The following is a 115,343-nucleotide window of genomic DNA, read 5'->3' on the forward strand; positions in this document are numbered from 1 at the left end:
CTAGCGCACAACAAACGGCGGCGCCGGCGCACGAACGCCAGGAGTCAAGCTTGCTGGGCCACCGGTGTGGTCGGCCCCGGTTGGTGTGACGCGCTCGGCGCGACGACCGGAGGCTGAAACCGTCGTCCGGGTAGCGCAAAGACGCCGGCGGCAGCCGCGGCGTAGCACAGCGCCGCGACGACGGCGCACGCCGCGGTGATGCCGCTGAGGAATGAATGTTGCACGGCGGCAAGGAGTTCGGGGTGTGCGGTGGCGATCCCGAACGCGGTCGGCACGGAGTCGCCGGCCTCCTCGGCTCTCCCGGTCGCCGCGAAGGCGCTGTCGGCGAGACGGGCGCTGAAGATCGACGAGAAGAGCGAACCGACGATGGCCACGCCGAGTGTGGCGCCCAGCTCGCGCGTGGCGTCGTTGACCGCCGAACCGATACCGGCGCGGGCCGGCGGCAGCACCAGCATGATGGATTCTGTTGCGGGAGTGGAGACCAGACCGATGCCCAGGCCCATGAGCACCATCTGCGCAACGATGGTGGCCCAGTAGGGGGTGTCGGTGTCGATGGTGCCGGCAATCCAGGCCATCGCGGTGCCGAAGGACGCCAGCCCGCTGACCACGACGACACGAGTACCGATACGCGGTGCGAGCAGCCCGCCGGCGATGGAGCCGATGGCGATGGACCCGGCGACGGGCAGGATGCGGGCACCGGTCGAGAACGGGCTGAATCCGCGCAGCACCTGGAAGTACTGCGTGATCAGGAAGATGAAGCCGGACAGTGCGAAGAAGGTGACGGCCACCGACGCACTGGCGGCGCTGAACCTGCGGTCGGTGAAGAGCCTGACGTCGAGCATGGGGTGCTCTGCGGCCTGCTCGATCGTCACGAAGGCCGGGGTCAGCGCCGCGGCAGCGACAAATCCGGACAGCGTCGCGGGGCTGTGCCAGCCGCGGGCGGGGGCTTCGATGATGGTGTAGACGAGCACCCCGAGGAGCGCGGTCGACGTGATCAGGCCCCGGATGTCGAGCGGTGGCACACCCGGGTCGCGCGATTCTGGCACCAGGAAGAACCCGAGAACCGCGGCCAGCAGCGCCAGCGGGATGAGCGCCCAGAAGACGCTGCTCCACGAAAAGTGTTCGAGCAGAAGGCCTCCGGTGACCGGTCCGGCGGCGACGCCGACGCCGACCACGGCGCCCCAACCGCCGAGTGCCGCCGCGCGTTGGCGGCGGTCGTCGAACGTGTTGGTGATGATCGACAGGGTGGTGGGGAAGATCAGCGCGGCGAAGACGCCCGTGCCGAACCGCGCCGCGACGAGGGCTTCGGTGCTGGTGGACGCCGCGCCGATGCCGCTGGTGACGGCGAATCCGAGCAATCCGATGAGGAGCGCCGGGCGGCGGCCGTAGCGGTCAGACAGGCCGCCTGCGGCCAAGACGAGGGCCGCGAAGGTCAGGGTGTAACCGTCGACGACCCATTGCAGGCCGCGGGTGTCGGCGTGCAGTTGGGTCGCGATGCTGGGCAGGGCGACGTTGACGATCGTCACGTCGAGGTTGATGGCCAGCACGGCGACGTAGACGGCGGCCAGGATGCCCGCCTTGCGGCGCGCAGGCCGAGTTGGTTGTTCGATGGTCATGGCCGCCGTCCCTCGAGATGGTTGATATAGTGAACTGTACTTTAAATTAGCAAGTGGGTGATGATGAGTCGAGACTACGGCCAGTACTGCGGTCTTGCCAGGGCGCTGGATGTGGTGGGTGACAGGTGGAATCTGCTGGTCGTCCGCCAGCTCCTGATCGGGCCGGCACGCTTCGGTGAGCTGCGGGAGGGGCTGCCGGGGATCGCGACGAACCTATTGACCGACCGGCTCCGCGATCTCGAATCCGCCGGCGTGGTGGAACGGCGCCTGTCCGGGGAGGCCAACGCGATCACGTACGCCCTCACCGACTGGGGTGCTCGGCTGCGGGAGCCGATCTACGCCATGATCCGATGGTCGACGCCGCTGATGATCCGCGGCCCGGAGGGCGATTCCTTCCGCGCCGACGGACTGCTCCTGGCGCTGCCGGCCTTGTTGTCCACGCGTGTGCCCGGCGATCGGCCGACCACGGTGGGAATCGTGGTGGACGGCGTCACCGTCCAACTGAGTGCGACCGAGTCCGGCATCGACGTCGGCTGGCCCGATGGCCGCCAGCTCGAAGCCGTGCTGACGGCCGAGGCTCAGATTGTGCTCGGGCTCGCGGCAGGCCTGCTCGCCCTCGATGACGTCGCGCCACTCGTGGACATCAGCGGCGACCTCGCGGCGTTGCGCGTTTTCTTCGACGCGCCCACGTCGGCGGTCGACGTCGGCAAGTGATCCCGACTCAGCGTCGCTGCACCAGCAGCGTCTGCGCTGACGTCCCGATGAAGCCCTGTTCGTCGAACAGCTCGGCGGTGGTCGACCCGAGACCGTCGGGCCCGATCGAACCACGCGCCCGCAGGCAGAACTCCGAGCCGACGGGCGCGCGGTGCAGGTGCACCGTGGTGTCGGTGTTCATGAACATGAACTCGTTCGGATCCAGCGCGGCGCCAACGCCATTCGCGGAGTCGACGACCATCGCCAGCCGTTGCAGGTCGGTCGGTTTCTCGTCGTCGACCAACGAGACCAGCGGCTGCATCCACACGACGGCCGCGCCCGCGTCGTCAGGCTGCGGAACCCAGGTGACCGTCTCCAGGTAGCCGGGCCGGCCCTGCCAGTGATGCCGGAAACCGGTGTCGGGCAACCGCTTCATCGGCGGGTAGCGGTCCAGGGCGGCGTCTCTCGTATCAGTTGTTGCCAACAACCAGGCCGACATCCGCGCGACCGCACGTTCGGAACCGTCGCGCTGCGCGGCCGTCATCTCCGCGGTCATCATGCAGATCCGCGAACCGGGCCGCGACACCCACGCCCGAACCGCAACCGGCGCAACCGGAATGGCGCCGAGGATGTCGAGAGTCAGCCGGCCGACCTGCATGCCGGTACCGGCGGCGAGCTCCTCGATCGACTTGGTCAGCAGCGCCAAGGGCGGTGATCCGTGCTGAATGCTCGAATCCCAGTTGCTGCCGGTGCCTTCGGTCGATTCGAAGCGTTGAACATCACCGTCGGCGTCGAGCCGACGGTAGTAGCAGTCGATCATGCGATTCCGAAACCGTCGGGCCAGCCCGGATAGGGCGGGGGAGTGCCGCCGAACGCGGGGCACAGGTCTTGGTGCGTGCACCAGGAACATAGCTTGGACGGGTTGGGCCGGAAGTCGCCGGTCTCGCCCGACTTCTGGATGGCGTGCCAGATGGCCATCAGGGTCTTCTCGAACCGCTCCAACTCGGCCAGGTCGGGGCTGTAGTCGAGGACCTGGCCGTCGGCGAGGTACAGCAGCCGCAGCCGTGCCGGCACCACGCCGCGCAGCCGGAGCAGGGCCACCGCGTAGAACTTCATCTGGAACATGGCCTTGAACTCGGCCAGTGCGCGCGCTTCCGGCGGGGCCTTCCCGGTCTTGTAGTCGACGACCCGCAGCTCACCGGTCGGCGCGACGTCGATCCGGTCGACGAAGCCGCGCAGCAGGGTGCCGTCGGACAGCTCGACCTCGACGCGTTGTTCACAGCTCTGCGGGTCGAAGCGCGTCGGATCCTCGAGCCGGTAGTACCCCGACAGCAGGGCCCGCGCCTCTTTGAGCAGCGTCTCCCGCAGTTCGGGTGCGATCTCCTCGGCCAGCTCGGGCTTCTCCGCGACCACGGCGTCCCACGCCGGCGTGACCAGGGACAGCGCGGTCTCCGGCACCCGGTCGGTGGCGGGCAGTGCGTACAGCTGCTCCAAGGCGGCGTGCACCAGCGAGCCCCGCAACTGCGCGGTCGACGGTGGCTCCGGCAGCCGGTCGATGGCCCGGAACCGGTAGAGCAGGGGGCACTGTTTGAAGTCGCCGGCGCGCGACGGCGACAGCGCCGGCCGCCGGGTGGGGACGGTGGCGGTCATGCGCGATCCGCCTTCGGCTCCTCGATGGCGGTACTCATGCCAGCAGCTTAAGTGGGGACCACGACAAAGTTGCCGAACCCCGGCCGACTGCCGGGACGGGTCGGCTGGCAGGCTGGCCCGGTGAGAATCACCGGACCCTTCACCGTCGGCGACCGCGTCCAACTGACCGATGCCAAAGGCCGGCACTACACGATGGTGCTGGCGACAGGTGGGGAATTCCACACCCATCGCGGCATCATCGCCCACGATTCGGTGATCGACCAGCCCGAGGGCAGCGTCGTGAAATCCACCAACGGTGACCCCTTCCTGGTGCTGCGCCCGCTGCTGATCGACTACGTCCTCTCGATGCCGCGCGGTGCGCAGGTCATCTACCCGAAGGACGCCGCGCAGATCGTGCACGAGGGCGACATCTTCCCGGGGGCAAGGGTTTTGGAGGCCGGCGCCGGTTCGGGTGCGCTGACGTGTTCGCTGCTGCGGGCCGTCGGCCCGGGCGGTTCGGTGACGTCCTACGAGGTGCGCGACGACCATGCGGTGCACGCAGTGCGCAATGTCGAGACCTTCTTCGGCGAGCGGCCGGAGAACTGGAACCTCGTCATCGCCGATCTCAACGACTACGACGGTGGCGAGGTCGACCGCGTCGTGCTCGACATGCTCGCGCCGTGGGAGGTGCTGGAGACGGTGTCGAAGGCGCTGGTCCCGGGCGGCGTGCTGATCGTCTACGTCGCGACCGTCACGCAGTTGTCGAAGACGGTCGAGGCGCTGCGTGAGCAGCAGTGCTGGACCGAACCGCGGTCGTGGGAGTCGCTGCAGCGCGGCTGGGACGTCGTCGGCCTCGCGGTGCGCCCGCAGCATTCGATGCGGGGCCACACCGCGTTCCTGATCAGCGCGCGCCGTCTCGCACCGGGTGCGGTGACGCCGCAGCCGCTGCGGCGCAAGCGCAACATCTAGTCCTCGCTGTTGGCGAGGCCGCGCCGCACGGACAGCAGCTCGATCTCCGGGCGGCCCGCGACCTGGCGTTCGGCGGCATCGAGAACCTCGACGACGTGATGGCGGTCAGCCGCGACGACCGACACCCCGATGGCCGCCCGCCGGTGCAGATCCTGATTGCCGCTCTCGGCGGCGGACACGTAGAACTTGCGCTGCAGTTCGGCGATGATCGGCCGGATCACCGAGCGCTTCTCTTTCAGCGAGTGCACATTGCCCAGCAACAGGTCGAATTCCAGCCACCCGACCCACATGAACGGCTCAGCGGCCAGGTGTCGGCGGAGCGGCCGGAGCGCCCGGCCCGCCCGGCTGCCCCAGCTTGAGCAGCAGATTGGCGGTTTGCCGGTTCAGCTGCCAGGCGTCCCGGATGGGACTGAACTCCATGGGGAACGTGAACTTGTTGTCCGGTGCGGCGACCGAGCTGATGGTGATCGTGGCGATGATGTCGCCCGGCTGCCCGGCCGACCACAGCAGGTCCGTCGCCGTCACGTTCATCGGATTGAAGCCGTTGTCGCGCAGCGCCCTGGTGAAGTTGTCCAGCCCGGCCTGATCCTCGGCGGTGCCGTATTGGATCAGCCCGATCTTTTGTGCCGAGGGCACCGCGGGGTCGGCGATCTTGTACAGCACCGCGGTGATCGCGTCCGGCGGCGGCAGCGGCGCTGCCTCGGGCGCCTTGGCGTCGGTGGTCAGCAGTGAACGGGGCATCGGGTCGGCCGGCGGCTCGACGTGTTCACTGCACCCGGCCAACCCGATCGCCGCCACGACGACGGCGATCAGGGTTCCTCGGGTCGGATTCACCGGGCTGGTCCTGGCGCCTACTTCACCGAGGACAGCAGGGCCATGGCCGACCCCTTGGACAGTTGCCAGCCGGTGGGGCTGGGGCCGGCGACGAAGGTCAGCGGCTGCGATGCGGTGGCACCGGTGGCGGCGGTGGCGGTGACGTTGGCCGTTGCGGTGCCGTCTCCGAGGTCATCGATGTCGGCAACGGCGAAGCTCAGGGGGAACACGCCCTGCTTCACGGCGTTGCTGTAGGCCCGGTCGGCGGTGATCGCCTCGAGCCGCCCGACGCCACCCTGGATGTAGCTGCCCTTGGACCCGGCGAAGCTCCCGGCGGCCGTCAGCCCGGTGAGCGTCGACACCAGCGACGCCTGCAGGCCCGGCGCGGGCGCCTGGGGCAGCGGCACCTGGCGGACGACCGGCGCGACCGCGGTCGACGTTCCAGTGGTCGGGATGGCCGACGGCGCAGCCACGGTCGTACCGACGGCTGCGGCACCGACGAGGGCGGTGGCTGCGATGCCGGTGACGAGGGATTTGACGATCACTGCGGTCCTTTCGATGAGCCCGACTCGGGTATGAGATTAACAGCGCGGTGAGAGGGACACCCGTGTGTCGCAATTCCTTCGACGCCCATGAATGGCAGATCGCCGGTAGCGTTGAGGTATCCGCCGCACCAACTTCCGGTGTGGGAAAGGAGCGCAAGATGTCTGAAATGGATCGCCCGGACGCCTTCGGCAACCCGGGCATACCTCGTCAGAACCCCATGTCCAGTACCGATGCCGCCGAGCTGGCGCGGCTTCGTAGCGAGACGGCGGCGCTGCGAGAGCAGCTCACGAACGCGGCCGCGACGCATCGCGGACCGCGTGACGTGCAGCAGCTCGAAGCCCGTATCGATTCGCTGACGACCCGCAACGGCAAGTTGATGGACACCCTCAAAGAGGCGCGGCAGCAGTTGCTGGCGCTTCGTGAGGAAGTCGATCGGCTGGGGCAGCCGCCCAGCGGATACGGCGTCTTGCTGCTCACTCACGACGACGACACCGTCGACGTCTTCACCTCCGGTCGCAAGATGCGGCTGTCGGTGTCGCCGAACATCGAGGTGTCCGAACTCAAGCAGGGCCAGACCGTCCGCCTCAACGAGGCACTGACGGTGGTCGAGGCCGGCTCGTTCGAGGCGGTCGGCGAGATCAGCACCCTGCGCGAAATCCTGAACGACGGGAAGCGTGCCCTCGTCGTCGGCCATGCCGACGAGGAGCGCATCGTCTGGCTCGCCGAGCCGCTGGTCGCGCTCGAATACCTGGACCCCGAGGTCGCCGAGGTGCTCGAGGGCGTCGACGAACTGGCGGACGAGCGCTCGCGCAAACTCCGGCCGGGCGACTCGCTGCTGGTCGACAGCAAGGCCGGGTACGCCTTCGAGCGCATCCCCAAGGCCGAGGTCGAGGATCTGGTCCTCGAAGAGGTGCCGGACGTGGCCTACAGCGACATCGGTGGCCTGACGCGGCAGATCGAGCTGATCCGCGACGCCGTCGAGCTGCCGTTCCTGCACAAGGACCTGTACCGGGAGTACGCGCTGCGGCCGCCGAAGGGCGTGCTGCTGTACGGCCCTCCGGGTTGCGGCAAGACGCTCATCGCGAAGGCCGTCGCCAACTCGCTGGCCAAGAAGATGGCCGAGCTGCGTGGCGACGACGCGCGGGAAGCCAAGAGCTACTTCTTGAACATCAAGGGTCCCGAGCTGCTCAACAAGTTCGTCGGCGAGACCGAGCGGCACATCCGCCTGATCTTCCAGCGGGCGCGCGAGAAGGCCTCCGAGGGCACCCCGGTGATCGTGTTCTTCGACGAGATGGACTCGATCTTCCGCACCCGTGGCACGGGCGTCAGCTCCGACGTCGAAACCACTGTGGTGCCACAGCTTCTCAGTGAGATCGACGGTGTCGAGGGGCTGGAGAACGTCATCGTCATCGGCGCCTCCAACCGCGAGGACATGATCGACCCGGCCATCCTGCGGCCCGGCCGCCTGGACGTGAAGATCAAGATCGAGCGGCCGGATGCCGAAGCGGCGCAGGACATCTTCAGCAAGTACCTCACCGAGGAACTGCCGGTGCACGCCGACGACCTGGCCGAGTTCAACGGCGACCGGGCGCTGACCATCAAGGCCATGATCGAGAAGATCGTGGACCGGATGTACGCCGAGATCGACGACAACCGCTTCCTCGAGGTCACCTACGCCAACGGCGACAAGGAGGTCATGTACTTCAAGGACTTCAACTCCGGCGCCATGATCCAGAACGTCGTGGACCGGGCCAAGAAGTACGCGATCAAGTCGGTGCTGGAAACCGGGCAGCGCGGTCTGCGGGTGCAGCATCTGCTGGACTCCATCGTCGACGAGTTCGCCGAGAACGAAGACCTGCCCAACACCACCAATCCCGATGACTGGGCACGGATTTCGGGCAAGAAGGGCGAGCGGATCGTCTACATCCGCACGCTGGTCACCGGCAAGAGCTCGTCCGCGAGCCGGGCCATCGACACCGAGAGCAACCTGGGTCAGTACCTGTAGACCCGCACGCAAAACCGCCCCTTCTCCGCGGAGAAGGGGCGGTTTTGCGTCTGCCGGGCGGTCGCGGCTCAGCGCGCGCGGTCGGCGAGGTAGCGGTCCCGCGCGTCGAGCCGGCGCCGCAGGCTGTCGACCTGTGGGTCGACGAACTCGGCGCGGTACTCGGCGTCGGTCGTGGTGCGCGCGGTGATGTACATGAAGGTCAGGGCGCCCAGGAAGAGCGTCGTCTGGATCAGCGACTCCGGAATGGGCAGCGTCATGCCGAAGATGGTGCCCTCGGGCGAGCCGTTGTTGCGCGTCCATTCCGCCAGCAGCTTCGGGCTGATCAGGATCAGGCCGAGCACCAGGAAGATGAATGCCGTCACCAGCGCGACGATCAGCAGCTGCAACACCTGCGACATGGCCAGGACGAACACCACGTTGACACGTTCGATGCGGGACAACGGGATTCGGTGGTCGGACGCGGGTAGCTGCTCGAAGGGGGTGCCGGCCAGGGTTTCGCGCTGGGCATCCGGTGTGTCGGGCGTCGTGGCCGTCAAGATCGGCCGGACCCGGTCGATGGTGGTGGCGATGACGAATGCCACGGCGATCAGCGCCAGGAAGCCCAGCGCGGACCACAGCCGGGCCCGGCTGACGTTGGCCGCCATCAGCCAGACGTAGGTGTTGAAGAACACCAGCACCGTCAACAGCATGATCGGCAGGGCCCGCACGAAGAGGCTCCCGACGAGGCTCAGGTTGTGCGCCGTGGTGTCCAGGGCCCACCCCAGGATCGAGCCGATGCCGGTTGCGGTGCAGGCCAGGATGACGGCGATGACCACGCCGACGTAGATCACGTTGGTGCTGACGTAGGCGCCGGGGCCGCCGAACACCGCGCCGGCCAGGCATATCGCCACCGACACCGCGGCCGCGGTGGCCCGGTCGCGCCACGACGTGATGCGCGACACCAGCCAGCCCGCCAGTGCGGCCAGCGGGGCCACCAGCAGGAGCAGGGCGAGGATGAACCATTCGGTCCGCGTGGGCTGGCCCTCGATGTTGATGGTGTGCTTGCCGGTGACGGCAGTGACGAGGATCGAGTTGGCCATGAACACCGCGAACCCGGCCAGCGCCGGTGCCGAGCGTTGCCACAGCCGTCGCACCAGCGCGCCCGGACGCAGCACGGCGGGCAGGCCGCGGCGCAGAAACCAGGTCTCGGCGGCGACTCGGTCGCTCCGGGACGGCTCGCCCCGTCGCTCCACTCGCCCAGATGTGGTCATGCGGCTAATCGTCGCGTATCAACAGCCGTCTAGTCTTGGCGGCATGCAACGGATCATCGGAACAGAGGTCGAATACGGCATTTCCTCGCCGTCTGATCCGACCGCGAACCCGATCCTCACGTCCACCCAGGCGGTGCTGGCGTACGCGGCGGCCAGCGGCATCCAGCGGGCCAAGCGCACGCGGTGGGACTACGAGGTCGAGTCTCCGCTGCGCGACGCGCGTGGCTTCGATCTGAGCCGCTCCACGGGCCCGGCCCCGATCGTCGACGCCGACGAGATCGGCGCGGCCAACATGATCCTCACCAACGGCGCCCGGCTGTACGTCGACCACGCTCACCCGGAGTACTCCGCTCCCGAGGTCACCGACCCGATGGACGCGGTCATCTGGGACAAGGCCGGCGAACGCGTCATGGAGGCCGCGGCCCGGTATGTGGCCAGCGTCCCGGGCGCGGCCCGGCTGCAGCTGTACAAGAACAACGTCGACGGCAAGGGCGCGTCGTACGGCACGCACGAGAACTACCTGATGAGCCGGCAGACGCCGTTCAACTCGGTGATCGCGGGTCTGACGCCGTTCTTCGTGTCCCGTCAGGTCGTGACGGGGTCCGGCCGCGTCGGCATCGGGCAGTCGGGGGATGAGCCGGGCTTCCAGCTGACGCAGCGCGCCGACTACATCGAGGTCGAGGTCGGCCTCGAGACCACGCTCAAGCGCGGCATCATCAACACGCGCGACGAGCCGCACGCCGACGCCGACAAGTACCGCCGGCTGCACGTCATCATCGGTGACGCCAACCTGGCCGAGACGTCGACGTACCTCAAGGTGGGCACCACGTCGCTGGTGCTCGACCTCATCGAGTTCGGCCCGGCCGAGGGCCTCGACCTGTCCGATCTGGCGCTGGCCCGGCCGGTGCACGCGGTGCACGTCATCAGCCGGGACCCGTCGCTGCGCGCGACCGTGGCCCTGGCCGACGGCCGCGAGCTCACCGGCCTTGCGCTGCAACGTATCTACCTGGACCGAGTGGCCAAGCTGCAGGAGCGCCGCGATCCCGACCCGCGCGCGGACCATGTTCTCGAGACCTGGGCCCACGTCCTGGACCTGCTGGAACGCGATCCGATGGAATGCGCCGACCTGCTGGACTGGCCGGCCAAGCTGCGCCTGCTGGAGGGCTTCCGGCAGCGGGAGAACCTGAGTTGGAACGCGCCGCGCCTGCACCTGGTGGACCTGCAGTACTCCGATGTGCGGCTGGACAAGGGTCTGTACAACCGCCTGGTGGCGCGCGGCTCGATGAAGCGGCTGGTCACCGAGCAGCAGGTGCTCGACGCGGTGGAGAATCCGCCCACCGATACCCGCGCCTACTTCCGTGGTGAGTGCCTGCGCCGGTTCGGCGCGGACATCGCCGCGGCCAGCTGGGACTCGGTGATTTTCGATCTCGGCGGCGAGTCGCTGGTGCGGATTCCGACGCTGGAACCGCTGCGTGGAAGCAAGGCTCACGTCGGTGCGTTGCTCGATTCGGTGGACAGTGCGGTCGAGTTGGTGGAGCAGCTCACGACGTAACTGGTTGTGTTCCCGGGGAACCCGGGCGCGGACCGGTAGTGTGAAGTCAGAGAATCGAGCAATCAGGAGGCGGCGATGGCTCAGGAACAGACCAAGCGCGGCGGTGGCGGCGGCGAGGACGACGACCTCTCCGGCCCGTCCGCAGCAGGTCAGGAACGTCGCGAGAAGCTCGCTGAGGACACCGACGACCTGCTCGACGAGATCGACGACGTGCTGGAAGAGAACGCTGAGGACTTCGTGCGCGCGTACGTCCAAAAGGGCGGCCAGTGACGGCAGCGTTCGGGCCTTTCTCTGATCGACTGGATGTCAACTCACCCCACCTGAACCTGTCCTCGTTTTCGGACTTCCTCAGCCGGCAGGCGCCCCACCTGCTGCCGGTGGTGGGTGATTCTGTGACCAGCGGTGCCGACTTGCCCCACGGCACGACGATCGTCGCGATCAAGTTCCCCGGTGGCGTGCTGATCGCGGGTGACCGCCGCGCCACCCAGGGCAACATGATCGCCAGCCGCGACGTGCAGAAGGTGCACATCGCCGACGATTACACCGCGACCGGTATCGCCGGCACCGCGGCCATCGCCGTGGAGTTCGCACGGCTGTACGCCGTCGAACTCGAGCATTACGAGAAGCTCGAGGGCGTGCCGCTGACGTTCCGCGGCAAGGTCAACCGGCTCGCCATCATGGTGCGCGGCAATCTCGGTGCGGCCCTGCAGGGCTTCGTCGCGCTGCCGCTGCTGGTGGGCTACGACCTGGACGACTCCGACCCGGGCAATGCCGGTCGCATCGTCTCGTTCGACGCCGCGGGTGGCTGGAACATCGAGGAAGAGGGCTACCAGTCGGTGGGCTCGGGTTCGCTGTTCGCCAAGTCATCGATCAAGAAGCTGTATTCGCATGTGACCGACGCCGATTCGGCGCTGAAGGTCGCCATCGAGTCGCTGTACGACGCGGCCGACGACGATTCGGCCACCGGCGGACCGGATCTGACGCGTGGCATCTATCCGACCGCGGTACTGATCGGTGCCGAGGGCGCCGAAGAGGTCACCGAGGAGCGCATCGCCGCGCTGGCCCGGGAAGTCATCGCCAACCGGACGCGCGCGAGAGGTAATGCCTGATGAGCTTTCCGTATTTCATCTCGCCCGAACAGGCGATGCGGGAACGGTCCGAGCTTGCGCGCAAAGGTATTTCGCGGGGTCGCAGCGTTGTCGTGCTGGCCTACGACGGGGGCGTGCTGTTCGTGGCGGAGAACCCGTCGCGGTCACTGCAGAAGGTCAGCGAGCTGTATGACCGCGTCGGTTTCGCCGCGGTCGGCCGGTTCAACGAGTTCGACAACCTGCGTCGTGGCGGCATCCAGTTCGCCGACACCCGGGGCTACGCCTACGACCGGCGCGACGTCACCGGCCGCCAGTTGGCCAACGTGTACGCCCAGACCCTCGGCACCATCTTCACCGAGCAGGCCAAGCCCTACGAGGTCGAACTGTGCGTCGCCGAGGTGGCGCACTACGGCGAGACGAAAGCCCCTGAGCTGTACCGGATCACGTACGACGGGTCCATCGCCGACGAGCCGCATTTCGTCGTCATGGGTGGTACCACCGAGCCGATCATTGCCGCACTCAACGACTCCTACCAGGAGAACGCGAGCCTGGCCGACGCGGTGAAGATCGCCGTCGACGCGCTGCACGCCGGGGCCGGCGACCGCGTGTTGGGGGCCGCGACGCTCGAGGTGGCGATCCTCGATGCCAAGAAGCCGCGCCGCGCGTTCCGCCGGATCACCGGGGCGGCGCTGGACGCGGTTCTGCCGAAGGTTGAGGTGGAGGCCAAGGACGGCGACAAGGCCGCCGAGGGCGAGGGCAAGCCCGAGGGCGACGCCGCCGAGTAGTCACTCGGCCGAGGGGACCGCCGCCAGTCCGCGCAGTAGCACCGTGATGCCGAATTCGAAGGCATCGTCGGCGCGTTCGGGTTTGGTGCTGCCGGTGGCCAGTGCGGCCGCGAACTCCGGACCGACATCGGCACCGGCCTGCCAGGGTTCGTCGGGCGCGGCCACGTCGAGTGCCGAGCCCAGCACGAACGAGTCGATCAGGGTGATGGCCCGTAGCGTGTCCGCGGGATCGAACCCGGCCCGGTCGAACGCCACAGCCAGCACGTTGTACATGGTGAGGGCGTGGTCGCTGTTCACCGCGTGCGACGTCAGCAGGGGGATGAGCCGCGGGTAGCGGGCGTAGCTCTGGCGGTAGGACCGCATGATGTCGGCGACGACGTCGGTCCACGGGCGCTGCGGGTCGTCGGCGGGCAGTGCGACCCCGGACATCGCCCGTTCACGCAGCAGCTCGACGATCTGTTCACGTCCTGCGACGTGGTTGTACAGCGATGACGGGCTGACCTTGAGGGCCCGGGCCAGTTCCGGCACGGTGAAGCCGCCGGTCTTGTTGACCAAATCCATTGCTGCGCCGGCGATGCGATCCGTGGAAAGCAGCGGTTTGGAGGGGCGGCCCATGGCATATGTCTACTACCTCTTTACAAGCGGGGGTAAGTGGGGCCAGAATAAAACGAATCTAATTCGTTTTAGGAGTCGAGCTGATGATCACCCTGACCGCCACCGCACCCGAGTCGCTGTCCCGCAGCACCGAGTCGACGCGCCCGCCGGTGCGGGTCGGTCTGGTGCAGCACCGCTGGCGTCCCGACGCCGACGAACTCGCCAAGGTGCTGCGCGACGGCATCGACCGCGCCGCGGGAGAGGGTGCCGCGCTGGTGTGTCTGCCGGAGATCACCCTGCTGCGGTACCCCGCCGACACCCCGGCCGGTCCGAACCCGGGTGACACCGCAGAAGACCTGCTCGACGGCCCGACGTTCGCACTCGCCGCCGAGGCCGCCCGTGCCAACGGGATCTTCGTGCACGCGTCGCTCTACGAAAAGTCGCCGGCGGCAGACGGTTTGGGCTTCAACACGGCGATCCTGGTGTCCCCGTCGGGCGAGCTGGCCGGCCGCACCCGCAAGATGCACATCCCCATCTCGGCGGGCTACTACGAGGACACCTATTTCCGGGCGGGCCCTGCCGAGGGCAACCCGTACCCGGTCTACGAGCCGGAGGGGCTCGGCGCCAAGCTGGGCATGCCGACGTGCTGGGACGAATGGTTCCCCGAGGTGGCCCGCAACTACTCGCTCGGCGGTGCCGAGATCGTCGTCTACCCGACGGCCATCGGCTCCGAGCCGGTCTTTCCCGCCTTCGACACCCAGCCGCTGTGGCAGCAGGTCATCGTCGCCAACGGCATCAACAGTGGCCTGTTCATGGTGGTACCCAACCGGATTGGCGACGAGGGCACCGTGACCTTCTACGGCTCGTCGTTCATCTCCGACCCGTACGGCCGGGTGCTGGTGCAGGCCCCGCGCGACGAAGAGGCGGTGTTGGTTGCCGACCTGGACCTCGACCAGCGCCGCGACTGGCTCGAGCTGTTCCCGTTCCTGCTGACCCGGCGTCCGGAGAGCTACGGTGCGCTGACCGCACCCGTCGACGCCCAGCGCCCGTACGGCGCCGGCCACGAAGCCACCGCGGTGGTGAAATGACCGACTATGTGATGCCTGCGGAGAGCGCGCCGCAGGACCGGGTGTGGATGGCGTTCCCCTCGGCCGGTTATTCGTTGGGGGACGACGAGACCGAGCACCACGAGGCCCGCTCGACGTGGGCCGCCGTCGCCCATGCGGTACTGGAATTCGAGCCGGTGACCGTCGTGGTGGACCCGGCAGAGATGGCCGCCGCGCGGCGGTATCTGTCGGCCGACGTCGACATCGTCGAGGCACCGCTGAACGACGCCTGGATGCGCGATATCGGACCCACCTTCGTGCATGCCGGCGACGGTTCGGTGGCCGCGGTGGACTGGGTGTTCAACGGCTGGGGTGGCCAGGACTGGGCGCGCTGGGATCATGACGCGAAAATCGGTGCCGCCGTGGCCGGTTGGGCCGGCGTTCCGGTGGTCAGCTCGAACCTGGTCAATGAAGGCGGCGGCATCCAGGTCGACGGGCAGGGCACGGTGCTGGTCACCGAGACCGTCCAACTCGACCCCGGCCGCAATCCCGGCGCCACCAAGGCCGACATCGAGGCCGAACTGGCCCGCACCATCGGCGCCACCCATGCCGTCTGGTTGCCGCGGGGCCTGACCCGCGACTCGGAGCGCTTCGGCACCCGTGGACACGTCGACATCGTCGCGGCCATCACGTCGCCGGGGCGCCTGTTGCTGCACGCGCAGCGCTCCGATGCACATCCGGACCACCTGGTGTGCAAGGAGATTCGCGAAGCGCTCGCCGACACCTGCGACGCCGCGGGCCGGCCGTGGGACATCGTCGAACTCCCGGCGCCGGATCTGCTGACCGACGCCGAGGGCTACGTCGACTACAGCTACATCAACCACCTGGTGGTCAACTGCGGCGTCATCGCATGTGCGTTCGGTGATCCGCGCGACGCCGACGCGGCCGCGATCCTGGCCGAGCAGTACCCCGGCCGGCGCGTGGTCAGCGTCGACGCCCGGCCGCTGTTCGAGCGCGGCGGTGGCATCCACTGCATCACGCAGCACCAGCCGTCGGCGCAGTGATCTGATCTCAGCCATTTGGCTGATGCCCCAGCTGCCCGGGTGGTGCTTTATTGAAGTCATCGCCCCATGGACGCCGCTGATGTTCGGGAGGTCGCGACGGCTCCTCGGCCGCGACCCGCAGTGCCCGACAACTGACTTCAAAGGCGGCTTCTCATGAAATATCTGGTGCAATGGCATGCCATCGATCCGGCTCGGATGCGGGCGACGGCCGAACACTTCCTGCAGACGGGTGCGAAACCGCCCGACGGAGCGACCCAACTCGGCAGGTGGTTCGGCCTCAACGGCAGCGGCTGCTCGGTGATCGAGGCTGCTGACGCCAAGCCGGTGTTCGAGCTCATCTCCGAATGGCAGGAGTATCTCCAGATCGAAGCCACCCCGGTACTCGAAGACGACGAGTTCGGCGCGATCGTCGCCAAGCTGTACAGCTAGCGGCGGTGTCACGGCGACCGACGGTCCCGGGTTTGGTCAGTGCCCTGCTGGGTAGCATCCGGGATATGGCCATCAAACTCGAGAACGTCGGCATCGCCGTGCGCGATCTCGACGCGACCATCGCGTTCTTCACCGACCTCGGGCTCACGGTGGTGGGCCGTGCCACGGTCAGTGGCGAATGGACCGAAACCGCCGTGGGTCTCGACGGCAACCACGCCAATATCGCGATGCTCGAGACGCCCGACGGTCACGGCCGCATCGAGCTCTTCGAGTACATCCATCCCGAGGCGATCGAGTCGGAACCCACCCGCCCCAACGGCATTGGGATGCACCGCGTCGCATTCTCGGTCGACGACATCGACGCGGCACTCGAGATCGCCGCCCGCCACGGATGTCATCCACTCCGTGGCGTGGCCACCTACGAGGACATCTACAAGCTGACGTACGTTCGTGGGCCGAGCGGCATCATCGTGATGTTCGCCGAAGAGCTCAAGAAGAGCTGACGGCCATCAATCGGCTGACCGCCGCGCTCACCCGGTCGCGGTTGCCCGCGCCGTTGCGCACCACCCACGACGTCAGGTGTTCGAGCAGCTCCCGAATCTCCAGCAGCTCCTGAATGCGCCCGCTCTCATCGGTCTTACCGGTCAGCACCTCGGACCACAGGGTGTCGAGATCGAGGATGTCGCGCACCGTCGCATACGCCATCGCGACGTCGGCCGTACTCACCGACAGCCGTTCCTGCATGCGGTAGATGGTGCCGGGACCGACCCGGTTGATCAGCTCGCCGGCGACCGACGTGGCGACGATCTCGCGGCGCAGCGGGTGGTTCGCGATCTCGGCCCGGGCGTGCTCGGCGATGCCGGCCGGGAAGTACTGCGTCAGACGGTCGACGAACATCTCGTGATCCGGCACGTCGGAGGCCAACAGCTCCTGCGACACCAGGTTCTTGGATTGTGCCAGCAGCACGGCGATTTCGGGACGGGTGAGCCCGAGTCCGACGAGTCGGCGGCGGTCCAGTTCCTGCTTCGACGGCAGTCCTTCGACATCGGGGTCGACACCGGCCACGTCCCGCAGGTTGCCGATCAGCCGGACGTGCCGCTCCAACAACGAGCCGGCCTCCGCGGCCGCCATGCTGATCGCGAGAATCTGGTCGGCGTTGTCGGCCAGCACCCGCGCGGCGACGTCGTCGGTGGCGTCGGCGAGCAGTGTATTGCGTTGTGCGGTGGCGATATTGCCGGAGTCCAGCGCGATCTTGAGGTTGACCTCGAGGTCGGAGGTGGCGACGCCCGCGGCGTTGTCGATGAAGTCGGCGTTGACTCGGCCGCCCTTCAGCGCGAACGCGATGCGGGCCTGCTGCGTCAGGCCGAGGTTGCCGCCCTCGCCGATCACCTTGCAGCGCAACTGCGATGCGGTGACGCGGACCCGGTCGTTCGCCTTGTCCTGGGCGTCGGCATCGGTCTCGTCGTCGGCGCGGACGTAGGTGCCGACGCCGCCGTTCCACAGCAGATCGACCGGTGCCCGCAGCACCGCGCTGATCAGCTCGTCGGGCGTGCACTCGGTGGCCTGGAAGCCGAGGCTCGTCCTGGCCTGCTCCGACAGCCGGATCGACTTTGCGGTGCGCGGCCACACGCCACCGCCGGCGGAGATCAGTGCCGGGTCGTAGTCCTGCCAGCTGGACCGGGGGAGCCGGAAGAGACGCTCGCGCTCGACGTACGAGGTCTCGGGGTCTGGATTCGGATCCAGGAAGATGTGCCGGTGGTCGAATGCCGCGACCAGCTTGATGTTGCGGGACAACAGCATTCCGTTGCCGAACACGTCGCCCGACATGTCGCCGATGCCGGCGACCGTGAACGGTTCGACATCGATGTCATGGCCGGCTTCGGCGAAGTGCCGCCGCACCGACAGCCACGCGCCGCGGGCGGTGATGCCCATGGCCTTGTGGTCGTATCCGGCCGATCCGCCCGAGGCGAAGGCGTCGCCCAGCCAGAAGTCGTACTCGGCGGCAATCGAATTGGCGAGGTCGGAGAAGGTGGCCGTGCCCTTGTCGGCGGCCACCACGAGGTAGGCGTCATCGCCGTCGGGGCACACCGTGCGGTCGGGGTGACGGACGGTGCCGTCGACGATGTTGTCGGTGACATCGAGCAGGCCGCGGATGAAGGTGCGGTAGCCCGCTGCAGGATCAACGGAAGTGGGATCGGCCGCAGTCGACCGCAAGACGAAGGCGCCCTTGGCGCCGGTCGGCACGATCGGGGCGTTCTTCACGGCCTGCGTCTTCATCAGCCCCAGTACCTCGGTGCGGAAGTCCTCGGCGCGGTTGGACCAGCGCAGCCCGCCGCGGGCGATGGCACCACTGCGCAGGTGCACACCTTCCACGGTGTCGGAGTGCACGAAGATCTCGCGGTAGGGCACGACGGGTCCGGTGATCGACAGCCGCGACGAGTCGATCTTGAACGACACGTAGTCCTTGGGCTGACCATCGGCGCCGACCTGGAACCAGTTGGTGCGCAGCGTCGCAGTGACGAAGGCGTGCAGCGCCCGGCGGATCCGGTCGTCGTCGAGTGAGGTGGCGGCTTCCACCAGACCGGCGACGTCGCGATCCGCCTGCTCGATGTCGGCGTCGGTGTCCGGGTTGAACCGGGCATCGAACAGGGCCAGCAGCGCATTCACGAAATCGGGTGCGGCGACGAGGGATTCGATGATGTAGTCCTCGGAGAATCCGAGGCCCGTCTGGCGGAGGAATCGGCACGCGGCGCGGATCAGCACCGCACGGCGCCAATCGATCCCCGCCGCGGTGATGAGCATCGCGTACCGGTCGACGTTCCAGCGGCCCGCGATGGCGGCCTCGCAGGCCCGCGCGACCAGGTCACGTGTCGCGCCGGAGAGCGTGAGGTCACCGAACTCGTAGCAGTGCCCGGCGTCATCGGAATGGTGGTAGGAGGCGACGCGCAGGCCGAAGGATTCGAACATCGCGCAGACGTCGGCCAGCAGCGGGGGCTGCCCGGGCCACTGGATTTGGGCGTGGTTGTTCAGCCCGTCGGCGTCGAAAGACACCCGGGCAGCGTTGTTCTGCATGGGAGGACTACTCCGGTCTATTTACTTGGATGTCTGTTTTGGAGGGGAGTGGGAAAGTTGTTGCCGCGCAACTACTGAAGGGCGATGTACTTGGTCTCGAGGTATTCCTCGATGCCCTCGCTGCCGGCTTCGCGACCGATGCCGGATTCCTTGATGCCGCCGAACGGCGCGGCCACGTCGGAGATGACGCCGCGGTTGACGCCCACCATCCCGGCCTCGATCGCTTCGGCGACGCGCAGCGCCCGGTCCAGGCCCTGCGTGTAGACGTAGGCGGCCAGGCCGTACTCGGTGTCGTTGGCGGCATCGATGCCGGCCTGCTCGCCGTCGAATCCGATGATCGCGGCGACCGGCCCGAAGATCTCCTCGCGCAGGAGGCGGGCGTCGCTCGACACGTCGGCGAGCACCGTCGGCGGGTAGAAGAAGCCTTCGCCTTCAACCGGTTTGCCGCCAGTGGCCACCGTGGCGCCCTTGTTGACGGCGTCCTGCACCAGTTCGTCGACCGTGGCGCGCTGCTTGGCGGTGATCAGCGGTCCGACCTGGCTGCCGGCCTGGTCGCCCGGACCGGTGGCCAGTGCCGCCATGCGGGCGGCGAGCTTCTCGGTGAACTCGGCGCGCACGGCGTTGTCGACGTGGATGCGGTTGGCGGCGGTACAGGCCTCACCCATGTTGCGCATCTTGGCGGCCATCGCGCCGTCGACCGCGGCGTCCAGATCGGCGTCGTCGAACACCACGAACGGGGCGTTGCCGCCGAGTTCCATCGAGGTGCGCAGCACCCGATCCGCGGACTGCGCCAACAGCTTTCGGCCGACACCGGTGGAGCCGGTGAAGGTCAGCTTGCGCAAGCGCGCGTCGGCCAGGAGCGGGCCGGTCAGGCCGGCGGCGTCGGTGGTCGGCAGGATCGACAGCACGCCGGCGGGCAGGCCGGCGTCGGCGAACACCTGGCCCAGCAGCAGCATGGTCAGCGGGGTTTCGGCCGCGGGTTTGACGATCATGGTGCAACCCGCCGCCAGCGCGGGGCCGATCTTGCGGGTGCCCATGGCCAGCGGGAAGTTCCACGGCGTGATCGCCAGGGTCGGTCCGACGGGCTGCTTGGTCACGAGGATGCGGCCGGTGCCGGTGGGGGACTGCGTGTAGCGGCCGTTGATCCGGACCGCTTCTTCGGCGAACCAGCGCAGGAACTCGCCGCCGTAGTTGACCTCGCCCTGGCTCTCGGCCAAGGGCTTGCCCATCTCGAGGGTCATGGTCAGGGCGAAGTCGTCGCGGCGCTCCATGACGAGTTCCCAAGCGCGCCGCAGGATTTCGGCGCGTTCGCGGGCCGGGGTGGCGGCCCACGACGCCTGGGCGGCGACCGCTTCGTCGAGCGCGCGGGCGCCGTCGGCGGGCGAGGCGTCGGCGACCTCGATGAGCACGGCGTCCGTCGCGGGGTCGTGCACGGCGAACCGGGCTCCGGTGGACGCGGGGACCTGCAGGCCGCCGAGCCACAGCTCGGTGGGCATGGACTCCAGCAGCGTGGTGCGATCGATCATCGGGCTGCCACCATTTCGCGCACGATGTCGCCCAGGACGGCGATGCCCTCGTCGAGCAGTTCGTCGCTGATCACCAGCGGCGGGAGCAGGCGGATGATGTTGCCGTACGAGCCGCAGGTCAGCAGGATGACACCGCGCTTGAATGCCTCTGCCGCAATGGCTTTCGTGAGCACCGGATCGGGATCGCTGGTGCCCGGTTTGACGATCTCGATGGCCAGCATGCCGCCGCGGCCGCGGACGTCGCCGATGACCCCGGTGTCGCTGAGGGCCCGCAGCTTCGGCAGCACCGACGCTTCGATGGCGCGGGCCCGGGCGGGCAGGTCCATCTCGGCCATGGCGTCGAGCGTGGCGAGCGCCGCGGCACAGGCGACGGGGTTACCGCCGTAGGTGCCGCCCAGACCGCCGGGGTGCACGGCGTCCAGCAGGTCGGCGCGGCCGGTGATGGCGGCCAGCGGCATGCCGCCGGCGATGCCCTTGGCCATGGTGATGATGTCGGGGACGATGCCCTCGTGGTCGGAAGCGAACCACGATCCGGTGCGGGCGAAGCCCGTCTGCACCTCGTCGGCGATGAACACGACGCCGTTGGCCTTGCACCAATCGACAATGGTGGCAACGAATCCCGGTGCGGGCACGATGAAGCCGCCCTCGCCCTGGATGGGCTCGATGATGACCGCGGCGAGCGACGCGGCGCCGATCTGGGTCTCGATGCGGCTGATGGCGGCCTTGGCGGCAGCCTCACCGGTCAGGCCATCGCGGTACGGGTACGACGCGGGCATCCGGTAGATCTCGGGCGCGAACGGGCCGAACTGCGTCTTGTAAGGCATGGCCTTGGCGGTCAGCGCCATCGTCATGTTGGTGCGGCCGTGGTAGGCGTGGTCGAAGGCGACGACGGCCTGCCGGCCGGTGGCCAGGCGCGCGACCTTGACGGCGTTCTCGACGGCCTCGGAGCCGGAGTTGAAGAATGCGGTGCGCTTCTCGTGATCGCCGGGGGTCATGGCGTTGAGGCGCTCGGCGAGTGCCACGTAGCCCTCGTACGGGGTGATCATGAAACAGGTGTGGGTGAAGCGGGCTGCCTGCTGGGCCACCGCCGCGGCGACGGCGGGATGCGATGCGCCGACGCTGGTGACGGCGATGCCCGAACCCAGGTCGATGAGCGAGTTGCCGTCGATGTCCACGATGACGCCGCCGTCGGCGTCCGCGGCGTAGACCGGGGCCGAGGAGCTGACGCCACCGGCCACGGCAGCCTGCCGGCGCGCCGACATCTCGGCCGATCGCGGACCGGGCAGCGCGGTGACGATGTTGCGCTTCTGCGCCAGTCGATAGGTGATGTCGGTCATCGGTTGCTCCTGGTGATCGAACGGCTTGTGTACTGCTGATTCTCTGCGGTTGTGGCGCGGATAACTATGTCCACATTGTCGATTCCGAGAGCGATGGCCGCGCCATTTTGTCGAGCGTCCGGGAGTGTCGCGTTGTGCGGCTACTGCGACCTGCGGAAGTGCGGGTGAACCGGGATGCGGGCATTGATCCTGTGCCCACACACTCAGTTACTCGGCCTTGTGCGCCCAGGTTTCAGGGTGAACGCGGGAATGCCCGGCTTGGGTGTTGATCCTGTGCTCAGGCACACGGTTACTCGGCTTTTTGCGCCCACGATGCAGAGTCAACGGCCACACACACGAAACGCGCCCCGCCACGCCGAAGCGTGACGGGGCGCGTCAGATCGAGCCGCCTCAGGGCAGCGGGGGCGTGTCCATCGTCAGCGTCTCGCCACGGAAGAACGCCGGCTGGGACGCGCGCATCACGAGCATCAGCACCGCGCCGAAGAGCAGGATGCCGAAGCCCAGATAGAACACGAGGCCGATGCCGCCGATCTCCGCGCCGCTGCCGCTGGCCGTCGGATCCATGCTGACGAGCACCGATTTGACGAACACGGACAGCAGCATGATGCCACCGAGCAGGGGGAACACCAGCTTGTAGATGACGTTGTGCGCGTTGAGGAACAGTTCCTTGCGGAAGAACCAGACACAGGCGAACGCCGTGATGCCGTAGTACCAGCAGATCATGATGCCAAGGGCGGCAATGGTATCCAGCAGCGTGCGTTCGGACAGCAGCGTCACGATGGTGTAGAACGCGGCGGTCACCACCCCGGCGACGACGGTGCTGTACACCGGCGACAGGGTGCGCGGGCTGACGCTGGCGAACCGCTTGGGGAAGGCCCCGTAGGTGCCCATGGCCAGCATGGTGCGGGCGGCCGGCAGCACGGTGGTCTGCAGGCTGGCGATCGACGAGGCGAACACCGCCAGCAGGAGCAGCGGCCCGCCCCATTCGCCGAGGACCGGATAGGCCAGCGCGCCGAAGACGTTGGCCGCATTGTCCTTGTTGCCCAGTCCGAGGCCGGTGTCGCCGATCCCGGCATACATCATCACGGCGACCGCGACCAGGAGGTACGTCAGCAGGATCGACAGAACGCAGAGCAATCCGGCACGACCGGGCACCTTGGTGGGGTCCTTGCATTCCTCACCGAGGGTCAGACAGGTGTCCCAGCCCCAGAACGCGAAGATGGAGCCGATGAGCCCGATCACGAAGGCGCTCATGGTGAGTCCGGTGAAGGGGTCGAACCAATCGATGTCGAAGCTCAGGTGCCCTTCGGCCCCGCCGGACCGCACGATCGCGACGATCGAGAACGTGATGAGCACGATCATCTGGAAGCCGACCAGGACGTACTGCACCTTCTCGCTGGTCGTGATGCCACGGCACGAGATGTAGGTGGCGATGGCCAGCAGCGCGACGGTCGAGCCGATGTTGACCCAGACGTTGTCGGCGGAGAGCGTGGCGAGACTCTCGTTGTGGAGCACCTTGCCCAGGAACTCGTAGCCGAACTGGACGCCGATCGACGCGAGATTGGACAGCACGATGATGGTGGCGATCACCATGCCCCACCCGCACATCCAGCCGACGTACGGGCCGAAAGCCTTGGTGGACCACGTGAATGACGCGCCGCAGTCGGGTGCCCGCGAGTTCAGTTCGCGGTATGCGTAGGCGGTCAGGAACATGGGGATGAAGCCGGCGATCAGGATGGCGGGCATCTTCAGCCCGACCGCCGCGACGATCAGCCCGATGCTGGCGGTGAGCGTGTAGCCCGGTGCCACGGTCGAGATACCGAGGATGGCCCCGGTGAAGGTGCCGATTCTGCCTGCGGCGAGGCCCTTGGCGACGAGGCCTTCTTCCCGCTCTACGCGAGCGAGGTCGGAATCGGCCAGTTGTTCAGTCATTATCAGCCCCTTCAGCTTTCGGAACCACGATCATGGGGACCTGCAGGACGCGCAGCATTTTTGCCGCGGTCGATCCCAGGAAGAGCCGGCGGGGCTGTGCGAGCCGGCTGGACCCGACCATGATCACGTCGCCGTCATGCCAGCCGAGCTTGTTGACGGCGTCCTCGACGCCGGCGCCGGTGGCCACGCGCGAGCTGACCGGAATACCCTCCGGCAGAAATGCTTTCGCTTGGTCGAGGGCCTTCTGTGCGTGCTGCTGTGCCAGCTCGAGATCGTCGGCGTCGTCGACGGCGACCAGCGACACCAGACGCAGCGGCGTCCCGGTGTCCCGGCAGAGCCGCAGCGCGCTGTCCAGGAGCGCCTTGGCGCCCGGCCGGGTGCCGACGGCGCACGTGACTTCCCGAATCCGGTCATTGTGCTTCAGGCGGGCGCCGCGCGGCGCGATGACCACGGGAATCGGCGACGCGTGGACCAGGTCGTTGACCACCGAGCCGAGGGACAACGAGCCGGCGATACCGCCGCCCGCGCCGCCGACCACGAGGGCCTCGGCCCCGGCGGCTTCTGCCGCGGCGATCAGGCCCGCGGTGCTGGACTCGTCGAAGCTCAGGTGGGTCGTCACCTTGAGGTCGCTGGGGACGCCGGCCGCGGCTGCGGCGAGCCAACTTTCGGCTTCGCGCTGCAGGATGCCGCCGGGCGTGGTGGCCAGCGCCGACCGGTCGCTGGGCAGCACCATGCACAGGTCGATCTCGGCGCCGAGGGTGCGGGCGATCTGCTCGCCGACGGCGACGGCGTCGTCACCGCCGGGCGTCGCGAGATACGCGACGGCGATTCGCGGAGTGGTCACGGCTCAGCCTTCTTCACAGTTGGAGGACATGTGGCAGGCCTTCGGCGGCGTCGGTGCGACGTCGATCGACGGGTTGCGATCGAAGAAGCCGACGGGCTTGAGCCAGAAGTTGACGGTGTCGACCGGCATGATCGGCCAGTCTTCCGGCCGGGTGATGTGGTGGATGCCGAACACGTACCACAGCACCACGTCGGTGTTCTCGATCGAGCGGTTCGCCTCGGTCCACATCGGCAGGCCGGTGTCTTCCTTGCTCTGTGTGACGAATTCACCTGCGGGCCAACGCTCTTCGGGGGAGTTGGGGGTGACCCACACGGTGTGCTCGATGGCGCGGCAGCGTGCCAGAACCGGGGAGTTCGGATCGAACATGGCGGGGAAGGCGCCGCCGGGCACAAGCTTGTACGCCGGTGGGGTTCCGATGCCGTTGCGGACGTTGTCGTTGACGACCTTCCATGCCCGCTGGGTCTGGAAGTTCATGTCCTGCTTGCCCTCGGCCTCGGTGCGCAGCGGGGTGTTGCGCTGCCGCAGCGACAGCCCGTAGGGATTGTCCGGCCCCATCGGTTCGATCTCGGTCTCGCTGGCGTACACCGTGTTCTCGGTGCCATCGATGTCGAGGTCGAGCCGGGCGACGAGGAAGTGCTGGTGGTACGGCGCATAGGTGCGGTTGTCGACCAGCGTGCCGTGGGGGTGGGCCTGGCCCTCCGGGAAGTTGCTCACCACCATGATTCCCGTTGCGCGGACCTCGCATTCGATGTTGCCGTCCTGGTAGAACCGCCAGTAGGTGAGGTACTCGTAGTTGGCGACGGTGACGTGGAACGACACCGTGAGCCGGCGCATGCGGCGCACCTCGGCGCCGTGGTGGTGGTCGACGTGCTTCCACAGCACGGCGTTGTCTTCTTCGTGGATGCAGATGGCGTTCTTGATGGTGTAGGGCTCGCCCTTGCTGTTGTGCAGCACGGCGTCCAGGTACCGGATCTCGCCGAGACAGTCACAGCCCAGCTCCAATGAGGTGGTCATGAAGCCGATGCCCCACTCGCCGATGTCGAAAGCCGTTCGGCGGTAATGGTCGGTGCAGTGGTCGCGGTAGGGGACCATCATCTCGGCGAACGACATCCGGTTGGCCACCGACCGCACGTTGCCGTTGTCGTTGTAGCTCACCGCGTGCAGCGTCATGCCCTCGCGGTAGTTGAACCCGACGCGCAGCGACCAGTTCTGCCACTTCAGCAGATTGCCCTCGAGGGTGAACGAAACGCCTTCGGGCTGAGTGATGTTCAGCGGCTGCAGCGGCTCCCGGGTGCCCACATTGCGGATGCGTTCGGGAATGTGCTGCGGCACATACTCACCCATCATGTCCGGCCGATCGACGGTGAAGGTGTCCTCGATCTCCAGCAGTTCCATGGTGTTCATGTCGATGACACAGTGGAATCCGTTGACGGGGCCGGCGTAGGGGTTCGCGCCGTCGGCGGCCCGCACCCAGGTGTCGGTCCAGCCCAGGCGGCGGTCCTTGTACTGCTCCGGCATCACGACGTCGCCGTAGGTCCAGGTGTCCATGAACACCAGGTCCATGTCGGTGATGCCGCGCTTCGCCAGGGCCGCAATGACATCCGGGTGCTTGCGCAGCACCTCGTCGGCCTCTTCCCATTCGTCGACGGTGAAGTTCGGCTGCACGCCCGGGATGTGGTCCCACGACAGCACCGATTCGTCGGTCAGCGACACCACGCTCTTGTAGGTGCGGTTGTTCGCGGTGTCGAGCAGCGTCGCCAGCGCACGCCGGTCCGGCTTGGCGCCGGTGGCGTCGAATGCGGCCACCTCGGCCTTGGCGGGTTCGATCATCTCGACGGAGGTGTACCGCCAGCCGTCCCCGACGCCGTGCGCCGCCGCGAGAATCTCGGCGACCTTGGTGAATTCGGCTGCGGTCAGTGGGTCGAGGGGGTGGAAGGTGTCGGGCATCGGTGCAACTCCTGTCGGCACGGGTCGAGTCGGTGGGGTGAAAAGAGGGGGAAGACGGATCAGTCGTGGGCGCTCATGACGTGCTTGATCCGGGTGTAGTCCTCGACGCCGTAGATCGACAGGTCCTTGCCGTAGCCGGAGTACTTGAAGCCGCCGTGGGGCATCTCGGCCACCAGTGGGATGTGGCAGTTGATCCACACGGCACCGAAATCAAGTGCGCGGCTGAACTTTTCCGCGGTCGCGTGGTCCTTGGTCCACACGCTCGAGGCCAGGGCGTAGCGCACGTCGTTCGCGTAGTCGATGGCCTCCTCGTCGGTGCTGAACGACTGCACGGTGAGGATGGGGCCGAAAGTCTCGTCCTGGACGATGGGGTCGTCCTGGCGCACGCCGGTGATCACGGTCGGTTCGAAATAGAAGCCCTTGTCGCCCAGCTGCTTTCCGCCGGTGACGATGGTGGCGTGGTCCGGCAGCGCGGCGATCTTCTGGCTGACCGCCGTGAAGTGGTTGACGTTGTTCAGCGGCCCGTAGAACGCGTCGGCGTCATCGGGCAGGCCCGGGCGCAGCGTCTGCGCGGCCTCGACCAGGGCGTCGACGAACTGGTCGTGGATGGACTCGTGGACGATCGCGCGGGTGGCCGCGGTGCAGTCCTGCCCGGCGTTGAAGAAGGCGGCCTGGGCGATTCCCGTTGCGGCCTTCTTGATGTCGACGTCGCCGAACACCACCGCGGGCGCCTTGCCGCCGAGTTCGAGGTGGCTGCGCTTGAGCTGCTGGGCGGCTGCCGAGGCCACGGCGATGCCGGCGCGGACCGAGCCCGTGATGGAGACCAGTCCGATGGCCGGATGGTCGACCAACTCGGCGCCCGTCGCACCGGTGCCCAGGACGACGTTGAACACGCCGTCGGGCAGGATGCCCTTGCTGATGCGGGCCAGCACCAAGGTGCTCTCCGGGGTGGTGTCGCTGGGCTTGAGGACGACGGTGTTGCCGGTGGCCAGGGCCGGACAGATCTTCCAGATCGCCATCATGAACGGGTAATTCCACGGCGTCACCTGACCCACGACGCCGATCGGCTCGCGCCGCACGTAGGAGGTGAAGCCCTCCAGGTACTCGCCGGCGGACAGCCCTTCGACCATGCGTGCGGCGCCCGCGAAGAATCGCACCTGGTCGGCACTGACGGCGACTTCCTCGGCGGCGATCATCGACTTGAGTTGGCCCGTGTTGCGGCACTGTGCCTCGACGATCTCGTCACTGTGCGCCTCGATCGCGTCCGCGAGCTTGAGCAGTGCCTGCTGACGCACGCTGGGCGTGGTGCGGCCCCAGGTGGCGAAGGCCCGCTCAGCGGCGGCCACTGCGGCGTCTACGTCGGCGCGGTTCGATACCGGAGCCTGCCCGACCACCGAGCCGTCGACGGGGCTGATCAGGTCGATGGTCTCCGACGATGACGATTCGACGAACTGGCCGTCGATGTAGTTCTGCAGTAGGCCGTCGGGCATCTCGTACCGCCGCTCTCTCGTGAAGTTCAGAAGTGTCTGGCGGCCTTAGTGTGCGCCAGGACACACCCCTCAGCATCGGACAATCCGGGGATTTTCGGCGGAGTTTTTCGACATTCTGTACATTCAGGCGGTGACTGTTCCGGTGCGATGGGTGCTGGACCAAGCTGATCTGCGGATCCGGCTGCGTGGCGGCGCCGTCGGCGTCGGTGGTGAGATCAGTCTGGTCCTGACCACCGAGTTGGCCGACCCGGCCAAATGGCTGTCCGGTGGTGAGCTGGTGCTGACCACCGGGATCAGTCTGCCGCCGGCGTCTGCCGACCGGCGGGACTACCTCCGCCGCCTCCACGAAAGTGGCGTCGCCGGTGTGGGATTCGGTATCGGGCTGACCTTCGACGAGGTGCCGGAAGAACTGGTGTCCGCCGCGGAGGAGTTGGGGCTGCCGCTGCTGGAGATTCCGCTGCGGACGCCGTTCGCGGCCGTCGTGCAGCGGGTCAGCTCGCGTATCGCGGCACTGCAGTACGACGCGGTGCTGCGGGCGTCCCGCGCACAGCCGCGAATCACCCGGGCTGTCGTCAGTGGTGGCCCGCAAGAGGTTGCCGCCGAACTGGGGCGAGCGCTGCGCGCCAGCGTGGTGGTGCTGGATCCGTCCGGCACGGTGATCGCTTCCCACCCGCGCAATCTCAACGTCACCACGGTCAACCTGGTGCGTGATGCCATCGAGCCCGGGGCCGCGTCGGCCGTCGCGGTGCTGGCCGAAGGTGTCACCGTCGCGCAGCAGTCCATCCGCGTCGGCGGCCGTTCACACGGGGTGCTCGGCGTGGTCAGTGAAACGGCATTGAGTCCGGTCGATCAGGTGCTGTTGGGCCACGCAAACTCGTTGCTCGCCTTGGATTTCGAGAAACCGGTGCGCTTGAAGGAGGCGCAGCAGCGGCTCAACGAGCAGGCGCTCGGCCTCATCCTCACCGGTGAGGCCAACCTGGAACCGGCCTGGGCGCAACTGTCGCAGGCCGCCGATCACCGGGGCCGGATCAGGGTGCTGGTCGCGCAGGCGGACTCGGACACGAACGCCGACGCCGACACCGCCAACCTGCTCAAGAAGGTGAGCGCGGCGATCCATGAGCAGTTGGACCAGGCGGGTCAACCCGCATTCGTGCACGGCGCCGACACGTGGCTCGCGGTGCTGTTGCCGGGAGCGGAGGCCGAGGAGATCGCCGCTGCCCTGGTGTCCCGGATCGATGCGTCGTTGCGCCGGACCATCCGCCTGGGGCTCAGCGGAATTCAGCCGCTGGCCAAGCTCGCCGAGGCCGTCGACAACGCCCGGTTGGCGGCCTCCGTCGCCGAATGCGGCCGGCCTCCGCTCGAATTCTCGGCGCTGGCCGGCAGCGCGCTGCTGGCATTCGGGGAGAGTCGCGACGTGCTGGTTGCCCTCGGCGCGGCGGTACTGACTCCGGTCCTCGACCACGACGCCGAGTTCGGTTCGGGATTGCTCACCTCGCTGCGTGCATTCCTGGAAGCCAACGGCCACTGGGAATCCGCGGCCGCGGCCGTCGGCGTGCATCGGCACACCATGCGCAAGCGCATCGAGACCGCCGAGGCGCTGCTCGGCGTCGACCTCGCGATCGCCCGGGTCCGCGCCGAACTGCTGCTGGCGATCCTGGCGCGGACGCCGGGCGACTGATCAGCCCACCGGCGCAGGGGAGTGCTGCTCGGTTGCCGCCGCCGTGCGGCGGGGCCGCAGCGGCCACCAGAACCACCGGCCGAGGAGCGCCGCGACGGACGGCGTCATCAATGACCGAACGATCAAGGTGTCGAACAACAATCCGAGTCCGATGGTCGTGCCGGCCTGACCGATGGAGCTCAGATCGCTGGCGGCCATCGACATCATGGTGAAGGCGAACACCAGGCCGGCTGTGGTCACGACACTGCCGGTCTCGCCCATCGAGCGGATGATGCCGGTTTTCAGTCCGGCGCCGATTTCCTCCTGGAACCGGGAGACCAGCAGCAGGTTGTAGTCGGAGCCGACCGCCAGCAGGATGATCAGGCCGAAAACCGGTGCGATCCAGTTCAACTCGAGGCCCAACAGGTTCTGCCACACCAGCACCGAGAGTCCGAACGCCGCACCGAGGGACAGCAGCACGGTGCCGACGATGACCAGCGATGCGACCAGCGCCCGCGTGATGAGCAGCATGACGACGAAGATCAGGGTCAGTGCGGCGGTGCCGACGATCAGCAGGTCGTACTGCGAGCCCGACTGGATGTCTCGATAGATCGCGGCGGTGCCGGCGAGGTAGAACTTGGCACCGGTGAGGGCCGATCCCTTCACCGATTGATGCGCGGTCTCGAGCGTCGGCAGGACCGCGGCGATGCCGTCCGGGGTGGCCGGATCTTCGGCGTGCGTGATGATGAAGCGCGCGGCCTTGCCGTCGGGGGACAGGAACAGCTTGAGGCCGCGCTGAAAGTCCGCATTGGCAAAGGCTTCCGGTGGCAGGTAGAAGTAGTCGCCACTGCGGGACGCGTCGAAGGCCTGGCCCATGGCGCCGGCGGTGTCGGTCATTGCGGACATCTGGGTGATCAGCCCGGAGAAGCTGCTGTGCAATGTGAGCAGCGTGCCGCGCATGGACTCCACCGTCGCGATCATGGGCGGGAACTGGGCCCTCATCTGTGGCAACAGCGCGACCGTGCTGTCCATGTCGGTGCCCAGTGCGGCCATGTCCGAACTGAACGTGTCGACGTTGTCGATGGCGTCGAAGACCGATCTGGTTGCCGCGCAGACCGGGATGTCGCTGCAGTGCTGCTCCCAGTAGAAGTAGTTGCGCAGCGGCCGGGCGAAGTCATCGAAGTCCGCCAGATGGTCGCGCAGTTCGCCCATGGTGATGTGCATTTCGTGCACGTCCGTCGCCAGGTGCCCCGTGGCGCCACTCATCTGGTCCACCAACGCCTGCAGGCGCTTCATCGGTCCGATCAGGCCGCCTAGGTCGTCACTCATCTTCAGGATGTCGCCCATCCGGTCTTTCATGATCCGGAGGTTCTGCTGGATCGGGATGGACTGGGCGCTGACCTGGAAGGGGATGGAGGTGTGTTCGGTCGGCCCGCCGAACGGGCGAGTGATGCTCTGCACCATCGCGATTCCGGGCAACTTGAAGATGTCCTTGGCCAGCTTGTCCAGGATGATCATGTCGGCGCTGTTGCGCATGTCGTGATCCGTCTCGACCATCAGGATGTCGGGATTCATCGTGGCAGCGCTGAAGTGGCGCTCGGCGGCGTCGTATCCGACGTTCGACGGCAGGTCGCGAGGGATGTAGAAGCGGTCGTCGAAGCTCAGTTTCATGCTGGGCATGAACATGATTCCGACGAGCGCGACCAGTAGGGACGCGACGAAGATCGGCGCCGGCCAGCGGACGGTGGCGGTGCCGATGCGTCGCCAGCCCGTGGTCTTGGTCATCCGTTTCGGTTCGAGCAGGCCGCGGCGGGTGGCGACGGCCACCACGGCCGGCGCCGCGGTCAACGCGCCCGCAACGACCACGACGAGCCCCAGGGCGGAGGGGATGCCCAGCGCCTTGAAGTACGACAGCCGTGCCAGGTGCAGGCAGAGCGTCGCGCCGGCGATGGTCAGGCCGGAACCCAGGATGATGTGGGCGGTGCCGCGAAACATGGTGTAGTAGGCGGCTTCCGGGGTCTGTCCGGCTTGGCGGGCCTCGTGGTAGCGGCCCACCAGGAATATGGCGTAGTCGGTTCCCGCGGCGATGGCCAGCGAGGACAGCATGGCGACCACGAATGTCGAGAAGCTCAGCAGACCGTGGTCGCCGAGCAGCGCGACCAGGCCCCTTGCGGTGCCCATCTCGAAACCGACCATCACCAGCACGAGCGCGACAGTGCTCGCGGAGCGGTAGGCCACGGCCAGCATGATGATGATCACGACGCCTGTGACGCCCATCATCGTGAGCATGCTCTTGTCGGCGGCCTCGTTCATGTCGGTGGTCAGTGGCGCCGGCCCCGTCACGTAGACCTTCAGCCCCGGGGGCGGCGTCTGCCGCTCGACGATCTCCCGCACGCGGTCGACCGATTCATTACCCAGCGTGCTGCCCTGGTCGCCGGCGAGATTCAGCTGGACGTACGCCGCCTTGCCGTCGCGGCTCTGCACGCCCGCGGAGGTCAGCGGGTCGCCCCAGACGTCCTGCACGTGTTGTACGTGCGCGGAATCGGCCCGCAGCGCCCGCACCAGGCCGTCGTAGAAGCGGTGGGCCTCGTCGCCGAGTTTCTCGTCGCTTTCGAGGATGACCATTGCGATGCTGTCGGAATCCGACTCGCGGTACGTCGCACCGATCTTCTTGGCGGCGATCAAAGCCGGGGCGTCCTGCGGCGACATCGTCACCGCGTGTTCGCGGGCCACCGACTCGATCTGTGGCACAAGGACATTCAGGGCGACGGTGAGCAGCAGCCAGCCGATGACGATGGGCCAGGCGAACCGCCGGATGAATCGCATGTACGCCGGGCGGGTGTCGTGGTCACTGTTGTTGGCGCTCATGCGTTCTTGACCAGACACGAGGTCTGGGCATCACGCCCGAGGGCGGACTGCTCCTGGCGGGCCTCGCCATCCACGGTGATACGACATCCGAGCCGGTCGCCGTCGCCCTGCGCGACGATGCTCGCGATCGTCGCCGGTGCGGTCGTGGTGATCTCCACGGTCCACGGCAGGGCGGCGAAACTTGCCTGCACCGGCTGGGCGTTCTCATCGAGGTAGTTGACGCTGCCCGCGGTGCCGGTGGGGCCGAAAACCTCATAGACCACATGCTTGACATGCGTCGGCTCGAGTGGCTCGGCAGTGCGGCCGGTGGCGGTGAAGATCGGTTCGGAGCCGAACGCGCCGCGCAGTTGCGTGACTGCCGTCGCGCCCAGCGCGACGGCGACCACGGTCACCGCAGGCACCCAGATTCTCGCCAGGACAGGTGGCATCGTTGTCTCCCCTCACAGCGCACGACGCAGGCTGTAGCCCGTGGACGCGCAATATGCGATACCCCTCGGGGTATTGAATCAAGCCAAACGTACCATACCCCCTAGGGTATGGCTGTCAGTGTGAGATCTCCGACAAGTTCGTTGGCGCATACCCCAGGGGGCATGCTATGAAGGAATGGTACGAGCCGCGGCGGAGAGCCTGATCGGATCGAATCGCCAAGGAGCACAACATGGCTCACCGGCTCGATCATCCGCGCGGCCACCGGAGGGAGTGAATCATGTGCCAGGCCAAGCGTTGTTCGCAATGCGGCAAGACCACCTGGTCGGGCTGTGGGATGCACGTCGACGCCGTCAAGGCCACGGTACCCGCCGGCCAGTGGTGCGACGGGCACCCCAAATCCGATCGACCGTCCCGCATGAAGTTCTGGAGGTAGGAACGTGAAAGACACGAAGCTCGTCATCCTCGGCGCCGGTATCGGCGGTCTGTCGGTCATCAAGGAACTCGCCGAATCCGGAGTGGCCCTTGACGATCTCGACCTGACCATCGTCGACGAGGACTTCTCGCACTTCCTAGGCTTCACCCTGCCCTGGGTACTGCGCGGTTGGCGCGAGGAGGGCAGCGTGCCCATCGAGCCCACGGTCTCCGCCCTGCGCGGCGTCAACACCGTCACCGGGACCGTTGCCGACATCGATCATTCGGCTCGCGTCGTGACGCTGGCCGACGGCGACGAGATCGGGTTCGACGCATTGATCATCGCCACCGGTGCCCGCAACGTCATCGACAAGGTGCCGGGGCTGCGTGATTCCGTCGATGCCGGGTCCGCTGTGCACTACTACAGCGCCGAGGCTGCCGCGGCCGCGCACGCCGCGTTGCAGCAGTTCTCCGGTGGCAGGCTCGTCTTCCTGGTCACCTCGTTGCCGTACCGCTGTCCGGTCGCCCCCTACGAGGGTGCGCTGCTGGCCGCGGACCTGTTGCGGGACAACGGTCACCGGGAGGCCACCGACATCGCGGTGTACACCCCGGAGAAGCAGCCCATGCCCTCGGCAGGGCCGTACGCCGGGCTGGAACTGGTGGAGATGCTGGGCGCCAACGACATCGGCTTCCATGGCGAGCATGCCGTCGAGCGCATCGACGCCGAGCACAAGGTGATCCACTTCGCCGACGGCACCGCCACCGAGTTCGATCTCCTGGTGTTCGTCCCGCCCCACGAGCCGGCCGTGACGATCGACGGCGCGGGTTGGATCACCGTCGACGCCGAGATGGCCACCGGGTACCCGGGCATCTTCGCCATCGGTGACGCGGCCGCCGTGACCGCCGAGTCGGGGCGACCGCTGCCCAAGGCGGCGATCTTCGCGAAGAACGGGGCGAGGGCGGCGGCCCGCAACGCGCTGCGCTACCTCGGGCGGGTCGGCGACGGTGCGGCGATGTCGGGCGAGGGCTACTGCTACATCGACGTCGGCGGCCATGTCTCGGCGCAGGGCAAGGGCAACTTCTTTGCGACGCCGCACCCGACGATCCATCTGACCGAGCCGTCCGAACTGCTCCACCGCGACAAGCAGACCGAAGAGAACGAGTGGCGGGCGCTGTGGGAGCGCGCTGCCGTCCCGGCCGGCCGCTGATACCCTGAGGGGTATAGCGGGCTCGGACCGTGAACCAAGGAAAGGCAGGTGCGACATGGTCGGCGATGAAGAGGCCATGGCCGCCGTTCTGGCCCGGTTGCGCCGCGCGCAGGGACAGCTGGCCGGTGTCATCTCGATGATCGAGCAGGGCCGCGAATGCAAGGACATCGTCACGCAGCTCGCGGCGGTGTCGAAGGCACTCGACCGGGCGGGATTCAAGATCGTCGCCACGGGCCTCCGCGAGTGCCTGGCCGGCAACGCCGCGGAGGGCCGTGACCCGATGACCGAGGCCGAGTTGGAGAAGCTGTTCCTGTCGCTGGCGTGAGGCCGGCTCAGTGGGCCGGCCGCTTGATGATGGTGAGCGACTGGTCGATCTTCTTGAACTTGGTGAAAGTGTCTGCGGGAACGCCGAACACGGCGCCGAGAACATCGGGCGGCAGCTTGCTGATGGACGCTCCGATGCCGATGTCGTCTTCGCCCTCCTGGGTGCTGGCGTTGAACACGATCAGCAGACTCAGATTCTGGGTGCCCTTGTTCTCGAAGTAGTGCAGTGAGCCCTGCGGCGCGAACACCACGTCGCCGACGTTGGCCTCGAACTGCTCGGAGTGCCCCATCGGATCGAGCAGGGTCCAGGTCGCCACACCGCTGGTGATGACATTGATCTCCCAGGCGCTGGGGTGCCAGTGCGGTTCCCGGATGCCACCGGGCTCCAGGGTGACCATCACCACGCTGGCTTCCTGTCCGGTGAGTATCGGCCAATTGCCTTCGTAGGCTTGGCGCAGCGTGCCGCCCTCGAACTGGGTGGGCGCCAGGGCGCCGAGGTGGAACATGTGCGGCTGTGCCGTGTTCAGCTCGGCCGGGATGCGCGGGTTGCCGAACCGGGCGGCGTTGTCGGTCATGGTGTTTTCCTGAGTTTCCTTGCGGGGCAGAGGGGTTGAGAACGCGCGGTCGGCGCCGGCGCCGGCGATCGCCGCAACCCCGACTGCGCCCGCACCGCCGAGCATCGTCCGTCGATTGATCATCATGTGGACAGATTCACCGGCGTCCGGGCCGTTGTCGTCAGCGCTGGCACCCAACCGCGTCTTCCTGCTGGCTGCAATACGGAATTGATGCCTGCGGTAGCGACTTTTGCCTGGTCAGGGCCGACGATTGAGGCAGTCCGAAAGCGGACGAGCCCTTCGACAGAAAGCGCACCGATCATGAAGAACCCGATCAAGTTCATCGCTCCCGCAATGGCCGTGGCCGGTATTGCCGGTGCCCTCCTGCTGGCGCCGATCGCCAGCGCCGACACCGATCCGCTGATCCCCAACGGAACCGACCCGCACTCGTCGTACGTGTTGGGCGAGCACTTCTCCAACCATGACGAGGCCAACCAGAGCGCCGGCTACCTGGATACGTCGTTCTGATCCCCGCCGAACCGGCACGGCTCCGTCCGCCACCCACCTCGGGTGGCGGACGGAGCCGTTTCTGGATGTGTCAGAAGCGCCGGACGAAATCCAGTGCGGTGGCGGCGACGTCGCGCCACCCACTGTCGATGACGAGGGAGTGGCCGCGTCCCGGGATTTCGACGATCTCGGTGACGTTCGGGTTCTTCTGCTGCCGCTTGTACGACGCGTTGGCGATGGCCCACGGCACGGTGTGGTCCTTCTCGCCCGAGATGATCAGCAGCGGACCACGTTCCGGATTCCGGGTGTCGACCTTGGCCTCGGTGCTCGAATGGAAGTTGGCGGTGGCGGCCTGGAACAGCGGCAGGCCCGAGCCGGCGACCGAGTAGTTCTCGTACAGCTTTGCCGACTCCTCTTCGGACACGGCATTGCCGAACCCGAACCGGAACTGCTTGGGGGTCAAGGCGACCGCGCGGTCACGGTTGAGCGGGTTGCCGAGGACGGGGAACGCCGAGCGCAGGGCCGCGATCGGCAGCGGCAGCACGCCGCGGAACGGCGCGGGATCGATCGCGACCGCGACCTTGGCCAGGCCGAGGCCCGCCAGCTTCTGGGTGATCAATCCGCCGAACGAGTGGCCGATGACGATCGGCTTGCGGTCGAGTGCGCCGATGACGTCGACGTAGTGCTGCGTGATGTCACCGATGCTCTTGCGGGCGAACACCGACGGATCGCGACGGGCGTCCTCCACTGTCGCCGGATCGTCGGGCCAACCGGGGGCGAGGGTCACGAAACCCTGTTCCTCGAACAACGTCCGCCAGCTGTCCCAGCTGTTCGGCAGCAGCCACAGGCCGTGTACGAACACGACGGGCTGCCGTCCGGTGCGGTTGGCGCGGTCGATGTCGGCCTGTTCGGTCCGGGTGATGGTCATGGCGTCTCCTCAAAGTAGAAAGAACGGTCGTTCTGCCTCTGTAACCGGCGACGCGCGGGATGTGTTCCCGAAATCAGAAAGAACGTTCTAGCTCGCGAGTACGCTGGGGTCATGGACAGTGCCGAAGCGGCTCTGCGACCACGCGAGCGGCTGCTGCGGGTCGCGGCGGAGCTGTTCTATCGCGAAGGAATCCACGCCGTCGGCGTCGACCGGATACTCGCCGCGGCGGGCGTCACGCGCGCCACCATGTACCGCCACTTCAAGGGCAAGGAAGGGCTCGTCGAGGCGTACCTCGGGCTCGAGGACGAGACCATCCGCGGCTACTTCCGCGACGCCGCGGCCACCGCCGGCCCGGATGCCGACATGCTCGAGCTGGTGATCGACGGCATCGCCGAAGACATCGCGAGGTACCACACCCGCGGTTGTCCGTTCATCAACGCCGCCGCCGAGTACCCCGCGCCGGACAGTCCGGTGCGGCAACTCATCGCCCGGCACCGCAACTGGTTTCGCGGTGCGCTGCAGGACGCGGCCGGCGCTTGCGACGACGCCGAGCAGGTCGCGGCATCGCTCGTGCTGCTGCGGGACGCCGCGCTGGTCGGCGGATACCTCGACGGAATCGACTCGACCCAGACCGCCTTCGTCCGGGCCGCCCGGCAGGCCGCGGGTATCTCTCGGTGATGCGCGGCCTGTTGCCCACCTAATACCCATGCCCAACCCGTAAGCTCGATTGTGTGCAGCGACGGATCATGGGAATCGAGACCGAGTTTGGCGTGACCTGCACTTTTCATGGTCACCGCCGGCTCAGCCCTGACGAGGTAGCGCGGTATCTGTTCCGGCGAGTGGTGTCGTGGGGCCGCAGTTCCAACGTCTTCTTGCGAAACGGTGCACGCCTGTACCTCGATGTGGGCAGCCACCCCGAGTACGCGACCGCCGAATGCGACAACCTCGCGCAGCTGGTCACCCACGATCGCGCGGGTGAGCGCGTGCTCGAAGATCTGCTGGTCGACGCCGAGCAGCGGCTCGCCGACGAGGGCATCGGCGGCGACATCTACCTGTTCAAGAACAACACCGACTCGGCGGGCAACTCCTACGGCTGCCACGAGAACTACCTGATCGTGCGGGCCGGGGAGTTCTCCCGGATTTCGGACGTGCTGTTGCCGTTCCTGGTCACCCGCCAGCTGATCTGCGGCGCGGGCAAGGTGCTGCAGACGCCGAAGGCCGCGACGTTCTGTCTGAGCCAGCGCGCCGAGCACATCTGGGAGGGTGTCTCCAGCGCGACCACCAGGTCACGGCCCATCATCAACACCCGCGACGAGCCGCACGCCGACGCCGAGAAGTACCGCCGGTTGCACGTCATCGTCGGCGACTCCAACATGTGCGAGTCCACCACCATGCTCAAGGTGGGCAGCGCCTCGCTGGTGCTGGAGATGATCGAGGCGGGCGTGCCGTTCCGGGACTTCTCGCTGGACAACCCGATCCGGGCCATCCGTGAGGTCAGCCATGACCTGACCGGCCGGCGCGCCGTGCGGCTGGCGGGCGGGCGGCAGGCCTCGGCGCTGGACATCCAGCGCGAATACCATTCGCGCGCCGTCGATTACCTGCAGACCCGCGAGCCCAACGTGCAGCTCGAGCAGGTCGTCGACCTGTGGGGCCGCCAGCTCGACGCCGTCGAGAGCCAGGACTTCGCCAAGGTCGACACCGAGATCGACTGGGTGATCAAGCGGAAGTTGTTCCAGCGCTACCAGGATCGCTACAGCATGGAGCTGTCCGACCCCAAGATCGCGCAGCTGGACCTGGCCTACCACGACATCAAGCGCGGACGCGGCGTGTTCGATCTGTTGCAGCGCAAGGGCCTGGCCGCCCGCGTCACCACCGACGAGGAGATCGACGCGGCGGTCAACACCCCGCCGCAAACCACCCGGGCCAAGCTGCGCGGCGAATTCATCACCGCCGCACAGGAAGCCGGGCGCGACTTCACCGTCGACTGGGTGCACCTGAAGCTCAACGACCAGGCGCAACGCACGGTGCTCTGCAAGGACCCGTTCCGGTCGGTCGACGAGCGGGTGAACCGGCTGATCGCCAGCATGTGACGGGCGCGTCCGTCACCGCGGGCGCGCCGGTAACCGGGTGGCGCACAGCAACCACTTAGTCTGTTGGACGTGGCGACGTCCAAGGTTGAGCGGTTGATGAACCTCGTCATTGCGCTCCTGTCCACCCGTAGCTACCTGTCCGCAGAGCAGATCCGGGCCAACGTCACGGGCTACCAGGACCCGCCGACCGACGAGGCGTTCTCCCGGATGTTTGAGCGCGACAAGAACGAGCTGCGCGACCTCGGCATCCCACTGGAGACCGGGCGCGCCTCGATGATGGACGTCAATGACGGCTACCGCATCAACCGCACCGCCTACGAGCTGCCGCCCGTCGAGCTGACGGGCGACGAGCGCGCCGTCGTCGCGATCGCCACCCAGCTGTGGGAATCGCAGGAGATGGTCACCGCCACGCAGAGCGCGCTGCTCAAGCTGCGGGCCGCGGGCGTGGACGTCGACGCGCCCGACGCGGGCGTCGCGATCACCACCGGAACCACGCAGGGGCTGCGCGGTTCCGAGGAGGCCCTGGGAATTCTGTTGTCGGCCATCGACTCCGGCCGTGCCGTGCAGTTCGCGCACCGTCCCAATCGGAGTTCGCCGTACGTCGACCGCACCCTCGAGCCCTGGGGCGTGGTCACCTACCGCGGCCGGTGGTACGTCGTCGGTCACGACCGCGACCGCAACGACGCGCGCACCTTCCGGGTGTCGCGCATCGCCGGTGAGGTGCGCGCCGTCGGACCCGACCACGCCGTCACCCGGCCCGAGGGCGTCAACCTGCGGGACATCGTGCACCGTGCGGTCTCCGAGTGGCCGGCCGGCGAGCAGGCCCGGATCTGGGTCGCCGAGGGGCGGGCGACGGCGTTGCGCCGGCAGGCCGTCAGCTCCTCACCCAGCACGCGCGGCGGGCGCAGCGGCGACGAGATCGTCGTCGACATCGGCATGGTCGACCGGCTGGCCCGGGAGATCGCCGGCTACGGCGCCGACGCGGTCGCGCTGGAGCCGAAATCTTTGCGGGACAACGTGATCGGACGGTTGCGTGCGCAGGCGGGGGAGAGCCTTCACAAGTGAGCAACGTATCCACCCGCCTCGTGCGGCTGTTGAACATGGTCCCGTATTTCCAGGCCAATCCGCGGGTCAGCCACACCAAGGCCGCCGCTGATCTGGGCGTGACACGCAAGCAGCTGGAAGCCGACCTCTGGCAGCTGTTCGTCTGCGGGCTGCCCGGCGGAGGCCCCGGGGAACTGATCGACCTCGACTTCGAGGGCGACACCATCGAGGTGATCTTTTCCGCGGGCATGGACCGCGCACTGCGGCTGACGTCGCCGGAGGCCACCGGTGTGCTGATGGCGCTGCGCGCGCTGGTCGACGTACCCGGTGTGGTGGATCCCGACGTGGCGCGCAGCGTGATCGCCAAGATCGAGGCCGCTGCCGGGACCGCCGGCGCGACGGCCGCGGCGGTGCCGGCCCCGGACGTCACCGGCGACGTCGAGAACAAGGCGACGGCGACGGTGCGGGCCGCGGTGCGCGACAAGCGGGCGTTGTCCCTCGAGTACTACTCCGCTTCGCACGACACCGTCTCGCAGCGCGTCGTCGACCCGATCCGGGTGGCCCTGATCGGTGACCACAGCTACCTCGAGGCGTGGTGCCGCACCGCCGAGGGGGTGCGGCTGTTCCGCTTCGACCGCGTCGTCGACGCCACCGCGCTGGACGAACCCGCCGCGCCGCCGGCACCCGCGGTGCAGGCCGGACCGGACACGTCGCTGTTCTCCGCGGAGACCGCGGACCCGACACTCCCGGTGGCGACGCTGCTGATCGACGAGTCCGCGGCGTGGATGTTCGACTACTACCCGCTGGCGGTGCAGCGCGAGATTCCCGACGGCAGCTGGGAAGCCACCATGAGTTACGCGTCGACCGACTGGATGGCCCGGTTCGTCCTCGGTTTCGGTTCGGCGGTCCGCGTGCTGGACCCGCCCGAACTCGCCGACCGCGTGCGGGAGTCCGCGGTAGCGGCGCTGGCGGCGTATGAACCCGGCCCTGGCGAGTAGACTCGGCCTCAACTTCTGGAGGTGACCCAAATTGGGCGGTTTGCAACCGTGGCACTGGTTGATCGTCATCGCGGTGTTCGTGCTGCTCTTCGGCGCGAAGAAGCTGCCGGACGCCGCGCGTTCGCTCGGTAAGTCGATGCGCATCTTCAAGTCCGAGTTGAAGGAGATGCAGTCGGACGGTACGACGGAGCAGCAGCCTGCGCCGCGTCCCATCACTGCTGAGCGCGTCGAGAACCCGGCACCCGCACCGCAGGCGGCGCCGGACGCCGCGGACAAGCACCCGGCCTGACCTTTGCCGTGATCCCGCCGCGGGCCCAGCGCACGCGGCGGTCGGCGTCTTTCACACTCACGTGCCAGTAACCGCAATTTTCCGAAAGCTCGACCCGCGCCGCCGACGGTCGCGGGTCAATCCTGACGGCACCATGTCGCTCGTCGATCACCTCGAGGAGCTCCGGACCCGGCTGCTGATCGCGGTCATCGCGGTCCTGTTGACGACCGTCGTCGGCTTTCTCTGGTACGGCCACAGCTTCTTCGGATTCCCCAGCCTCGGTGACTGGCTGCGCGGCCCGTACTGCTCGCTGCCGGCGTCGTCGCGGGCATCCATTGCGCCGGACGGGGAGTGCCGGCTGTTGGCCACCGCGCCCTTCGACCAGTTCATGCTGCGTCTGAAGGTCGGTATGGCGGCGGGCATCATCCTGGCCTGCCCGGTGTGGCTCTACCAGATCTGGGCGTTCATCACCCCGGGCCTCTACAAGAAGGAACGGCGCTTCGCGTCGTTGTTCGTCGGCGTCGGCGCGCTGCTGTTCGTGTCCGGTTCGATCTTGGCCTACGTGGTGCTGTCCACGGCCCTGTCGTTCCTGTTGACCGTCGGCAGCGACGTACAGATCACCGCGCTGTCCGGTGAGCAGTACTTCGGCTTCCTGATCAACCTGCTGATCGTGTTCGGCATCAGCTTCGAGTTCCCGCTGCTGATCATCATGCTGAACCTGGTCGGGGTGCTCACCTACGAGAAGCTCAAGGCCTGGCGCCGCGGGCTGATCTTCGGCCTGTTCGTGTTCGCGGCGTTCGTGACGCCCGGCTCCGATCCGTTCTCGATGCTGGCACTGTCGCTCGCGCTCACCGTGCTGCTGGAGATGTCGATCCAGGTGGCGCGGCTGCACGACCGGCGCAAGGCCCGGCGCGAGGCCGAGCTCGAAGCCCAGGCCGTTCCCGACGACGAGGCCGCCCCGATCGGGTCGGTCGAGCCCATCGATGCGCCGGCTGCCGTGCCCACCCCGACCCGGCTGACCATCGATGACGACGCCACCTGACCCGCAGGACGTGACTCCGGCCGAACCGGGGCCACAGCTCCGCGACTTCGCCGCCGGTCTGTCGTTCACGCTTGACCCGTTCCAGACCGAGGCCTGCGTGGCGCTCGAGAACGGGCGCGGCGTCCTGGTGTGCGCCCCGACCGGCGCCGGCAAGACCGTCGTCGGCGAATTCGCGGTACATCTGGCGCTGGCGGCCGGGCGCAAGTGCTTCTACACCACCCCGATCAAGGCGCTGAGCAACCAGAAGCACAACGATCTCGTGGCCCGCTACGGCGCCGAACGTATCGGCCTGCTCACCGGTGACCAGGCGATCAACGGTGACGCCGACATCGTCGTGATGACCACCGAAGTGCTGCGCAACATGCTGTACGCCGATTCGCACGCGCTGCACGGCCTGGCGTACGTCGTGATGGACGAGGTCCACTTCCTGGCCGACCGCATGCGCGGCGCGGTGTGGGAGGAAGTGATCCTGCACCTGCCCGACGAGGTCCGGCTGGTCAGCCTGTCGGCGACCGTGAGCAACGCCGAGGAGTTCGGCGGCTGGATTCAGACGGTTCGCGGTGACACGACCGTCGTCGTCGACGAACACCGCCCGGTGCCGCTGTGGCAGCACATGCTCGTCGGCAAGCGGCTGTTCGATCTGTTCGACCTGTCGAAGGGGACATCGGGAGCCAAGGGCAAGGCGCGCGTCGACCCGGAGTTGTTGCGGCACATCGCGCATCGCCGCGAGGCGGACCGGCTGATGGACTGGCAGCCCCGCGGGCGCGGCCGCGACGGGCACCGGGGCCGGCCTGCCATGTACCGGCCACCGAGCCGTCCCGACGTCATCGGCACGCTCGACCAGGCCGGCCTGCTGCCGGCCATCACGTTCGTGTTCTCCCGCGCCGGGTGCGACGCCGCGGTCAAACAGTGTCTGCGGTCCGCGGTGCGGCTGACCAACAAGGCCGAGCGCGAGCGGATCGCCGAGATCGTCGACCGGCGCTGCGCCGATCTGGCCGAGTCCGATCTGGCGGTGCTCGACTACCACGAGTGGCGCGAAGGCCTGCTGCGCGGCCTGGCTGCCCACCACGCCGGCTTGCTGCCGGTGTTCCGGCACACCGTCGAGGAGCTGTTCACGGCCGGCCTGGTGAAGGCCGTCTTCGCCACGGAGACACTGGCTTTGGGCATCAACATGCCCGCCCGCACCGTGGTGCTGGAACGGCTGGTCAAGTACAACGGCGAGCAGCATGCCCCGTTGACGCCGGGGGAGTACACGCAGCTGACCGGCCGCGCCGGGCGCCGCGGCATCGACGTCGAGGGCCACGCCGTGGTGCTGTGGCACGCCACCGACGAGATGGCCGATCCGGCCCAGGTCGCCGGCCTGGCGTCGACCCGAACGTTCCCGCTGCGCAGTTCCTTTGCGCCGTCGTACAACATGACTATCAACCTGGTGCAGCACATGACGCCGGCTGCGGCGCACCGGCTGCTCGAGCAGTCGTTCGCGCAGTACCAGGCCGACCGGTCGGTCACCGGGCTGGTGCGCGGCATCAGGCGCGGTGAGCGGATGCTCGCCGAGATCGCAGCCGAGCAGGGGGACGACTGGGAGTCGGTGCTCGAGTACGCCCGGCTGCGGGCGCGCATCACCGAACGCGAACGGGCGCAATCCCGGGCCGGTCGCCTGACGCGGCGCAAGGGCATCAACGACGCGCTGGCCGCGCTGAAGCGTGGCGACGTCATCGCCATCGGCCTGGGCCGCCGCAGCGGGCTGGCCGTGGTGCTGGAGCCGGCGTACGACGCAGACGATCCCCGCCCGCTGGTGCTGACCGAACACCGTTGGGCGGGAAGGATTTCCGCGGCCGACTACGCGGGGACGTCGCAGCGCCTGGGCAGCATGTCGCTGCCCAAGCGGGTGGAACACCGGCAACCCAAGGTGCGCCGTGACCTGGCGTCGGCCCTGCTGTCGGCGGCCGAAGCGCTCGACGTGCCGTCGGTGCGGCGCAGTCGCGGATCCGCCGAGGCGACGCCGGACATCGACCCGGAGCTGGCCGGCCTGCGGGAACAGATGCGCCGTCACCCCGCGCACCAACTGCCCGACCGCGAGGCCAGAGTGCGCGCCGCCGAGCGCTACCTGCGCATCGAACGCGACAACGACCAGACCCAGCAGAAGGTCGCGGCGGCCACCAACTCCCTGGCCCGCACCTTCGACCGCATCGTGTCGCTGTTGAGCGAGCGGGGCTTCATCGAAGGCGCCGAAGGCGAGCCGGCGGTGACCGAAGACGGACGGCTGCTGGCCCGGATCTACAGCGAGAGTGACCTTCTGGTCGCCGAATGCCTGCGCGGCGGGGTGTGGGATGACCTGAACCCTGCCGAACTGGCTGCCGTCGTCTCGGCGGTGCTGTTCGAATCGCGCGGTGACGGCCCGTCGGTACCGCCGGGCTCCGAGCAGGTCACCGACGAGGTGCGACGGGCACTGGCCAAGACCCGCAGGTTGTGGACCGACATCCGGGGCGACGAGCGCCGGCACCGGTTGCCGTTCAGCAGGGAACCCGACGCCGGGTTCGCCGCGGCGATGTACAGCTGGGCGACCTATGGCGACCTGACCGCGGCGCTGTTGATGTCCGACAACGGCAACGGAAATGCGCTTCCCGCAGGTGATTTCGTGCGGTGGTGCCGTCAGGTGCTGGACCTGCTGGACCAGGTGCGGCTCGCTGCGCCGGCGCCGCAGCTGAGGGTCACGGCCAAACGTGCCATCGGGGCCGTGCGTCGCGGCGTCGTCGCCATCGACACCATGTGACCTGCCGCGCCTCAGGCCAGGCCGAGATCCAGCCAGTCGTCGACCATGAACCGGTCGCCGCGCGCCACGATGGTGGCGCCGCCATGGCCGGCGTAGTGCGCCGGCACCACGGCCGCCCGGCGCCGCGATGCCTCGGTGAACACCCGCTTGCGGGTGACGGTCGCCTCGGCCGCGTCGACGTCGAAAGCGCACGGATCATCCGGCCGGGGAATCTGGATCGGACAGTGCGTCAGGTCGCCGACGAACACCGCCGGCTTGCCGGCATCGAGCCACAGCACCGACGATCCGGGCGTGTGGCCGGGGGCCGGGCGCAGCCACACCGAGTCACTCAGCTGATGGTCGCCGGAGAACTGCACGGTCTGGTCGGCCACCGGGATGACGCTGTCCTCGAACACCGTTCGCATCTCGTCGGTGGTCTCGGGGTTGTCGGGCGCGAAGAACCGGTAGTCGGCCTCCGGCATCAGGTAGCGGGCGTTGGGGAAGGTGGGCACCCAGGCGCCGTCGACCAGTTGGGTGTTCCAGCCGACGTGATCGGTGTGCAGGTGCGTGTTGAGGACGACGTCGACGTCGGCCGGGTCGATGCCCGCGGCCCGCATGTTGTCGAGGAATGGCGTGTCGAGGTGGTCGAGCGGCAGCATGTGCGGCCGGTGCCGGTCATTGCCCGCGCCGGTGTCGATGACGATGGTCAGCCCGTCCACCTGCAGCACCCAGCTCTGGATCGCGATCCGGAACAGGTCGGTCTCGGGGTTCCAGAATCGCGGCGCCAGCAGCTCGGCCTCGGCGTGCCAGGCCTCCGGCGGTGTCGACGGCCACAGCGTGGTGGGGATTTGCACCTGGGTTTCCGCGACGCGCGTCAAGACGGCGTTGCCGAGCCGGATTCGGTCCGTCATACCGCGAGACTAAGGCCGGCCGTGCCAGGTGATGCCCAGACACGCGCCCCGCGTGCGGGTCATCCAGGAACGGTGACACCGGTAGTGTGGTTGACCAGCAGCTCGGATGACGTCCGGGCAGTAGAGCACCGAGGGAGAGACGATGAGCGGTCCAGAGGGAACTGATCCGTCACAGCAGTGGCAAGGTCAGCAGCCCGCTTGGGGTCAGCCGGCGTCCGGCGCCGAGCAGCCGACCACTGCCGCCCCGGCGTGGGGGCAGCAGCCGGCCTACAACCCGGAGCAGTACCAGCAGCAGTACCCGGCGGTGCAGCCGGGCGCCGCGCAGCCTGGGGCACAGCAGGTTCCGGGCTACCCCCAGCAGCAGTACCCCGGTTACCCGCAGCAGGGTTACCCGCAGCAGGGCGCCTACGGTCAGCCGCAGTACGGCCAGCCGGGTCAGTACGGTCAGCCCCAGTACGGCCAGCCGGGTCAGTACGGCCAGCCGCAGTTCGGTGAGGGTGCCGCGGGTCAGCAGTTCGACCAGCAGTTCGGCGCCCCGGCTGCCAAGAAGGCCAGCAGCAAGACGCTGATGATCATCGGTGGGGTCGTGGCCGCGGTTGTCGTCGCGGTCGTCGGTGTCCTCGGTTTCCTGTGGCCGGGCTTCTTCGTCACCACCAAGCTCGACATCAACGCCGCGCAGTCGGGCGTGCAGAAGATTCTGACCGACGAGACCAACGGCTACGGCGCCAAGAACGTCAAGGACGTCAAGTGCAACAATGGCACCGACCCTGAGGTCAAGTCCGGGCAGACGTTCGACTGCGACGTGAACATCGACGGCACCAAGCGCACCGTCAAGGTCACCTTCAAGGACGACAAGGGCACCTACGAGGTCGGCCGCCCGAAGTAGTTCCACTCAACTCTCACCAGGCCCAGGCCGGAACCTCTACGTCATATGTGACACGAGGGTTCCGGCCTGAGTCGTTTACGCCGTCGAGCGTGCGGCTGGATCGCCCCACCGAGCAGATCTGCGATCTGACGGCACACTCGTCGCATGAACCGGCGGATTACAGCTTGTCGAGCGCCTTCTGCAGCCGCGCGATGGAATTGGTGATGCCGTACTTTCCGGCCAGGTCGGCCACGCGCTGCGGGTCGCGGGCCGCGAGCGGCAGGGCGTCGGACTCCGTCGACAGGGACACCGGCGCATCGGTCGCGACGAGGACGACGGGCAGCGCGGCCGTGATGTAGTCCGCCGCGGCCAGGATTTTCTTGCGTTGCGCCGCAGCCATTTTGGAGGTCGGGTCCTGGGCGGCCGCCTCGATGGCGGCCAGTGAACCGTAGGTCTGCAGCAGGGTTGCCGCCGTCTTCTCGCCGATGCCGGCGACGCCCGGCAGACCGTCGGACGCGTCGCCGCGCATCAGGGCGAGTTCGGCGTATGCCGCGCCCGCGCGATCCAGCGGGACGCCGTAGGTCCCGGCGACCTCGGCAGGCCCGTACAGCACCGCCTTGGCCAGGCCGCGGCCGATATAGAACACCCTGATTCCAGGTCCGTCATCACTGGCCAGCTGCAGCAGGTCGCGGTCACCGCTCACCACGATCGCGGGGTCGGTCTGTTCCCGGGTCGCCAGCGTGCCCAGCACGTCGTCCGCCTCGAAACCTGGTGCGCCCGCGGTGGCGATGCCGAAAGCGTCGAGCAGCTCCATGATCACGGCGACCTGGGGTGTCAGATCGTCGGGCACCTCCTCGATATCGGGCTCGCCGTCCGGGTTCTCCTCGAGCACGCGGTGCGCCTTGTAGGACGGGATCAGGTCGACGCGCCACTGCGGCCGCCAATCCAGATCCAGGCACACCACCAGGCGGCCGGGACGGTGCTGGGTGACCAGGGCCGCGATGTTGTCGATGAAGCCGCGGACCGCGTTGACGGGGCGGCCGTCCGGCGCGGTGATCGAGGACGGCACCCCGAAGTACGACCGGAACCACATGCTGGCTCCGTCGAGCAGGAGGATCGGCTGGTTCATGCTCAGGCCCGCCTGTCGCGGATGTCGGTCGGCATCGCACTAGCCTATTGCTATGCGGGCGAGCGAAGTGACGGGGAATGTGACAGCAGGTCGATTCAACACCGACGTCTATGCCGCGCGTCTGCGCTCGGCCGCCGCGGCCGCCCAGGCCGCCGGCCTGGCGGGACTCGTCATCACCCCGGGGTACGACCTCCGGTATCTGGTGGGGTCGCGGGCGCAGACATTCGAGCGGTTGACGGCACTCGTGGTGCCCGCCGACGGTTCGACGCCGACGGTCGTGGTGCCGCGGCTGGAACTGGCGTCGCTGAAGGAGTCGGCGATCCTGGAACTGGGCCTGGCGGTGCAGGATTGGGTCGACGGCGACGACCCCTACGCGCTGGTCGCCGCGGCGCTGCCGGGCAGTGCCGTCGCGGTGACCGACGCGATGCCCGCGCTGCACCTGCTGCCGCTGGCATCGGTGCTCGGCGCGGTGCCGGTACTCGCCACCGACGTGCTGCGGCAGTTGCGAATGATCAAGGACGCCAGTGAGATCGACGCCCTGACGAAGGCGGGCGCAGCCATCGACCGCGTCCACGCGCGGGTGCCCGAATTCCTGAAGCCGGGCCGCACCGAGGCCGACGTCGCCGCGGACATCGCCGAAGCGATTGTCGCCGAAGGGCATTCGGAGGTGGCATTCATCATCGTCGGCTCCGGACCGAACGGTGCCGACCCGCACCATGAATGCTCGGACCGTGAATTGCAGGTGGGGGACATCGTCGTCGTCGACATCGGCGGGCCCGTCGAGCCCGGCTACAACTCGGACTGCACCAGGACCTACAGCATCGGCGAGCCCGATCCCGCGGTGGCACAACAGTATTCGGTGCTGCAGCGGGCGCAGGCCGCGGCGGTGGCCGCGGTCCGGCCCGGGATGACGGCCGAGCAGATCGACGCCGCGGCCCGCGACGTGCTGGCCGCCGAAGGGCTGGCCGAGGTGTTCGTCCACCGCACCGGTCACGGCATCGGCCTTTCGGTCCACGAGGAGCCGTACATCGTGGCGGGCAACGCATTGCCGCTCGAGCCCGGCATGGCGTTCAGCGTCGAGCCCGGTGTGTACTTCGCCGGGCACTGGGGCGCCCGGATCGAGGACATCGTCGTCGTCACCGACGACGGCTGTGTGTCGATGAACAACCGGCCGCACGATCTGGTGGTTGTCCCGGTTTCGTAGCGGGCTGTTGTCAAGATCGGCTAAGAAAGCCAAGATCGAGGCCATGGCTGAAATCCGCCGTGGCCGCACGGGACGTGCCGCCAAGCTGGCAACCCTTCCTGCCGGGATCGCGGGCCGCGCCGTCCTGGGCGTCGGCAAGCGCATGGCCGGCAAGTCGAAAGAGGACGTCAACGCCGAGCTCGTCGAGAAGGCCGCCGAACAGCTCTTTCAGGTGCTGGGGGAGCTCAAGGGCGCGGCCATGAAGCTGGGGCAAGCACTTTCGGTCATGGAGGCCGCGATCCCGCCGGCGTATGCCGAGCCCTACCGCGAGGCCCTGACCAAGCTCCAGAGCGACGCCCCGCCGCTGCCCGCCGAAAAGGTGCACCGCGTGCTCGATGCCCAGCTGGGCACCAAGTGGCGTGAGCGTTTCCAGTCGTTCGACGACACGCCCGTCGCCTCCGCCAGCATCGGGCAGGTGCACAGCGCGGTGTGGAGCGACGGCCGCCGCGTTGCGGTCAAGGTGCAGTATCCGGGCGCCGATGAGGCCGTGCGCGCCGACCTCAAGACGCTGCGCATGCTGACCACACTGTTCAAGCAGGTGGTTCCGGGCGCCGACGTCAAGAGCATCATCGACGAGCTCATCGAGCGCACCGAGGAGGAACTGAACTACCGCATCGAGGCGGACTATCAGCGGGCGTTCGCCAAGGCCTTCGCGGGGGACCCGCAGTTCTACGTCCCGGCGGTCGTCGCGTCGTCACCGAAGGTCGTCATCACCGAATGGATGGAGGGCCGCAAGCTCTCCGAGATCATCGCGGGTGGCACGGAAGACGAACGCAACCGGTGCGCGCACCTGCTGCTGGAGGTCACCATCAGTGCTCCGTACCGCTGCGGGCTGCTCCACGTGGACACCCATCCCGGCAATTTCATGCTGCTCGACGACGGCCGGTTCGGTGTCATGGACTTCGGTGCCGTTGCGGTTCACGAAGGCGGTCTGCCGCGCGCGACCGGCCCCATCCTGCGGCTCGCGCGCGACGAGAAGTGGGAGGAGATGACGGCGTATCTGCGCGAGGAAGGCTTCATCCCCGCCGGGGCCACCGTCTCGCACGAAGAGATCAACGCTTATCTGCTGCCGTACATCGAGCCGTTGCGCCACGAGAGCTTCCACTTCAGCCGCAGATGGCTGCAGGGCATCGCCGCCACCGCCGCGGACATCCGCAGCGAGCAGTTCGCCGCCACTTTCAAGACCAGCCGCCAGCTGAATCTGCCGCCCAACTATCTGATGATGTTCCGGGTGCTCGGCGGTCTGCTCGGCATTGCCGCACAGCTGGACGCGACCATCAACTACGCCGAGATCGTCGACAAGTGGGTGCCCGGGTTCCGCGAGGACTGACGAGTTCGGCGCGGTAGCGCCGGAGTCGTTGCGGCTGGTGGAACACCTTGCTGGGCAACATGTTTGACCTCATTGTTCACTTTCGGCACAGGCGTCCCAAACTGCAGAAATTTGTCAGTGGGTCGAACTAGTGTTCGATGTATGGGATTGACCGATCCGGCCGTTGTCGAGGAGGCGTACGCCGCCTACGAGGCGGCGCATGCGCGGCTCGCGGCCTTGGATTACAGCGGTCTGGATGTGCCGACATTGTTGGAGTTGCAGTCGCGCCGCGAAACCTTGAGGTGCGCGGCCGAGGCGGTCGATCACCGGATTCTTACCGCGGCACAGTCTCAGGCCACGGCCCGGGAGCTGGGCGCGAAAAACTGGGCCGAGGTGCTGCGCATCCGGTTGCGCGTGGATACCACTGAAGCGAACCGTCGGGTCCGCGACGCTCTGCATGTGGCGCCCCGCACCGGGTTGACCGGGGAGCCGTTGCCGCCGCTGTGGGAGTTCGTGGCCGCGGCCCAGGCCGAGGGTGCGATCAACACCGAGCACGTGAGAGTGATCGGCCAGTTCATCAACAAACTCCCCGGGTGGGTGGACCCCACCACCAGTGGACAGTTCGAACAGTCCCTCGTTGCTGGTGCGCGGCACCAGACCCCGGAAGAACTGCGCGCCGCCGCCGAAGCCCTGCTCTACCTGCTCGATCAGGACGGGCCGCTCCCTGATGATGCCGAACGGGCCCGCCAGCGCGGCCTGACCGTGTCGAAACAACGACCGGACGGGATGTCGGATCTGCAGGGCACCTTGACCCCGGAAGCCCGCGCCTACCTCGACACCTTGTTGGAGAAGTACGCCGCCCCCGGCATGTGCAATCCGGCTGACCCGCAGCCCTGCATTTCCGGAACCCCGTCAGCCGAGCAGATCGCCTCCGACACCCGCAGCCCGGCCCAGCGCCGCCACGACGCCTGCACAACGCTATTCCAGATGCTGTTGTCCTCCGGAACGCTCGGTGAGCACAACGGCGTCCCGGTCAGCGTCGTGGCCACCTGCACCGTCACCGAACTGGAGCAGCGCACCGGGGTCACACTCACCCACACCGGCAGCACGCTGCCCATTAAGGATCTGCTGCAGATGGCCGCCACCAACGGTGCCGACCACTACCTGGCGGTGTTCGACCGGCACAGTGAACAGCTGCTGTACCTGGGCCGGGCGCGGCGCACCGCCACCGTCGCTCAACGCTTCGCGCTGTTCGCCCGGGATCGTGGCTGCACCAAACCCAACTGCACCGCGCCGACCTCGCGCTGCCAAGCCCACCATGTCGACGCCGACTGGCGCGACGGCGGCCTCACCAACATCACCACCCTTGCCCTCGCGTGCGGCTGCGATAACCGCCTCGCCGACACCGGCGGCTGGCACACCACCATGGGCCCCGACGGCCGCGCCCACTGGACCCCACCGCCACTACTGGACGTCGGTCAACCACGAACCAACCACTACTGGCACCCAACCCTCTACCCACCCGAGAGTGAAGGCGACGAGGGTGAAACAGACAGGACCGCAGGGTGATTCGGCGCCCCATGCTGCCCGGCAGCACGACACCAGGTCGCGCTGCGGTAGCCGCACGTCCGGCCGACCGTGTCGGCGTTCCCGCGTACCGTTGGCCGATGCCCGATTTCCTGGCCACGACCCGCGACGGCTATGACCGTGCGGCCGCGCACTACGTCGCTCGCTTCCAAAACCATCTCGACGACCGGCCGGTGGACCGGGCCATGATCGGCGCGTTCGCCGAACTGGTGGACCGCGGGGCCAGCGTGCTGGACGTGGGCTGCGGCACCGGTGTGGCCACTGCGGCACTGGCAGCGGCCGGCCTCGACGTCACCGGAATCGATCTGTCTCCCAACATGATCGCGCAGGCGCGGCAGCACAATCCGGCTCTGGAGTTCCGCGTCGGGTCGATGCTCGACCTCGACGTGGCCGAGGGCAGCGTCGGCGGGCTCTGTGCCTGGTACTCGATCATCCATGTTCCGGATGAGTACCTGTCGCGAGTCTTCGCCGAGTTCCACCGGGTCCTGTCGCCGGGCGGGGTGTTGCTGTTGGCATTTCAGGTCGGTGATGAGCCGCGGGTGCTGACGGACTTCGACGGCGAGTCGGTGCACTTGACGTTCATCCGCCGGCGGCCCGAGCTCGTCGCAGACGTGTTGTCGGACAGCGGGTTTCGCGTCTATGCGGAAACGGTCCGGCAACCCGACGAAGACGCGGCCGAATCCACGCCGCAGGCCTACCTCATTGCGCGTCGAGCAGCTTGATCAATCGCTTGGTCGCGACGAGCCGGAACGATGCGTCGAGCAGTTCTCGGACCTCGTCCCAGTCGACCTTCGCCGCGGTGAAATCCAGCCCGAGCCAGCCTGACGGACCCATGTAGGCGGGGTAGTAGAAGCGCGAATCCTGTTCCAGTGCTGCGCGGTCGGACTCGTCGACCTTGACCAGCAGGGAATGCGGGTAGGCGACCATCTCGCCCGTCGTCTTCGAATTGCCGCCGTACATCGCGAACATCTTGGGCGCGCAGAACACCGGCCGGCCCCACGACACCTTCTCGAAGGCCTCGGGAAAGCTCAGCGCGACCGCGCGCAGCTCTGCCAGGCCGGGGTCGTCATCGTCGAACATGATCGGATGCGGCACGTTGCCACGGTAACCCGCGGCGGGGCGGAGGGTGCCCAACCTTCGAGATGACTGTGCGTCAGGTTCGCGATTCCTGTGCGGCCGATAATTGTCGCGCGTTATACATTCCGGATGACAGCGGGAAGATGCATTGGCCGGGTCGGGGGACTGGCGGTCGCCCTGGGGATCGGAACCGCGCTCGCGGGGTGGAGCGACTGCCCGGCCTGGGCTGACGCCACAGGATCGGGAGCCGGGGCGGGATCGACATCCCAGACCTCCTCGACCTCGCAGGCATCCCAGGCGGCAGCCGCTCCTGCCAAGAAGCCGAAAAAGCAGCGCAAGCCCGCCAAGTCGAAGTCGAAGCCCGCCAACGAGGAACAGGCCGGAAAGCCGGACAAGAAGCGCGACAAGCCCACCGCCGACAAGCCCGCCGCTGACCAGCCCGCCGCCAACCAGATGAAGGCCGCCGAGCGCACGAAGCCCGCGCCGCGGACAGCCCCGCCGCGCGTCGCCGGCCTCAACCGCGAAGAGCACCCGACGGCCGCGGCCAAGACTGCCGGCACGCCGACAGTCACCGCCGCGATCTCGACGCAAGCGAGCTCCGCACAGCCCACGGTCAAGGTGGCCGCGGTGTCGGCAGATCCCATCGCCAAACTCACCAGGGCCCTGCGGTCGCTGCAGGCGCCGGTGTCTCCGCTCAGCTCGACATCGGTGCTGGTGGCCCTCGCCGCGGTGCGCGACGAACTGGAACGCAAGACCCTCAAGCCAACCAGTGCCGTTGCGCCGCAGTCGGTTTCGACGCTCGCCGACACCACACCCAATGTGCTGGTGATCGGCGTCGACGGCACCAATCTGAGCCGGGTGCTGGCCGACCCGGCCAACGCCAACTTCTTCCAGCTCATGCAGGGCGGCACCACGGCACCGGCGAGCATCGTCGGGCACACCACGATCAGCAATCCGTCATGGACCGCCATCCTCACCGGCGTCTGGGGTGAGAGGACCGGCGTCATCAACAACATCTTCAATCCAGCGGTCTACAACCGGTTCCCGACGGTGTTCAACCAACTGGAGACGTTCAATCCCGGCATCCAGACCACGGCGATCGCGAACTGGGACGTCATCTCGGCCATCGCCGTGTCGGGTTCGGTCGGCGCCGACCACGTCGTCAACATCTCGCACATCGCGGGTGACTCCAACTGGTCGCTCACCGACGACGCCGTCGGCGACGCGACCGAGGCCGCGATCGCCGCCGCCGACCCGAACAAGCCGAACTTCGTGTTCAGCTACTTCGTCGGCGTCGACGAGAACGGGCACAACTACGGCGGCGCGTCCACGGCATACGCCGAGGCGGTGCGGAACGTCGACCGCAACATCGGCGAGATCATGCAGTCGGTCAACGACTGGGAAGCGGCGACCGGCGAGCAGTGGACCGTCATCGTCGTCACCGACCACGGTCACCAGGACAGCAAGGGCTTCGGCCATGGGTTCCAATCACCCAATGAGACATCGACTTTCGTCATCGCCAACAATCCCGATCTGTTCACCGCCGGTGGCGTCAACCTGAAATACCAGATCGTCGACGTCACCCCGACGGTCGTGACGTTGTTCGGCGGCACGCCGGCGCCCAAGTCCGACGGCGTCTCCATCACGGGCCTCGGCGGCAGCACCGTCACGCCGATCGACGACGACGCGGCACTGCGGGCCGCCGTGCTGGACGTCATCGGCAAGTACGGGTACCCCAACATCGGCACCGACCTGACGCTCGGCGTGCGCACCGTCGCCGCGTCCGTGCCCTACTTCCTCAACCAGGCGTTCCAGCAGGTGACGGCGCAGTTGCGGTCGATCGCCGAGAAGAACATCTTCGTCATCAGCCCGCTGGCACAGGCGATGACCGTGCCCGTGCAGCTGGTCGGCAGCCTGACGTACGCCGCGACGAACGTCGTCGCGCAGGTCGTCGCCAGGCTGACCGGAGTCACCGGGGCCAGCCTCGTGCCGATCTTCATCCCGCCGCTGCCGCCGCTGGTCGGTACCGAGGACCCGGCCCCGGCAGCTGCTTGCACGGTCCTCGTGGCATGCGGCACGTCGGCGGGGATCATCGCGGCTTGATGTCACAGCCCTTCGCTAGCCTTACCGGGTGAGCTCACCCGATCCCGACGTGCGCCGGCAATGGCAGGAACTGGCCGAAGAAGTCCGCGGTCACCAGTTCCGCTACTACGTCAAAGATGCACCGATCATCTCCGACGGTGAGTTCGACAAGCTGCTCGGTGAATTGCAGGAGATCGAAGAGCGGTACCCCGAGCTGCGGACGCCGGATTCGCCGACGCAGCTGGTCGGCGGCGCCGGGTTCGCGACCGAGTTCGGCGAGGCACAGCACCTGGAGCGGATGCTGTCGCTAGACAATGCCTTCAACACCGATGAGCTGACGGCGTGGGCCGCGCGGCTCACCAACGAGCTGGGCCGCGAACTCGAGTACCTCTGCGAGCTCAAGGTCGACGGCGTCGCGCTGGCACTGGTCTACCGCGACGGCAAGCTGGTCCGGGGCGCCACGCGCGGCGACGGCCGCACGGGCGAGGATGTCACGCTCAACGCCCGCACCATCACCGACGTACCGGAGCAGCTGACCGGCACCGACGAATTCCCGGTGCCGGCGGTGCTGGAAGTCCGCGGTGAGGTGTACTTCCGTGTGGAGGATTTCGCCGCGCTCAACGTCAGCCTCATCGAGGAGGGCAAGGCGCCGTTCGCCAATCCGCGCAACAGTGCCGCCGGGTCGCTGCGACAGAAGAATCCTGCCGTCACCGCACGTCGCCGGCTGCACATGATCTGCCACGGTCTGGGCTACACCGAAGGCTTCGAGCCGGCATCGCTGCACGACGCGTACCGTGCGCTGCAGGCATGGGGGCTGCCGGTGTCGGACCACACAACCCGCGTCACCGGCATCGCGGCGGTGGCCGAACGCGTCGCGTACTGGGGCGAGCACCGTCATGACGTCGATCACGAAATCGACGGTCTGGTGGTCAAATTGGACGACCGCACGCTGCAGCGCCGCCTCGGCGCCACCAGCCGGGCGCCGCGGTGGGCCATCGCGTACAAGTACCCGCCCGAGGAGGTCACCACCAAGCTGCTCGACATCCGGGTGAGTGTGGGCCGTACCGGCCGCGTCACGCCGTTCGCGTACATGGAGCCCGTCACCGTCGCAGGTTCAACGGTCGGGCTCGCGACGTTGCACAACGCCACCGAGGTGAAGCGCAAGGGCGTGCTGATCGGCGACACCGTGGTGATCCGCAAGGCCGGCGACGTCATCCCCGAGGTGCTCGGCCCGGTCGTCGATCTGCGTGACGGTACTGAACGTGAATTCGTCATGCCCGCAACGTGTCCCGAATGCGGTAGCACGCTGGCGCCGTCGAAGGAGGGTGACGCCGACATCCGCTGCCCCAACACCCGATCCTGCCCCGCGCAGCTGCGTGAGCGGGTTTTCCACGTCGCGGGCCGCGGCGCCTTCGACATCGAGGGCCTCGGCTACGAGGCGGCCACCGCACTGCTGGCAGCCGGCGTCATCACCGATGAGGGCGACGTCTTCAACCTCACGCAAGACGACCTGTTGCGCACCAGCCTGTTCAAGACCCAGAAGGGCGAGCTCTCGGCCAACGGAGCCAGGCTGCTGGCCAACCTCGGCAAGGCCAAGCAACAGCCGTTGTGGCGGGTGCTGGTGGCGCTGTCCATCCGGCACGTCGGTCCGACGGCCGCTCGGGCGCTGGCCGCGGAATTCGGTGACCTGCAAGCGATCACCGAAGCCTCCGAGGAGCGGCTGGCCGCTGTCGAGGGCGTCGGCCCCACCATCGCCGCCGCCGTGATCGACTGGTTCACCGTCGACTGGCACCGTGCCATCGTCGACAAGTGGCGCGCGGCGGGCGTGCGCATGGCCGACGAACGCGACGCGAGCATCGAGCGCACGCTGGAAGGCCTGTCGATCGTGGTGACCGGCTCGCTGACCGGGTTCTCGCGGGACGAGGCCAAAGAGGCGATCCTGGTGCGCGGCGGCAAGGCGGCGGGTTCGGTGTCGAAGAAGACCGCCTACGTGGTGGCCGGCGACGCGCCGGGATCCAAGTACGACAAGGCTGTCGAACTCGGCGTGCCGATTCTCGACGAAGACGGCTTCCGGCGGTTGTTGGAAGAGGGGCCGGACGCGCTCTGAGCTCGATGGCGGCGCCGATGTCCCGCAGAATCCCGGCAATCACCACGCGATTCTGGGTGAGCAAGACGTTGATCACCGCCGCATCGGTGTTCTGGCCGGACCACCTCTACGACCACCTGGGCCGCTGGATCGCGACAACGCTGCTGGTGGCGGCATGCGCCGTAGCGCTGTTGGTTCAACTGCGCGCAGACCGCTTGCGGCCGTGGGCATTCTGGCTCGCGATGCTGGCGACCAGTGCGGTGGGCACGGAGATCGCGAACGGGTTGCACGTCGCGTTCGGTCTGCGGTACCTGGTGATCGCTGTCGTTTGTTGCGCCGGCGTCGTGGGACTGCTGGCGCTCGGGCATGCGCACGTCGGAATGACGGAGTTGATCGCTGTCCGCACCCGGCGAGCCGAATGCTGGTTCTGGGCAACCGCTCTGGCGGCGTTCGGAATCGGGACTGCGCTGACCCACATGACGCCGACTCGCATCTTGCCCGACCCGGTTCTTCAGCTCGTGCTGTGGGCAGTGCTGATCGCCGGTGTGGCGGTGACATGCCGCTTGTCCGGTGGCATGTCGACGGCGGGCTTCTGGGGTTGTTTTGTCCTGACTCGTCCGTTGGGCGCGGCGGTCGCCTTCCTGCTGACCAACGCAAGTCAGGCCGGTGGGCTCGGCCTTGCTCGGCCGGCGGTCAGCGCGGCGCTGACCGCGGTGCTCGTCGCCTCGGTGCGCTACCGCTGACCGCTATCGCACGATGGTCGCGACGATGCCGGCGAGATACCCCAGCCGCGCGACCTCAGACGGACGGAAGGCCGGCCCACCCGGGCGGCCCAGCATGATCGCCGTGTGGGGGTCACCCAACGGCGCGGCGGCCAGGGTGGTGTCGATGTCCTGCCAGAACTGCGGCACCCAGTCGCCGGTGGCGTCCAGTGCGGCGGCGTGCTCGAGCGGCAGCCACGGCGCTGAGCTGGCGAGCGTCTCGGGCGCGCCCGGACTGCCGGTGATGCGATGGGGCGCCACGCCGTCCTTGCCGCCGGCCACCACGACACACCACCCGACCCGCAACACGCGCGGTGCCTCGTCGGCCAGCGTCTGGAGGCGCGCGGCCTTGCCTTTGGCGGCCGCCACGTGGTCGATGAGTTCCAGCTCGCGATGGGCCTCGAGCAACCCGGTGTGGGGCCGAATGCTGTCCACGTACACGCCCTTGAGGGCCTCCGCGGCGGTGATCAGGGCGTCGGGCATGGACCCGAGCGGCAGTTCGACCACCAGATCGTCGATCGCGTAGCCCGGACCGCGCTCGACGACGTCGAGCGACAGGATGTCGGCGCCCACCGAGCCGAGAGCCACCGCCAGCGAGCCGAGGCTACCGGGGCGGTCTTCGAGCTGCACCCGCAGCAGATAGGAGGACACGCGACAACTGTTGCACAGCGTCGTGGCGATGGCAGGACGTGCCGGTGCGGCGCGTGTCACGGATACGTTCCCCGTCGCGGCGCCCATCGGGCTCCCCACTAGGCTGTTTCGACGTGTCGAAGATTTCCCGGGACGATGTCGCCCATCTGGCGAATCTGGCCCGGCTCGCCCTGACCGATGGTGAGCTGGACAGTTTCGCAGGCCAGCTCGATGCCATCCTGGCGCACGTCGGCAAGATTCAGGCCGTCGACGTCACCGGTATCGAGGCGACCGGCAATCCGCTCAAAGAGGTCAACATCACCCGGCCCGACGCCGAGGTGGCCAGCCTGACGCAGGACCAGGCGCTGGCGCAGGCCCCGCGGGCCGAGGACGGCCGGTTCGCCGTGCCCCGCATCTTGGGAGAAGCAGAGTGAGCGACCTGATCCGTTTCGACGCCGCCACGCTCGGCGAGAAGATCGCCGCCGGCGACGTGTCGGCCACCGAGGTCACCCAGGCGCACCTGGACCAGATCGCCGCCACCGACGAGACCTACCACGCGTTCCTGCATGTGGGTGCCCAGGAGGCACTCGCCGCTGCCGCCGCGGTCGACAAGCAGGTGGCTGCCGGCGAGCCGCTGGCATCGCCGCTCGCCGGTGTTCCGTTGGCGCTCAAGGACGTTTTCACCACCACCGACGCGCCGACCACGGCCGGCTCGAAGATTCTCGAGGGCTGGCGGTCGCCGTACGACGCGACCGTGACCGCGAAGCTGCGCGCGGCCGGAATCCCGATCCTCGGCAAGACCAACATGGACGAGTTCGCCATGGGGTCGTCCACCGAGAACTCGGCCTACGGCCCGACCCGCAATCCGTGGGACGTCAACCGCGTGCCGGGTGGTTCCGGTGGCGGTAGCGCCGCGGCGCTCGCCGCGTTCCAGGCGCCGCTGGCGATCGGCACCGACACCGGTGGGTCGATCCGTCAGCCTGCCGCGCTGACCGCGACCGTCGGCGTCAAACCCACCTACGGCACCGTCTCGCGGTACGGCTTGATCGCCTGCGCGTCGTCGCTGGATCAGGGCGGCCCGTGCGCCCGCACGGTGCTCGACACCGCGCTGCTGCACCAGGTGATCGCCGGCCACGACCCGCGCGACTCCACCTCGGTCGACGCGCCCGTGCCCGATGTGGTCGCGGCGGCCCGGGCCGGCGCCGCGGGCGACCTCAAGGGCGTCCGGATCGGTGTCGTGAAGCAGCTGCACACCGGCGAGGGTTACCAGCCCGGCGTGCTGTCGTCGTTCAACACCGCGGTGGACCAGCTGACCGAGCTCGGCGCCGAGATCACCGAGGTCGACTGCCCGAACTTCGACTACTCGCTGGCGGCCTACTACCTGATCCTGCCGTCCGAGGTGTCGTCGAACCTCGCGCGCTTCGACGCGATGCGCTACGGCCTGCGGGTCGGCGACGACGGCACCCACAGCGCCGAAGAGGTCATGGCGCTGACGCGTGCCGCCGGATTCGGGCCAGAAGTCAAGCGCCGCATCATGATCGGCACCTACGCGCTGTCGTCGGGGTACTACGACGCCTACTACAACCAGGCTCAGAAGGTGCGCACCCTGATCGCGCGCGACCTCGATCGCGCCTACGAGAAGGTCGACGTGCTGGTCACCCCGACCACCCCGACCACCGCGTTCGGGCTGGGCGAGAAGGTCGACGACCCGCTGGCGATGTACCTGTTCGACCTGTGCACGCTGCCGCTGAACCTGGCCGGCCACTGCGGCATGTCGGTGCCGTCGGGCCTATCGCCGGACGACAACCTGCCGGTCGGGCTGCAGATCATGGCACCGGCCCTGGCCGACGACCGGCTGTACCGCGTCGGCGCGGCCTACGAAGCCGCCCGCGGCGCCCTGCCCACCGCACTCTAGAGGCGACCCCGCCGCACATTCGGCGAGAACGAGAACCCGCGAGCGGGCAGTATGGGGTCATGCGGATAGGTGTGCTGACCGGTGGTGGTGACTGTCCTGGCCTGAATGCGGTGATCCGGGCGGTGGTTCGCACCTGCGATGCCCGGTACGGCTCGACGGTCGTCGGGTTCCGGGACGGCTGGCGTGGCCTGCTGGAGAACCGCCGCGAGCAGCTCAAGAACGACGACCGCAACGACCGGCTGCTGGCCAAGGGCGGCACCATGCTGGGCACGGCGCGCGTCAACCCCGACAAGCTGCGGGCCGGGCTGGACCAGATCAAGCAGACGCTCGAGGACAACGGCATCGACGTGCTGATCCCGATCGGCGGCGAAGGCACGCTGACGGCGGCGCACTGGCTGGCCGAAGAGAACGTCCCCGTCGTGGGTGTGCCCAAGACCATCGACAACGACATCGATTGCACCGACGTCACTTTCGGCCACGACACCGCGCTGATGATCGCCACCGAGGCCATCGACCGGCTGCACAGCACGGCCGAGTCGCATCAGCGGGTGATGCTCGTCGAGGTGATGGGGCGCCATGCGGGCTGGATCGCGCTCGGCGCCGGCATGGCCGCCGGCGCGCACATGACCCTGATCCCGGAGCAGCCGTTCGACGTCGAAGAGGTGTGCCGACTGGTGAAACAGCGCTTCGTACGCGGAGATTCGCATTTCATCTGCGTCGTCGCCGAAGGCGCGCGGCCGGCCGAGGGGTCAATGCAGTTGCGCGACGGCGGAATTGACGAATTCGGGCATGTGCGATTCACCGGGGTCGCCCAGCAGTTGGCCATCGAGATCGAGAAGCGGATCCGCAAGGAAGTCCGCACCACGGTGCTCGGTCACGTGCAGCGCGGCGGCACGCCGACGCCCCATGACCGGGTGCTGGCGACCCGGTTCGGGATCAACGCCGCCGACGCCGCGCACGCGGGGGAGTACGGGATGATGGTGTCGTTGCAGGGCCAGGAGATCGGCCGGGTGCCGTTGGCCGACGCGGTCCGGCAACTCAAGCTCGTGCCGCAGAGCCGTTACGACGACGCGGCCGAGTTCTTCGGCTAGCGGTAGGCCTTCGGTAGTGGCATGCCGAATTCGGATTCCACCGCGCGCAGCCGGCTCGGATAGTCGGTGATGATGCCGTCGGCGCCGGCCGCGATCTGTGCCTTCATGGTGTCGGCGTCGTTGATCGTCCACGGAATCACCTTGAGCCCGCGGGCATGTGCGCGATCGATGAATGCGCTGTCGGCGACCAGGGCGAAATCCGGATCCTTCGGCGTCAGGCCGTAGGGCACCGAGTAGCCGGGCGACAGGATGTTCGCGCCGACCGACGCCGCCCCCGCAATCGGATCGGTGACGACGGCGGGGTTCACGTCTGCCGTCCACGCCGAGTTCGGCACCCAGGTCGTCTCGTCCCAGAGCGCCACCAAGGGGATACCGGGTTCGTGCTGGCGGACGAGCGGCAGTGTGCGCCAGTCGAAACTCTGGATCTCCACCTTGTCGACCTTGCCGGCAGCCCGCACCGTGGCGAGGATGACGTCGACGAATTGCTGTGGCGTGGCCGAACTTTCAGGCTTGTCGGCTTCGATCTTGGTTTCGATGTTGTACCGGACGCCCGCGTGGTGCGCGTCCGCGAGCGCGAAAACCTGATCGAGGGTGGCGATCTTGTTGCCGGTCACCACTTCGGCGGCCGGGAATCCGTCGAGCAGCTTGCCGCAGTTCAGCGTGTGCAGCTGGGCCCGCGTGAGGTCGTGGACGAGCTTGCCGACGTACGGGTATTGCGGGTCGCCGGGGAAGGCTGGGCCGGTGTCGGTGCACTTCTCGGGCTGGATGGCCGGGTCGTGCCACACCATCGGTGCACCGTCCTTGGCGAGGACGATGTCGAGTTCCAGCGTCGTGACACCCAGCTCGATGGCCTTGGTGAACGCGCGCAGCGATTCCTCGGTGGTCTCGCCGCGTCCGCCGCGGTGCGCCTGCAGGTCGAAGTCGCCGGAATCGGCCGATGCGACGGGCATGGCCGTCAGCGCGAAGGTGGTCAGCAGGGCGCCGATGCGTGCGAGCATCCGCGGAGGGTAACCGGCCCCGGGAAATGGCCGGTGAACGACAACTAGGATCAGGCGCATGGCTGACGCAGACCTTCTCGACTACGACGACGTCCTCGCGACGTACGAGCCCGTCATGGGCATGGAAGTCCACGTCGAGCTGTCCACCGAGACCAAGATGTTCTGTGGTTGTGCGAACCGGTTCGGCGCCGAGCCGAACACACTGGTGTGCCCGGTGTGCCTCGGCCTGCCCGGCGCGCTGCCGGTGGTCAACGAAGCGGCCGTGGAGTCCGCGATCCGGATCGGGCTGGCGCTGAACTGCGACATCGCGCCGTGGGGCCGGTTCGCGCGGAAGAACTACTTCTACCCGGATCAGCCGAAGAACTACCAGATCAGTCAGTACGACGAGCCCATCGCCGTCAACGGCTACCTCGACGTTCCGCTCGAGGACGGCAGCACCTGGCGCGTCGAGATCGAGCGTGCTCACATGGAGGAGGACACCGGCAAGCTGACCCACCTGGGTAGCGACACCGGCCGCATCTCGGGCGCCACCACCTCGCTGGCCGACTTCAACCGGGCCGGGGTGCCGCTGGTCGAGATCGTCACCAAGCCCATCGAAGGCGCGGGCGAACGCGCCCCGGAGATCGCCCGCGCCTACGTGACGGCACTGCGGGACCTGTTGCGCGGCTTGGACGTTTCCGATGTCCGCATGGACCAGGGCTCGATGCGCTGTGACTCCAACGTCTCGCTCAAGCTCAAGGGCGCCGCGGAGTTCGGCACCCGTACCGAGACCAAGAACGTCAACTCACTCAAGAGCGTCGAGGTGGCGGTCCGCTACGAGATGCGCCGGCAGGCCGCCGTGCTGCAGTCCGGCGGCACCATCACGCAGGAGACCCGGCACTTCCACGAGGACGGGCACACCACGTCCGGGCGCAGCAAGGAAACCGCCGAGGACTACCGCTACTTCCCGGAGCCGGACCTCGAGCCCATCGCGCCGTCGGACGAGCTGGTGGAGCGGCTGCGCGGCACCATCCCCGAGCTTCCGTGGTTGGTGCGCAAGCGGATTCAGGACGACTGGGGCATCTCTGACGAGGTGATGCGCGACCTCGTCAACGCCGGCGCCGTGGAGCTGGTGGCCGCGACCGTCGAACACGGCGCGTCCAGTGAGGCGGCCCGCGCCTGGTGGGGCAACTTCCTGGTGCAGAAGGCCAATGAAAGCGAAAAGACACTCGACGAGCTGGCCATCACCCCGGCCCAGGTCGCCGCGGTGGTCAAGCTGGTCGACGACGGCAAGCTGTCCAACAAGCTGGCGCGTCAGGTCGTCGAGGGCGTGCTGGCCGGCGAGGGCGAGCCCGAGCAGGTGATGAACGACCGCGGACTCGTTGTGGTGCGCGACGATTCGCTCATCCAGGCCGCGATCGACGAGGCGCTGGCGGCCCAGCCGGACATCGCCGACAAGATCCGCGGCGGCAAGGTCCAGGCCGCGGGTGCGATCGTCGGCGCGGTGATGAAGGCGACCAAGGGTCAGGCCGACGCGGCGCGCGTGCGCGAACTGGTGATCGCGGCCTGCAGCTAGCGCAGCGCCGCCTGCGGCGCGGGCGTGGTCGTCGGCTTGAGTGACGACACGCCCGCGACGCAATAGCCCGCGATCACGAAACACACCGCGGCGCAGGGCAGATTGCCGGTCGGGGTGCCCGCGCCGGTGACGCCGTCGATGGCGCCGGCGAAGTCGGGCAGTGCGGCCAGCCAGAGCACCGTGAAGGTGAGCAGGTACAGCACGCCGAACACCCGCACGTACGGACTCGGGTGCTGCGTGCCGACCCGGCGCGTGATCCGCCAGTCCTGAATGAGGACCGGCACCGCCACGAACGTGAATATCGCCATCTCCACGCCGAGGACCACGTATTGCGTCGCACTGTGGTGAGCGGACAGCAACGTCGGCAGGCTGAACAGCCCCATGAGGACCGGTGCCAGCACGCTGACGGCCGCTGTGCGCCAGGCCAACGACAGCGCACCCGGTGGGGTCCCGGCGGCCACCCGGCGCCCGACCAGCACGTGTACCAGGTAGGCGACCGCCGCGGGCCCGACCACCGCCAGGCTGACCCAGCTGCTCACCGGCACGCAGCCGAGCGTGGGGTGATTCAGGGGGTTCGCGGTGTTCCAGACCCACCAGCGCAGCTGCGGACCGAGATGGTCGAACACGCCGTAGACGCAGCCGTGCACGAAACCGACGCAGAGGGCACCGACGACCGCGCCGCGCCGTTCGAAAACGCCGGTGGCGCGGACGATGTCATAAGCCAGGGTGATGGTCGCGGGGTACAGCGCCACGATGTACAGCGGTAGCCGCCCGTCGACGAAATCGACGCTGAACACGTTGTGCACCAGCATGACCCCGAGCCGGGTGCCGGCGAAGATGTCCGGTGGATGCCGGGGTAGTTCGGTCGCCAGCGCGTAGACCACCGACGCCAGCCAGATCGCGATGCCGGTCGGGTCCCGGCGCACCCGCCGCAACGCGTACGCCAGCGCCATGACCGCGCCGATCAGCATCAGCAGTTCGACGACAGGCATGGTCCAGTGGGCCAGCGTCAGCGGGTTGCGCAGCTTGATCCACGAATCGTCATCGCAGGAGAAGCCCAGGTAGCCCGCCAGCCGAGCGAAGTCGGCCGGGCAGGCGCGCATCATCGAGCGACCCTCATGTCGGGTGCCAATTACGTCTTGTCGTCCGTGCTACGCGGGAATCCGCCCTGCGGGAACAACGGGAACACGACGTCGTCGAACTTCTCGACATCGCCTGCGGTCTTGTTCACCGTGGCGCCCCAGATGTTGCCGTCGGGGGAGAGCTTCAGCGCGAAGACGTGGCCGTGGGTGTCCGTGCGGAGGGCCTCGGGGTCGCCGGTGACAGCGCCGGTGTCCTTCGACAGCCGCACCGCCACCGTCTTCTTGGTGTTGACCAGATTCACCATGACGGTGTTGTCGGTCGCGACGCAGCCGGCGACACCCGGACGGTCGGGCCAGCTCCACACCGTGGACACCTTCGAGTCCTTGGTGATCCGCTGCAGCCGGTCGCCGGTCGGGGTGCGGTCGGTGACGTACAGCGACCCGCTGGCCCCGTCGATGCACAGCGCGCCACCGGCGCCCATGCCCGACAGCGCGGTGGTCGGGGGTGCCTGGCCCACTGTCGTCGGCTGCTCGATGCGCAGCAGCTTGCCTGCCAGCGAAGCCGGATCGGCTGCGGCGGCGGGGTTCCCGGCGTCTCCGGTGAGCACCATCAGGGTCGTCGGGCTGGTGAAGATCAGCGCTCCGGTGTTGCCTGTGGGGCCCTTGGGGATGCCGGTGAGGATCGGCTTGGGAACGTCGCCGTCGGCGATCCGGACCACCCGGTTGTCGGTGGGGGTGGTGATGTACGCGTACATCAGTCGGTCCTGCTGATAACTCGGCGACAGCACAATGTCCATCAGGCCGCCGTCACCCGACGCATCGACCGGAATCACGGTCTTGACCTTAGGTTCCGCGTTGGTGGCGATGTTCTTGACGGCGCCGGTGACGCGTTCGGCGACGATGGCCGACTTGCTGTCGCCGCCCATGATCAGGCCGCTGGTGCTCTCCAGGCAGCCCTGCAGGACGGCCGGTGCCGGGCAGGCCTTCGGGAACGGGTTCGGCGGCAGCGGGGGCGGGGGCGGCGGGGTCGAGCTGGGTGCCCCGCCCAGCTCGGGCTCGATGGTGAACGGCTCGGATGCCGCCGAATCGAAACGGGCGCAGCCCGGCAGCGCCAGCAAAGCGATGGCGCACAGCGCCATAACCCGTCGAGCGGGTGCAGAGCTGGGGCGCTCAGGCCGGCGTCGGGGCCTCGTCAGCGCAGTCCGCGTCGACCGCCGCAATGTCATGCCCGCCAGGTTACGGACTGTCTGACGATGCTCGCCACGTCGGGGCCGCGCGCGGGGCCGAGCAAATCCGGTGAACAAGCCGGTCAAACCACCCTTTAAATCCACGGTCAGCAGTGCAACTGCACTTACCCTGGCAATCATGACCAGTACTTCCCATGACCCGCGTGCATGGCAACGGCCCGATGAGTCGGCCGCCAGGCCCGCGTCGGCACGCCTGGTCGATCCCGAAGACGACCTGCCCATCACGACCTACCGCGGCGACGGCGGTGAGGCGGCGGCGACCACCGCCATCCCGCGGTTCGACACCGCGTCGTCGGAAGACGTCACCGAGGTGACCTCGGCGTCGTCTCCGTCGCCGTCCTCGATGGCCTTCGACCTCATGCACGAACCCGAGCCGCTGCCGTATGTGCAGCCCCGGGAACGCAACGCGCAGGCGGCCGAGGCATTGGGCCCCGCCGAGATCGAGCCCGACCCCGAGACCGACGCGCGGGTGCGCGTCGCCAAGCGCCGCGGCACGCAGGACCTGGGACTCATGGTGTTGCGCATCGGCCTCGGCGCCTGGCTGGTGGTCCACGGCCTGCAGAAGGCGTTCGGCTGGTGGGGCGGTCAGGGCCTGAACGGGTACGAGCACGCGCTGGCCGCCGCGGGCTTCCAGCACGCCGGGATACTGACCTACCTCGCGACCGGGGCGCAGATCGGGGCCGGCGTCCTGCTGGTACTGGGGCTGTTCACGCCGGTGGCCGCCGCGGTCGCGCTGGCCTACCTGACCAACGCACTGGCGGTGGAGGTGGCCGCCCAACCCGTGCACGGCTACTTCCCGTACTTCCTGCCCGAAGGGCACGAGTACCTGGTGACCATGATCGTGCTGGCCGCGGCACTGACCCTGACCGGGCCGGGGCTCTACGGCTTCGATGCCGGGCGCGGCTGGGCGCGACGGCCCTTCATCGGGTCGCTGCTGTGCCTGCTGATCGGTGTCGGCGCCGGCATCGGTGTGTGGATGCTGCTGAACGGATCAAACCCGCTGCACTGAGCAGTTTCTTCGGGGCGGGGCCGGCTCAGTCGTTGTACGGATTGGGCACGACGCCGCCGCTGGCGGCGGTCAGCACCGGCAGTGACGCGAACGTCACACCCGGCAGCCGCAGGTGGGTGCCGTCGGTCAATTCGGCCTTGGCCCATTTGGAGCCGTCGAAACGCAGGCCCAAGATGTCCTGCCACGCCACCGTCCGGCTGCCGAGCAGCGATCGTGCCGTCACGCCCTTCTTGTCCGCCACGGTGCGGTAACGAATCACCATCGCCGACAACAGAATCGGGATGACGAGCAAGACCGCGCACCACGCCGGCCCGGCGAAGACGAGGGCCAGCAGTCCGATGGCGAAGAATCCCACCGCCAGATGGGCGACTCCCGGGATCTTGATCACGACGGGTCGGGCTGCGGTCGAAGCGGTTCGGCGGCTCACATCGTTCATTCTCCCAGGCGACGGGTGGCCGGGTTGCCAGGTGTGTCCGGCTATGGATCTGATTTGACCTGTGCGCGCCGCGGGGACTACCGTCCTTGCTTATGCAGAACTCGGGATTGCTTGTAGTAACTGGGCGCGTTGGTGCGTGACCAGGCTGAGTAAGCCGACTACAAGCATCGACGCGCAACCCTCGTACAGCCACCCACGCTGACGGGGGTTTTTTGTTTGCCCGAGAACGCCAAAATCCGAACACGATCAAGAGGACAAGAGTGAGCGCACCCACCACGCGACCGCCAGAGTCGACGCAACAGCCCAATGGTCCCGGCGGCCTCGGCGGCACTGTGAACGGTTCTTCCAAAGCCGTTGCCCCGCAGCAGATGACCGGTGCCCAGGCTGTCGTCCGGTCGCTCGAGGAACTCGACGTCGACACCATCTTCGGCATCCCCGGCGGTGCCGTGCTGCCGGTCTACGACCCGCTGTTCGACTCGAAGAAGGTCCGCCACGTCCTGGTCCGGCACGAGCAGGGTGCCGGTCACGCCGCGTCGGGCTACGCGCACGCCACCGGCAAGGTCGGCGTGATGATGGCCACCTCGGGTCCCGGCGCCACCAACCTGGTCACGCCGCTGGCCGACGCCCAGATGGACTCGATCCCGGTGGTCGCGATCACCGGCCAGGTCGGCCGCGGCCTGATCGGCACCGACGCCTTCCAGGAAGCCGACATCTCCGGCATCACCATGCCGATCACGAAACACAACTTCCTGGTCCGCAACGGTGACGACATCGCCAAGGTGATCGCCGAGGCGTTCCACATCGCCGCCTCCGGCCGCCCCGGCGCCGTCCTCGTCGACATCCCCAAGGACGTGCTGCAGGGTCAGTGCACCTTCAGCTGGCCGCCGGTCATCGACCTGCCCGGCTACAAGCCGAACACCAAGCCGCACAGCCGCCAGGTGCGCGAGGCCGCCAAGTTGATCGCCGCGTCGCACAAGCCCGTGCTGTACGTCGGCGGTGGCGTCATCCGCGGCGAGGCGTCCGCGGAGCTGCTGGAGCTCGCCGAACTGACGGGCATCCCGGTCGTCACCACCCTGATGGCGCGCGGCGCGTTCCCCGACAGCCACCCGCAGCACATGGGCATGCCGGGCATGCACGGCACGGTGTCGGCCGTGGCGGCGCTGCAGAAGAGCGACCTGCTGATCGCCCTCGGCACCCGTTTCGACGACCGGGTCACCGGTCAGCTGTCGTCGTTCGCGCCCGATGCCAAGGTGATCCACGCGGACATCGACCCCGCCGAGATCGGCAAGAACCGCCACGCGGACGTGCCGATCGTCGGTGACATCAAGAACGTCATCGTCGACCTGCTCGGGGCGCTGCGTCGTGACGGCGTCGCCGCCGACACGCTGGACCTGGCCGACTGGTGGACCTACTTGAACGGCGTCAAGGAGACCTACCCGCTGAGCTACGGCCCGCAGAGCGACGGCAGCCTCTCGCCGGAGTACGTCATCGAGAAGCTGGGCCAGATCGCCGGACCGGACGCGCTGTACGTGGCGGGCGTCGGCCAGCACCAGATGTGGGCCGCGCAGTTCATCAAGTACGAGAACCCGAAGACCTGGCTGAACTCGGGCGGTCTCGGCACGATGGGCTTCTCCATCCCGGCCGCGATGGGCGCCAAGTTCGCCCGCCCGGAGGCCGAGGTGTGGGCCATCGACGGCGACGGCTGCTTCCAGATGACCAACCAGGAGCTGGCCACCTGCGCCCTCGAAGGGGCGCCGATCAAGGTTGCGCTGATCAACAACGGCAACCTGGGCATGGTGCGCCAGTGGCAGACGCTGTTCTACGACGAGCGCTACTCCAACACCAACCTGTCGACGCACTCGCACCGCATCCCGGACTTCGTGATGCTGGCCGAGGCGCTGGGTTGCGTCGGTCTGCGCTGCGAGCGCGCCGAGGACGTCGAAGACGTCATCCGGCAGGCCCGCGAGATCAACGACCGCCCCGTCGTCATCGACTTCATCGTCGGGGCCGACGCGCAGGTGTGGCCGATGGTCGCCGCCGGTACCAGCAATGACGAGATCATGGCGGCGCGTGATATCCGTCCGCTGTTCGACAACGAGGATCAGGTGTGATGAGCGCCTGCGCGAAGAACCAAGGAGCATAGGCGTGGCTACCACTCATACATTGTCGGTTCTCGTCGAGGACACGCCCGGTGTGCTCGCCCGCGTGGCGGCGCTGTTCTCGCGGCGTGGCTTCAACATCCAGTCGCTCGCGGTCGGTGCCACCGAGCAGAAGAACATGTCCCGCATGACCATCGTGGTCTCGGTCGAGGAGCAGCTGCCGCTGGAGCAGATCACCAAGCAGCTCAACAAGCTGATCAACGTCATCAAGATCGTCGAGCAGGAGCCGGACAACTCCGTCTCCCGCGAGCTGGCGCTGATCAAGGTCCGGGCCGACGCGACCACCCGTGGCCAGGTGATCGAGGCGGTCAACCTGTTCCGCGCGAAGGTCGTCGACGTGTCGACCGAGTCGCTGACCGTCGAGGCCACCGGCACCCAGGAGAAGCTCGACGCATTGCTGCGAGTGCTGGAGCCGTATGGTATTCGCGAGCTGGTGCAGTCCGGTGTGGTTTCGTTGGCGCGCGGTCCGCGCGGCATCGGCGCGGCCAAATAGGCGGAGCCCGCGCGGGAACCGCCAAGTAAATCTTCGAACAACAGAAACAAGGTAAGGAAAAGCAAGTGGCAGTTGAGATGTTCTACGACGACGATGCGGACCTGTCGATCATCCAGGGTCGCAAGGTCGGCGTCATCGGCTACGGCAGCCAGGGGCACGCGCATTCGCTTTCGCTGCGCGACTCGGGTGTGCAGGTCAAGGTCGGCCTGAAGGAAGGCTCGAAGTCCCGCGAGAAGGTCACCGAGCAGGGCCTCGAGGTCGACACCCCGGCCAACGTTGCCGCGTGGGCCGACGTCATCATGCTGCTGGCGCCCGACACCGCGCAGGCCGAGATCTTCACCAATGACATCGAGCCCAACCTCAAGGACGGCGACGCGCTGTTCTTCGGCCACGGCCTCAACATCCACTTCGGTCTGATCAAGCCCCCGGCCAACGTCACCATCGGCATGGTCGCCCCGAAGGGCCCCGGCCACCTGGTGCGTCGCCAGTTCGTCGACGGCAAGGGTGTGCCCGCGCTGATCGCCATCGACCAGGACCCCAAGGGTGAGGGCCAGGCCCTGGCGCTGTCCTACGCCAAGGGCATCGGCGGCACCCGCGCCGGCGTCATCAAGACCACCTTCAAGGAAGAGACCGAGACCGACCTGTTCGGTGAGCAGGCCGTTCTCTGTGGCGGTACCGAGGAACTGGTCAAGACCGGTTTCGAGGTCATGGTCGAGGCCGGCTACGCCCCCGAGATGGCCTACTTCGAGGTGCTGCACGAGCTCAAGCTGATCGTGGACCTGATGTACGAGGGTGGCATCGCCCGCATGAACTACTCGGTGTCCGACACCGCTGAGTTCGGTGGCTACCTGTCCGGCCCGCGCGTCATCGACGCCGACACCAAGAAGCGGATGGAGGCGATCCTGAAGGACATCCAGGACGGCACCTTCGTCAAGCGTCTGGTCGCCAACGTCGAGGGCGGCAACAAGGAGCTCGAGGGTCTGCGTAAGGCCAACGCCGAGCACCCGATCGAGGTCACCGGCAAGAAGCTGCGCGACCTGATGAGCTGGGTCGACCGGCCGATCACCGAGACCGCATAGCTTCTGCGCTCACTGGCCAGTTATCGCTCGCGATTCACGAAAAAGCGTGCGGTAACTGGCCTTTCGGCGTTTCAGTACAACGCGTACCCGATGCCGGCCAGCGCGCGGGCGACGTTGCGGCCGTCGGCGCTGCCCGGGAGCTTCACGGATCGGTCGATGTCCAGGCCCTCACCGGCCACCCCGTAGAAGCTCGTTGACACCGGGTCATCGTGTTCGGGCGGTACCAGGCTGCCGTCGGTGTCGATGTACTGCGCTCGCATGGCCCACATGCTCCGCTCGGCGGCGATCACGTGATAGCCGCACAGTGGCGGACGCACCTGATACAGCTCCAGGTCACCGACGGTGAACACCGCATTGTTGGGCATTGCGCCCACCAGTCGGGCTGTGCCTACGAATGTCACCCGTCAACCGTAAGTCGGGTGTCGGGGCCGCCCCGACGCCAATTTCAGGTGCGCACCGATTGCTCTCCCAGCGGTTCCGGCGACCTGGTCGCACAGTCGCGAACCGTCAGCCCCTTCCGGCGCTCTCTCCCTTGGCACTTTTCGCCTGAAGCCGTCAACACTTTCTCTGACAGTCAAGGAAAGTTGACGACTTCAAATCGCAAGTGCCGCAGGAGAGCCGACACGCCGGAGCGCTGCCCAGCTACCCGCCCAACCGGTCTGCCACCGCGACGACCCGCTTGGCCAAGTGGTCGAGCGCCGCATAGGTGTTGTCGTCGAACTGGCGGATGTTGTCGTGGTTGGCCAGCAGGCTCACGCCGTACGGATTGCCGTCGGCGAACTTCAGCGGGTCGGTGTAGCCGGGCGGGACGATGATGCCGCCCCAGTGCATCAGCGTGATGTAGAGCGAGAGCAGCGTGGTTTCCTGCCCGCCGTGCGCGGTGTTGGTCGAGGTGAACCCGGCGTACACCTTGTCGGCCAACACGCCCTTCGACCACAGGCCACCGAGGGAATCCAGAAAGCCCCGCAGCTGCGACGCCACCGAGCCGAACCGGGTCGGCGAGCCGAAGATCACCGCGTCGGCCCAGACGATGTCGTCGCCCGTGGCCGTCGGAAGATCTTTGGTCGCTTCGTAATTCGCGGTCCACGCCGGGTTGTGGGCGAACGACTCGGGGGAAGCGGTCTCGGCGACCGGCCGCAGCCGCACCTCGGCGCCCAACGATTCTGCGGTGCTCGCGACCCGCTGTGCCATGGAGGTGCCGTGCCCGGTTGCGGAGTAATAGATCACAGAAAGCTTGGCCATGCGCCAAGCCAACACTATGGCGCGAGCGACGGCAGCGTCTTCACGCCGAATTCACGGCGCAGCACGGTGCGCGCGGCATACAGCCGGGCCATGCCGTGCACGCCGGTACCCGGTGGGGTGGCCGACGAACACAGGTAGGCCCTGGGGATCGGCGTGGTCCACGGATTGGCCCGCAGAGTGGGCCCGATCATCGCGGCCTTGAGCGTCGCGCCGCCGACGATGATGTCGCCGTCCACGTAATTGGCGTTGTGCCGCGACATCTCGGCTGCCGGCACGGCGCGCGCCGCGAGCACCAGATCCCGGAAACCCGGTGCGGCGTTTTCGAACAACGCCATGACCGTCTCGGTCTGATCGACGGTCGATCCCGCCGGCACGTGGCAGTAGGTCCACAGCGGCCGGCGGCCCTGGGCGTCGATGCGGGACGGGTCGGCCAGGTGGGGCAGCGAGGCCAGCGTCATCGGGTGGGCGGCATGGCGACCCTGCCAGATCTCGCGTTCTGCGTGTGCCATCTGGGCCCGGGTGCCGCCCAGGTGGACGGTCGGTGACGTTGCCATCCGCGGGTCACGCCAGGGGATTTCGCCCGATAGCACGAAGTCGATCTTGCAGACGCCGGGTCCGAACTTGTACCGGCGCAACGCTTTTGCGTAACGGGCGGGGAGTGCCGGTCCGTAGATGTCGAGCAGTGCGGTGGGGGAGGTGTCGTAGATGACGACGCCCTCGGGCGGGCTCGTCACGGGGGAGCCGGCGATCAGTTCGCCTCCGTGGACCCGCAGATCGGCGATCAAGGCGTCGGTGATCGTCTGCGTGCCACCGATGGGGACGGGCCAGCCCGCCGTGTGCGCGACGGTGCTGAGCATGATGCCTGCGCCACTGTTGACAGGCGACGGGATGGGGTGGATGGCGTGGGCGCCGACGCCGGTGAACAGGGCCTGGGCGTCGTCGCCGCGCAGCAGGCCCCACGCCGGACTGCCCTGCGCCAGAACCCGCAGTCCCGCGCGCACGGTGCTGGGCAGGTCCGCGGGCAACGAGCGCTTGTCGCCGAGGAAGAAGCCGAGGACGCCGTCGACGTGCTCGACCAGCGGGCCCAGCAGTCGTCGCCACGACGAGCCGTGTTCCAGCTCCGCGCAGGTGCGGTCCAGCGAGCGGTACCCGATGGCGGCGCGGCCGGAGGGCAGGGGATTGGCGTACGAGACCTCGGGCGTCACCATCTGCACGCCGCGCGCGGCGAGATCGAATTCCGCGAAGAACGGCGATGCCACGCCCAGCGGGTGCACCGCCGAGCAGACGTCGTGCAAAACGCCTGAGTATTCGGGGTCGGGAGCGCTGCGGGCGCCCCCACCGGGCGTCGGTTGGCCCTCGATGACCCGGACCGACAACCCGGCTCGAGCACAGATGACGGCCGCAGCCAGTCCGTTGGGTCCACTACCGACGACGGTGACGTCCACCACTCGATGGTAGTGACGGGCCGCGAGAACCCAGATCAAGGCCACCGCGATTGGAAGCGCGGCCATGCGGACCACTAGTCTGTGCGCGTGAGCCTTCCTGTCGTACTCATCGCTGACAAACTCGCCGAATCGACCGTCGCCGCCCTCGGCGACCAGGTAGAGGTCCGTTGGGTCGACGGACCCGACCGCGAAAAGCTGCTGGCCGCCGTGCCGGAAGCCGACGCCCTGCTGGTGCGCTCGGCCACCACGGTGGACGCCGAGGTGCTGGCCGCAGCCCCCAAGCTCAAGATCGTCGCCCGCGCGGGCGTCGGCCTGGACAACGTCGACGTCGACGCCGCCACCGCCCGTGGCGTGCTGGTCGTCAACGCCCCGACCTCGAACATCCACAGTGCCGCTGAGCACGCCCTGGCGCTGCTGCTGTCGGCAGCCCGCCAGATTCCGGCCGCCGACGCCACGTTGCGCGAGCGCACCTGGAAGCGGTCGTCGTTCTCGGGCACCGAAATCTTCGGCAAGACCGTCGGCGTCGTGGGCATGGGCCGCATCGGTCAGCTCGTCGCGCAGCGCCTGGCCGCGTTCGGCGCGCACATCGTCGCCTACGACCCCTACGTCTCGCAGGCCCGTGCCGCGCAGCTGGGCATCGAGCTGCTGACCCTCGATGAGCTTTTGGGTCGCGCTGATTTCATCTCGGTGCACCTGCCCAAGACCAAGGAAACCGCCGGCCTCATCAACAAGGACGCGCTGGCCAAGACCAAGCCGGGCGTCATCATCGTCAACGCGGCCCGCGGTGGCCTGATCGACGAGCAGGCCCTGGCCGACGCGATCACCAGCGGCCACGTGCGTGGCGCAGGCCTCGACGTGTTCGCCACCGAGCCCTGCACCGACAGCCCGTTGTTCGAGCTGCCGCAGGTCGTCGTCACCCCGCACCTGGGTGCCTCCACCGAAGAAGCCCAGGACCGCGCCGGCACCGACGTCGCCGCGAGCGTGAAGCTGGCGCTCGCCGGCGAGTTCGTGCCCGACGCCGTCAACGTCGGCGGCGGTGTCGTCGGCGAAGAGGTCGCGCCGTGGCTCGACCTGGTGCGCAAGCTGGGTCTGCTGGTCGGTGCCCTGGCGCCGGAGCTGCCGGTTTCGCTGAACGTGGAAGTGCTCGGCGAGCTGGCGTCGGAAGACGTTGAGATTCTGAAGCTTTCGGCTATGCGTGGCCTGTTCTCGGCTGTCATCGAGGATCAGGTGACGTTCGTCAACGCGCCGGCGCTGGCCGTCGAGCGTGGTGTCGAGGCCGCCCTCACCACCGAGACCGAGAGCCCCAACCACCGCAGCGTCGTCGACGTGCGCGCCGTGGCCGGTGACGGCTCGGTCGTCAACGTGTCGGGCACCCTGAGCGGTCCGCAGTTGGTCGAGAAGGTCGTCCAGATCAACGGCCGCAACCTGGACCTGCGCGCCGAGGGCATCAACCTGATCCTCAACTACGGCGACCAGCCGGGTGCGCTGGGCAAGATCGGCACGCTCCTCGGGGGCGCCGACGTCAACATCCTGGCCGCTCAGATGTCGCAGGACTCCGACGGTTCGGGCGCGACGGTCATGCTGCGCCTCGACCGCGAGGTGCCGGCCGACGTGCTCAGCGCGATCGGCGACGCCGTCGGCGCGACCACCCTGGAACTGGTGGACCTGTCGTGAAGCTCGCCGTCATCGCCGGCGACGGCATCGGCCCCGAGGTCATCGGTGAGGCGCTGAAGGTTCTCGACGTCGTGCTGCCGGGTGTCGAGCGCACCGAGTACAACGTCGGTGCCAAGCGCTACCACGAGACCGGCGAGACCCTGCCCGACGGCATGGTCGACGAGCTCAAGACACACGACGCGATCCTGTTGGGCGCCATCGGCGATCCGTCGGTGCCCAGCGGCGTGCTCGAGCGCGGTCTGCTGCTGACCATGCGGTTCGCGCTGGATCACCACGTGAACCTGCGGCCGTCGCGGCTGTTCGCCGGTGTCGACAGCCCGCTGGCCGGCAACCCGGACATCGATTTCGTCGTCGTCCGCGAGGGCACCGAGGGTCCGTACACCGGCACCGGTGGCGCCATCCGCGTCGGCACCCCGCACGAGGTGGCCACCGAGGTGTCCACCAACACGCGCTTCGGTGTGGAGCGGGTCGTCCGCTACGCATTCGAGAAGGCCCGGACGCGGCGTAAGCACCTGACCCTGGTGCACAAGAACAACGTGCTGGCGTTCGCCGGCTCGCTGTGGAAGCGCACGGTCGACGAGGTCGCCACCGAGTACCCGGACGTCGAGACCGCTTACCAGCACATCGATGCCGCGACCATCCACATGGTCACCGATCCGGGCCGCTTCGACGTGATCGTCACCGACAACCTGTTCGGCGACATCATCACCGACCTGGCCGCGGCCGTCTCCGGCGGCATCGGCCTGGCAGCGTCGGGCAACATCGATGCGACGGGCACCAACCCGTCGATGTTCGAGCCGGTGCACGGCAGCGCGCCCGACATCGCGGGTCAGGGTCTCGCCGACCCGACTGCGGCCATCATGAGTGTGGCGCTGCTGCTCACGCACCTCGGTGAGACCGACGCCGCGGCCCGCGTGGACAAGGCTGTCGCCGAGCACCTTTCGACGCGTGGCGACGCCAAACTGTCGACGTCGGAGACCGGCGAGCGGATTCGCAGCTTCCTGTAGTGCCGTGAGCGGCTTCGCCACCCTCACCAGGCAGTGTTGGCTTTTCGCCATCGGCTCGGCATTCTTCGCGCTGGCCACGGCGCCGGGGTTTCCCTCGGTGGCCGGGGCCGGCACGGCGAACGTGCTGTGCTTCATCGGATCGTGGTTCTTCACCACGGCCGCCCTGATGCAGTACCTGCTGGCCCCGCCGGGAAGCCAATGGTGGTCGGCGGCAATCCAATTCATGGGCACCGTGTTGTTCAACGTGAGCACCGGCGCGGCAGTGTGGGCGCACGCCGTGCTCGCCGAGCGCCGCTACGTGTGGGCGCCCGACGCCGCCGGGTCACTGGCCTTCCTGCTCAGTGGGCTGCTGGCCGTCATGGTGGTCGGCCTGTGGTCGCCGAAATCCGTTGCCTGGCAGGCATCGTGGATCAACATGATGGGCTGCGTCGCGTTCCAGGTCTCGGCGCTGGCGGCGTTCGTCCGCAAGACCGGTGTCACGATCGACGAGCGGATGGCCAACTTCGGGACGTTCGTCGGAGCACTGTGCTTCCTGGTGGCCGCGCTGTTGGTGCGGCCTGGGCGGTCAGCCGTGTGACTGGCGCGTTGCCGCCAGGCTGCCGAGTAACTTCAGTCGTTCCGCCGTCGCTGAATTCGGTTCCGCCGTCATGACATAGAGCGTCAGACCCGGATCGGCGGCAAGTTCCAGCCCATCGAAGGTCAGATCGAGCTGGCCGACGTCGGGGTGCTTGAACGCTTTCGGGCCCGACTGGTGTGCGCGGATGATGTGGGCGCCCCAGCGGACCCGGAATTCGTCACTGCGCGTGCTCAATTCGCCGACGAGCTGGGTCAGCCGGTCGTCGTACGGATCACGGGCCGCGGCACTGCGCAGAATCGCGACGGCGTTGTCGGCCTGCTGATTCCAATCGACGAAGAATTCCTGCGCGCGGCCGTCCAAAAACACGAATCGGGCGAGGTTGGCCTGTCCGGGTCCGTCGATGGCGACGCGGTACAACTCCGCGGCGATGACGTTGGTGGCCAGGATGTCGAGGCGGTCATTGCTGACCCAGGCCGGCACTCCGACCATCGCATCCAGGATCAGTTGGACACTCGGCCGAAGCCTGCTGCCGGCCTTGCGCGGGGTCCGCCGCGGCCCTTGGCTGACTTTGATCAGGTTGAACAGGTGCGCGCGCTCGGTCTCGTCGAGTTGCAGGACGGTCGCCACCGAGTTGAGTACCGAGTCGGAGACGCCGGTGAGATTGCCGCGTTCGAGCCGGGTGTAGTAGTCCACGCTGACTCCGGCCAACAGAGCGACCTCTTCGCGGCGCAGGCCGGGGACTCGTCGTTTGGCGCCGTAGTCGGGCAGGCCGGCCTGCTGGGGAGTGATGCGGGCGCGCCGGGACGTGAGGAATTCCCGGATGTCCTTGCGCTGGTCCACGTTCTCGACAGTAGTGGGCTCGGCAGCCGGGAGAGGGGGTTTGCTGGACCCCGGACAACTCGGCCCTGACTGACCGGACCGCGCCCGGCCTACCGTCGTTTCTGACACCACCTCTCGACGGAAGGAACCGCACATGTCCGATGACACCGCAGCTCAGGAAGCGTTCGACGGCTTTGTCGCAATGTGGACCACCGGAACCACCGGCGGACGGCGCGCGCCAGTGCTACGGAGCCCAGATGAGGTCGGGCTCGACTACGAAGACGTGTTCTTCCCGTCGATGGACGGCGTCCCGCTGGAGGGCTGGTTCATCCCGGCCGACTCCGACCGGCTCGTCATCCATAACCACTTTCTCCCCGGAAACCGCTACGGCTACCCCGGGCACCTGCCGGAGTTCGGCGGGCTCGGCGGCTTCGAGGTGAATTTCCTGCCCGAGTACAAGGCGCTGCATGACGCCGGTTACAACGTTCTCGCGTACGACATCCGTAATCACGGCCGCAGTGGCCAGGGCAACGGCGGCATCGCGGGCATCGGTCTGACCGAATATCGCGATGTCATCGGCTCCTTGCGCTACGCCGGCGCTCGGCCGGACACGAAATCGATGAAGAAGGTGCTGCTTTCGGTGTGCCTGGGCGCTGATTCGACGGCGGTGGCCTGGTCGAAGCATCCCGAGGAGTTCGCGGAAATCCAGGCCATGGTGATGCTGCAACCGGTGTCGGGTCGCTACATCGTCGAGGAGTTCGTCAAGGCAGTCGGGATGGCCGACGGCTACGTGAAGTTCGATCAGGCCGTGCACGAACGAACGGGATTCCGGATCGCCGAGCAGTCACCGCTCGAATACGTCAAGGCCGTGACCGTGCCGACGCTCGTCGCCCAGGTCCGCGACGACACGATGACGCGCCCGCAGGATGTGCAGGACATCTACGACGCGATTCCGGTCGCCGACAAGAGCCTGCACTGGATTGAAGGAACCAACAGGCGATTCGACGGCTACAACTACCTCGGTGTCCACCCGGAAGTGGCCATCGACTGGTTCGACAAGTACATCGCCTGACGTCATCTTTGCTGACACCACGGGATCTGTTGGGGCCCAACGCACTGCAGGCCGGCGGGGTGCCGGAAGGGCACCCCGCGTTGGCGTCTTTCGTCGATACATGGTTGGCTGAATATGTGGGGGTATCGCTGAGCCGACGGGATTTCATCGTCGGGTTGGCCGCGACGGGCGTGCTGGCCGGGTGCCAGCCCACCAAGGCGGACGAGCCGACCAACTTTGCCGATCTGGAAGATCGCTATCAGGCGTTAATCGGCGTCTACGCAGTTGATCTGGAGTCTTCGGCGACGGTCGAGCACCGTGCTGACGAGCGGTTCGCGATGTGCTCGACCTTCAAAGCGTATGCGGCGGCCCGCATCTTGCAGATGGCCACGGCGGGCAAGGCGAATCTCGATGCCATGGTGCCCATCACCGCCGGTGACATCGTGGTCAACTCGCCGGTGCTGAGCGAGGCGGTGGGGGCGCGGATGGCGTTGCGAGAGATTTGTGCCGCGGCCCTGAGCCAGAGTGACAACGCGGCAGGCAACATCATGTTGCGGACCATCGGCGGGCCCTCGGCGCTCACGGATTTCGCCCGCTCGATCGGTGATTCGCAGACCCGGCTGGATCGCTGGGAACCGGCCCTCAACGAGGCGGCGCCCGGCGATCTCCGCGACACCACCACGCCGCGGGCGCTGTGCGGCGGGTATCGCGCCATTCTCGCCGGCGACGCGTTGTCCGGTGCGGCTCAGTTCCAACTGCGTCGGTGGATGGAGGAGACCGCGACGTCGACCCGCCGTTTTCGCGCGGGTCTGCCTGAGGGATGGACCAGCGCGGACAAGACCGGCGGCGGCGACTACGGGTCGACCAACGACGCCGGGATGCTCATCGGCCCGAAGCGGGAACGGGTCATGCTGACGGTGCTGGTCCGCACGCGCACCGTGCGGCGGGACGCCGGGCCGTTCAACGAGGCGATCGCGGAGTCGGTGCGATCGGTGCTTGCGCGCCTCGGCCACAGTTAGTGTTGGATCGTGGGGATCCGGAAGCTGGCACTTGCCGTGGTTACGTGCGGGTGCGTGGTCGCGGGCTGTTCGACGACCACGACCGGCACCTCGCGGTTCGGCGGTTCACTGAGCGACCCCGAACCGGACGTCAGCCAGCTGCGGACCGGTAACTACCAGATCAAGCCGAGCACCCCGTTCTTCAGCGCTGGACCCAACCCGCTCACGCAGTCGATCGTCGAATCGACCCGGATGGCCGAATACGTCGTGGGCCCTTGGGAAATCGACGCGTCGGTGACGAAGCCCGGGGCCATCGGGACCGGCACCATGACGTCGGAGTTTGGTGTCGACAACATCCTCGGGGTGTCCAAAGACAATGTGATGCAGGGCATTGCCAGAGCACACGGTCTGGTCGCCGGTTTCGGGTCCTACCGGTCATCAGGGTCCCGGGACTCCGATCTGGAAATCCAGAACGCGGTCCTGATGTTTCCCGATGATGGCCAAGCAGCGGCGGCCGCGGCAGAATTCACCGCACAGTTCGGCCCCGTCGTGGCCACTCCGTTTCCGACATATCCCGTCCAGATCTCGGTCGGTACCGGCACGGTGCCGGCGGTCGGCGTGGATTACGGCACCGGGGCCAGTGGCGTCGCGGCGTACACCGCGCAGGGACGTTTCGTGCTGTACCAATTCGTGAGCGCCAAAGCCACCAAGCTGACCAAGGCACCGCTGCGGGCTCAGTTGCTGACGTCCGACCTGCTCAGCAGGCAGCGGTCGCTCATCAAGAGCTTTGTGCCCACCGATCCCGCGAAACTCGCTGACCTGCCCAAAGATCCGAGCGACGATCAGTTGCTGTCGAAGACCATCACCACTCCCGATCGGCAGCAGGGCGTACTGATCGGGACGTGGCGACCGCGGGCGTGGCTGCATTTCGAAGCCGATCCGGTGAGCATGACGACCCAGTTCGAGCGCGCCGGCGTCCAGTGGGTGACACAGCGGTGGGGCCGGGTCTACCAGGCGCCCAATGCGGATTCGGCCGCGCAGCTGCTGGACGCCACCAGCGCTCTGATCATGAAGAATCCGGATGTGCAGATGGCCGGGCCGGTGCCGGGGTTCCCCGGTGCGCGCTGTTTCGAGCACCTCCGCGACTATGCGCAACCGGACGCGACGGTGACATGGCGCATCCTGGGGTGGCACTACAGCTGCCTCGCCCGCACCGACAGATTTGTGTTCCAGGTCTTCGCCGACGATGAAACCGCTGTGGACCAACAGATTTCGGCGCAGTACCGGGTGCTGTCCGGGAAGTAGCCGGCCGCGCCGATGAGTTTCACCGAGTCCGCTGGTCTACCTCATTGACACACACCACCGACTCACCAGGAGCTGGAAATGGGCCAGATTCACCTCGCGTTGTTCGCCACTCTCGACCTCGTCGGGCAGGCGCCCGGCGGTCCCGGAGAGGACTCCGACGGCGATTTTCCTTTCGAAGGCTGGCAGGCACCGCTGATCGACGAGGTGTCGGGGGAGCAGGTCGGCGCCGCGTACGAAGGCACCGACGCGCTGCTGCTCGGCCGGCGGACGTACGACATCTTCGCGGGCTACTGGCCGCACCAGGACGACGAATTCGCGGCCATGTTCAATCGCATCCCCAAGTACGTCGCCTCCCGCGGCGAGCCCGATCTGTCGTGGTCCGGCTCGACGCAGATCGGCACGGATCTGGTCAGCGAAGTGCGGGAAATCCGTGATCGCCACGAGCACGTGAAAGTGGTCGGGAGTTTGAACTTCGTGCAGACCCTGTTGCGCGAAAAACTATTTGATCGCATCGACCTCTGGGTGCATCCTATTGTCCTGGGGGTAGGCAAGAAGGTGTTCGATGGCGGTCCGGTGCCGTCGAACCTGACGCTGCTCAAGCCGCCGGTATCGAGCCCGGCCGGCATCGTGTACCTGCAGTACGGATTGGCCGAGGGCGTACCGGCGACGGGGGACATGAGCGAACCGGATCGGGGGGACGTTTGATTGGTACGGACTGGACCCGCGGCGTACTCGCCGGAGCGGTCTCAGGGGGAGTCGGCTGGGGTCTGTTGGCGGTCGGGGCCATGGGCCCCGGTGATGATCCGCACCTCGACCGGGTAGCTGGAACGAATTTGACTGCAGCGGTGAGTGTTTCGCTGATATGTCTACTGATTGCAGCACTGTTGTTGCGCGCGCGGGTACTCAGCAGCGTCGCTGTGGCGCTGGTGGTCGCACCCGTGAGCGTTTGGTGCATTGTCGGTCTGCTGTACCTGCAGGCCGTTGCCACGGTGACGGTGTGTCGCTGACCAGAGGAGGTGCGCATGTCCTTCGAGCATGAGAGCACGCTCGACCCACGGATCGAGCGCGAGGTTGATCCGCGATATCTGTTCGGCGGCTACGCGCTCGGCCTGGTCGTGATGTCCCCGGCGCCGCTGTTGTACTACTGGCTGTTCGCGCCGGCGGGCGCGTTGCTGGTCGCCGCGGCCGCGGTTCTGGTCGCGACGGTGCGGCCGCGGTTTGACGACGTGGCATGTGGCGCATTCTTTGCCGCCCTGTTCGGCCTGGTTGCGGTGCTCGTGCTGTTCTTCGTCGGCGCGCAGGGCTGATCGCCACCGACCGTCTGGCCTGCTGAAAAATACGTTGCCGGCCAAGCCTTTTCCGCTCATCATGGTTCGGGCCGAGAAACGAACGCTCGGCCGGTGCCATCAGGAGCGAGGTGAAATCATGAAGTTGCAGAAGCTTTGTCGTTGCGTGCGAACGCAGTTCGCCGTATCGAGCAGTTGCGCGTGCGCGTCGTGGGTAACGCACGGTTCCAGGAGGGCGAAGAGCCCGCGGAGGACGCCGCAGCGCTACTGGTCGAGATCGACGGCGCGCTGGGCGATTACGAATCCCTGATTCGGCGGATCAACCTGACGAACGCGGCCAACTCGATCGGGGCCGACGGCACGCTGACCGACGCACTCGGTCGGCGCGACGCGCTGCGGTTGCGGCACCACGTCCTGACCACGGCTGCGGATGCGGCGGCCGGTGCCGGCCAATACGGCTACTCGCGGCAGTTGCGCTCGGAGCTGAAGATGTTGTCCGCCTTGTCCGTCGGCGATCTGCGGTCGCAGGCTGATCAAGTGGCGCAGGAGCTGCGCGCGCTTGACGTCCGGATCCAGAAGGCGAACTGGGAGATCGAGCTGCTGGACTGACAGCAGCATGGTGTAGCAGGTAGTTGTCGCGGAGGCGTGCACAAAACCGCAAACGGCTCCAACCGTTCAGGCGCACGGAGGGCAGTGCAACGGGTTCGATTCCCACGCGCACACCGCAGCCCAGCAATGCGCACAGGTGACAGAGCACGAGGCACAACGCATCACCACGTGCAGATCTACGACAACGAGGGTGGGTGCGGGGTTACACCGCGATTTCAGTGCCAGGTTCTGGTCGGGCCGCGCCCGTTCGCCAAAGACAGGTCAGGCGCCGGCCAGCACTTCCGCGTTTACCCCGAGGGCGTCGTAGGTTGCCTTGGCTCTGGCATCGCGAGTGACCAGGACTGCACCGTGCTCACGAGCGGCCAACGCGACCAAGCCGTCATAGGTGGCGCCGCCCGCGACGCCACAACGGGCGAATTCGTGATGGGCACCGCGTCCCGTGTCGGCACCCAGTTGAAGGGGCTCCGGGAAGTTGTCGTCGATCAACGCCACCGCGTCGGCAGGGTCGACACGAGCATCGCCGGGCAGACGCGTCAGAACCGAGTATGTCTCGGCCAGCGCATGCCCGCTGAGCCCAAGACGTCGGCCCATTGCCCATTGCGAGACCGCGACGTGCTGCGGATGCGAGGACACAAGCAAGGGCACCGCGACGCTGGTATCGATTGCCGTGACCTGCTGCGACGTCAGCGTCGCCCCGAATCGATGAGCGCGAACATCATTTCATCGGTGACGACTGTGTCTGCGTTGGCGACGAGGCGTCCGTCCTTGTTTCGCACGAGGCGCGCGGAGCGGCCGCCGGGGACAATCTGCAGTCCAGGGCCATATGCCGAAATATCGACCGTCGAACCGGGCGTCAGTCCCAACGCGTCGCGGAGTTGCTTGGGCACCAAGATGCGGCCGCCCGAGTCGATTACCGCTTCCATGGGACTATGGTACCAGTGAAATCCCATTTTTGAGTTTGCGCTGTGCAGAAACGCTCGACACTGTGGAGAGCCTTGTCAGCCCTTCCGGCTAGTCTCGCAGCGTGGCGATAACGTCCGCGGTCCTGCGCTTCCGGCGTCTACAGCAGGAGGCGCCGGAATGGTCGCTGCTGAGGGCCCGAAACGCCGGGCTCATCATCGCCGTGGTCCAGGACTACTTTCCGCCGGAACGTCGTATACGCCCGGCGGCCGAGGTGGTAGCCGAACTCGATCATGATCTCGAACTCCTCCGCGAGACCGGAGCTGAATTCGAATCGACGGCAACAGGATACGTCGCCGCATGGGTGCACGACGGCTACTTGGTCCGGCGTCCCGGCCAGACGCGGGGGACCGAAACGTTGGTGCCATCGGCGGCAGCATTGAACGCTGCCGCAGTGGTGAACGGAATCGATGCGCCGCAGCGCGCCGCGTCGGCGTCACGGCTGGGGTCGATTGCCGCTAACCTCATTGCACTGCAACGTGATTCAGACCCGGTTTCGGCATCGCGGCTGGCACTGCTGCAGTCCGAACGCAAGGCCGTCGAGCAGCGCATTGAAGAAGTCGAACGCGGCGAGTTCGCTGTGCTCGACGCGGAGACGGCAAAGGAGCGGGTCGCCGAGACGCTCGGCCTGGCGCAGGAGATACCCGTGGATTTCGCCCGGGTGCGGTCGACCATCGAAGAATTGAGCCGGGACCTCCGGGCCAAAATCCTTGACGACACCGCTGAGGGCGGTGCGACGTTGAGCAACGTTTTTCGCGGGGTTGATCTGTTGGCGGACTCAGAAGCCGGACGTTCCGTGAACGGCTTCTACGACGTGATCCTCGATGCCGAACAGTCGACCCGTCTTCAGGAAGCGATCACCGCCATCCTGTCACGGGACTTCGCAGCCGAGTTGACCCCTCAGACGCGTACGGACCTGAGCACTCTCCTCACCCGGCTGGAGAACGAAGCAGCCACGGTACGCCAGACCATGATCCTGCTATCGCGATCGCTGCGACATTTCGTGCTCTCGCGCCAATACGAAGAACATCGGCGGCTCCGCCAACTGATTCAGCGCTGCCAGTCGCTGGCTGTGCGAGTGAGTGCACAGCACCGACCCGAGAAGTCAATGAACTTGGAACTCACCAGAATTGGCATGCAGGTTCGTTCGATCGCCGCCCTCAAGCTGCACAACCCGGGCGAAGGCCGGGTGCCTACGGAGTTCGATCGGCATGACACCGACGAGGTCGACTTCGCCGAACTCGCTGCGCAGGCACATGAATCCGACATCGATTTCGAGGAACTCCGCAGCAACATCGTCGCCAGCCTCAGCCGGTCGGCTGGACCGGTCACCGCAGGGCAGGTCCTGGCCGAGTTCCCTGCCACCCAGGGCCTCGCCAGCATCGTCGGCCTGATGGTTCTCGGCGCTGAGCACGGTGCCGTCTCCGCCGACACCAGCGAACGGGTCGCCATGGACCGACGCACCGTTGTGCTTCCGACCATCACCTTCAGCCCCGATGCATTCGAGGATCACCGGTGAATCCCGAAGAGACCTTTCCGTTCGAGGCAAAGCGTGCGCTGGTCCAACTGCTCCGCGGTCCGGTGGTGACGCATGATGCGCATCGACAGCAATGGTCGGCAATTCTCGCCCACCGCAGCGAAATCGAACGCCGACTGGCCGACGTGTTCCTCGACCTCGTCCTCGACGAGGACGACGGCATCGCGTTCACCCGGCCGCAGCCCGCACCCGATGACCCCAAATTCGCTCCACCGCAGGTACTTCGGACAGAGACGCTGACCTTCATGGACACGCTGGTGGTACTCGCGTTGCGCTACCAGTTGCTCGTGGCACCGCCTGGACAACGGGTGATCGTCGATTACGACGACATCGCCGCCGACATGGAGCCCTACCGCGGGCGCTACACCACCGATGCGGGCGGCTTCCGGAAGCGGATCAACGCGTCATGGGAAAAGATGAAGAAGTACTCGCTGATCGCCGCCGCTGACACCGCGGGCCGGTTCGAAGTATCGCCCGTGCTCCGTCAGTTGTTCGACGCGGACGAGGTTGCCCTGGTCGAGGCGGAGTACCAGCGGCTCTTGGACGCCGGTAGCGACCAGGACTCCGATACCGAGGCCGACGATGAGTGAGGACGTGTTCCGGCATGGTCAGCACCGCCTGGCACGTGTTCAGCTGTTCAATTGGGGCACCTATGACGGCTATCACGACCTGTCCGTGGCGCGCCGGGGCTTCCTGATCACCGGTCCCTCGGGCTCGGGTAAGTCCACGTTGTTGGACGCGATCTCCACGGTGTTGGTGCCCCCGACGAAGCTCAGTTTCAATGCGGCCGCGCAGGGCCGCGGCCGCACCGTGGCCTCCTATATCCGAGGTGCGTATGCGCGCGGATCCGACACGGACACCCGCGAATTGCGGTCGCGCTACCTGCGGGAAGGTGCGACCTGGAGCGCCGTCGGGTTGACGATGGCCACTGCCGATCCTGATGGGGATACCGTCACCACCTTGGTCGCGCTGTTCCACCTCAAACGCGGCAGCAATGATCTTGGCGAATCGGGCCGCGCGTTCCTGCTTTTCGACCACGACCTGGACATCACCGAACTCAGACACGTGGTGTCTGACGGCATCGACGTCCGCGGGTTGAAGAAACGCTGGCCCGATGTGCTCTACAACAAGAGCTACCCCCAGTTTGGTCAGCGGCTCCGCGCCCGGTTGGGGATCGCCGACGAGAACGCGCAATTGTTGCTGCACCGTGCGATGTCTGCCAAAGGGCTCGACAGCCTCGACCGGTTGTTCCGCGACTACATGCTCGACGAACCGGACACTTTTGCCGAAGCGCGTCGCGCCGTCGAGTTCTTCGCCGACCTCGACGAGGCGCATCGCAGGGTCGTGCAGACGCGCGAGCAGATCGCCGCACTGGCACCGCTGGAGGAGTGGACCGAAACCCGGGACCGGGAGGCGCAACGGACTCAGGAACTCGGGGAGGAGCAGACAGCGCTCGACGGCCTCGCCGCGCGCTTCGAGCTGCATCTGGCGCAGGGTTGGCACGCCGACGCAGAGGCCGCGCTCGCTGACGCCGTCACGCGTGACGACCACGCGAGCGCGGCCCGTCATCGTGCTGCCACCGCGCTGAAGGATGCCGAGCGTGCGCGCGACGGAAATCAGTCCCTGCGTGAGCTCACCGATGCCCTGGACAGTGCTGACGAAGCGGTCCGTCGGGTGGTCACGCAGCGCGCCCGATTAGATGTGGCTTTGCGGCCCTGGGACACGACCGTTCCCGATACCGCCGAAGGCTTCGCCACGATGTGCTCGCAGATCGCAAGGGAGGCAGCTGAACTAGAGGCTGGAGCCGGTGCACACGACGCCGCCCACAGCGCCCTGATCCTCGCTGCCGCCCGCGCCGACGAACAGGTTACCGACCTCAAACAGCAGATCTCTTCGCTCGCCGGGCAGAAGTCGAACCTGGACCATAGGCTGCTGGCGGCTCGTGAGCTGGTCATGCGCGCGACCGGGCTGCCGGCACGATCGTTGCCGTTCGCCGGCGAGTTGATCGACGTCATCGATGCGAATTGGGCAGGCGCCGCCGAGCGGGTGCTCGGCGGGCTGGGCCGCACAATGCTGGTCGCCGACGAGCACGCCGATGATGTCGCCGCTGCCGTCGATGCTGCCCATCTGGGCACGCGGCTCGTGTGGCGGCGCGTGGATGTGCATCGCACACACCGGATTTCGGCTGTCGATGCCGATTCGATCGTGAATGTGCTCCAGATCGCCGAGGGGCCATGGCAGCACTGGCTGCATTTCGAACTCGTGTCCCGATTCGACTACCGCCGTGTTGCCGACGCGCGGGAACTGGGCCGTCACCACCGCGCCGTGACCCGCGCCGGACAGACCCGCGACGGCGACCGGCATATCAAGGACGACCGGTCGGCGATCGACGACCGACGGCACTACGTGCTCGGCACCAACAATGACAGCAAGCTCCAGGCCATGCGCGACGCCCTGCGCCAGGCTGAATCCGATGCCGGTTCCGCACACCGTCGCGCGCGTGCTGCCCGCACCGAATCCGAACGGCGTCGGGACCGGGTCCAGTCAGCTCCAGGGATCGTCGCTGTCGAATGGGACGAGCTCGACCTGTTGGCCGCGGAAGCCCACCGTCTCGATGTGGGTGAACGTCTTGCGGCGCTGCGGGGTGACGCTGAGATCGACCGCCTGGAAGCTGCCGTGGTGGCTGCGCGAGGCGAGGCGACTCGAGCTGAAAAGGCATACGACGACGCGCACGAGGCGCTGTACTCAGCGCGTCAGCACGCACAGAATGTCGCATCGCGCATCGACGACCTGAAAGGAACAGCGGCGGCGAGCGACGAGCCGTCTCCCGAACTGACCGAGCGCTACCGCGCTCGATTCGACGATGGCAAACGTGCGGCCCTGCGGCTCAACGGCTTTCCCGCTGCAGAACGGGCGGTGGCGAACCAGATTCGGGGCGAATATTCGGCGGCCGAGAAGAAGCTGCTGCAGGCGCAGCACGCTATCGAGACTGTGCTGCAGCAGTACCTCAACCGCTGGCCGCACCCCGAACTTGCTGCCGAGCACGGATACGCCGACGATGCCGTGGCATTCCTGCGCCGGCTGCGTGCCGATGACCTGCCCAGCGTGGAAAATCGATTCTTCGATCTCAACGATCGGCAGTCGAATCAGAACCTCGGCACGCTCGCGCTGCGAATCCGGCGCGCGCCCGGCGAGATCCGTCGCCGGATCGATGAGGTCAATTCGTCACTGGCACATTCGGAATTCGACCGTGGACGGTTCCTGAAGATCGACGTCCGCGACTCCCTGCATCCGGACGTGACGGAGTTTCTCGCGGCTATCGCACGCGTGCAGGAGGGGTCGTTGCTTGCTGACGATCGACAGGCTCAGGAGCAACGATTCGAGCGGATGCGGGAACTGCTCGGGCGGCTCGGATCGTCCGATCCTGGTGATGTGGTGTGGCGCAATCGGTGTTTGGACACGCGGCGCCACGTCACGTTCGTCGGTATCGAGATGGATGCCGAGGGCACGGCGGTCAACCACCACGATTCTTCGGACGCGCTGTCCGGTGGGCAGGCGCAGAAGTTGGTGTTCTTCTGTCTGGCCGCGGCCCTTCGGTACCAGCTCGTCGGGTCGGATGCCGACGTGCCCAAGTACGGCACGGTGGTCCTCGACGAGGCATTCGACCGGTCGGATCCTGAATACACCCGCCGTGCGGCAGATGTGTTCGATCAGTTCGGTTTTCACCTTGTGCTCGCCACACCACTGAAGATGATCAAGACACTGCAGGACTACGTCGGCGGGGTAGCCACTGTGTCGATCCGAGATTCGAAGGCATCCCGGTTGGGGGTCGCATCCATCGGTGAGGCGGCTGATGGCTGAGCCACAAAAACTCGTGCTGCCCAAGGACGTCGTGGCGCGGGCACGACGGACGGTGGACCGCCATCTCAAATCGTGGTTGTTCGGTGCTTCCGTCGATGCGTTGACAATAAGACTGGGTAGCCCGAGCGAGGCGGCCGTCGCGGCCCAGCGTGCGGTCGTCGAGAACTGGGTCCATGCCTGGCAAGACTCGCGCCTCGATGTCCGCTGGGAGGAGCGGCGGTGGCCCAGCCTTGGTAGGCAACTGCTACCGGTCGTGGTGACCATCGAGGGTGCGGATGCGATTGTCGCGGCTGCAGGTGAGACCCGACGCTGGCAGTCTCTGCAACAGCGCCGCGCGCAGCTCCAGGCGCTCGATGATGGGCCGCAATGGTCGGCGGTCCTGGTCGAGACGTTCCGGTACTGGAATTCCTTGGCCGACAACGACTTCGACCGGCTCCTGGCTACGGTTCGCTGGTTACGTCAGAATCCGGACTCCGGCCTGCTGATCCGTCAGCTTCCGATTCCCGGTGTCGACACCAAATGGCTGGGTACACACCGCACTGCGGTGACGGCGCTAGCGGTGCCGCTCGGTGTGCCTGAGCATCTGGGACTGCGGGAGCGTGAACTACTGCGGGCGGTTGTCATTGCTGACCCCGCACTGCGGCGAGGTCTTCCACGTATCTTTGCCGCCCCGGATGGTGAGCTGGCGGGGCTTGATTTTGCGGCATCGCAGGTCCTGGTTGTCGAGAACTTGCAGACCCTCGAAGCGCTGCCTGACGTGCCCGGCACGATCGCGGTGTTCGGCTGGGGCGACCATGCCACCGCGGTGGCCGGATTCCCGTGGGTTCGGAATGCGCCGCGTGTCGTGTATTGGGGCGATCTGGACACGGACGGGTTCGACATACTGGCCCGTTTTCGCGCTCAATGTCCTTGCGAGAGCCTGCTGATGGATCAAGCCTCGCTGGAGCGCTGGCGTGACCTTGCCGTGCCTCACGCTGCGGGTGGGTCAGTCGATGTGGCTTGGTTGACCGAAACCGAGCGCGCAGCATTGGACGTGTTGCAGCGCAATGGCCTACGTCTGGAGCAGGAGCGCATTCCGATTGGCGCCGCGGTGGAGTTGTTGATGGCGGCTGGGTCAGTCCGGCCGCGGTGAGGTATCCAGCTGTAGCGATGTATGCCGCGCAATCGCGTCGAAGTCGCTGTCGAAGTGCAGGATTGGAATCTGTTCGCGTATGGCGTGCGCGGCGATGAGGCAGTCGATCAGCCTGCGTACGGTTTCACCGCGACGTCGACAGACGCGGTAAATAGCTGCGGCGTCTTCATGGTCTGTGGGGGACGTCGGTAGAGTCTGTGCGCGTGCCAACAGGCCACGAAGATCCTTGAGGTGTCGGTCGTTTCGGGCCCCGGCGAGGATTTCCATCTGGACGGGGGCGCAGATCGCGATCGGCTCGGCGAGTAGCTCGTCGACTCGCTCGCACACGCCGCTCCCGGTGTTCCTTAGAAACTCGATCCAGGCTGACGCGTCAACGAGGATCATTGGACGCGGTCGCTGCGCAATTCATCGAGATCGGCGTCCCATCCGGACCCGCGGAGTTCTCGGGCCGCTTTGAGGTCCAATGCTTCCTGCGCGAGATTGCGCAATGCAAAGTTCACCGCGTCTCGCTTGCTGGTCAAATGGAACCTTCGCATGACGACCTCGCACGCATGGTCGTCGATGTCGATGTTTGTGCGGGTCATACACCAAAGATACACCGAAGGTTGTGTACCTGCGCTCGAATCCTTCACTGTTCGCTGAACGATGGGGATGCAGGTTGGTGTCAACCGGTTTCGTGGGTGGCGTCAACGTGGCCGCGAGCGCGAACGGGTCGAGGCCATCAAGGGTTGGGAAGCGCTGTGTCAACAGGCGCCCGCGAACACGGCCACGGCCTGGCGCGAGCTTCGCACACGCCCAGATCATCTCGGCACCACCAACTCAAAGGTCGCCTGGCGACGGCAGCGCATGGCGGTGTCGAGATGGACCAATGGCAGTACGAAGTGACCGGCGCGGGGCGACTTTGGTACCTCACGCCCAGCGTTTATGTAGCACGTCTGACAGCCCGATGGCCATGGTGGCGGTACGTCGATTACGCCCGGCGGGACAACTCCCGCGGACACCCGCGAGTCGGCAGAATGCCGTACGAGCTGTGAAGGATTACCTCGACTACACGGCGTTTTCCCGAACAGGCCTGATCAGGTAATTGGTTTCGGCGGAGCACTACACCGTCGACGATGCGACGTACGCCGTCGACAGCCTCGCCGTTGACTGGAACGTGCAGGCCGCGAAGTCCGCGCGAAGCTAGCTCTCCTCAAACCCAGACTGATCGAACTTCAGCGTTTTGGCGTTCTCGGCGACCGTGCGAATCTTGTTCTCGTCGAACCCGTTTGAGTCGACAGCCTCGATTTCGATTCGCACCACTAGTTCAATTCCTTGGTCGCGCAGGTTTGCGATGACCTCATCCGCGATGTTCTTGAAATCGAGCGCGATCTTGTCCGAGCTGAGGGTCTTCACGCCGTAGAAGCGGGTCTTGGCCGGCGGGAACCCGACGTCGACGCCTGGTCCCTTGGCCGGCTGCGGTTTCGTTGGCGACGGACTGGGATCCCCAGATTCGGGGGCAGGCTCTTCTTCGGCACGCTGCTTGGTGGCAACATCGGGGCGCACGAGCAGGAGCGAGTCCGTGGCAACCGGTGCGGAATTGGCATCGCCAGGAATCCACAAGCCGACGTACCGGCCGTCTTGGTAGCCGGTGGCCAACGCGAAAGCATCGGTCTCCCAGATCAGGGGAAGCTCACGGACGCCTTCTTGCAACACTTTCCGATCGCGGAGGCGCGGCATATAAGGATACTGGCAGTACAGCTCCCACAGCGCGCCGAGCGTAACGTGCCCGTCTTTCCAGATCTGTGGGACCTTGTTGATGGCAAGCCGAACGGTCACGGCGGCCTGCTGTGTTGACAGATCCCCGTCGCTGCCGAGACGACGGGACACTCGTTCGGCCAGTGACTCCGACTGTCCTTCCACCTTGGTCTCGCGCAGGATGAAAGGCGCTCCCGGATCGGGCTGTGACGGAATGAGGGCCCACGTAAATGTTTGCAGCAGACGCGATTTGACCGTCTGGTCGGCCGTTGCCTGCCGCTGGGTGGCCTGATCCTTCTGGTTCGTGGTGAGATCCAGATCGGCCTCGTTGGCCAGGACGTGGCTCCAGCCGAGGTAGTCGCGCACCGCGTTGTCGAGCTCTTCGAGTCGTGCTTCGTCGGCGGCCAGAAACACGAGCATGTTGCGGTTGGAGCGGTTCGCAGTGCCACGCTGCTCCGTTGCCTTGTGCGCGAAAGCCTTTGCCGCAGAATCGGTACCCCGCTTGTGTGCGACCTTGGGATGCAGGATCACCAGCCGGGCTTCATCGGTATCAGGAGTATCGGCATTCGATTCCGGGCACACGTGCACACCGGCGAAGTCGCCGCGGGTACGTGCTTGGGCTTGCAGACGGAGCGCGATTTCAGCCCAGACGTCTTCCTTGTGCAGGCGCTCGGCTTGGTCCTTGGCGGTACGAGTGATGTTGGCCTGCAGGTCATACCAGTACTTGCCGGACCCCAAGTAGAAGTAGGTAGCCCGATCGCCGAGCTGAGTCAGCGCGGCATGGAAGTTGCCGGGGACATCGCCGGGCACCGCGGTTCCCAGGAAGACACGTTGGGTTTCGAGCCCCTTGTGCGCCGAGCCGATCGTCGGTACGGCGCCGAAGAACACGGTTCGAGCGAGACGTTTGGTCAGGGACCGCTGACCGAACAGCGGCTTCGCAACGTCGATGCGGGCCGGTTCGGAGTTCGGGCCGTCGACATCGGCGTCGATCACGGCCTTCCACGAATCTTGGAGGTAGCTGGTCAATTCCGAGTTCACCCGTCCGACCGCCAGCGGTATCGAGCCCGGCATGATCAGCGGTGACGAGTCGTCACCGGTCCACAGCGCGTGGATCACGGTGCTCATCAGGCGCAGAACTCCACGGGTGCGCTGGAACCGCTCCAGCGACGACCACTCCTCGTAGAGACGGTCGAAGAGTTCGGGGTGAATGGGATAGGTCCGTTTGATGCGGTCCTCGTAGGCCGGCTCCCGGGATTCTCGCGGGAAGTCGTCGTTGTACTTGCGGTAGAAGTCGACATAGGCGCGCGCGGTAGCGCCGATCGATGCCAGCGCAGCCGCGTCGGGTTGTTGGAACAGTCGTTGCCGCACGATTTGATACGCCTCAAGCGATGATGCAGGACGCCACTGGTCGGCGAGACGGCCAACGACGCGCTGCAGGCGATGTAGGGCCTCCAGTCCGTTGGAGCCGCCGACTTCCTCGGCGCTTCCGGCGATGGGCTCTGAACTGTCGATGGCGTTGGAAGCCGGTATCGAAATGACCAGCAACACGCCGGACGTTCCTTTGGCGGCTTCGGTGAGCGATTGCGCGAAGGTGAACTGGTCATCGAACGTGCCGCCGGCGAGGTCATCGCGTCCGACGAGGGAGCGGGCGTAGGCAACCCATTCGTCGATCAGTATGACCGCGGGGGAGTACTTCGCCAGCAGTTCGTGGAGAGCCGCGCCCGGAGGCGTTCGGTTGACATCGGCTTCGGCGACGAGTGCGTACGCCTCCGCGCCGCCCAACTGCCAGGCCAACTCGCCCCAGACTGTGTTGACGTGAGGTCCGTCGGTTTTGGGTTCCCCGGCCGGGCTGAAGTGATTGCCGACGATGGCGACGCGGTTGACCGTGCCGGTCTGGTAACCGTTGGCGGTGAGCAGGTCGGCGGTTTCCTGCGGGAAGTCACCTACCGGTAGCCCGGCGGCGACATGCCACAAGGCCAGCATTGAGTGCGTCTTGCCGCCGCCAAAGTTGGTCTGCAGGTTGATCACGGGCGGTGCGTTGTCATCGCCGGACAAACGCCTGACGGCTCGGCCGATGAGGTCGGTCAGGCCTTCGGTCAGGTAGGTCCGCCGGAAGAAGGTCACAGGATCGGCGTAGTCCGAATCCTGTTCTCCGCCAAAGGCAACCTTGTGTAGGTCGGCCGCGAATTCGGAGGACGCGAAGTTTCCCGTCGCAACATCATCGTGCGGTGGCAGTACTTCCCGCCACGGCTTGAGACCGGCGGCCTCGGGATTGTCGACGGCCGCCTTGAGTACCTTCTTGTCGTCCTTGTCGGCGGTAACTCGGCGCAGATTGCGTTTGATGGTTTGGACTTCGTCCGCCTCGGTGCTGCCGCCGATCAACCGCAGCAGACGCTCGGCAGTGTCCAGTGTGCGGTAGGCGTCGTCGTCGGTGAACGAACCGTTGTGCGCCCACGTGTTTCGCGCCTCCCGAAGTTCAATGGCGAAGGACTCGCCGGCCCTGCCGAGCGCTTCGTTGAACGGATACCATCCCTTCCTGAACCCGCCGGTGATGTTGCCTTCGGTCAGCATCCGCAATTGCACCTGCGGGTCGAGTGGCTCGTATGTCTTGGTCGACGGGGCGCCGTTCTTCGAGTCCTTGTTCTGGACGAGCTTCGGCCAAGCCGCGCCGAGGGCTGGGTCGCCCTGTCCGATCACCGAGGAGATGAAGTCGTCCAAGGCCGGTGCGATGACCTCGAACATGCGGTTGATGCGGTCGCGATTGCTCAGCGCCATGTCAGTCGTCCTCCTCGTCGTAATCCAAAGTGCCCTGTGCGCTCGTTGCCGGAGCATCGGCCCGTGCCACATCGAGAATTTCGGGCCAGCTGGTGACCAGGCTGTTGAAGCTCAGCGCGTCCTTGGTCCAGCCGTTGCTCTCGGCGATCCGGAAGAGCAGGTGGGCAAGCTCTTTCACCAGATCGGCATCGATCGCGGCGTCCGGCCGACTCAATGCGGTACCCAGGAATTCGCCGGCGGGGGTGATGCCTTCGCCCTCCAGCTTCTTGATCAGGTGGTGCAGGACTTCCCAGTTGCTGGTGTGCAGGTCGGCGAGCACGTCGTAGTCGGCAGCCAGGTCAGACGGCTTGATCAGCTTCACCTTGCCGGCTCGACTGATCAGGATGCCATCGCGATCCATGGTGTCGACGGAAGTGTTGCGGGCGTTGGCCAGATTGTTGGCGTCTCCGAAAGTACCTGTGTCGTAGCCATGTTGGCGATACCAGGCGATGGCGAATCGGCTTGTCGAATCGAAATCGCCCTCTTGCTCGTTGAGCACCTGATCGAGGATCTCGTTGATGCGAGCGAGTGCGGAGCGTACCGTCATCTTGGAGCCGTCAGGTTCGAGGACCGCCGAGTAGCGGCTGAATACGGCCATGCCCGGGCCGATGGCTGCTTGCGGTAGGTCGACCGGCGCGATCGCACCTTGTTGCAGTTCCCTCAGAGCTGAGGGCAATTCGGCCTTGAGGGCCTCGATGAACTCGCGTCGGTCGGTGCGTGGTGCGTCTTCGAGGCGAGGCCGTAGGGCCAGGACGATGGATGAGGCGAGCGCATTGGCGCCGACGCTGATCATCCGTCCACCCCGTTCACTACGCAGCGGCCAGGTCGCCGTCACTGCCCAGCCTGATCGAATCATTCCTTCCAACAGGGTTTCCCAGCCGGACGATGTTTCTCCGGCGTCAGTTGTCTCGGATTGCTTGAAGGCGTAGTACACGGTGATCGGATAGTCCGGCAGAGCGGATTCGCGCGCGCGGCGGAAGACTTCCCGGAATCCATCCTCGAAGAACTCGTGCGCACCTTCCTTGCCGCCATGGCGGTAAGGGTTGGCGACCAGTTCCTCGGCCTTCGGGACCAGCATTGTGCTTAAGAGGTCGGGATGGATCGAGCGCAACGCGCGTCGCAGCCACACGTAGAAGAAATCCGATAGGTCGGAATAGCCAATGTTGTCGTAATAGGGCGGGTCGGTCGAAATCAGTACACCGTCGAACGGGCGCTCACTTGCACTCGCTTGTGTCGCATCACCCGTTGAACCTGGGGCCAGGCGGTCGAGCGCTTCGCCCATAGATCTTGTTGCGATTCCAAGGTCGCCTGCAGCGCCAGCGAATGGCGAAACCTCGACAAAGTCCCACGCCATCGGAATTGCTTGGCGTGCGAATAGATTACGCGCTTGGTCCCGACTATTTGACCATGTCACAAGGGAGTTGCCAAGATCGGCAGTGCGGCTTACACCTAGCCCGAGGTACGTCGCTATCGCGTCGGCGTAAGCAGCAGCGCCGGTGCCGCCGGATTCGAGGCGGTCGCCCGAGGGCATGCCTGCGGCGAGGGCGTCGGCGAGTACGCGCTGGCGGGCTTCGGTGACGAGGTCGCTGAATGTGGTGAGTGCGGTGAGTTGCCGCGCTGTGAATAGATCGGCAAACGTCGTCATGCCATAGTTCGGAGTCTTAAAGTCGCGCGGATTGTTCGGCAGTTGACCTCCTGGTACTTCGTCCGGACGCGGAACCTGTGCCGCAGCTTCGTGCTCAGGCGTTGGTTCCAGGTAGACGCGGGTGCGGGTGCCCTCTGCGACGGTCGTCATCAGTTGCGAACTCATCCGTCCTGCACGGCCTTCAGCTCGAATGTATTTCAGCTCGACAGCTGATCCACAGCCGATACACGTTGCACCGGTTCGCCCGACAGTGCCGTCGGTCTCCGAGGCCGGCGCAGCCTTCAGATCATGACCGATGGTGAAGCGAACGGTCCCGTCGACCACCGACGGCACGGCATACGCCTCTTTGCCCTTCTTCTTGCCGAGCCACCAACTGCGGACCAACGGCATCGTGATGCCACACGCGGGGTTCGGGCAGGTGACAGTACGAGCCCAAATCCAAGCGATGACAGTCGCTTTCGACCCGTCCGGCAGCGTGGCCTTGGGGTACAGGTGACCGATTCGCTTTTCGGCCTCATCGCGCATCCACGCTCCATAGGCCCGCACATCGGCGGCCAGACCTTCGGCACCTTTCCACGAGCGGATCTCGGATTCAGCGAGGGCCGGGAACACGGGCGGCCGGTCGCGGAACTTCGGCGGGATCTCGATCAGTGCCTTGTTGATCAGTACCGCAACGGGATTGAGGCCCGATGCGTGTGCTTCCAGGCCGAGCCGCTGCGCTTCGAGGGGGATGGTGCCGCCGCCGGCGAAGGGGTCGAGGATGGGTGGGGGATTGCCATCGGTGGATTTGAGGATCTCCGCGTGCGCCTCGGCGAGCAGCTTTTCGTCGCGGATGTTCTCCCATACGACGAGGCGCTCGATGAGCTTGTGCAGCCGTTCGCGTTCCTTGCGCTGCAACTCCTCGGTGGGGAATTCGATGGGGTTCGAGGACGGATCGTCGACGAGTTGTGCGAACAGCACGGCGCGGGCAGCAGCGAGGGGACGCCGTGCCCACCACAAATGCAGTGTTGACGGGTGACCGTGCCGGATCGACTTCTCGCGGGCCGATTCCTTGTTGATGGCTTCCAGTGGCAGTGCAACTTCGATCAGTTTGCGCTTAGGGTTATTCGTTTCGGTCGTCATCAGAATGGCTCGGTTCCCTTGTCCCACATCTTTTTCCAGTCGCCGCGCACACCCGTGGCGTCGAAGTCTCCGAGATCCGTTGAGGCGAACGGGTTGTCGAGGTAACGCACCTCGTCGCACTCGGCGCCGCGCGGATCGACCCGCACCAGCGCAAGCCGGTACCGGGGCGCGGCATTTTTGCCGACCATCACCTCGTTATGGGTGACGAAGAAATCGGTGGCGCCGTCGATGCGGGCCTTCACCTCGATGCGGTAGGTGTCGCCGTCGGAATCCGAGGCCAAGATGTCAAAACCCTTGTTGTTGAAGGCTTGTTCGACAGGGTTACGGCCCAGCGCTCGCTCGACCGCAAGCACCAGATCGACGCCACGGCGCTCGACTTCCTTGGTCTCCTTGGCATGCATCGGTGCGGACGGCGGTAGTTCACCGTCGACCATGCCCACAGGAAGAACCAGGGCCGCGGTGACGATGCGTGGGGGTTTGGTCGACATCAATGCCTGTCGGTCCAGCAGCTCCAGCCGTTTGCGCAACCGTGCATCGAGCTCGACTGCCTTGCGGTTGAGGCTTTCCGCGGATTCCTTGGGCTTCGCTCCGGCCTGCTCCTTTTCCGACGCCACGAGGGCTTCGAGCACTAGCCGATTGCTTTCTCCCTCAAGTCGTTTGGTCACCAGGTTGCGGGTCTTGGCGAGTTCGGTGGCGCGGCGCGGCTGTACCTCGGCCAGGTATTCGGGCAGCCGAGTGGTGATGATCCAACTGGTGGCGCGGTCTTCGGCGTCGGCAAGCCAGGACAGTTGGCGGGCTGCGGTGACTGCCGGCGTCTCCGGCGCAGCGACACAGTCCAGGTAGGGAGCTGGTCCGGCTGGGCTGACGGCGCCCTGGCTGTCCACGTATGCATAGCCGAACCGCCTGGACACCGAAGCGCCGGTAGCGTCGGTCACCTCTTCGGTGACACCCACAAGGAGCTGCGGCTCGTCCAGCGTCGCCGACACCAACACGGTCCCGTTGGTGAGAGTTTCACTGAAGCGACGGATCGCTTCGTGCATCACCGCGTCGTGGAGGGGGTGGCCTGGGGCGAGCAGATCAGCGCGGGTGAGTTCTTCGGAATGTACGTGTCCCAGGTCGAAGGTCACGCGGTCGTATCTGGTGGGAACGGGCCCGAACTTGCCGTCGCGCAAAGGTGCTGGGACGTTGGTGATTTCGTATCGGCCGCGCTCACGTTTGGTGATGCGTCCGCCGAGTCGGGTGAAGGCCGCCTTGAAGGCCATCTCGATGTAGTGGGGCTGCAACCGGCGTGCTCGCGCGTCGTCCATGGCCGCGCGCAACTTCTCCAGCTCGGCCTCGGCGAGATGGTCGGACGCCAGGGCACGTTCTTCGAGCAGTTCCTTGAGCCCGTCGGAGACGTTGTGATCGATGACTTGCTGCATCTTGGCGCGTGTCTCGGGCAGCTCGCCGTAGCGAATGGCCTCCAACAGCAGGTCGCGCAGCGGGGTCTCGTTGAACGCTTCGCCTAGTACGTCGAAAACTTTGCCGCCGTAGGCTTCCCGCTGTTCTTCGATCTTTTCGAGCAGGCGGACGAAGACGTCACCCTCGCGGGTGTTGCTGGCCACGATGTTCCACAGCCGGCAGACTTCCTCCTGGCCGATGCGGTGGATACGGCCGAACCTTTGTTCGATGCGATTCGGGTTCCAGGGCAGATCGTAATTGACCATCAGGTGCGCGGCCTGCAGGTTGAGTCCCTCGCCGGCGGCATCGGTGGCCAGGAGGATTTGGCAGTCTCGGTTCTTGGTGAATTCTTCGGTGATCTGGCGGCGCTCCCGACGCCGGACCCCACCATGAATGGCCTGCACGGCAGCAGGTTTCCCGAGCAGCGAGCGGATCCGGCCGGCCAGGTAATCGAGGGTGTCGCGATGTTCGGTGAAGATGATGAGCTTGCGCGGCCATCCGTTGGTATCCGTCGTCAGTGCCTCGTCGTGAAGGATGTTGCTCAGCTCGGTCCACTTGCGATCGGTACCGGAATCGCGAACTTGTTTGGCGGCGCGGGTCAGCTCCGACAGTTCGAGCAACTCGGCGTCGAGTTCGTCCACCGTCTGCGCTGCAGTAGCGGCATCGAGCAGTTCCTCTTCGAGCGCTTCGATCTCTTCGGAGTTGTAGTCGTCGGTGTCAAGGGCATCGACATCGACGGTCGGTTCGTTCTCGACGTAGGTGCCGTTGACGATTTCCTGCTTCTTGCGCTCGAGCCGTTCGGTTCGGCGGACCAGGCTCTTGTAGATCGCCTCGGGGCTGGACGCGAGTCGTCGTTGCAGCACGGTGAGCGCGAATCCGACTGTGTTCTTGCGCTTTCCGCCCACCCGGTCGGCGCGGTTCATGCCTTCGCGGACGTAGGCGGTGACCTGCTCGTAGAGCGAATGTTCAAGGGCGGTCAGCTCATAGGGCACTGTCTCGGCACGGCGCTCTGGGAACAGCTTCTTGCCGTCGAAGGTGAGGAGGTCCTCCTTGACCATTCGGCGCATGATGTCGGCGGTGTCGGTGGCCTTGGTGTTCCTGCCCTCGAACCGGTCACGGTCCAGCAGAGTCAGGAAGAGATTGAAGTCCTCGTTCTTGCCTGAGTGCGGCGTCGCCGTCATCAAGAGGAGATGACGCGTGATCCGGCCGAGAAGCTCGCCGAGCTGAAAACGCTTGGTCTTCTCCAGCTTTCCGCCGAAGTAGTGGGCGCCCATGCGATGCGCCTCGTCGACGATCACCAGATCCCACTCGGTCTCCGTGAGCTGAGCCTGCAGTTCCTCGTTGCGGGACAGCTGGTCCATACGGGCGATGAGCAGCGGGTTGGTCTCGAAGACGTTGAGGTCGACGTGGGCATCGATGAGCTGGTTGGTCAATAGGTTGAACCGCAGCCCGAACTTGAAGAACAGTTCGTCCTGCCACTGTTCCACCAGGCCACCCGGGGCGACGATCAGGCATTGGCGGACGTCGTCACGCAGCAGGAGTTCCTTGATGTAGAGACCCGCCATGATGGTCTTGCCGGCACCGGGATCATCGGCGAGGAGGAATCGCAGCGGCGTCCGGGGGAGGAGTTGTCCGTAGACCGCGCGGATCTGATGCGGCAGTGGACGCACGTCGCTGGTGGCCACCGCCAGCATCGGGTCGAAAAGTCCTGCGAGGCTGATTCTTTGGGCCTCGGCTACCAGTTTGTAGTCAGATGCTGATGCGTCGAATGGTCGGCTGGCCGCCGCGGCTGCACGCAGCTGGTCCTGGTCTTTCCTGAAGACGACTTGCTGACCGAGCGCACCGTTGTTGGTCCGGTACGTCAGCTCGACTGCCTCGGTGCCGTGCTGTTGGGCGGCGAGCACGGTGACGATTTCAGCGGGGATCAGTCCTTCGATGCGGAGTCCCGATTTGAGCTCTTCTAGCTGCACACGACCTCCAGGCATGACTTCTTGGAGGTGTTCGCTGTCGTCTGCAAACCGGTGTCGCCCGAGAGCGCGTTGCGCGCAGGGGTATGCCAACCGTCAGACATGTCGACTGGCCACCCCGACGCTCCCTTCGTCCGTCGGGAGAGCCATGTATAGATGGTGCAGCCGACAAGTCGGCATATTACGCCATCTATAGATGGTCGACGCCGGAATGGCGTATCGGCAGATTGCAGGGGTGCCGCAGTCCGAGATCGAGCGAAAGCTCGCTGGTGCTCTCGGTCGACGGTTGGCGGGGCTCCGGGAGGAGCGTGGACTCACTCAAGAAGCCCTGGCTGAAGCCAGCGGTATCAGCCGGAATCACTACCAGCTGCTGGAAAGCGGCATCAGCAACCGAAAGACCAAGCGCCCGGCCAATCCGCGGTTATCAACGTTGGTGGCGCTCAGCGATGCATTGGGTATGTCGGCAGCGGAGTTGGTGGCCGAAGTCTTGAGTGAGCGCGACTGAACTGGGTTCATTCCATTGGGTGGGCGCCGATCGACGCCAAGTAGCGTCTCCGATGTTCCGGCGCCCGAAGATGAGCTTGTATGGGTGCCCGGTGGCCTTGACCGGCTTGGCGCCACCGTGACACCTTCCGGACCCGTGGTTTCGAGCCCGATCCGATACCAATCCGTAAGCGAGGAGCGATTCGCTCACCCTCCGTCCGTTGGCAACAACCTACGCTGGCCGGTATGTCCAAGTCCGCACGTGGCAAGCAACCCAAGCGTCACCTTCGGTCGGTGCCGACTCCGCCTTCGATCAGACCTGAGGACCAGCCGCTGTTCCAGGCGTTGCGGTCTGCTCTGCGCTCTGACCAGCCGCTGGCACTGCTCGAACTCGTGAGTGGGCTGATCACTGCCACCGACCCACGATCTCGCAATCCTTGGGCTCGCGATGACGATGGCCCGAGTCTCGACGCGCTGGTCGACTCGCTGATCGGTACCTCTTTCGCGCAGACCACGGCCGCGCTGACTGTCATCCGCGAGATGGTGCCCGACCAGGAGATCGCGGCGCGTATTGATCGCGAATTGACTACACGCCGCCAACCGTTGCCGAATTGGCTTGGCGCGCTGGCGGATACCCGCGCCGACCCGGAAGTGTGGTTCCTGACGCACGTTCTCGGTGACGGTGACGACTATTTCTTCGGCGCGACGCTCCCCGGCGGCCGGCAGTTGACGGCGCTGGTTTATGTGGACCACAACATGGGCACGGTGGTCAAAGACGCGTTCGTCATTCCGGAAGCGATCTCAGTCGTGCTGCGGCAGCTGCAACCGTCGATTGAAGACGGGCAGACACTCTCGCGGTTCCATCCGGCCGACGCGCGGGCGATAGTCGAGAAGGCTATCGACCACGGTTCGCGACTGTTCCCGCCACCGGAATCCGATTCCTGGCCCATGTGCCGGCCACTGGTCGAATGGCTGGTCCGGATGCAGCCTGCCGGAGGCGCGGTTCCGGAACGTCATGAATGGACTGACAAGGAGAGAACGGCAATCGCCGACGATTTCTTCGCCTCGCGGTTCGGTGACGCCATGGATACCGCCGATGCGCACGGTCTGCTGGACTCGATCTTGTGGTTCGCGACCGAGTGGGGACCCGGTGACCCCTACCGGTGGAGCCCCGTCAACGTAGAGATCCTTCTCGTGGATTGGGCTCCGCGAAAGATAGTGGCGGATACGGGTTATCTCGCACAATTACCCAGTCTGTTGCGTGCCTTCATCGCCTACTGCCACCACCGCCAAGGCATCAGCGCCACCCTCACGGCCGACACCTTGGCGTCCGTCGGCAGATGGGAAGGCGAATTTCAGCGGATGATCCGGACGGATCGTCCGCAGGGTGCGGCGGCGCTGGCCGCCCGGTTGCTGGGGGAGGGCTTCGGCGGCTTCGCCGATGACGACCCAAGCTTCGCAGAGATCATGCTCGAGCGCTTGGACGCGATGGTCGGCGGCCATTTCCAGTTGCAGAATCTGACCGACGAGCCATTGGACGATGAGCCGTTTGACTGGGCGGGCATAGCCGACGACATCCGGCCCGCCGTCGAGACGGTGCTGGCCCTGTGCGACCGCTGCGCAGACGAGCTCTTCGATGTCGAGCACCGGACGGCGATGCGTCGCTTCCTGGGCCGTGCTGCGGTGGCCGATCCAGCGATCTTCCGTCGTAAGGCATCGTTGGAACGCGGAGCGGCCACCGTGGCCTGGGTGATCTGCCGAGCCAACCACTCCATCGGCCGATTCGGCACGCCCCCGGTCACTGAACTGCTGGGGTGGTTCGGGGTCAAGGGCAGTGTTTCGCAGCGTGCCGAGCCGTTGTTACGTGCGAACGGGGTTGCCCCACATTCGGCTTACGGTGACATGAGACTCGGCGCGGCGGACTTGCTGACCGCCGCGCGACGTCGATCGATCATTCAAGTGCGAGATCGCTACCAGGGGAGTGCGGGGTGAACGTGGCGGTCTTCGTCTCTACACCGAGCGTGGGGGTTGCCGAGCTTCGCTTCGGCGTGTCGGCTCGTCAGGTCCCACGGTCGGCTTGAGATGGGCCGATAGCACCGGCGATACCGCATCCCAGATGGGTATGCAGCAAGCAGACCGGGACTGGAGTGACGGCTGTGACTATTGCCGACCGGGCCGCTTTTGACTGCGCGTCAGCGCAGACAAAGTGCGAGTGGTGACCTGCGTAGACGCACACTCAATGCTCGGCGGGGGCGGGAACGGGCTTGGCGCGCAACGGGTCTGCGGCCACCGGGACCAACGGCACGGCCAGCACCGGGAACAGTGCGCACACCGCGAACGCGGCCGGGAACCCGAAGGCCCCGATCAGGGCGCCGAACACCGGCGGCACGATGCCTGCCGTCAGCAATTGCGTCGTGTTCTGCACACCCAGCGCCCGGCCACTCCAGAACGGCCCGGCGATTTCGGCAATCGCGGTGAAGGACAACCCGTTATCGGTCACGGTAACCACTGACGCCACCACCATCAGGAAAACCGCCACCGGCCAGTGCAGGTAGTCGCACAGCGCCAGCAGGCCCATGGTGGCACCCGCCAGCACGGCTATCACCCGCACCGGATGCAGCCGTGAACCCGTCAGATCCGACCACCGACCGGCGCCGATTCGCCCTGCGGCACCGCACAATTGGGCCACTGTCACCATCGTGCCCGCCGCGCCGGCAGACCAGCCGTGCGCTGTCATCAGCCACACCAGCGAGAAGGTCCAGACCAGGCACTGCGGCGCGACCAGCAGCACCGACACGGCATGGATGCGCGCCAGTACCGACGACCCGCGGTAGGGATTGGCCAGATCGGTTGCGGGGGCCGACGCTCGGGGCGGCCGGGGCGGATCGATGACGCCGACGGCGGTCACCACGGCGGCGACCAGACAGGCGATCGCGGGGAACAGCAGCGCGGCCGACACCCCCGACGACTCGGCCAGTCGCGGAATCACCAAGGCGCCCAGCCCAACTCCCAACGGTTGTGCCGTCTGGCGAATGCCCATGACGAGCCCGCGCTGCTCCGGCGGGAACCAGCCGACCACCAGCCGACCGCTCGCGGAATTGGAACTCGCGGCCGCCATGCCGCCCAACAACAGGAAGGCTCCGACCGCCACCAACGAGTCGGCCCACGCCGCCGCGAACGCCGCCGCCGAGGTCAGCAGCGACCCGACGGTCAGCACGAACCGTTCGCCGACCCGGTCGACCACCCAGCCCCACGCGATCAGCGTCAGGACCATGCCGAAGCTCGGCATGGCGGAGACCAGACCGGCACGCGACAGGTCGAGGCCGCGCTCGCCGTGCAGCGTCGGGATCAGAAAGGCGGCGCCGTTGATGAAGACGTTGGCGCACATCGTCGAGCCGAGCGCCATCACCAGCATCGACCAGCGGCGGACGGCTGAGACGTTGGTGACCATGGCTTCATGGTGCCACCAGGCTTCTCAAAATATGAATCCATTTCTCAATATATGAGAACAACTAGGGTCGGCAACATGGCTCAGCGCGCGTACTTCTCACGTTTGACGGCGGCCTTCGTGGCCGGCCTGATGCTGGTGGCGGCACCGATACCCACGGCATCGGCAGCTGCGCCGAACTGGTCGGGCCTGGACGCCCGGGCATTCGCGGACCGGGTGCCGCCGCCGGGCGGGCTCATCCGGACCGTCCCGCTGAACCCCGAGCTGTCGGTCGCCGGTGCGGCCCGCGCCTACCGAATCCTGTATTCGACCACCGACCAACACAATTCACCCGCGGTCAGTACCGGCGTGGTGTTCGTGCCGCCCGGCGAGGCCCCGCCGGGCGGCTGGCCCGTCATCGCCTGGGCGCACGGCACCGTCGGCCTGGGCGACGACTGCACGCCCTCGGCGCAGCCACGCAGCGCACGCGACAACGAATATCTGAGCCACTGGCTGAATGAGAGTTACGTCGTCGTCGGATCCGACTACACGGGTCTGGGCACCCCGGGTCTGATGAGCTACCTCAACAGCGTCGCCACCGCGCACGCCATCATCGATTCGGTGATCGCCGCGCATCACATGAACCTGCCGCTGTCGCCGAAGTGGGCTCTGGTCGGTCAGTCCCAGGGCGGCGCGGCGGCCGTCGCGAGCGCACGGTGGGCCACCGAATTCAGCAAGGGGAGCGGCCTCGACTACCGCGGCGTCGTGGCGACCGGCACCCCGGCGAACATCGACGACGTCATCATCACGGCAGGCCCCGACATGGTGCTGCCGCCCGGGTTGGGTCCCATCGCGTCGGCCTACACGGCCTACATCCTCGCCGGCTTCCGGGAGCTCCGCCCGGACGTCAACAGCGTGCTCACGCCGGCCGGCCTGACCGCTGCGAACCAGGCCGAGACCCTGTGCACCGCACCACTGAGCGCGGCGGTGGCCGGCCTCACGCCGCCACAGTTCTTCTCCGCCCCACTGGCATCGCTACCGGGCATGCGCGGCGCGCTGGCCGACTTCATGGGCACGCCCATCGCGGGCTACGACCGGCCGATCTTCCTCGGCGTCGGCCTCAAGGACCGTGACGTACCGCCGTCGTCGACCCTGAAGTTCGCCGATCAGCTCAAGGCCAACGGCCAGGACGTGGCGCTCTACGTCTACCCCGAAGACGACCACTCCAGCACCGTGCTGACCTCGATGGCCGACTCCACCCCGTTCCTTCAAGCCCAGTTCGCGGGCTGACCAGCGGGCCTCACTAGGCTGGGCGGATGCGCCTAGGTCGAATTGCCAGTCCAGACGGCGTCGCTTTTGTGGTGATCGAGGGCGACCCGAACTCCGATGCGGTCTGTAAAGAAATCGCTGAGCAGTACCTGTCCCGCAACCCCACCTTCACCGGGCGCTCCTGGCCGCTGGCCGACGTCCGGCTGCTGGCGCCGATCCTGGCCAGCAAGGTGGTCTGCATGGGCAAGAACTACGCGGCACACGCCCGCGAGATGGGCAGCGAGCCGCCCGAGGATCCGGTGATCTTCCTCAAGCCCAACACCGCGATCATCGGGCCGAACATCCCGATCCAGCTGCCCGCTGATGCCAACCCCGTGCACCACGAGGGCGAGCTGGCGGTGGTCATCGAACGTCCGGGCAAGGACATCCCGGCCGCCAAGGCCAAGGACTACATCCTCGGGTACACGATCGCCAACGATGTCTCGGCGCGCGATCAGCAGAAGAAGGACGGCCAGTGGATGCGGGCCAAGGGGCACGACACGTTCTGCCCCGTCGGCCCGTGGATCGAGACCGCGGTGGACCCCGCAGACCTCGACATCCGGACCGAGGTGAACGGCGAGAAGCGCCAGGACAGCAACACCGCGCTGCTGCTGCACGACGTCGGCGCCATCATCGAATGGGTCTCGGCCGTCATGACGCTGCTGCCCGGCGACATCATCCTCACCGGAACGCCGGAAGGCGTCGGCCCCATCGAGGATGGCGATACCGTCAGCGTCACCGTCGACGGTATCGGCACCCTCTCCAATCCTGTTGTGCGTAAAGGGAAATAACGTGACCACACCTGTCAGGGTTCGCTTCTGCCCGTCGCCGACCGGCACGCCGCACGTCGGCCTGGTTCGCACCGCACTCTTCAACTGGGCGTATGCGCGCCACACCGGCGGCGACTTCGTCTTCCGCATCGAGGACACCGATGCCGCGCGCGACAGCGAGGAGAGCTACAACGCGATCCTCGACGCCCTGCGCTGGCTGGGGTTGAACTGGGACGAGGGCCCCGAGGTCGGCGGCCCGTACGAGCCGTACCGGCAGTCGCAGCGCAGCGACCTCTACCGTGACGTGATCGCGAAACTGCTTGCCGCCGGCGAGGTTTACGAGGCCTACTCGACACCCGAAGAAGTCGAGGCCCGGCATCTGGCCGCGGGCCGTAACCCCAAGCTGGGCTACGACAACTACGACCGCGATCTCACCGGCGAGCAGAAGGCCGCGTTCGAGGCCGAAGGCCGAAAGCCCGTGCTGCGCCTCAAGATGCCCGACGAGGACATCACCTGGGTTGACCTGGTGCGCGGCGAGACGACCTTCGCCGCCGGCGTGGTGCCGGACTTCGCGATCACCCGCGCCAGCGGAGATCCGTTGTACACCTTGGTCAATCCGGTCGACGACGCGCTGATGAAGATCACCCACGTGCTGCGCGGCGAGGATCTGCTGCCGTCGACGCCGCGGCAGATCGCGCTGTACCAGGCCCTGATCCGGATCGGTGTCGCCGACGCGGTGCCGCAATTCGCGCACCTGCCAAGCGTTCTCGGCGACGGCAACAAGAAGCTGTCCAAGCGCGACCCGCAGTCCAACCTGTTCCTGCACCGCGATCGCGGGTTCATCCCAGAGGGCCTGCTGAACTACCTGGCGTTGTTGGGCTGGGGCATCGCCGACGACAACGACCTCTTCAGCCTCGACGAGATGGTGGCCGCCTTCGACGTGGCCGACGTCAACTCGAACCCGGCGCGGTTCGACCAGAAGAAGGCCGACGCCATCAACGCCGAGCACATCCGCCGGCTGGCCCCGGCGGACTTCGCCGCACGGCTCAAGACGTACCTGGACGACCACGGTCACGACACCACGTTGGACGCCTTGGGTTTCGCCGCGGCGGCCGAGTTGATCCAGACCCGCATCGTCGTCCTCGGCGACGCGTGGGACCTCGTGAAGTTCTTCAACGACGACGCCTACGTGATCGACGAGAAGTCGGCGGCCAAGGAACTCAAGCCCGAGGCTGCCGAGGTCCTGGACGCCACGCTGAGCGCCTTGGCGGGCGTCGGTGAGTGGAACACCGCCAACATCGAGGCCGCGCTCAAGACGTCGCTGCTCGACGGCCTGGAACTCAAGCCGCGCAAGGCGTTCGGTCCCATCCGCGTGGCGGTGACCGGCGCGACCGTCAGCCCGCCGCTGTTCGAATCGATGGAACTGCTCGGACGTGACCGCAGTCTGGCGCGGTTGCAAGCGGCCCGAAACGGGCTGTGAGCGGGCGATTTAAAGACAGGGCCAACTGTTTGGTAGTCTGCTCGTCGGCCCGGAAAGCGCAAAGCGGCGAACATCCGCTGAGGTTTTCCGGACCGAAGATGCCTGTGACCAGCGGTGATGGGCATCAAATGGGGTATGGTGTAATTGGCAACACAGCTGATTCTGGTTCAGCCATTCTAGGTTCGAGTCCTGGTACCCCAGCTGCCGGAGCGATTAGGTCAGCCAGCACAACTGAGCTAAGCTATCGCCTCGGAAGTTCTAGCCCCCGTCGTCTAGCGGCCTAGGACGCCGCCCTCTCACGGCGGTAGCGTGGGTTCGAATCCCATCGGGGGTACGCACGAACGCCGGACCTGACAACAGGTCCGGCGTTTTGTCTTTCACCGGGCGTTACCGGCCGCCGGCCAGGAAACCGAGGTCCCGCCGTCCGCGGCCGACCGACGGCTCCGGATCCGCGCCGAGCGTGCCGTGGAGCAGTTCGTGATAAACGTCACGGAAGTCGACGGTGGTCTTCAGGTCGCCATCGGTGAGGTCGGTCAGGCTCGGCTCGTCGCCGTAGAACCCGCCCTTGACGGGGGTGCCGGCGATGAACACCGGACCGGACGTGCCGTGGTCGGTGCCTTGCGACGCGTTGGCCGCGACCCGCCGCCCGAATTCGGAGTACATCAGCACCACCACGTTGCGGCCGTACGGCGTGCCCTGGAGCTTGTGGAAGAACGGCGTCAGGGCGTCGTCGAGGGTCTTGAGCAACGCCTGCTGAGGGGCGCGCTCGTCGGCGTGCGTGTCGAAGCCCAGCAGCTGCGTCATGTACACCTGCGTTGGTACCCCGGCGCGGATGCAGCGGGCCACCAACTCGAGGTCGCTGGCCAACTGGTTGTCGGCCTGGCCGATGGTCTGCAGCCGGCCGTTGATCACGGGCGCGAAGCGGCTGTTGGTGGAGTGGTTGGCGCGGTACGACTCGCACACCTGGCTCATGGCAGTGGTGTCGTTCGGATCGTCGGCGCTGAGCGCGGCCAGGGTACGCGCGACATCGGGCGGGATGGCCGGCACGAAGTCGGAAAGCGATGCCGCGACGTGCTTTTGGCCGACCGCCAGGGGCGGCAGCACCGTGCCGATGTTGACGGCCCGGATCGGATCGTCGCCGGTGCTGTCCAGCCAGCGGCCGATCCAGCCGCTGGTGACGGCGTCGACGGGATTGGCGGTCTGCCAGATGTCCATGGAGCGGAAGTGGCTGCGGTCGGGCTTCGGGTAGCCGACACCGCGCACGATCGCGAGCTTGTTGGACTGCCACAGCTTCGACATGCCGGTGAGCGCGGGATTGAGCCCGAAAGCCGGATCGAGGTGCAGTACTTCCTCTGGTTTGTAGGCAAGTTCGGGACGCGCGTCGTGATAGGCGTTGTCCGCGTAGGGGATAACGGTGTTGAGGCCGTCATTGCCGCCGTAGAGCGTGACGATCACCAGGATGCCCTGGTTGGTCTGCAGCGGGCGGTCCTGACCTTCGCGCAGCAGGTCGGGCAGCGTCACCGCGGCGACGCCGCCGAGCAGACCGGCGGCGCCGGCCCCGGCGCTGGCGATCAAGAACTTGCGGCGATTGAACTCGGGCATGGGGAATCTCTTCAGGACGTCACGTACTCGGGGGTGATGACGGCCGCTGCCACCAGCCGGTGTGGATCGGAGACCAACGGTTTGAGCGCGGCTGCCGAGCGATCCGACCAGGCGCCGATGCCGAACAGATAACCGACACCGTCGATCCGCTCGCTCGATGCCATCTGCTCGACGGCGCTGATGTCGCTGAGCGCCAGCAGCCGGTTGGCGGCCCAGACCCGTGCTGCCGCACTGTTGGTCGACAACCAGAGTTGGCCGCGGGGCCAGCCGCCCACATCCGGTGGATAGAAGGGACGCTGACCCATCACCCGGAGCACCTGGTCGAGGTCGGCGAGGACGTGCTCGTCGTCGAGGGGAACCGCGAGCGACCGGACGATCCCCATCAGCCATTCCACCGGGGTGCTGACGACGGTGCCGGCGGCCTTGGTGAATTCGGGATCGAGTACGACGGCCTTGGTGAGCGCCTTGAGGTCCCGGTTCGGTCCGTAGGCGGCGACCAGACGGCTCACGGTGTCGGGGGCGGCCGGCTGATCCGAAGCCAACAGGCGCCACAGGGTTCCGGCGACGAACGCGGCGGATGCGGGCTGACGCAGCACGATGTTGCAGAAGTCGGTGTCGGTGAGGTTGCCGGTGACACCGAGCACGGTCTTGATGGACTCGTCGTGATGTTCGGCGTAGATGACCGTGCTGCCGTCAGGCTTCAGGTGCCGCCCGGTGAGGGTCTTGGCGCCCTCTTTGACGTCGATCTCGGTGTAGCCGTTGGCATGTCCCATCGTGAAGAGCTCCATGAACTCCCGGGACAAGTTCTCGTTGGGCGCCGCGGCGGTGTTCACGTCACCGTCCAGCCAGTGCAGCATCGCACCGTCCGTGAGCATGGCCCACGCGAGGCTGCCGAAGTCGCCGAGCTTGAGGGTGCGGAGCTTCTCGTTCTGCTCGCCCATCAACTGCGCGGCGTTGACCTTCTCGGCCGAAGTCGCAAAGTGGTTGTGCCACAACAACGTCAGCTTCTCGTGGATGGGCTGCTGCACGGCGGCCATGCGGCGCAACCACCACCCCGACAGTTCCTGCATGCGCGCCACGAGTTCCTGGCCGAATGCGGCGATCTCGGTGGCGGAGGCGCCCGACGGTGGGTACTGCGGGATGGCGGACTTCGGCATCGGGGTCGCGACGGCACCCGGGTCGGCGTTCGGATCGAGGCTCAGCGCCCAATCGAGATACCCCGACCAGTCCTGTTTGACGACAGCGTCCACCTGGGCTCCGGTGGTTCCGAAGCCGGTGCGGCGCAGCATCCGTGCGGTTGCCAGCCACTGCGGTGGCTGCGACACGATGAAACCTACTTTCCTACAGCGGTACGTCCCCGCCGGCGCTGCCGGGGTCACTTAGGAACTTAGGTGATCGGCGCCACCGTCGTCACCGTATGCGGCGTATTCAAAGGTTTGCTGGTTCGTCTCACAGGCGGCGGGTGAGCGCTTCGGCCGCCGCCAGCAGATCGCTCGCCCAGCGGACGCCGGGGCGCCGGCCCATCCGGTCGATCGGGCCCGAGACCGACACCGCCGCGATCACCGCGCCGCGGTTGTCCCGCACCGGCGCCGAGACGCTGGCCACGCCGGGCTCACGTTCGGCGGCGCTCTGTGCCCAACCGCGACGGCGGACCTCGGCCAGGACCCGGTCGGTGAACTTCGCCGTCGGCAGCACCGCCTGCTGGGTTGCGGGATCGCTGTACGCCAGCAGGACTTTGGCGCCGGAGCCGGCGGTCATGGGCAGGCGGCTGCCGACCGGCACGGTGTCGCGCAGGCCGGATGGCGGCTCGAGCGCCATGACGCACACCCGGGCCATGCCTTCCCGGCGATAGAGCTGCACGCTCTCGCCGGTGATCTCGCGTAGTCGGGGGAGCACCGCGCCCGCCGCGCTCAGCAGCGGATCGTTGACCTGCCCGGCCAGTTCGGTCAGTGCCGGGCCGAGCCGCCACCGTCCTTCGTTGTCGCGGGCCAGAAGTCGATGGACCTCCAGGCCAGCGGCCAGTCGGTGGGCGGTCGCCCGGGGCAGCCCGGTGCGGGTGCACAGTTCGGCCAGTCCACACGGTGACTCTGCCACTGAATGCAGCACACCCACCGCTTTGTCGAGGACGCCGATGCCGCTATCCTGTCTCACAGGGAGATACTAACGTCTCGCATTGTGAGATGGTAGGCCAGCCCTCCCGGGTATCGCGGAAGGAACTGCACAGTCATGACGAACAAGCCACGCACCATGGCGGAGAAGGTCTGGGCGGACCATGTGGTGGTCGAAGGTGCCGGCGAAGGCGCCGCCCGCGAACCCGATCTCATCTATATAGATCTGCATCTGGTGCACGAGGTCACCAGCCCGCAGGCATTCGACGGTCTGCGGCTGGCCGGCCGTCCCGTGCATCGCCCGGACCTCACCATCGCGACCGAGGACCACAACGTCCCCACCATCGACATCGACAAGCCGATCGCCGATCCGGTGTCACGCACTCAGGTCGAGACACTCCGACGCAACTGTGCGGAGTTCGGCATCCGCCTGCACCCGATGGGTGATGCGCAGCAGGGCATCGTGCACATCATCGGACCGCAGCTGGGTCTGACCCAGCCCGGCATGACGGTGGTGTGCGGTGACAGTCACACCTCGACCCACGGCGCCTTCGGCGCGATCGCGATGGGCATCGGCACCTCCGAGGTCGAGCATGTGCTGGCGACCCAGACGTTGCCGCTCAAGCCGTTCAAGACCATGGCGGTCAACGTCGACGGCGAACTGCCGCCCGGCGTCAGTGCCAAGGACATCATTCTCGCGGTGATCGCCAAGATCGGTACCGGCGGTGGTCAGGGTCACGTCATCGAATACCGCGGCAGCGCCATCGAATCGCTGTCGATGGAAGGCCGCATGACGATCTGCAACATGAGCATCGAAGCGGGTGCCCGGGCCGGCATGGTGGCGCCCGACGAGACGACGTTCGAGTTCCTCAAGGGCCGTCCGCATGCGCCGCAAGGGGCGGACTGGGACGAGGCCGTCGCGGCGTGGACGGCGTTACGTACTGACGAGGGTGCCGAATTCGACACCGAGGTGCACATCGACGCGGCCGGCCTGAGCCCGTTCGTCACCTGGGGCACCAACCCCGGACAGGGAGTGCCGCTGTCCGCGAATGTCCCTGACCCAGAACAGATGTTCGATGAAGGCGACCGGCTGGCCGCCGAAAAGGCGTTGGCCTACATGGACCTTCGGGCCAATATGCCCATGCGGGACATCGCGGTGGACACCGTGTTCGTCGGTTCCTGCACCAACGGCCGGATCGAGGATCTGCGCGTGGTGGCCGACGTGCTGCGCGGCCGCAAGGTCGCCGACGGCGTGCGGATGCTGGTGGTGCCCGGGTCGATGGCGGTGCGCGCACAGGCCGAATCCGAGGGCCTGGGAGAGGTTTTCACCGCCGCGGGCGCCGAGTGGCGGCAGGCCGGCTGCTCGATGTGCCTGGGTATGAACCCCGATCAGCTGGCTCCGGGGGAGCGCAGCGCCTCGACATCCAACCGGAATTTCGAAGGCCGCCAAGGCAAGGGTGGCCGCACCCACCTGGTGTCTCCTGCCGTCGCCGCCGCCACCGCGGTGCGCGGAACCCTGTCCTCACCCGCCGATCTGAGCTAGGAGCGCACTGCCATGGAGGCTTTCCACACCCACACCGGAATCGGCGTTCCGCTGCGCCGGTCGAATGTCGACACCGACCAGATCATCCCGGCGGTGTACCTGAAGCGGGTCACCCGAACGGGTTTCGAGGACGGACTGTTCGCCGGCTGGCGCACCGATCCGTCGTTCATCCTCAACCTGCCGCCGTTCGACCGGGGCTCGGTTCTGGTGGCCGGCCCCGATTTCGGCACCGGCTCGTCGCGCGAACACGCGGTGTGGGCATTGATGGATTACGGATTCCGGGTCGTCATCTCGTCACGTTTCGCAGATATTTTTCGGGGAAATTCTGGCAAGGCCGGATTGC

General features: G+C 66.9%; 101 protein-coding genes and 2 tRNA genes (1 of these 103 running past the window's edge). 61 read left to right on the forward strand and 42 right to left on the reverse strand.

Annotated features, from left to right (window positions below; genetic code table 11):
* Nucleotides 1-44: 44 nt before the first annotated feature.
* Complete coding sequence (locus VXD91_RS13970; RefSeq protein WP_346415702.1) at nt 45-1,616, reverse strand: MFS transporter; 1,572 nt, start codon at nt 1,614-1,616, stop codon at nt 45-47.
* 63 nt (nt 1,617-1,679) lie between these two features.
* Here VXD91_RS13970 and VXD91_RS13975 point away from each other — a divergent pair, with 63 nt between their 5' ends.
* The gene (locus tag VXD91_RS13975) at nt 1,680-2,330 is read left to right on the forward strand and encodes a helix-turn-helix domain-containing protein (protein ID WP_212814862.1); all 651 of its coding nucleotides are present in this window, start codon (nt 1,680-1,682) and stop codon (nt 2,328-2,330) included.
* Nucleotides 2,331-2,337: 7 nt separating this feature from the next.
* Here VXD91_RS13975 and VXD91_RS13980 read toward each other — a convergent pair whose 3' ends face one another.
* Both VXD91_RS13980 and VXD91_RS13985 read right to left on the reverse strand, forming a co-directional pair.
* Nucleotides 2,338-3,129, reverse strand: coding sequence for a thioesterase family protein (locus tag VXD91_RS13980; protein WP_212811999.1), 792 nt, complete (start codon nt 3,127-3,129; stop codon nt 2,338-2,340).
* Nucleotides 3,126-3,959, reverse strand: coding sequence for a RecB family exonuclease (locus tag VXD91_RS13985; RefSeq protein ID WP_212811998.1), 834 nt, complete (start codon nt 3,957-3,959; stop codon nt 3,126-3,128). The genes VXD91_RS13980 and VXD91_RS13985 overlap by 4 nt, the downstream gene beginning before the upstream one ends.
* A gap of 120 nt (nt 3,960-4,079) precedes the next feature.
* On the opposite strand from VXD91_RS13985, the gene VXD91_RS13990 reads away from it, so the two are divergent.
* The gene (locus tag VXD91_RS13990) at nt 4,080-4,907 is read left to right on the forward strand and encodes a tRNA (adenine-N1)-methyltransferase (RefSeq protein WP_212811997.1); all 828 of its coding nucleotides are present in this window, start codon (nt 4,080-4,082) and stop codon (nt 4,905-4,907) included.
* Here the strand turns inward: VXD91_RS13990 and VXD91_RS13995 are convergent.
* Genes VXD91_RS13995 through VXD91_RS14005 form a run of 3 tightly spaced genes read right to left on the reverse strand, consistent with a single transcriptional unit; the run spans nt 4,904 to nt 6,265 of the window.
* Entirely contained in the window at nt 4,904-5,197 is a 294-nt protein-coding gene (locus VXD91_RS13995; protein WP_212811996.1) for a DUF503 domain-containing protein, read from the reverse strand. The two genes, VXD91_RS13990 and VXD91_RS13995, sit on opposite strands and share 4 nt — an antisense overlap.
* A gap of 7 nt (nt 5,198-5,204) precedes the next feature.
* On the reverse strand, nt 5,205-5,741 hold the full coding sequence (locus tag VXD91_RS14000) for a hypothetical protein (protein ID WP_212811995.1): 537 nt from the start codon (nt 5,739-5,741) through the stop codon (nt 5,205-5,207).
* Between the two features lie 17 nt (nt 5,742-5,758).
* Nucleotides 5,759-6,265, reverse strand: a complete 507-nt coding sequence (locus VXD91_RS14005) for a hypothetical protein (protein WP_212811994.1) — start codon at nt 6,263-6,265, stop codon at nt 5,759-5,761.
* Between the two features lie 158 nt (nt 6,266-6,423).
* Between VXD91_RS14005 and arc the strand changes: the two genes are divergently transcribed.
* Nucleotides 6,424-8,271 (forward strand): proteasome ATPase, encoded by a 1,848-nt coding sequence (gene arc, locus VXD91_RS14010; RefSeq protein WP_212811993.1) that lies wholly within the window; start codon nt 6,424-6,426, stop codon nt 8,269-8,271.
* A gap of 68 nt (nt 8,272-8,339) precedes the next feature.
* Here arc and VXD91_RS14015 read toward each other — a convergent pair whose 3' ends face one another.
* The gene (locus VXD91_RS14015; protein WP_212811992.1) at nt 8,340-9,521 is read right to left on the reverse strand and encodes a hypothetical protein; all 1,182 of its coding nucleotides are present in this window, start codon (nt 9,519-9,521) and stop codon (nt 8,340-8,342) included.
* A gap of 43 nt (nt 9,522-9,564) precedes the next feature.
* Between VXD91_RS14015 and dop the strand changes: the two genes are divergently transcribed.
* From dop to prcA, 4 genes are all read left to right on the forward strand, one after another.
* Complete coding sequence (dop, locus tag VXD91_RS14020) at nt 9,565-11,073, forward strand: depupylase/deamidase Dop (RefSeq protein WP_212811991.1); 1,509 nt, start codon at nt 9,565-9,567, stop codon at nt 11,071-11,073.
* A 75-nt stretch (nt 11,074-11,148) separates the two neighbouring features.
* Nucleotides 11,149-11,343 (forward strand): ubiquitin-like protein Pup, encoded by a 195-nt coding sequence (locus VXD91_RS14025; protein ID WP_064986355.1) that lies wholly within the window; start codon nt 11,149-11,151, stop codon nt 11,341-11,343.
* Nucleotides 11,340-12,182: a proteasome subunit beta gene (prcB, locus tag VXD91_RS14030; protein WP_244872592.1), complete on the forward strand. Its 843-nt coding sequence runs from the start codon at nt 11,340-11,342 to the stop codon at nt 12,180-12,182. The genes VXD91_RS14025 and prcB overlap by 4 nt, the downstream gene beginning before the upstream one ends.
* Nucleotides 12,182-12,946 (forward strand): proteasome subunit alpha, encoded by a 765-nt coding sequence (gene prcA, locus VXD91_RS14035; protein WP_212811990.1) that lies wholly within the window; start codon nt 12,182-12,184, stop codon nt 12,944-12,946. Before prcB ends, prcA begins: the two co-directional genes overlap by 1 nt.
* Here the strand turns inward: prcA and VXD91_RS14040 are convergent, their stop codons facing one another.
* Entirely contained in the window at nt 12,947-13,561 is a 615-nt protein-coding gene (locus VXD91_RS14040; protein WP_212811989.1) for a TetR/AcrR family transcriptional regulator C-terminal domain-containing protein, read from the reverse strand.
* An 83-nt stretch (nt 13,562-13,644) separates the two neighbouring features.
* Here VXD91_RS14040 and VXD91_RS14045 point away from each other — a divergent pair, with 83 nt between their 5' ends.
* The 4 genes from VXD91_RS14045 (at nt 13,645) to VXD91_RS14060 (ending at nt 16,582) form a co-directional block, all read left to right on the forward strand.
* On the forward strand, nt 13,645-14,628 hold the full coding sequence (locus tag VXD91_RS14045; RefSeq protein ID WP_053853861.1) for a nitrilase-related carbon-nitrogen hydrolase: 984 nt from the start codon (nt 13,645-13,647) through the stop codon (nt 14,626-14,628).
* Nucleotides 14,625-15,650, forward strand: coding sequence for an agmatine deiminase family protein (locus VXD91_RS14050; RefSeq protein ID WP_212811988.1), 1,026 nt, complete (start codon nt 14,625-14,627; stop codon nt 15,648-15,650). Before VXD91_RS14045 ends, VXD91_RS14050 begins: the two co-directional genes overlap by 4 nt.
* A gap of 153 nt (nt 15,651-15,803) precedes the next feature.
* Nucleotides 15,804-16,079: a DUF3303 family protein gene (locus VXD91_RS14055; RefSeq protein WP_212811987.1), complete on the forward strand. Its 276-nt coding sequence runs from the start codon at nt 15,804-15,806 to the stop codon at nt 16,077-16,079.
* A gap of 65 nt (nt 16,080-16,144) precedes the next feature.
* Nucleotides 16,145-16,582, forward strand: a complete 438-nt coding sequence (locus VXD91_RS14060) for a VOC family protein (RefSeq protein ID WP_346415703.1) — start codon at nt 16,145-16,147, stop codon at nt 16,580-16,582.
* Here VXD91_RS14060 and VXD91_RS14065 read toward each other — a convergent pair.
* The 7 genes from VXD91_RS14065 to VXD91_RS14095 all read right to left on the reverse strand — a co-directional run bounded on the left by VXD91_RS14065 (nt 16,569) and on the right by VXD91_RS14095 (nt 28,227).
* Nucleotides 16,569-19,151, reverse strand: coding sequence for an NAD-glutamate dehydrogenase domain-containing protein (locus tag VXD91_RS14065; protein ID WP_346415704.1), 2,583 nt, complete (start codon nt 19,149-19,151; stop codon nt 16,569-16,571). The two genes, VXD91_RS14060 and VXD91_RS14065, sit on opposite strands and share 14 nt — an antisense overlap.
* Before the next feature lie 71 nt (nt 19,152-19,222).
* The gene (locus tag VXD91_RS14070) at nt 19,223-20,677 is read right to left on the reverse strand and encodes an NAD-dependent succinate-semialdehyde dehydrogenase (RefSeq protein ID WP_346415706.1); all 1,455 of its coding nucleotides are present in this window, start codon (nt 20,675-20,677) and stop codon (nt 19,223-19,225) included.
* Nucleotides 20,674-22,014: a 4-aminobutyrate--2-oxoglutarate transaminase gene (gabT, locus tag VXD91_RS14075; protein WP_346415707.1), complete on the reverse strand. Its 1,341-nt coding sequence runs from the start codon at nt 22,012-22,014 to the stop codon at nt 20,674-20,676. The genes VXD91_RS14070 and gabT overlap by 4 nt, the downstream gene beginning before the upstream one ends.
* Nucleotides 22,015-22,404: 390 nt before the next feature.
* Nucleotides 22,405-23,946, reverse strand: a complete 1,542-nt coding sequence (locus VXD91_RS14080; RefSeq protein WP_346415709.1) for an APC family permease — start codon at nt 23,944-23,946, stop codon at nt 22,405-22,407.
* Nucleotides 23,939-24,790, reverse strand: coding sequence for a universal stress protein (locus tag VXD91_RS14085; protein WP_212811981.1), 852 nt, complete (start codon nt 24,788-24,790; stop codon nt 23,939-23,941). The genes VXD91_RS14080 and VXD91_RS14085 overlap by 8 nt, the downstream gene beginning before the upstream one ends.
* A gap of 3 nt (nt 24,791-24,793) precedes the next feature.
* On the reverse strand, nt 24,794-26,737 hold the full coding sequence (locus VXD91_RS14090) for a primary-amine oxidase (RefSeq protein WP_346415710.1): 1,944 nt from the start codon (nt 26,735-26,737) through the stop codon (nt 24,794-24,796).
* Nucleotides 26,738-26,796: 59 nt separating this feature from the next.
* Nucleotides 26,797-28,227, reverse strand: a complete 1,431-nt coding sequence (locus VXD91_RS14095) for an aminobutyraldehyde dehydrogenase (protein WP_212811979.1) — start codon at nt 28,225-28,227, stop codon at nt 26,797-26,799.
* Between the two features lie 142 nt (nt 28,228-28,369).
* On the opposite strand from VXD91_RS14095, the gene VXD91_RS14100 reads away from it, so the two are divergent.
* Complete coding sequence (locus VXD91_RS14100) at nt 28,370-29,905, forward strand: PucR family transcriptional regulator (RefSeq protein WP_212814859.1); 1,536 nt, start codon at nt 28,370-28,372, stop codon at nt 29,903-29,905.
* Here VXD91_RS14100 and VXD91_RS14105 read toward each other — a convergent pair whose 3' ends face one another.
* Both VXD91_RS14105 and VXD91_RS14110 read right to left on the reverse strand, forming a co-directional pair.
* Entirely contained in the window at nt 29,906-32,752 is a 2,847-nt protein-coding gene (locus VXD91_RS14105; protein ID WP_212811978.1) for an RND family transporter, read from the reverse strand. It lies immediately after the preceding gene.
* The gene (locus VXD91_RS14110; RefSeq protein ID WP_212811977.1) at nt 32,749-33,180 is read right to left on the reverse strand and encodes an MmpS family transport accessory protein; all 432 of its coding nucleotides are present in this window, start codon (nt 33,178-33,180) and stop codon (nt 32,749-32,751) included. The genes VXD91_RS14105 and VXD91_RS14110 overlap by 4 nt, the downstream gene beginning before the upstream one ends.
* Before the next feature lie 438 nt (nt 33,181-33,618).
* Between VXD91_RS14110 and VXD91_RS14115 the strand changes: the two genes are divergently transcribed.
* Nucleotides 33,619-34,800, forward strand: a complete 1,182-nt coding sequence (locus VXD91_RS14115; RefSeq protein ID WP_212811976.1) for an FAD/NAD(P)-binding oxidoreductase — start codon at nt 33,619-33,621, stop codon at nt 34,798-34,800.
* A 55-nt stretch (nt 34,801-34,855) separates the two neighbouring features.
* Nucleotides 34,856-35,125 carry a metal-sensitive transcriptional regulator gene (locus VXD91_RS14120; protein WP_212811975.1) on the forward strand — a complete coding sequence of 90 codons (270 nt, stop codon included), beginning with the start codon at nt 34,856-34,858 and terminating at the stop codon, nt 35,123-35,125.
* A 7-nt stretch (nt 35,126-35,132) separates the two neighbouring features.
* On the opposite strand, the gene VXD91_RS14125 is transcribed toward VXD91_RS14120, so the two are convergent.
* On the reverse strand, nt 35,133-35,825 hold the full coding sequence (locus VXD91_RS14125) for a cupin domain-containing protein (protein ID WP_212811974.1): 693 nt from the start codon (nt 35,823-35,825) through the stop codon (nt 35,133-35,135).
* A 174-nt stretch (nt 35,826-35,999) separates the two neighbouring features.
* Here VXD91_RS14125 and VXD91_RS14130 point away from each other — a divergent pair, with 174 nt between their 5' ends.
* Nucleotides 36,000-36,206, forward strand: a complete 207-nt coding sequence (locus VXD91_RS14130; RefSeq protein ID WP_212811973.1) for a hypothetical protein — start codon at nt 36,000-36,002, stop codon at nt 36,204-36,206.
* Between the two features lie 70 nt (nt 36,207-36,276).
* On the opposite strand, the gene VXD91_RS14135 is transcribed toward VXD91_RS14130, so the two are convergent.
* The gene (locus VXD91_RS14135; protein WP_212811972.1) at nt 36,277-37,113 is read right to left on the reverse strand and encodes an alpha/beta hydrolase; all 837 of its coding nucleotides are present in this window, start codon (nt 37,111-37,113) and stop codon (nt 36,277-36,279) included.
* A 111-nt stretch (nt 37,114-37,224) separates the two neighbouring features.
* On the opposite strand from VXD91_RS14135, the gene VXD91_RS14140 reads away from it, so the two are divergent.
* From VXD91_RS14140 to VXD91_RS14170, 7 genes are all read left to right on the forward strand, one after another.
* On the forward strand, nt 37,225-37,791 hold the full coding sequence (locus VXD91_RS14140; RefSeq protein WP_212811971.1) for a TetR/AcrR family transcriptional regulator: 567 nt from the start codon (nt 37,225-37,227) through the stop codon (nt 37,789-37,791).
* A gap of 53 nt (nt 37,792-37,844) precedes the next feature.
* The gene (pafA, locus tag VXD91_RS14145; protein ID WP_212811970.1) at nt 37,845-39,203 is read left to right on the forward strand and encodes a Pup--protein ligase; all 1,359 of its coding nucleotides are present in this window, start codon (nt 37,845-37,847) and stop codon (nt 39,201-39,203) included.
* Nucleotides 39,204-39,272: 69 nt separating this feature from the next.
* Nucleotides 39,273-40,268, forward strand: coding sequence for a YafY family protein (locus tag VXD91_RS14150; RefSeq protein ID WP_212811969.1), 996 nt, complete (start codon nt 39,273-39,275; stop codon nt 40,266-40,268).
* Nucleotides 40,265-41,245 (forward strand): YafY family protein, encoded by a 981-nt coding sequence (locus VXD91_RS14155; protein ID WP_212811968.1) that lies wholly within the window; start codon nt 40,265-40,267, stop codon nt 41,243-41,245. Before VXD91_RS14150 ends, VXD91_RS14155 begins: the two co-directional genes overlap by 4 nt.
* Before the next feature lie 31 nt (nt 41,246-41,276).
* Complete coding sequence (gene tatA / locus VXD91_RS14160) at nt 41,277-41,534, forward strand: Sec-independent protein translocase subunit TatA (protein WP_020100720.1); 258 nt, start codon at nt 41,277-41,279, stop codon at nt 41,532-41,534.
* Nucleotides 41,535-41,667: 133 nt separating this feature from the next.
* Nucleotides 41,668-42,555: a twin-arginine translocase subunit TatC gene (gene tatC, locus VXD91_RS14165; RefSeq protein WP_244872591.1), complete on the forward strand. Its 888-nt coding sequence runs from the start codon at nt 41,668-41,670 to the stop codon at nt 42,553-42,555.
* The gene (locus VXD91_RS14170; RefSeq protein ID WP_346415711.1) at nt 42,539-45,328 is read left to right on the forward strand and encodes an RNA helicase; all 2,790 of its coding nucleotides are present in this window, start codon (nt 42,539-42,541) and stop codon (nt 45,326-45,328) included. The genes tatC and VXD91_RS14170 overlap by 17 nt, the downstream gene beginning before the upstream one ends.
* Before the next feature lie 11 nt (nt 45,329-45,339).
* Here VXD91_RS14170 and VXD91_RS14175 read toward each other — a convergent pair whose 3' ends face one another.
* Nucleotides 45,340-46,218 (reverse strand): MBL fold metallo-hydrolase, encoded by an 879-nt coding sequence (locus VXD91_RS14175; protein ID WP_318985930.1) that lies wholly within the window; start codon nt 46,216-46,218, stop codon nt 45,340-45,342.
* Nucleotides 46,219-46,360: 142 nt separating this feature from the next.
* Here VXD91_RS14175 and VXD91_RS14180 point away from each other — a divergent pair, with 142 nt between their 5' ends.
* Entirely contained in the window at nt 46,361-47,104 is a 744-nt protein-coding gene (locus VXD91_RS14180; protein WP_212811964.1) for a DUF4333 domain-containing protein, read from the forward strand.
* Nucleotides 47,105-47,261: 157 nt separating this feature from the next.
* Here the strand turns inward: VXD91_RS14180 and VXD91_RS14185 are convergent, their stop codons facing one another.
* A complete protein-coding gene (locus tag VXD91_RS14185; RefSeq protein ID WP_212811963.1) occupies nt 47,262-48,212 on the reverse strand; it encodes a 5'-3' exonuclease in 951 nt (316 codons plus the stop codon).
* Nucleotides 48,213-48,291: 79 nt separating this feature from the next.
* Between VXD91_RS14185 and VXD91_RS14190 the strand changes: the two genes are divergently transcribed.
* The 4 genes from VXD91_RS14190 (at nt 48,292) to VXD91_RS14205 (ending at nt 53,073) form a co-directional block, all read left to right on the forward strand.
* Complete coding sequence (locus tag VXD91_RS14190) at nt 48,292-49,416, forward strand: Xaa-Pro peptidase family protein (protein WP_212814858.1); 1,125 nt, start codon at nt 48,292-48,294, stop codon at nt 49,414-49,416.
* A gap of 43 nt (nt 49,417-49,459) precedes the next feature.
* Nucleotides 49,460-50,785, forward strand: a complete 1,326-nt coding sequence (locus VXD91_RS14195) for an AarF/UbiB family protein (protein WP_346415712.1) — start codon at nt 49,460-49,462, stop codon at nt 50,783-50,785.
* 141 nt (nt 50,786-50,926) lie between these two features.
* Entirely contained in the window at nt 50,927-52,333 is a 1,407-nt protein-coding gene (locus VXD91_RS14200; RefSeq protein ID WP_346415713.1) for a DUF222 domain-containing protein, read from the forward strand.
* A 98-nt stretch (nt 52,334-52,431) separates the two neighbouring features.
* Nucleotides 52,432-53,073 carry a methyltransferase domain-containing protein gene (locus VXD91_RS14205; protein ID WP_346415714.1) on the forward strand — a complete coding sequence of 214 codons (642 nt, stop codon included), beginning with the start codon at nt 52,432-52,434 and terminating at the stop codon, nt 53,071-53,073.
* On the opposite strand, the gene VXD91_RS14210 is transcribed toward VXD91_RS14205, so the two are convergent.
* Entirely contained in the window at nt 53,051-53,446 is a 396-nt protein-coding gene (locus VXD91_RS14210; protein WP_029105782.1) for an MmcQ/YjbR family DNA-binding protein, read from the reverse strand. The genes VXD91_RS14205 and VXD91_RS14210 overlap by 23 nt on opposite strands.
* Before the next feature lie 111 nt (nt 53,447-53,557).
* On the opposite strand from VXD91_RS14210, the gene VXD91_RS14215 reads away from it, so the two are divergent.
* From VXD91_RS14215 to VXD91_RS14225, 3 genes are read left to right on the forward strand one after another with little or no spacing between them, the layout of a single operon-like run.
* The gene (locus VXD91_RS14215) at nt 53,558-55,531 is read left to right on the forward strand and encodes an alkaline phosphatase family protein (protein ID WP_346415715.1); all 1,974 of its coding nucleotides are present in this window, start codon (nt 53,558-53,560) and stop codon (nt 55,529-55,531) included.
* Nucleotides 55,532-55,559: 28 nt separating this feature from the next.
* Nucleotides 55,560-57,617 carry an NAD-dependent DNA ligase LigA gene (ligA, locus tag VXD91_RS14220; RefSeq protein ID WP_318985934.1) on the forward strand — a complete coding sequence of 686 codons (2,058 nt, stop codon included), beginning with the start codon at nt 55,560-55,562 and terminating at the stop codon, nt 57,615-57,617.
* 17 nt (nt 57,618-57,634) lie between these two features.
* Nucleotides 57,635-58,339 carry a hypothetical protein gene (locus tag VXD91_RS14225; protein WP_318985935.1) on the forward strand — a complete coding sequence of 235 codons (705 nt, stop codon included), beginning with the start codon at nt 57,635-57,637 and terminating at the stop codon, nt 58,337-58,339.
* 3 nt (nt 58,340-58,342) lie between these two features.
* On the opposite strand, the gene VXD91_RS14230 is transcribed toward VXD91_RS14225, so the two are convergent.
* Nucleotides 58,343-59,008, reverse strand: coding sequence for an amino acid-binding protein (locus tag VXD91_RS14230; RefSeq protein ID WP_318985936.1), 666 nt, complete (start codon nt 59,006-59,008; stop codon nt 58,343-58,345).
* Nucleotides 59,009-59,121: 113 nt separating this feature from the next.
* On the opposite strand from VXD91_RS14230, the gene gatC reads away from it, so the two are divergent.
* Genes gatC through VXD91_RS14245 form a run of 3 tightly spaced genes read left to right on the forward strand, consistent with a single transcriptional unit; the run spans nt 59,122 to nt 61,993 of the window.
* Entirely contained in the window at nt 59,122-59,421 is a 300-nt protein-coding gene (gene gatC, locus VXD91_RS14235) for an Asp-tRNA(Asn)/Glu-tRNA(Gln) amidotransferase subunit GatC (RefSeq protein ID WP_212811955.1), read from the forward strand.
* Complete coding sequence (gatA, locus tag VXD91_RS14240; RefSeq protein WP_212811954.1) at nt 59,418-60,902, forward strand: Asp-tRNA(Asn)/Glu-tRNA(Gln) amidotransferase subunit GatA; 1,485 nt, start codon at nt 59,418-59,420, stop codon at nt 60,900-60,902. The genes gatC and gatA overlap by 4 nt, the downstream gene beginning before the upstream one ends.
* A 59-nt stretch (nt 60,903-60,961) precedes the next feature.
* Nucleotides 60,962-61,993: an ATP-dependent 6-phosphofructokinase gene (locus tag VXD91_RS14245; protein ID WP_029105781.1), complete on the forward strand. Its 1,032-nt coding sequence runs from the start codon at nt 60,962-60,964 to the stop codon at nt 61,991-61,993.
* Here the strand turns inward: VXD91_RS14245 and VXD91_RS14250 are convergent.
* Nucleotides 61,990-62,943, reverse strand: coding sequence for a glycerophosphodiester phosphodiesterase family protein (locus tag VXD91_RS14250; RefSeq protein WP_318986024.1), 954 nt, complete (start codon nt 62,941-62,943; stop codon nt 61,990-61,992). The two genes, VXD91_RS14245 and VXD91_RS14250, sit on opposite strands and share 4 nt — an antisense overlap.
* A gap of 106 nt (nt 62,944-63,049) precedes the next feature.
* On the opposite strand from VXD91_RS14250, the gene gatB reads away from it, so the two are divergent.
* Nucleotides 63,050-64,546: an Asp-tRNA(Asn)/Glu-tRNA(Gln) amidotransferase subunit GatB gene (gene gatB / locus VXD91_RS14255; RefSeq protein WP_226521542.1), complete on the forward strand. Its 1,497-nt coding sequence runs from the start codon at nt 63,050-63,052 to the stop codon at nt 64,544-64,546.
* Here gatB and VXD91_RS14260 read toward each other — a convergent pair.
* Nucleotides 64,543-65,652: a hypothetical protein gene (locus tag VXD91_RS14260; protein WP_346415716.1), complete on the reverse strand. Its 1,110-nt coding sequence runs from the start codon at nt 65,650-65,652 to the stop codon at nt 64,543-64,545. The two genes, gatB and VXD91_RS14260, sit on opposite strands and share 4 nt — an antisense overlap.
* A gap of 26 nt (nt 65,653-65,678) precedes the next feature.
* A complete protein-coding gene (locus VXD91_RS14265) occupies nt 65,679-66,767 on the reverse strand; it encodes a PQQ-dependent sugar dehydrogenase (RefSeq protein ID WP_346415773.1) in 1,089 nt (362 codons plus the stop codon).
* A gap of 226 nt (nt 66,768-66,993) precedes the next feature.
* Here VXD91_RS14265 and VXD91_RS14270 point away from each other — a divergent pair, with 226 nt between their 5' ends.
* Nucleotides 66,994-67,884 carry a DoxX family protein gene (locus tag VXD91_RS14270; RefSeq protein ID WP_346415717.1) on the forward strand — a complete coding sequence of 297 codons (891 nt, stop codon included), beginning with the start codon at nt 66,994-66,996 and terminating at the stop codon, nt 67,882-67,884.
* Between the two features lie 25 nt (nt 67,885-67,909).
* On the opposite strand, the gene VXD91_RS14275 is transcribed toward VXD91_RS14270, so the two are convergent.
* Nucleotides 67,910-68,320, reverse strand: a complete 411-nt coding sequence (locus VXD91_RS14275) for a PH domain-containing protein (protein WP_346415718.1) — start codon at nt 68,318-68,320, stop codon at nt 67,910-67,912.
* Nucleotides 68,321-68,652: 332 nt separating this feature from the next.
* On the opposite strand from VXD91_RS14275, the gene VXD91_RS14280 reads away from it, so the two are divergent.
* The 3 genes from VXD91_RS14280 to ilvC all read left to right on the forward strand — a co-directional run bounded on the left by VXD91_RS14280 (nt 68,653) and on the right by ilvC (nt 72,051).
* Nucleotides 68,653-70,431, forward strand: coding sequence for an acetolactate synthase large subunit (locus tag VXD91_RS14280; RefSeq protein WP_346415775.1), 1,779 nt, complete (start codon nt 68,653-68,655; stop codon nt 70,429-70,431).
* A gap of 34 nt (nt 70,432-70,465) precedes the next feature.
* Nucleotides 70,466-70,972, forward strand: a complete 507-nt coding sequence (gene ilvN / locus VXD91_RS14285; protein WP_226521547.1) for an acetolactate synthase small subunit — start codon at nt 70,466-70,468, stop codon at nt 70,970-70,972.
* A 77-nt stretch (nt 70,973-71,049) separates the two neighbouring features.
* Entirely contained in the window at nt 71,050-72,051 is a 1,002-nt protein-coding gene (gene ilvC, locus VXD91_RS14290) for a ketol-acid reductoisomerase (protein WP_346415776.1), read from the forward strand.
* A gap of 71 nt (nt 72,052-72,122) precedes the next feature.
* Here the strand turns inward: ilvC and VXD91_RS14295 are convergent, their stop codons facing one another.
* The 3 genes from VXD91_RS14295 to VXD91_RS14305 form a co-directional block, all read right to left on the reverse strand.
* A complete protein-coding gene (locus VXD91_RS14295; RefSeq protein WP_346415719.1) occupies nt 72,123-72,416 on the reverse strand; it encodes a hypothetical protein in 294 nt (97 codons plus the stop codon).
* Between the two features lie 277 nt (nt 72,417-72,693).
* Nucleotides 72,694-73,293, reverse strand: coding sequence for an NAD(P)H:quinone oxidoreductase (gene wrbA, locus VXD91_RS14300; protein WP_346415721.1), 600 nt, complete (start codon nt 73,291-73,293; stop codon nt 72,694-72,696).
* 14 nt (nt 73,294-73,307) lie between these two features.
* On the reverse strand, nt 73,308-74,738 hold the full coding sequence (locus VXD91_RS14305) for an NAD(P)/FAD-dependent oxidoreductase (RefSeq protein WP_346415777.1): 1,431 nt from the start codon (nt 74,736-74,738) through the stop codon (nt 73,308-73,310).
* A gap of 87 nt (nt 74,739-74,825) precedes the next feature.
* On the opposite strand from VXD91_RS14305, the gene serA reads away from it, so the two are divergent.
* From serA to VXD91_RS14320, 3 genes are read left to right on the forward strand one after another with little or no spacing between them, the layout of a single operon-like run.
* Nucleotides 74,826-76,412, forward strand: a complete 1,587-nt coding sequence (serA, locus tag VXD91_RS14310) for a phosphoglycerate dehydrogenase (RefSeq protein WP_346415722.1) — start codon at nt 74,826-74,828, stop codon at nt 76,410-76,412.
* Nucleotides 76,409-77,419, forward strand: coding sequence for a 3-isopropylmalate dehydrogenase (locus tag VXD91_RS14315; protein WP_138248762.1), 1,011 nt, complete (start codon nt 76,409-76,411; stop codon nt 77,417-77,419). Before serA ends, VXD91_RS14315 begins: the two co-directional genes overlap by 4 nt.
* A gap of 4 nt (nt 77,420-77,423) precedes the next feature.
* Entirely contained in the window at nt 77,424-77,996 is a 573-nt protein-coding gene (locus VXD91_RS14320) for a hypothetical protein (RefSeq protein ID WP_138248763.1), read from the forward strand.
* On the opposite strand, the gene VXD91_RS14325 is transcribed toward VXD91_RS14320, so the two are convergent.
* Nucleotides 77,985-78,836: a helix-turn-helix transcriptional regulator gene (locus tag VXD91_RS14325; protein WP_346415724.1), complete on the reverse strand. Its 852-nt coding sequence runs from the start codon at nt 78,834-78,836 to the stop codon at nt 77,985-77,987. The genes VXD91_RS14320 and VXD91_RS14325 overlap by 12 nt on opposite strands.
* Nucleotides 78,837-78,969: 133 nt before the next feature.
* Between VXD91_RS14325 and VXD91_RS14330 the strand changes: the two genes are divergently transcribed.
* From VXD91_RS14330 to VXD91_RS14360, 7 genes are all read left to right on the forward strand, one after another.
* A complete protein-coding gene (locus tag VXD91_RS14330) occupies nt 78,970-79,887 on the forward strand; it encodes an alpha/beta hydrolase (RefSeq protein ID WP_138248765.1) in 918 nt (305 codons plus the stop codon).
* Between the two features lie 116 nt (nt 79,888-80,003).
* Nucleotides 80,004-80,885: a class A beta-lactamase gene (gene bla / locus VXD91_RS14335; protein WP_061001021.1), complete on the forward strand. Its 882-nt coding sequence runs from the start codon at nt 80,004-80,006 to the stop codon at nt 80,883-80,885.
* A gap of 9 nt (nt 80,886-80,894) precedes the next feature.
* Nucleotides 80,895-82,169 carry a hypothetical protein gene (locus VXD91_RS14340; RefSeq protein WP_346415727.1) on the forward strand — a complete coding sequence of 425 codons (1,275 nt, stop codon included), beginning with the start codon at nt 80,895-80,897 and terminating at the stop codon, nt 82,167-82,169.
* Nucleotides 82,170-82,247: 78 nt separating this feature from the next.
* Nucleotides 82,248-82,874 carry a dihydrofolate reductase family protein gene (locus VXD91_RS14345; protein ID WP_064860477.1) on the forward strand — a complete coding sequence of 209 codons (627 nt, stop codon included), beginning with the start codon at nt 82,248-82,250 and terminating at the stop codon, nt 82,872-82,874.
* 80 nt (nt 82,875-82,954) lie between these two features.
* A complete protein-coding gene (locus VXD91_RS14350) occupies nt 82,955-83,176 on the forward strand; it encodes a hypothetical protein (RefSeq protein WP_162563755.1) in 222 nt (73 codons plus the stop codon).
* Between the two features lie 15 nt (nt 83,177-83,191).
* Nucleotides 83,192-83,476 (forward strand): hypothetical protein, encoded by a 285-nt coding sequence (locus VXD91_RS14355; RefSeq protein WP_061001018.1) that lies wholly within the window; start codon nt 83,192-83,194, stop codon nt 83,474-83,476.
* Nucleotides 83,477-83,611: 135 nt separating this feature from the next.
* Complete coding sequence (locus VXD91_RS14360) at nt 83,612-84,064, forward strand: DIP1984 family protein (RefSeq protein ID WP_346415728.1); 453 nt, start codon at nt 83,612-83,614, stop codon at nt 84,062-84,064.
* 261 nt (nt 84,065-84,325) lie between these two features.
* Here VXD91_RS14360 and VXD91_RS14365 read toward each other — a convergent pair whose 3' ends face one another.
* Together VXD91_RS14365 and VXD91_RS14370 are read right to left on the reverse strand one after the other, a co-directional pair.
* The gene (locus VXD91_RS14365) at nt 84,326-84,751 is read right to left on the reverse strand and encodes a type II toxin-antitoxin system VapC family toxin (protein WP_061001017.1); all 426 of its coding nucleotides are present in this window, start codon (nt 84,749-84,751) and stop codon (nt 84,326-84,328) included.
* Entirely contained in the window at nt 84,748-84,987 is a 240-nt protein-coding gene (locus VXD91_RS14370; protein WP_061001016.1) for an AbrB/MazE/SpoVT family DNA-binding domain-containing protein, read from the reverse strand. Before VXD91_RS14370 ends, VXD91_RS14365 begins: the two co-directional genes overlap by 4 nt.
* A 101-nt stretch (nt 84,988-85,088) precedes the next feature.
* Here VXD91_RS14370 and VXD91_RS14375 point away from each other — a divergent pair, with 101 nt between their 5' ends.
* Genes VXD91_RS14375 through VXD91_RS14390 form a run of 4 tightly spaced genes read left to right on the forward strand, consistent with a single transcriptional unit; the run spans nt 85,089 to nt 91,554 of the window.
* A complete protein-coding gene (locus tag VXD91_RS14375; RefSeq protein WP_061001015.1) occupies nt 85,089-86,543 on the forward strand; it encodes a DUF3375 domain-containing protein in 1,455 nt (484 codons plus the stop codon).
* On the forward strand, nt 86,540-87,151 hold the full coding sequence (locus VXD91_RS14380) for a DUF4194 domain-containing protein (RefSeq protein WP_234785328.1): 612 nt from the start codon (nt 86,540-86,542) through the stop codon (nt 87,149-87,151). The genes VXD91_RS14375 and VXD91_RS14380 overlap by 4 nt, the downstream gene beginning before the upstream one ends.
* Nucleotides 87,144-90,422 carry an ATP-binding protein gene (locus tag VXD91_RS14385; protein WP_346415729.1) on the forward strand — a complete coding sequence of 1,093 codons (3,279 nt, stop codon included), beginning with the start codon at nt 87,144-87,146 and terminating at the stop codon, nt 90,420-90,422. The genes VXD91_RS14380 and VXD91_RS14385 overlap by 8 nt, the downstream gene beginning before the upstream one ends.
* Nucleotides 90,415-91,554, forward strand: coding sequence for a DUF3322 domain-containing protein (locus tag VXD91_RS14390; RefSeq protein WP_142239522.1), 1,140 nt, complete (start codon nt 90,415-90,417; stop codon nt 91,552-91,554). The genes VXD91_RS14385 and VXD91_RS14390 overlap by 8 nt, the downstream gene beginning before the upstream one ends.
* On the opposite strand, the gene VXD91_RS14395 is transcribed toward VXD91_RS14390, so the two are convergent.
* The 5 genes from VXD91_RS14395 to VXD91_RS14415 all read right to left on the reverse strand — a co-directional run bounded on the left by VXD91_RS14395 (nt 91,537) and on the right by VXD91_RS14415 (nt 102,282).
* Nucleotides 91,537-91,938, reverse strand: a complete 402-nt coding sequence (locus VXD91_RS14395) for a PIN domain nuclease (protein ID WP_061001011.1) — start codon at nt 91,936-91,938, stop codon at nt 91,537-91,539. The genes VXD91_RS14390 and VXD91_RS14395 overlap by 18 nt on opposite strands.
* Nucleotides 91,935-92,138 (reverse strand): type II toxin-antitoxin system VapB family antitoxin, encoded by a 204-nt coding sequence (locus tag VXD91_RS14400; RefSeq protein WP_064860469.1) that lies wholly within the window; start codon nt 92,136-92,138, stop codon nt 91,935-91,937. The genes VXD91_RS14395 and VXD91_RS14400 overlap by 4 nt, the downstream gene beginning before the upstream one ends.
* Nucleotides 92,139-92,736: 598 nt before the next feature.
* Nucleotides 92,737-96,066 carry a Swt1 family HEPN domain-containing protein gene (locus tag VXD91_RS14405; RefSeq protein ID WP_346415731.1) on the reverse strand — a complete coding sequence of 1,110 codons (3,330 nt, stop codon included), beginning with the start codon at nt 96,064-96,066 and terminating at the stop codon, nt 92,737-92,739.
* Between the two features lies 1 nt (nt 96,067).
* Complete coding sequence (locus VXD91_RS14410) at nt 96,068-98,872, reverse strand: DUF1156 domain-containing protein (protein ID WP_346415732.1); 2,805 nt, start codon at nt 98,870-98,872, stop codon at nt 96,068-96,070.
* Nucleotides 98,872-102,282 (reverse strand): helicase-related protein, encoded by a 3,411-nt coding sequence (locus VXD91_RS14415; RefSeq protein ID WP_346415779.1) that lies wholly within the window; start codon nt 102,280-102,282, stop codon nt 98,872-98,874. Before VXD91_RS14415 ends, VXD91_RS14410 begins: the two co-directional genes overlap by 1 nt.
* Before the next feature lie 193 nt (nt 102,283-102,475).
* On the opposite strand from VXD91_RS14415, the gene VXD91_RS14420 reads away from it, so the two are divergent.
* Entirely contained in the window at nt 102,476-102,784 is a 309-nt protein-coding gene (locus tag VXD91_RS14420) for a helix-turn-helix transcriptional regulator (RefSeq protein ID WP_082761789.1), read from the forward strand.
* A gap of 371 nt (nt 102,785-103,155) precedes the next feature.
* Entirely contained in the window at nt 103,156-104,754 is a 1,599-nt protein-coding gene (locus VXD91_RS14425; protein WP_237162782.1) for a hypothetical protein, read from the forward strand.
* Between the two features lie 244 nt (nt 104,755-104,998).
* On the opposite strand, the gene VXD91_RS14430 is transcribed toward VXD91_RS14425, so the two are convergent.
* Nucleotides 104,999-106,213 carry an MFS transporter gene (locus VXD91_RS14430; RefSeq protein ID WP_061001006.1) on the reverse strand — a complete coding sequence of 405 codons (1,215 nt, stop codon included), beginning with the start codon at nt 106,211-106,213 and terminating at the stop codon, nt 104,999-105,001.
* 129 nt (nt 106,214-106,342) lie between these two features.
* Between VXD91_RS14430 and VXD91_RS14435 the strand changes: the two genes are divergently transcribed.
* The 5 genes from VXD91_RS14435 (at nt 106,343) to VXD91_RS14455 (ending at nt 110,081) form a co-directional block, all read left to right on the forward strand.
* Nucleotides 106,343-107,479, forward strand: coding sequence for a prolyl oligopeptidase family serine peptidase (locus VXD91_RS14435; RefSeq protein WP_110783728.1), 1,137 nt, complete (start codon nt 106,343-106,345; stop codon nt 107,477-107,479).
* 26 nt (nt 107,480-107,505) lie between these two features.
* Nucleotides 107,506-108,288, forward strand: coding sequence for a fumarylacetoacetate hydrolase family protein (locus VXD91_RS14440; protein ID WP_346415733.1), 783 nt, complete (start codon nt 107,506-107,508; stop codon nt 108,286-108,288).
* 1 nt (nt 108,289) lies between these two features.
* The gene (gene gltX, locus VXD91_RS14445) at nt 108,290-109,747 is read left to right on the forward strand and encodes a glutamate--tRNA ligase (protein WP_346415734.1); all 1,458 of its coding nucleotides are present in this window, start codon (nt 108,290-108,292) and stop codon (nt 109,745-109,747) included.
* 129 nt (nt 109,748-109,876) lie between these two features.
* A tRNA-Gln gene (locus VXD91_RS14450) sits at nt 109,877-109,948 on the forward strand.
* Nucleotides 109,949-110,008: 60 nt separating this feature from the next.
* Nucleotides 110,009-110,081 (forward strand) — tRNA-Glu (locus VXD91_RS14455).
* 53 nt (nt 110,082-110,134) lie between these two features.
* On the opposite strand, the gene VXD91_RS14460 is transcribed toward VXD91_RS14455, so the two are convergent.
* The 3 genes from VXD91_RS14460 to VXD91_RS14470 all read right to left on the reverse strand — a co-directional run bounded on the left by VXD91_RS14460 (nt 110,135) and on the right by VXD91_RS14470 (nt 113,500).
* Nucleotides 110,135-111,349 (reverse strand): DUF1501 domain-containing protein, encoded by a 1,215-nt coding sequence (locus tag VXD91_RS14460; RefSeq protein ID WP_346415735.1) that lies wholly within the window; start codon nt 111,347-111,349, stop codon nt 110,135-110,137.
* 11 nt (nt 111,350-111,360) lie between these two features.
* Nucleotides 111,361-112,674, reverse strand: coding sequence for a DUF1800 domain-containing protein (locus tag VXD91_RS14465; protein WP_346415736.1), 1,314 nt, complete (start codon nt 112,672-112,674; stop codon nt 111,361-111,363).
* A 124-nt stretch (nt 112,675-112,798) separates the two neighbouring features.
* Nucleotides 112,799-113,500: an IclR family transcriptional regulator gene (locus VXD91_RS14470; RefSeq protein WP_029105769.1), complete on the reverse strand. Its 702-nt coding sequence runs from the start codon at nt 113,498-113,500 to the stop codon at nt 112,799-112,801.
* Nucleotides 113,501-113,575: 75 nt separating this feature from the next.
* Here VXD91_RS14470 and leuC point away from each other — a divergent pair, with 75 nt between their 5' ends.
* Both leuC and leuD read left to right on the forward strand, forming a co-directional pair.
* The gene (leuC, locus tag VXD91_RS14475) at nt 113,576-115,000 is read left to right on the forward strand and encodes a 3-isopropylmalate dehydratase large subunit (protein WP_346415737.1); all 1,425 of its coding nucleotides are present in this window, start codon (nt 113,576-113,578) and stop codon (nt 114,998-115,000) included.
* Nucleotides 115,001-115,012: 12 nt separating this feature from the next.
* Nucleotides 115,013-115,343, forward strand: partial view of a 3-isopropylmalate dehydratase small subunit gene (gene leuD / locus VXD91_RS14480; RefSeq protein WP_064860460.1) — the 5' portion only. 263 nt of this gene lie beyond the right edge of the window; 331 of the gene's 594 nt are visible here — the first part of the coding sequence; its start codon is at nt 115,013-115,015; its stop codon lies off the right edge, out of view.

Origin of the sequence: Mycobacterium sp. SM3041 (assembly GCF_039668335.1) — a bacterium.
GTDB lineage: Bacteria > Actinomycetota > Actinomycetes > Mycobacteriales > Mycobacteriaceae > Mycobacterium.

Excerpts from the sequence above, each read along its gene's own strand:
- gabT (WP_346415707.1), bottom strand. The coding sequence starts at position 22,014 with ATGACCGACATCACCTATCGACTGGCGCAGAAGCGCAACATCGTCACC.
- VXD91_RS14015 (WP_212811992.1), bottom strand. The coding sequence starts at position 9,521 with ATGACCACATCTGGGCGAGTGGAGCGACGGGGCGAGCCGTCCCGGAGC.
- VXD91_RS14090 (WP_346415710.1), bottom strand. The coding sequence starts at position 26,737 with ATGCCCGACACCTTCCACCCCCTCGACCCACTGACCGCAGCCGAATTC.
- VXD91_RS14410 (WP_346415732.1), bottom strand. The coding sequence starts at position 98,872 with ATGACGACCGAAACGAATAACCCTAAGCGCAAACTGATCGAAGTTGCA.
- VXD91_RS14205 (WP_346415714.1), top strand. The coding sequence starts at position 52,432 with ATGCCCGATTTCCTGGCCACGACCCGCGACGGCTATGACCGTGCGGCC.
- VXD91_RS14350 (WP_162563755.1), top strand. The coding sequence starts at position 82,955 with ATGGGCCCCGGTGATGATCCGCACCTCGACCGGGTAGCTGGAACGAAT.
- ilvC (WP_346415776.1), top strand. The coding sequence starts at position 71,050 with ATGTTCTACGACGACGATGCGGACCTGTCGATCATCCAGGGTCGCAAG.
- VXD91_RS14355 (WP_061001018.1), top strand. The coding sequence starts at position 83,192 with ATGTCCTTCGAGCATGAGAGCACGCTCGACCCACGGATCGAGCGCGAG.
- arc (WP_212811993.1), top strand. The coding sequence starts at position 6,424 with ATGTCTGAAATGGATCGCCCGGACGCCTTCGGCAACCCGGGCATACCT.
- VXD91_RS13980 (WP_212811999.1), bottom strand. The coding sequence starts at position 3,129 with ATGATCGACTGCTACTACCGTCGGCTCGACGCCGACGGTGATGTTCAA.
- VXD91_RS14185 (WP_212811963.1), bottom strand. The coding sequence starts at position 48,212 with ATGAACCAGCCGATCCTCCTGCTCGACGGAGCCAGCATGTGGTTCCGG.
- VXD91_RS13975 (WP_212814862.1), top strand. The coding sequence starts at position 1,680 with ATGAGTCGAGACTACGGCCAGTACTGCGGTCTTGCCAGGGCGCTGGAT.
- tatC (WP_244872591.1), top strand. The coding sequence starts at position 41,668 with ATGTCGCTCGTCGATCACCTCGAGGAGCTCCGGACCCGGCTGCTGATC.
- VXD91_RS14175 (WP_318985930.1), bottom strand. The coding sequence starts at position 46,218 with ATGACGGACCGAATCCGGCTCGGCAACGCCGTCTTGACGCGCGTCGCG.
- VXD91_RS14460 (WP_346415735.1), bottom strand. The coding sequence starts at position 111,349 with ATGCCCGAGTTCAATCGCCGCAAGTTCTTGATCGCCAGCGCCGGGGCC.
- VXD91_RS14025 (WP_064986355.1), top strand. The coding sequence starts at position 11,149 with ATGGCTCAGGAACAGACCAAGCGCGGCGGTGGCGGCGGCGAGGACGAC.
- VXD91_RS14065 (WP_346415704.1), bottom strand. The coding sequence starts at position 19,151 with ATGCAGAACAACGCTGCCCGGGTGTCTTTCGACGCCGACGGGCTGAAC.
- VXD91_RS13995 (WP_212811996.1), bottom strand. The coding sequence starts at position 5,197 with ATGTGGGTCGGGTGGCTGGAATTCGACCTGTTGCTGGGCAATGTGCAC.
- VXD91_RS14275 (WP_346415718.1), bottom strand. The coding sequence starts at position 68,320 with ATGAACGATGTGAGCCGCCGAACCGCTTCGACCGCAGCCCGACCCGTC.
- VXD91_RS14200 (WP_346415713.1), top strand. The coding sequence starts at position 50,927 with ATGGGATTGACCGATCCGGCCGTTGTCGAGGAGGCGTACGCCGCCTAC.
- VXD91_RS14250 (WP_318986024.1), bottom strand. The coding sequence starts at position 62,943 with ATGCCCGTCGCATCGGCCGATTCCGGCGACTTCGACCTGCAGGCGCAC.
- wrbA (WP_346415721.1), bottom strand. The coding sequence starts at position 73,293 with ATGGCCAAGCTTTCTGTGATCTATTACTCCGCAACCGGGCACGGCACC.
- VXD91_RS14135 (WP_212811972.1), bottom strand. The coding sequence starts at position 37,113 with ATGACCATCACCCGGACCGAACAGGCCGACATCGACCGCGCCAACCGC.
- VXD91_RS14080 (WP_346415709.1), bottom strand. The coding sequence starts at position 23,946 with ATGACTGAACAACTGGCCGATTCCGACCTCGCTCGCGTAGAGCGGGAA.
- VXD91_RS14120 (WP_212811975.1), top strand. The coding sequence starts at position 34,856 with ATGGTCGGCGATGAAGAGGCCATGGCCGCCGTTCTGGCCCGGTTGCGC.
- VXD91_RS14435 (WP_110783728.1), top strand. The coding sequence starts at position 106,343 with ATGCTGGTGGCGGCACCGATACCCACGGCATCGGCAGCTGCGCCGAAC.
- VXD91_RS14405 (WP_346415731.1), bottom strand. The coding sequence starts at position 96,066 with ATGGCGCTGAGCAATCGCGACCGCATCAACCGCATGTTCGAGGTCATC.
- VXD91_RS13985 (WP_212811998.1), bottom strand. The coding sequence starts at position 3,959 with ATGACCGCCACCGTCCCCACCCGGCGGCCGGCGCTGTCGCCGTCGCGC.
- VXD91_RS14040 (WP_212811989.1), bottom strand. The coding sequence starts at position 13,561 with ATGGGCCGCCCCTCCAAACCGCTGCTTTCCACGGATCGCATCGCCGGC.
- VXD91_RS14440 (WP_346415733.1), top strand. The coding sequence starts at position 107,506 with ATGCGCCTAGGTCGAATTGCCAGTCCAGACGGCGTCGCTTTTGTGGTG.
- VXD91_RS14430 (WP_061001006.1), bottom strand. The coding sequence starts at position 106,213 with ATGGTCACCAACGTCTCAGCCGTCCGCCGCTGGTCGATGCTGGTGATG.
- VXD91_RS14170 (WP_346415711.1), top strand. The coding sequence starts at position 42,539 with ATGACGACGCCACCTGACCCGCAGGACGTGACTCCGGCCGAACCGGGG.
- leuC (WP_346415737.1), top strand. The coding sequence starts at position 113,576 with ATGACGAACAAGCCACGCACCATGGCGGAGAAGGTCTGGGCGGACCAT.
- VXD91_RS14195 (WP_346415712.1), top strand. The coding sequence starts at position 49,460 with ATGGCTGAAATCCGCCGTGGCCGCACGGGACGTGCCGCCAAGCTGGCA.
- VXD91_RS14180 (WP_212811964.1), top strand. The coding sequence starts at position 46,361 with ATGAGCGGTCCAGAGGGAACTGATCCGTCACAGCAGTGGCAAGGTCAG.
- VXD91_RS14385 (WP_346415729.1), top strand. The coding sequence starts at position 87,144 with ATGAGTGAGGACGTGTTCCGGCATGGTCAGCACCGCCTGGCACGTGTT.
- VXD91_RS14130 (WP_212811973.1), top strand. The coding sequence starts at position 36,000 with ATGAAGAACCCGATCAAGTTCATCGCTCCCGCAATGGCCGTGGCCGGT.
- VXD91_RS14330 (WP_138248765.1), top strand. The coding sequence starts at position 78,970 with ATGTCCGATGACACCGCAGCTCAGGAAGCGTTCGACGGCTTTGTCGCA.
- VXD91_RS14070 (WP_346415706.1), bottom strand. The coding sequence starts at position 20,677 with ATGATCGATCGCACCACGCTGCTGGAGTCCATGCCCACCGAGCTGTGG.
- gatB (WP_226521542.1), top strand. The coding sequence starts at position 63,050 with ATGGCTGACGCAGACCTTCTCGACTACGACGACGTCCTCGCGACGTAC.
- VXD91_RS14295 (WP_346415719.1), bottom strand. The coding sequence starts at position 72,416 with ATGCCCAACAATGCGGTGTTCACCGTCGGTGACCTGGAGCTGTATCAG.
- prcA (WP_212811990.1), top strand. The coding sequence starts at position 12,182 with ATGAGCTTTCCGTATTTCATCTCGCCCGAACAGGCGATGCGGGAACGG.
- VXD91_RS14215 (WP_346415715.1), top strand. The coding sequence starts at position 53,558 with ATGACAGCGGGAAGATGCATTGGCCGGGTCGGGGGACTGGCGGTCGCC.
- VXD91_RS14050 (WP_212811988.1), top strand. The coding sequence starts at position 14,625 with ATGACCGACTATGTGATGCCTGCGGAGAGCGCGCCGCAGGACCGGGTG.
- VXD91_RS14140 (WP_212811971.1), top strand. The coding sequence starts at position 37,225 with ATGGACAGTGCCGAAGCGGCTCTGCGACCACGCGAGCGGCTGCTGCGG.
- VXD91_RS14370 (WP_061001016.1), bottom strand. The coding sequence starts at position 84,987 with ATGGAAGCGGTAATCGACTCGGGCGGCCGCATCTTGGTGCCCAAGCAA.
- VXD91_RS14400 (WP_064860469.1), bottom strand. The coding sequence starts at position 92,138 with ATGACCCGCACAAACATCGACATCGACGACCATGCGTGCGAGGTCGTC.
- VXD91_RS14060 (WP_346415703.1), top strand. The coding sequence starts at position 16,145 with ATGGCCATCAAACTCGAGAACGTCGGCATCGCCGTGCGCGATCTCGAC.
- VXD91_RS14095 (WP_212811979.1), bottom strand. The coding sequence starts at position 28,227 with ATGCCCGACGGCCTACTGCAGAACTACATCGACGGCCAGTTCGTCGAA.
- VXD91_RS14390 (WP_142239522.1), top strand. The coding sequence starts at position 90,415 with ATGGCTGAGCCACAAAAACTCGTGCTGCCCAAGGACGTCGTGGCGCGG.
- VXD91_RS14125 (WP_212811974.1), bottom strand. The coding sequence starts at position 35,825 with ATGATGATCAATCGACGGACGATGCTCGGCGGTGCGGGCGCAGTCGGG.
- VXD91_RS14260 (WP_346415716.1), bottom strand. The coding sequence starts at position 65,652 with ATGATGCGCGCCTGCCCGGCCGACTTCGCTCGGCTGGCGGGCTACCTG.
- VXD91_RS14105 (WP_212811978.1), bottom strand. The coding sequence starts at position 32,752 with ATGAGCGCCAACAACAGTGACCACGACACCCGCCCGGCGTACATGCGA.
- VXD91_RS14345 (WP_064860477.1), top strand. The coding sequence starts at position 82,248 with ATGGGCCAGATTCACCTCGCGTTGTTCGCCACTCTCGACCTCGTCGGG.
- VXD91_RS14110 (WP_212811977.1), bottom strand. The coding sequence starts at position 33,180 with ATGCCACCTGTCCTGGCGAGAATCTGGGTGCCTGCGGTGACCGTGGTC.
- VXD91_RS14045 (WP_053853861.1), top strand. The coding sequence starts at position 13,645 with ATGATCACCCTGACCGCCACCGCACCCGAGTCGCTGTCCCGCAGCACC.
- dop (WP_212811991.1), top strand. The coding sequence starts at position 9,565 with ATGCAACGGATCATCGGAACAGAGGTCGAATACGGCATTTCCTCGCCG.
- VXD91_RS14270 (WP_346415717.1), top strand. The coding sequence starts at position 66,994 with ATGACCAGTACTTCCCATGACCCGCGTGCATGGCAACGGCCCGATGAG.
- VXD91_RS14395 (WP_061001011.1), bottom strand. The coding sequence starts at position 91,938 with ATGATCCTCGTTGACGCGTCAGCCTGGATCGAGTTTCTAAGGAACACC.
- VXD91_RS13970 (WP_346415702.1), bottom strand. The coding sequence starts at position 1,616 with ATGACCATCGAACAACCAACTCGGCCTGCGCGCCGCAAGGCGGGCATC.
- VXD91_RS14420 (WP_082761789.1), top strand. The coding sequence starts at position 102,476 with ATGGTCGACGCCGGAATGGCGTATCGGCAGATTGCAGGGGTGCCGCAG.
- VXD91_RS14055 (WP_212811987.1), top strand. The coding sequence starts at position 15,804 with ATGAAATATCTGGTGCAATGGCATGCCATCGATCCGGCTCGGATGCGG.
- VXD91_RS14225 (WP_318985935.1), top strand. The coding sequence starts at position 57,635 with ATGTCCCGCAGAATCCCGGCAATCACCACGCGATTCTGGGTGAGCAAG.
- VXD91_RS14265 (WP_346415773.1), bottom strand. The coding sequence starts at position 66,767 with ATGGCGCTGTGCGCCATCGCTTTGCTGGCGCTGCCGGGCTGCGCCCGT.
- VXD91_RS14245 (WP_029105781.1), top strand. The coding sequence starts at position 60,962 with ATGCGGATAGGTGTGCTGACCGGTGGTGGTGACTGTCCTGGCCTGAAT.